At 60.2% G+C, this 90176-nt stretch carries 78 protein-coding genes and 2 tRNA genes; 13 read left to right on the top strand and 67 right to left on the bottom strand.

Translation table 11 applies throughout. The features are described from left to right. Positions 1–8: 8 nt before the first annotated feature. Complete coding sequence (locus tag Q0106_RS11385; protein ID WP_297613068.1) at positions 9–269, bottom strand: glycosyltransferase; 261 nt, start codon at positions 267–269, stop codon at positions 9–11. Here Q0106_RS11385 and Q0106_RS11380 point away from each other — a divergent pair. Further along, a complete protein-coding gene (locus Q0106_RS11380) occupies positions 240–674 on the top strand; it encodes a GtrA family protein (RefSeq protein ID WP_297613065.1) in 435 nt (144 codons plus the stop codon). The two genes, Q0106_RS11385 and Q0106_RS11380, sit on opposite strands and share 30 nt — an antisense overlap. A gap of 658 nt (positions 675–1332) precedes the next feature. Here the strand turns inward: Q0106_RS11380 and Q0106_RS11375 are convergent. The 3 genes from Q0106_RS11375 to Q0106_RS11365 all read right to left on the bottom strand — a co-directional run bounded on the left by Q0106_RS11375 (position 1333) and on the right by Q0106_RS11365 (position 4140). Then, positions 1333–2283 carry a glycosyltransferase gene (locus Q0106_RS11375; protein WP_297613062.1) on the bottom strand — a complete coding sequence of 317 codons (951 nt, stop codon included), beginning with the start codon at positions 2281–2283 and terminating at the stop codon, positions 1333–1335. 125 nt (positions 2284–2408) lie between these two features. Further along, positions 2409–2813 (bottom strand): hypothetical protein, encoded by a 405-nt coding sequence (locus Q0106_RS11370; RefSeq protein ID WP_297613059.1) that lies wholly within the window; start codon positions 2811–2813, stop codon positions 2409–2411. A 10-nt stretch (positions 2814–2823) separates the two neighbouring features. Continuing rightward, positions 2824–4140 (bottom strand): glycosyltransferase, encoded by a 1317-nt coding sequence (locus Q0106_RS11365; RefSeq protein ID WP_297613056.1) that lies wholly within the window; start codon positions 4138–4140, stop codon positions 2824–2826. A 330-nt stretch (positions 4141–4470) separates the two neighbouring features. Between Q0106_RS11365 and Q0106_RS11360 the strand changes: the two genes are divergently transcribed. Together Q0106_RS11360 and Q0106_RS11355 are read left to right on the top strand one after the other, a co-directional pair. Further along, positions 4471–5676 carry an amidohydrolase gene (locus Q0106_RS11360; RefSeq protein WP_297613053.1) on the top strand — a complete coding sequence of 402 codons (1206 nt, stop codon included), beginning with the start codon at positions 4471–4473 and terminating at the stop codon, positions 5674–5676. A gap of 35 nt (positions 5677–5711) precedes the next feature. Further along, entirely contained in the window at positions 5712–7277 is a 1566-nt protein-coding gene (locus tag Q0106_RS11355; protein ID WP_297613050.1) for an ABC transporter substrate-binding protein, read from the top strand. Between the two features lie 154 nt (positions 7278–7431). On the opposite strand, the gene Q0106_RS11350 is transcribed toward Q0106_RS11355, so the two are convergent. Further along, positions 7432–8394 carry a metallophosphoesterase gene (locus Q0106_RS11350; RefSeq protein WP_297613048.1) on the bottom strand — a complete coding sequence of 321 codons (963 nt, stop codon included), beginning with the start codon at positions 8392–8394 and terminating at the stop codon, positions 7432–7434. Between the two features lie 341 nt (positions 8395–8735). Between Q0106_RS11350 and Q0106_RS11345 the strand changes: the two genes are divergently transcribed. After that, on the top strand, positions 8736–10661 hold the full coding sequence (locus Q0106_RS11345; RefSeq protein ID WP_297613046.1) for a PhoH family protein: 1926 nt from the start codon (positions 8736–8738) through the stop codon (positions 10659–10661). A gap of 84 nt (positions 10662–10745) precedes the next feature. After that, a complete protein-coding gene (locus Q0106_RS11340) occupies positions 10746–11531 on the top strand; it encodes a peptidylprolyl isomerase (RefSeq protein WP_297613043.1) in 786 nt (261 codons plus the stop codon). Between the two features lie 88 nt (positions 11532–11619). On the opposite strand, the gene recD is transcribed toward Q0106_RS11340, so the two are convergent. Genes recD through Q0106_RS11325 form a run of 3 tightly spaced genes read right to left on the bottom strand, consistent with a single transcriptional unit; the run spans position 11620 to position 20788 of the window. Then, positions 11620–13752 carry an exodeoxyribonuclease V subunit alpha gene (gene recD, locus Q0106_RS11335; RefSeq protein ID WP_297613040.1) on the bottom strand — a complete coding sequence of 711 codons (2133 nt, stop codon included), beginning with the start codon at positions 13750–13752 and terminating at the stop codon, positions 11620–11622. After that, positions 13752–17189, bottom strand: coding sequence for a UvrD-helicase domain-containing protein (locus tag Q0106_RS11330; RefSeq protein ID WP_297613037.1), 3438 nt, complete (start codon positions 17187–17189; stop codon positions 13752–13754). Before Q0106_RS11330 ends, recD begins: the two co-directional genes overlap by 1 nt. Positions 17190–17206: 17 nt before the next feature. Next, positions 17207–20788, bottom strand: coding sequence for an exodeoxyribonuclease V subunit gamma (locus Q0106_RS11325; protein ID WP_297613034.1), 3582 nt, complete (start codon positions 20786–20788; stop codon positions 17207–17209). A gap of 500 nt (positions 20789–21288) precedes the next feature. Between Q0106_RS11325 and Q0106_RS11320 the strand changes: the two genes are divergently transcribed. Next, positions 21289–22467, top strand: coding sequence for a porin (locus Q0106_RS11320; protein WP_297613030.1), 1179 nt, complete (start codon positions 21289–21291; stop codon positions 22465–22467). Positions 22468–22581: 114 nt separating this feature from the next. Here Q0106_RS11320 and Q0106_RS11315 read toward each other — a convergent pair whose 3' ends face one another. The 11 genes from Q0106_RS11315 to Q0106_RS11265 all read right to left on the bottom strand — a co-directional run bounded on the left by Q0106_RS11315 (position 22582) and on the right by Q0106_RS11265 (position 34180). Beyond that, positions 22582–23610 carry a LysR family transcriptional regulator gene (locus Q0106_RS11315; RefSeq protein WP_297613026.1) on the bottom strand — a complete coding sequence of 343 codons (1029 nt, stop codon included), beginning with the start codon at positions 23608–23610 and terminating at the stop codon, positions 22582–22584. Between the two features lie 97 nt (positions 23611–23707). After that, entirely contained in the window at positions 23708–24895 is a 1188-nt protein-coding gene (locus Q0106_RS11310; RefSeq protein ID WP_297613022.1) for a porin, read from the bottom strand. Positions 24896–25006: 111 nt separating this feature from the next. After that, positions 25007–26839: an aryl-sulfate sulfotransferase gene (locus Q0106_RS11305; protein ID WP_297613020.1), complete on the bottom strand. Its 1833-nt coding sequence runs from the start codon at positions 26837–26839 to the stop codon at positions 25007–25009. A 259-nt stretch (positions 26840–27098) separates the two neighbouring features. After that, a complete protein-coding gene (locus Q0106_RS11300) occupies positions 27099–27608 on the bottom strand; it encodes a DUF456 family protein (protein WP_297613017.1) in 510 nt (169 codons plus the stop codon). Between the two features lie 5 nt (positions 27609–27613). Next, positions 27614–29011, bottom strand: coding sequence for a replicative DNA helicase (gene dnaB / locus Q0106_RS11295; protein WP_297613014.1), 1398 nt, complete (start codon positions 29009–29011; stop codon positions 27614–27616). A 227-nt stretch (positions 29012–29238) separates the two neighbouring features. Then, positions 29239–29688, bottom strand: a complete 450-nt coding sequence (gene rplI / locus Q0106_RS11290; RefSeq protein ID WP_297613011.1) for a 50S ribosomal protein L9 — start codon at positions 29686–29688, stop codon at positions 29239–29241. A gap of 19 nt (positions 29689–29707) precedes the next feature. Then, complete coding sequence (gene rpsR / locus Q0106_RS11285; protein WP_139687927.1) at positions 29708–29980, bottom strand: 30S ribosomal protein S18; 273 nt, start codon at positions 29978–29980, stop codon at positions 29708–29710. Positions 29981–29992: 12 nt separating this feature from the next. Continuing rightward, the gene (priB, locus tag Q0106_RS11280) at positions 29993–30304 is read right to left on the bottom strand and encodes a primosomal replication protein N (RefSeq protein WP_297613007.1); all 312 of its coding nucleotides are present in this window, start codon (positions 30302–30304) and stop codon (positions 29993–29995) included. Then, entirely contained in the window at positions 30304–30699 is a 396-nt protein-coding gene (rpsF, locus tag Q0106_RS11275; protein WP_297613004.1) for a 30S ribosomal protein S6, read from the bottom strand. Before rpsF ends, priB begins: the two co-directional genes overlap by 1 nt. A gap of 140 nt (positions 30700–30839) precedes the next feature. Beyond that, complete coding sequence (gene rlmB / locus Q0106_RS11270; protein ID WP_297613001.1) at positions 30840–31685, bottom strand: 23S rRNA (guanosine(2251)-2'-O)-methyltransferase RlmB; 846 nt, start codon at positions 31683–31685, stop codon at positions 30840–30842. A gap of 80 nt (positions 31686–31765) precedes the next feature. After that, positions 31766–34180: a VacB/RNase II family 3'-5' exoribonuclease gene (locus Q0106_RS11265; protein WP_297612998.1), complete on the bottom strand. Its 2415-nt coding sequence runs from the start codon at positions 34178–34180 to the stop codon at positions 31766–31768. A 274-nt stretch (positions 34181–34454) separates the two neighbouring features. Between Q0106_RS11265 and Q0106_RS11260 the strand changes: the two genes are divergently transcribed. From Q0106_RS11260 to Q0106_RS11250, 3 genes are all read left to right on the top strand, one after another. Beyond that, positions 34455–34541: transfer RNA gene (locus tag Q0106_RS11260), tRNA-Leu, on the top strand. 366 nt (positions 34542–34907) lie between these two features. Next, positions 34908–35105, top strand: a complete 198-nt coding sequence (locus tag Q0106_RS11255; RefSeq protein ID WP_297612995.1) for a type II toxin-antitoxin system HicA family toxin — start codon at positions 34908–34910, stop codon at positions 35103–35105. Positions 35106–35160: 55 nt separating this feature from the next. After that, a complete protein-coding gene (locus Q0106_RS11250; protein WP_297612993.1) occupies positions 35161–35586 on the top strand; it encodes a type II toxin-antitoxin system HicB family antitoxin in 426 nt (141 codons plus the stop codon). Between the two features lie 288 nt (positions 35587–35874). On the opposite strand, the gene Q0106_RS11245 is transcribed toward Q0106_RS11250, so the two are convergent. The 5 genes from Q0106_RS11245 to Q0106_RS11225 form a co-directional block, all read right to left on the bottom strand. Further along, complete coding sequence (locus Q0106_RS11245; protein WP_297612990.1) at positions 35875–37512, bottom strand: hypothetical protein; 1638 nt, start codon at positions 37510–37512, stop codon at positions 35875–35877. 15 nt (positions 37513–37527) lie between these two features. Next, positions 37528–38547, bottom strand: a complete 1020-nt coding sequence (locus Q0106_RS11240; protein ID WP_297612987.1) for a hypothetical protein — start codon at positions 38545–38547, stop codon at positions 37528–37530. A 287-nt stretch (positions 38548–38834) separates the two neighbouring features. Beyond that, positions 38835–40289, bottom strand: coding sequence for a cytosine permease (locus tag Q0106_RS11235; protein WP_297612984.1), 1455 nt, complete (start codon positions 40287–40289; stop codon positions 38835–38837). Positions 40290–40332: 43 nt separating this feature from the next. Beyond that, a complete protein-coding gene (locus Q0106_RS11230) occupies positions 40333–41280 on the bottom strand; it encodes a PfkB family carbohydrate kinase (RefSeq protein WP_297612981.1) in 948 nt (315 codons plus the stop codon). A gap of 19 nt (positions 41281–41299) precedes the next feature. Next, positions 41300–42316: an ADP-ribosylglycohydrolase family protein gene (locus Q0106_RS11225; protein ID WP_152158075.1), complete on the bottom strand. Its 1017-nt coding sequence runs from the start codon at positions 42314–42316 to the stop codon at positions 41300–41302. 178 nt (positions 42317–42494) lie between these two features. On the opposite strand from Q0106_RS11225, the gene Q0106_RS11220 reads away from it, so the two are divergent. Next, a complete protein-coding gene (locus tag Q0106_RS11220; RefSeq protein WP_297612977.1) occupies positions 42495–42950 on the top strand; it encodes a type II toxin-antitoxin system HicB family antitoxin in 456 nt (151 codons plus the stop codon). A 381-nt stretch (positions 42951–43331) separates the two neighbouring features. On the opposite strand, the gene Q0106_RS11215 is transcribed toward Q0106_RS11220, so the two are convergent. The 5 genes from Q0106_RS11215 to hflK form a co-directional block, all read right to left on the bottom strand. After that, on the bottom strand, positions 43332–43856 hold the full coding sequence (locus tag Q0106_RS11215; protein WP_152158077.1) for a phosphoribosyltransferase family protein: 525 nt from the start codon (positions 43854–43856) through the stop codon (positions 43332–43334). Between the two features lie 100 nt (positions 43857–43956). Further along, entirely contained in the window at positions 43957–45255 is a 1299-nt protein-coding gene (locus tag Q0106_RS11210; protein WP_297612974.1) for an adenylosuccinate synthase, read from the bottom strand. A gap of 251 nt (positions 45256–45506) precedes the next feature. Beyond that, positions 45507–45716 carry a DUF2065 domain-containing protein gene (locus Q0106_RS11205; RefSeq protein ID WP_297612971.1) on the bottom strand — a complete coding sequence of 70 codons (210 nt, stop codon included), beginning with the start codon at positions 45714–45716 and terminating at the stop codon, positions 45507–45509. Beyond that, positions 45713–46594, bottom strand: a complete 882-nt coding sequence (hflC, locus tag Q0106_RS11200; RefSeq protein WP_297612968.1) for a protease modulator HflC — start codon at positions 46592–46594, stop codon at positions 45713–45715. Before hflC ends, Q0106_RS11205 begins: the two co-directional genes overlap by 4 nt. Before the next feature lie 27 nt (positions 46595–46621). Continuing rightward, the gene (gene hflK, locus Q0106_RS11195) at positions 46622–48217 is read right to left on the bottom strand and encodes an FtsH protease activity modulator HflK (protein ID WP_297612965.1); all 1596 of its coding nucleotides are present in this window, start codon (positions 48215–48217) and stop codon (positions 46622–46624) included. Between the two features lie 339 nt (positions 48218–48556). Here hflK and Q0106_RS11190 point away from each other — a divergent pair, with 339 nt between their 5' ends. Then, positions 48557–49669, top strand: a complete 1113-nt coding sequence (locus tag Q0106_RS11190; protein ID WP_297612962.1) for a M20 family metallopeptidase — start codon at positions 48557–48559, stop codon at positions 49667–49669. Positions 49670–49767: 98 nt separating this feature from the next. Here Q0106_RS11190 and Q0106_RS11185 read toward each other — a convergent pair whose 3' ends face one another. Beyond that, positions 49768–50553, bottom strand: a complete 786-nt coding sequence (locus Q0106_RS11185; protein WP_297612959.1) for a helix-turn-helix transcriptional regulator — start codon at positions 50551–50553, stop codon at positions 49768–49770. 65 nt (positions 50554–50618) lie between these two features. Here Q0106_RS11185 and Q0106_RS11180 point away from each other — a divergent pair, with 65 nt between their 5' ends. Beyond that, positions 50619–51785: an MFS transporter gene (locus tag Q0106_RS11180; RefSeq protein ID WP_297612955.1), complete on the top strand. Its 1167-nt coding sequence runs from the start codon at positions 50619–50621 to the stop codon at positions 51783–51785. 57 nt (positions 51786–51842) lie between these two features. Here Q0106_RS11180 and Q0106_RS11175 read toward each other — a convergent pair whose 3' ends face one another. The 12 genes from Q0106_RS11175 to tyrA form a co-directional block, all read right to left on the bottom strand. After that, positions 51843–52295, bottom strand: coding sequence for a hypothetical protein (locus Q0106_RS11175; RefSeq protein WP_297612952.1), 453 nt, complete (start codon positions 52293–52295; stop codon positions 51843–51845). A gap of 152 nt (positions 52296–52447) precedes the next feature. Beyond that, entirely contained in the window at positions 52448–53656 is a 1209-nt protein-coding gene (hflX, locus tag Q0106_RS11170; RefSeq protein WP_152158084.1) for a GTPase HflX, read from the bottom strand. 34 nt (positions 53657–53690) lie between these two features. Further along, positions 53691–53951, bottom strand: coding sequence for an RNA chaperone Hfq (gene hfq, locus Q0106_RS11165; protein ID WP_297612949.1), 261 nt, complete (start codon positions 53949–53951; stop codon positions 53691–53693). Positions 53952–54720: 769 nt separating this feature from the next. Continuing rightward, positions 54721–56067 carry a ribosome biogenesis GTPase Der gene (der, locus tag Q0106_RS11160; protein WP_297612946.1) on the bottom strand — a complete coding sequence of 449 codons (1347 nt, stop codon included), beginning with the start codon at positions 56065–56067 and terminating at the stop codon, positions 54721–54723. 116 nt (positions 56068–56183) lie between these two features. Further along, positions 56184–57326 carry an outer membrane protein assembly factor BamB gene (gene bamB / locus Q0106_RS11155; RefSeq protein WP_297612944.1) on the bottom strand — a complete coding sequence of 381 codons (1143 nt, stop codon included), beginning with the start codon at positions 57324–57326 and terminating at the stop codon, positions 56184–56186. A 207-nt stretch (positions 57327–57533) separates the two neighbouring features. Then, a complete protein-coding gene (locus Q0106_RS11150; protein WP_297612941.1) occupies positions 57534–58172 on the bottom strand; it encodes a tetratricopeptide repeat protein in 639 nt (212 codons plus the stop codon). 99 nt (positions 58173–58271) lie between these two features. After that, positions 58272–59558 carry a histidine--tRNA ligase gene (gene hisS, locus Q0106_RS11145; protein WP_297612936.1) on the bottom strand — a complete coding sequence of 429 codons (1287 nt, stop codon included), beginning with the start codon at positions 59556–59558 and terminating at the stop codon, positions 58272–58274. A 155-nt stretch (positions 59559–59713) separates the two neighbouring features. Next, the gene (gene ispG / locus Q0106_RS11140; protein ID WP_297612933.1) at positions 59714–60964 is read right to left on the bottom strand and encodes a flavodoxin-dependent (E)-4-hydroxy-3-methylbut-2-enyl-diphosphate synthase; all 1251 of its coding nucleotides are present in this window, start codon (positions 60962–60964) and stop codon (positions 59714–59716) included. A gap of 17 nt (positions 60965–60981) precedes the next feature. Beyond that, the gene (locus Q0106_RS11135; protein ID WP_297612930.1) at positions 60982–62058 is read right to left on the bottom strand and encodes a helix-turn-helix domain-containing protein; all 1077 of its coding nucleotides are present in this window, start codon (positions 62056–62058) and stop codon (positions 60982–60984) included. A gap of 32 nt (positions 62059–62090) precedes the next feature. Beyond that, entirely contained in the window at positions 62091–63290 is a 1200-nt protein-coding gene (gene rlmN / locus Q0106_RS11130; protein WP_297612927.1) for a 23S rRNA (adenine(2503)-C(2))-methyltransferase RlmN, read from the bottom strand. After that, positions 63290–63715, bottom strand: a complete 426-nt coding sequence (gene ndk / locus Q0106_RS11125) for a nucleoside-diphosphate kinase (protein WP_139687956.1) — start codon at positions 63713–63715, stop codon at positions 63290–63292. The genes rlmN and ndk overlap by 1 nt, the downstream gene beginning before the upstream one ends. A gap of 186 nt (positions 63716–63901) precedes the next feature. Next, the gene (tyrA, locus tag Q0106_RS11120) at positions 63902–64990 is read right to left on the bottom strand and encodes a bifunctional chorismate mutase/prephenate dehydrogenase (RefSeq protein WP_297612923.1); all 1089 of its coding nucleotides are present in this window, start codon (positions 64988–64990) and stop codon (positions 63902–63904) included. Between the two features lie 265 nt (positions 64991–65255). On the opposite strand from tyrA, the gene Q0106_RS11115 reads away from it, so the two are divergent. Next, on the top strand, positions 65256–65846 hold the full coding sequence (locus Q0106_RS11115; protein WP_297612920.1) for a hypothetical protein: 591 nt from the start codon (positions 65256–65258) through the stop codon (positions 65844–65846). Positions 65847–65975: 129 nt separating this feature from the next. Here the strand turns inward: Q0106_RS11115 and rlmD are convergent, their stop codons facing one another. The 25 genes from rlmD to Q0106_RS10990 form a co-directional block, all read right to left on the bottom strand. After that, the gene (gene rlmD, locus Q0106_RS11110; protein ID WP_297612918.1) at positions 65976–67445 is read right to left on the bottom strand and encodes a 23S rRNA (uracil(1939)-C(5))-methyltransferase RlmD; all 1470 of its coding nucleotides are present in this window, start codon (positions 67443–67445) and stop codon (positions 65976–65978) included. A gap of 143 nt (positions 67446–67588) precedes the next feature. Next, positions 67589–68491, bottom strand: a complete 903-nt coding sequence (locus Q0106_RS11105; RefSeq protein WP_297612915.1) for a peptidoglycan DD-metalloendopeptidase family protein — start codon at positions 68489–68491, stop codon at positions 67589–67591. Between the two features lie 37 nt (positions 68492–68528). Further along, entirely contained in the window at positions 68529–69302 is a 774-nt protein-coding gene (gene surE, locus Q0106_RS11100; protein WP_297612912.1) for a 5'/3'-nucleotidase SurE, read from the bottom strand. 116 nt (positions 69303–69418) lie between these two features. After that, complete coding sequence (gene phoR, locus Q0106_RS11095) at positions 69419–70735, bottom strand: phosphate regulon sensor histidine kinase PhoR (protein ID WP_297612909.1); 1317 nt, start codon at positions 70733–70735, stop codon at positions 69419–69421. A gap of 25 nt (positions 70736–70760) precedes the next feature. Beyond that, positions 70761–71477 carry a response regulator gene (locus tag Q0106_RS11090; protein WP_297612907.1) on the bottom strand — a complete coding sequence of 239 codons (717 nt, stop codon included), beginning with the start codon at positions 71475–71477 and terminating at the stop codon, positions 70761–70763. 45 nt (positions 71478–71522) lie between these two features. After that, positions 71523–72245, bottom strand: a complete 723-nt coding sequence (gene phoU, locus Q0106_RS11085) for a phosphate signaling complex protein PhoU (protein ID WP_297612904.1) — start codon at positions 72243–72245, stop codon at positions 71523–71525. A 26-nt stretch (positions 72246–72271) separates the two neighbouring features. Continuing rightward, entirely contained in the window at positions 72272–73078 is an 807-nt protein-coding gene (gene pstB / locus Q0106_RS11080) for a phosphate ABC transporter ATP-binding protein PstB (protein WP_297612901.1), read from the bottom strand. A gap of 61 nt (positions 73079–73139) precedes the next feature. Next, positions 73140–73991: a phosphate ABC transporter permease PstA gene (gene pstA, locus Q0106_RS11075; protein WP_297612897.1), complete on the bottom strand. Its 852-nt coding sequence runs from the start codon at positions 73989–73991 to the stop codon at positions 73140–73142. Continuing rightward, a complete protein-coding gene (gene pstC / locus Q0106_RS11070) occupies positions 73988–74881 on the bottom strand; it encodes a phosphate ABC transporter permease subunit PstC (protein WP_297612894.1) in 894 nt (297 codons plus the stop codon). The genes pstA and pstC overlap by 4 nt, the downstream gene beginning before the upstream one ends. 29 nt (positions 74882–74910) lie before the next feature. After that, complete coding sequence (locus Q0106_RS11065) at positions 74911–75732, bottom strand: phosphate ABC transporter substrate-binding protein (RefSeq protein WP_297612890.1); 822 nt, start codon at positions 75730–75732, stop codon at positions 74911–74913. 264 nt (positions 75733–75996) lie between these two features. Continuing rightward, the gene (locus Q0106_RS11060; protein WP_297612886.1) at positions 75997–76284 is read right to left on the bottom strand and encodes a TonB family protein; all 288 of its coding nucleotides are present in this window, start codon (positions 76282–76284) and stop codon (positions 75997–75999) included. Between the two features lie 99 nt (positions 76285–76383). Then, the gene (locus Q0106_RS11055; RefSeq protein WP_297612883.1) at positions 76384–76797 is read right to left on the bottom strand and encodes a biopolymer transporter ExbD; all 414 of its coding nucleotides are present in this window, start codon (positions 76795–76797) and stop codon (positions 76384–76386) included. Further along, a complete protein-coding gene (locus Q0106_RS11050) occupies positions 76794–77375 on the bottom strand; it encodes a MotA/TolQ/ExbB proton channel family protein (protein ID WP_297612880.1) in 582 nt (193 codons plus the stop codon). The genes Q0106_RS11055 and Q0106_RS11050 overlap by 4 nt, the downstream gene beginning before the upstream one ends. Before the next feature lie 44 nt (positions 77376–77419). Then, a complete protein-coding gene (locus Q0106_RS11045) occupies positions 77420–79039 on the bottom strand; it encodes a CobW family GTP-binding protein (RefSeq protein WP_297612877.1) in 1620 nt (539 codons plus the stop codon). 89 nt (positions 79040–79128) lie between these two features. Then, positions 79129–80283, bottom strand: a complete 1155-nt coding sequence (locus Q0106_RS11040) for an MBL fold metallo-hydrolase (RefSeq protein WP_297612874.1) — start codon at positions 80281–80283, stop codon at positions 79129–79131. A gap of 23 nt (positions 80284–80306) precedes the next feature. Further along, entirely contained in the window at positions 80307–81710 is a 1404-nt protein-coding gene (locus Q0106_RS11035) for a hypothetical protein (RefSeq protein ID WP_297612871.1), read from the bottom strand. A gap of 479 nt (positions 81711–82189) precedes the next feature. Beyond that, a tRNA-Pro gene (locus Q0106_RS11030) sits at positions 82190–82266 on the bottom strand. Between the two features lie 58 nt (positions 82267–82324). Next, on the bottom strand, positions 82325–82714 hold the full coding sequence (locus tag Q0106_RS11025; RefSeq protein ID WP_139687968.1) for an integration host factor subunit alpha: 390 nt from the start codon (positions 82712–82714) through the stop codon (positions 82325–82327). Between the two features lie 78 nt (positions 82715–82792). After that, positions 82793–85210 (bottom strand): phenylalanine--tRNA ligase subunit beta, encoded by a 2418-nt coding sequence (gene pheT / locus Q0106_RS11020; RefSeq protein ID WP_297612866.1) that lies wholly within the window; start codon positions 85208–85210, stop codon positions 82793–82795. 24 nt (positions 85211–85234) lie between these two features. Then, a complete protein-coding gene (pheS, locus tag Q0106_RS11015; RefSeq protein WP_139687970.1) occupies positions 85235–86251 on the bottom strand; it encodes a phenylalanine--tRNA ligase subunit alpha in 1017 nt (338 codons plus the stop codon). A gap of 485 nt (positions 86252–86736) precedes the next feature. After that, positions 86737–87087, bottom strand: a complete 351-nt coding sequence (gene rplT / locus Q0106_RS11010) for a 50S ribosomal protein L20 (RefSeq protein ID WP_139687971.1) — start codon at positions 87085–87087, stop codon at positions 86737–86739. Positions 87088–87106: 19 nt separating this feature from the next. Beyond that, complete coding sequence (gene rpmI, locus Q0106_RS11005; protein ID WP_139687972.1) at positions 87107–87304, bottom strand: 50S ribosomal protein L35; 198 nt, start codon at positions 87302–87304, stop codon at positions 87107–87109. Positions 87305–87463: 159 nt separating this feature from the next. Next, a complete protein-coding gene (infC, locus tag Q0106_RS11000) occupies positions 87464–87985 on the bottom strand; it encodes a translation initiation factor IF-3 (RefSeq protein ID WP_139687973.1) in 522 nt (173 codons plus the stop codon). 45 nt (positions 87986–88030) lie between these two features. Further along, positions 88031–89947, bottom strand: coding sequence for a threonine--tRNA ligase (gene thrS, locus Q0106_RS10995; protein WP_297612861.1), 1917 nt, complete (start codon positions 89945–89947; stop codon positions 88031–88033). A 12-nt stretch (positions 89948–89959) separates the two neighbouring features. Then, positions 89960–90176 (bottom strand): hypothetical protein (locus tag Q0106_RS10990; RefSeq protein WP_297612858.1); only part of this gene is annotated, 217 nt, incomplete at its 5' end.

The following is a 90176-nucleotide window of genomic DNA, read 5'->3' as shown; positions in this document are numbered from 1 at the left end:
TGATAAAACTATACAGGGCTGAGCTTCAATAAATATTTGTAATCGTCAGCCCTGACTGCACCGGCCTGCTTCGCTATTTCTGCAGTCCCATCCGTAGAATTATTGTCATAGACATACACTACCGACTGAGGCATCGTCCGCCGAAAATCAGTGACGACCTTTCCAATCGTCAGTGCCTCATTCCAACAAGGAATGAGTACGGCTATTTTTTGCTGACACTCTTTTGAATTCGTTGAAAAATGTCCCCCTCCCGCAGTCTGAAGACCCAAATTCTGCGCTTTCTCGTCACTGGCGGACTCGCCTTCATCATTGACTACGGGCTCCTGATCGCATGCACAGAGCTTCTTGGCCTCAACTACCTGGTCTCCGCGACGATCGGCTTCTCGGTATCCGTTATTTTCAACTACATCATTTCTGTCGTTTGGGTCTTTGTTCCTGCTCCAGGCAAAAGTCGGTTGGCGACCATGACGATTTTCATTTCTTTGAGCGTCATTGGTCTCTTGATCAACAATGGGATCATGTGGGCCATGGTGGAGCTTTTCGGCCTCTGGTATGCCTTCGCCAAGATCGTTGCCACGGCTGTCGTGATGGTTTTCAACTTCATCACGCGGAAAATTCTTATTGAGCATCGTTCAACAGTCGCTCGCAGCGCGCTGCCTTCTAAGGAAATCTAAGCATTCCGCATCTCATAAACGCGGATGAACTTTTGGACTTGAGGTCGGAGCGAAAGCAAAAGTTGCTTAGCGAGCAGCCTTAATTACGCTTTCGAACCCTTTTCCGATCCGAGGTGGGTCAAATCTGCAAACTGCGCTTCTTTAGAAGCAGAGCAGCAACTGCAAATGTGGGGCCGGAATGAGAAGGCGTGCCGAAGATGTCTCTTCCAGGAGAAGAGAGTGAAAAGCTATGAGGTGGAAGCTGCTGCAAAACGCGCAGACAGGTAGTGGGACGGGTGGATGTCATTTTTGTGGAAAAAATGAGTGAACGACAAAAGGAGCCATACCCTTTTCCAAGGGCTTGCTCCTAGCTTTGATGTCGGATCTCACTTTCCCTTGAACCCAAGTCCCACTGCGTCAAGGAAGAAGTTGCCGTAGGAATAAGAGTTTATCAGGCGCGGAAGCTCTATGGTTCTCGAGACCCAAAGCAGGATCTACGACCCAAGCTGTAACCAAGAAATAGTCACGCCGAACAAACAACTTAAGCCTACAAATCAAAAATAAAAACAAGGCATACTATATCAATTAGAAGATAAAATCGTATGAATGTATTGAGGGCAGAAAGATGGTTCAAACGAGCACCTTTCTGCCCTCAAGATATAAGTGAGCGTTCAAACCATCACTTGACCGATGCAGCCGCTTTCGATGTTGTCTCCCAATCCTTCGGATCGCCGTCGTAATAGATGGATCCCATGCGCGGGAAGTCGCCGTCGCCGGCTCTTCTTTCAAGGAGCGGCTCGAGGAGCTCCATGAGATGGTCGCCGCGTGCTTTGAGACTGTTCTTTTCGGCGCTTGCTGCGCAGCGCGCCTTCCAGTCCTCAGCGTGGTCGAAAAGCTCGTAGAGCGCATCCGCCCACGGACGGCACTCTTCTTCCGAAGGAAGCGTGAGCCACTTTTCGGATTCATCAACGCCGCCCACGGATTCCGGCGCATCAAGCGTGATGCCGCCTTCGCCGATCGCCTCAGGCAAGCCGCCGCTCTTTGAGCCCAGCACCGGAATGCCGTTCATGGTCGCTTCCGTCGCAACGCGGCCCCAGCTCTCATACCAGAGAGAAGGCGCGAGGAGCACCTTCGTCGTCGCATAGATCTCCGACACGTTGAAGGTCGATTCACGGATGGCAATGTTGTGAAAAGTCTGGTTCGAAAAAGCAGATCCCGTCTCTCCGCCCGGTTTTTTGAGCGCCCTAAGCGCATCCGCAAACTTCTGCCGCGTCTCGACAATCATGAAGGGAATGTCGGGGCGTTCCTTGTTCGCCATCAGAATCAGGCGCGCGACGACCGCAGCGCCCTTGGCAAATGCCGGATTGATGAAGGTCACCGTCTGGGGATTTCTGGTTTTCGCTACCACGAGCTCCGGGTTGATGAAGTTCCCGACGGGATGGACGGTAAGGCCGTCCGCGTCTTTATAGAGCTTCGCCGTCGACTTGGAATCGGTGATGACGAGGTCGTGGAGCGGGAAGCGGTAGTGATGGTGGTTGCCGTTGCAGACCACATAGACGGTTGGGATTCCGAAGAGCCGCGCCTCCATCCACATCGAGCGGCAGAGCGGATCGCAGCCGTAGCCGATCACAAGATCGGGCTTGAAGGTTCGCAGAATCTGCGTGTATTCATTGAGGAACGCGTTGGACTCGTCATAGGTTATTTCACTCCAGACTGTAGAATGGAATCCCGTGAAAAACCAATGAGTTATCGGACTTATATTAGGGTTTCCACCCCCCCCCCAACTACTGAGAAGTCGTTGTTGACGAGGAGCTTTTTGCCTTTATTTTCAGCGATCTGCTCTGCAAGGTTCGGGATGCGCGCAACGCCCGAAGGATTGTCGAAAATGCCGCCGCCGATGGAGGCGACCTGCATGCCTCTGCGGGCAAGTTCCTGCATCATCGAGTAGCACTGCATGGAAGCGCCGTTGCTCACGTCGAATAACGTTTGCGGGCACGCAAAGAGAATGCGGGCTGGACGAGTTGTAGTCATGTCTATGCGAAAAAACAAAGAAGAGAAGGAAGCCGCTTGAACAACAGCCCCTTCGATTGCGGAAGGCAAATCAGAAAGGCGAGCAGGACCATCAGGACGAAACGCTTCAGGCCCTGCTTCGCTTTTCATCTGAGATGGGTTACTTCGGCTGCGCGATCTCCCAGTCCCTGGGGTCGCCCTCGTAAATGATGGATCCCATGCGGGAGAAGTCGGCGTCGCCGGCGCGGCGCGCGAGAAGCGGTGCGAGCGCCGCCTCGAGGCGGTCGCCCGATGCCTTGAGGCTGTTGGCGTCAGCTGCTTCCTGACACCTCCCGGCCCATTCTTCCGAATGGTCATAGAGGTCGTAAAGCGCGTCCGCCCACGGTCGGCAGGATTCTTCGGAAGGAAGCGTCAGCCACTTGTCGGACTCATCAATCGTCCCGAGTTCCTCCGGCGTATCGAGCGTGATGCCGCCCGGACCAATGGCCTCCGGAATGCCGCCGTTGCGGGAGCCGAGCACCGGAATCCCGTTCATCGTCGCTTCCGTTGCGACGCGTCCCCAGCTTTCATACCAGAGGGACGGCGCAAGAAGCACCTTCGTCGTTGCGTAGATTTCGGAAATGTTGAAGGTCGCCGGATGAAGTGCGATGTTGTGGAAGGTCTGACTGGTAAAGGCAGAACCAATTTCACCGCCGGGCTTCCGAAGCGCTTTCAGAGCATCGGCGAGTTTCTGCCGGGACTCGACCACCATAAACGGGATGTCCGGCCGCTCCTTGTTCGCCATCAGAATGAGACGCGCGACCAGAGCAACGCCCTTGGCAAAGGCCGGATTAATGAAAGTCACTGTCTGCGGATTGCGGGCCTTCGCCACGACGATGTCCGGATTGATGAAGATGCCGACAGGCGTCACGGTCAGACCTTCCGTGCGCTTATAGAGTTCAGCCGTTGCCCTTGAATCCGTAATCACGAGGTCGTGAAGCGGGAAGCGGTAGTGATGATGGTTGCCGTTCACGACGACATACACCGTCGGAATCCTGAATAAGCGCGCCTCCATCCACATCGAGCGGCAAAGGGGATCACAGCCGTAGCCGATCACGAGATCGGGCTTATAGGTCCTCAGAATCTGCGTGTATTCGTTGAGGAACTCATTCGATTCGTCATAGGTGATTTCATTCCACGAGGTGGAGTGAAAGCCCGTGAAGAACCAGTGCGTCATCGGAATTTCACCGCCCGCCGAGTAGTCCTTGTTGACAAGGAGCTTTTTGCCTTTATTTTCAGCAATCTGTTCGGCAAGGTTCGGGATGCGGGCGATGCCCGAAGGATTGTCGAAAATGCCGCCCCCGATGGATGCAACCTGCATGCCGCGGCGGGCAAGCTCCTGCATCATCGAGTAGCAAAGGAGCGAAGCGCCGTTGCTCACGTCAAAGAGCGTCTGCGGACAGGCAAAAAGAATTCGGGCCGGACGAGTGGAAGTCATAAATCTGAAGGATGAAGAAAAGCAAGGGGAACGCCGAAGAGGAGCCTTCGTCCCGGGAGGACCGCTCCGCCTTCTGCTCTCTGAAAGCATCCCGAACGCCTTAAGCCCACTGTGCACCCGGGTAAACCTTCATGTGGAGGGAAAATTCTAACAGCTCCCCTGAGCGGGTCAGTACAGAGATCCTCCCCTGCCTTTGAAGCGTTGTTTACGCTTTGGCTTTCAATTCATGATCTAGCGCAAAAAGGCATGGCATAAACTGCATATTCACAGTTTTTGCAAAAGCGGAATAATGAATTTCCTTAGATTTCTATTGAAGAAACGGAGGAAATCTTGACCCAGTTTGCCTATGCCGACCGCATCCCTGAAGAGATCCTCGCCTGGGGCGACGAACTCGCCCGCATCCGCCAGGACCTTCACGAACACCCGGAGCTCGGCTTCGATACCGCCCGCACCTGCGGCGTGATTGCAGCGAAGCTTCGCGAATGGGGCATCACCTGCGACGACAAGATGGTGCCGGGCGGCGTCATAGCCCTTGTTGAGGGAAACCGCCCCGGACCCACGGTCGCGCTTCGCGCCGACATGGATGCGCTTGCGATGCCGGACTGCTCGGGGAACCCCTGGCAGAGCGTCATTGCCGACCGCTGCCACGCCTGCGGTCACGACGGCCACGTCACGTGGCTCTTGGGCGCCATGAGGCGCCTCTCCCTCACGCGCGACTTCCCCGGCCGCGTGCTCGGCATCTTCCAGCCCGCCGAGGAAATCGGCCGCGGCGCCAGACGCGTGATTGAATCGGGCGTGCTCGACAAATTCAATCCCCTCGAAATCTACGGCGCCCACGGCTCCACCGCCTTCCCGAAGGGCGAGATCGGCATTCATGCCGGCCCCGTGCAGGCCTCCTGCGACTTCTTCTACATTACGCTCAAGGGCCGCGGCACCCATGCGGCGCGTCCCCATACGTCGCTCGACCCGATCCCGACGGCAGCGCTCCTCTCGGAGTCGCTCCAGACCATCATCTCGAGAAAGACGGACCCGACGCAGCCGGCGGTGCTCTCCATCTGCGCCGTTCAGGCTGGCAACATCAATGCGCCCAACGTGATTCCGGAATCCCTCACGCTCTCCGGGACCGTGCGCACGTTCGATGCGGGCGTTCGCGCCATGATTGAAGCTGAAATGCGCCGCATGACCGAACACATTGCGCTCGCGCAGGGCCTCGGCTGGGAAATCCGCGTCGACAACCTGACGCCGCCCCTCATCAATTCGGCCGTTCCCGCGAAGCACGCGACGGCAGTTGCCGAAAAGCTCTTCGGCGCCGAATGCCCGGTCGACGTTCCGCTCTCGATGGCGGGCGAAGACTTCGCCGAATACGTGAACCGAATCCCAGGCATCCAGATGTACATCGGCATGGCCGACGACGCGCACAACGCGATGCTTCACAACCCGAAGTTCGACTTCAACGACGCCGTGCTTCCTGAAGCCGTCTGGTTCCTCTCTGAGATCGCGAGAACGCGTCTCGAGGAACTCGCCCGCGAGCTCTGAAAGTCCCTATTTCATTTGAATCTGAGTCTCCTCTCATGAAGAAAACTTACTTCAAGGGCTTTGCCCTTGCGGCGGCCGCTTCCGCCGCACTCCTTGCCGCCATGCCCGCTGCATCGTCCGCCAAGGAAATCACCGTAGCGGTGTCGGCAACCTTCTCGTCTCTCGACCCCTATGACGCGCCCGACATCCTCACACGCCTTGCCGCGAAGTCGATGTATGAAGGTCTCTTTTCCTTCGACTCCAAGATGCAGCTTGTTCCCGAACTTGCTGAGGGCTACACGGTGACGCCGGACGCGAAGGTCTTCACCATTACCCTGAAGAAGGGCGTCAAATTCCATGACGGCACGGAATTCACGGCCGACGCCGTCAAGATGAATTTCGACCGTCTTCTCAATCCTGACAATCACCTCTCGCGCTACCAGGTCTACAAGTTCATCGACAAGGTCGAGGTGGTCGACCCCTACACGGTCCGCTTCACGCTGAAGGGCCCGCTCGCCACCTTCCCGCGGCGCCTTGCCATGTCCAGCACGCAGATGATGTGCCCGAGCCTCATTAAGGACGCAAAGGGCGTTGAGGGAAAGAAGATCACTGCATTCAACGCCTGCGGCACGGGTCCCTACAAGCTTGAATCCTTCAATCCGAGCGAAAAGCTCGTCGTGAAGAAGAACCCCGACTACCGCGTGAAGGGGCTCCCCAAACTCGACGGCATCACGTGGCTCCCGGTGATTGAGAACAGCACCCGCGCTGCGATGCTTCACACGGGCGAAGCGCAGTACGCCTTCCCGATGCCGAACGAACAGATCGCTTCCTTCAAGAACGATCCCAAATTCCGCATCGAGACCGTGCCTTCAATCATGCAGCGCTACCTCTCGATCAATACGACCGTGAAGCCCTTCAACGACGTTCGCGTGCGCCAGGCGATCAACTACGCCATCAACAAGCAGGCGCTCGCCAAGGTTGCTTTCGCTGGCTACGCCGTTCCGACGGAAACCCTCTATCCGAAAGAAATCCCGGGAGCCGTCAAGCTTGGTCCCTGGCCCTACGACCCCAAGAAGGCGCGCGAACTTCTGAAGGAAGCGGGCTACCCCAACGGCTTCACGACGGACCTCTGGTCGGCCTATGCCAATACGACTTCCTCGAAGGTCATTCAGTTCGTTCAGCAGCAGCTCGCGCAGGTCGGCATCAAGACCCGCACGAGAATGCTTGAGCCGGGCGTTCGCGCGTCGGTCGTCTACGGCGTCAAGAACCCGGCTGAATCGGGACTGCGCCTCTACTACGTCGGCTGGGCGGATGCGAGCATGGACCCCGACTGGGTGCTGAGGCCCTTGCTTGACTCCCGTCAGGCGCCGCCGAAATTCATGAATACGTCCTACTACTCGAATCCGAAGCTCGATGAACTTCTCGACAAGGCGGTAGCCACCCCCGACGACGCAGCGCGCGCGAAGCTCTATGAGGAAGCGCAGAAGATGGTCTGGAACGACGCCCCCTGGGCCTACCTCGTCTATGAGGTCGGCACGGCCGGCGCCGATGCAAGGCTCGTCAACTTCACGCTTCGTCCCGATACCGGCATCGACTTCATCAATGCCGAGTGGAAGGAATAATCTGAGCGTCTTTCCCGCATAACGAAAAGGCCGCTTCGGGAAGCATCGTTCTCGGTGAACTCGCTTCCCCAGCGGCCTTTTTGTTTTTCCGCTTCGAGCTCTTCGAGGCTTCACTCAGACGCCAGGTCTGAGAGAACCCCCCATCAGTCAGGCATCAGGCCTTCTTGCAGACGTGCGAGCGTTCGTTGTAGACGCCCTCGACGTAGACATTGAGGTTGCGGTCGACGTGAACCATGCCGCAGACATTGTGCGGGAGGGGCCGCTCGACGAGGCCCTGGTTCACGATGTAGTGGATGCCGTTCCTTTCGGAATAGGCGCCCTTGTGGAAGTGGCCGCAGATGTAGGCAAGAACGCGGCCGCTCTTCTCCATCGCCTCGACCACTTCAGCCGCATTGCGGATGAAGAAGGCGTCGGGGATCTTCTGCGACTTGGCGTCCCAGGTGTTGACGAGCTGGTGCGTCATCACGATCACGGGTTCCTTGCCCTCAGAAAGCTCCTTTCTGAACCAGTCCATCTCGACCTTCGGCACGACGGCCACGGCCCAGTTGAATTTGCCCTGGCTGTAGTGTTCGCCCTCGGCGTTGTTGTAGCAGGCGTCGAGCACGATGTACTTGATGCCGCCCATCACGAAGGAATAATAGGTGCGGCCAACGGCGTCGCCCGCATTTTCGGTGTTGTCGAGGAAGTCGCCAAGCGTGATCTTGTCGAAGTCATGGTTGCCGCAGACGTGATAGCGCGGCGCGTTGACGCGGCGGAATTCACTCTCAACCGTCTGCAGGAACGCGATCGTGCCCGGGCGGTCGCCGTCGTCGAGGCAGTCCTTGAAGTCGCCCAATTCAATGACGAAATCGAGCTTCCGGGTATTGAAGAGGTCGATCGCCTGGCGCATCTTCGCCATCGAATGCGCATAGACGCGGATCGAATCTTCCTTCGGAATCGTGCGCGTGGGACTCGTGCAGTAGTGGACGTCCGTAATCCAGCCGAAGGAGGAAATCAGGTCCTTTGCGGGCGGGAGCGTGATCTGCGCTTCGGCAGGCGTGGCGGCAGAAGCCGAACGGATGACGGCAGGAGCAGCAAAGAGACCGGCAGCGGTCTGGAGGAACAAGCGACGCTTCATTTTTTGGGGTTCTCCACGTTTGGGAATTCAGTTCCGGACTCTCTCGCGATCGCGCTTTGTTTTCCTGGTGCGCTTCATCGCTTTCGTCCGACGCCCTGCATTCTCAAATCGGCCCGTGACGGTTCCGTCAAGGAATCATGAATATTGCATGACGCCTCTCCGGGAACGGGATTCGCGAGGTCGGCCTCCCACGTACATCCGCTCACGAAGTACCGCGGGAGAGCGCCCGAAAGACCGGACACCTCCCGATAGAATGTCCTTCAAGGACCTCCCGGGTCTTCGCATTCATGCGTTTTCAGAGACCCCGGAAAGTCTCCTCATTACTCTCGAGACATACGCTCATGCCGCTTCCCAAAGCTCCTTCACGCCCCGCAGACATTCTTGAGGACTACGGCGCCCCCGCCAAACCTCAGTCCGAACGGACGCTTCCCAAAGTGAAGAACGTCGTTGCACTTGCCTCCGATGATCCGGAATCCGCCGGGAAGCCTGAGGCCGCCCGGCCGAAAAAGACGCCCCGGAAGACCCTGAGGAGCGGGAAGGCGCCTGGCGCTCCCGCGCCGGTCCCGGCAGAAATCAAAGCTCAGCCCGCTCAGACTCCTGAAAAGAAGTCCGTGAAGTCCGCAAAGACAAAGAAGGCGGAAGCCGCCCCGGCGCCTGCGAAGCCGAAGGCTCCCGCAACACTAAAGCCCGCGAAGCGCTCGAAGTCCGCTACCCCCGCTGAGGCTCAAGCAAAGGCGGCGCCCCGGAAGGAAGCCGCCGCAACGACGACTTCAAAACCCTCGCGCACGCAGAAGGATGCCGCCGCATTTGCGGGCGGCCGCTCCTCGTCGCCCGGCGTCCAGGGGTCGCTTGCCGGCCGCAGGGGCCGCGCGCGCGTGGCGGATGGCGACCCCCGGCTCTTCGTTCTCGACACGAACGTCCTCATGCACGACCCGCTCTCGCTCTTCCGCTTTGCAGAGCACGACGTCTTCCTTCCGATGACGACGCTCGAGGAGCTCGACAACCACAAGAAGGGCCTCACCGATGTCGCTAGAAACGCCCGTTCGGTGAGCCGCACGCTCGACGCCCTGATTGAAGCGAACGACGGGCGAATCACTGAGGGCGTGCCGCTCTCGCTCCTCGGGAATACGGAAGCCAAAGGCCTCCTCTGGTTTGAAACGAAGCCCCTTCAGGAGGAGCTCCCCGGCGAGCTCGACCTTTCGAAGGGCGACAACCGGATCCTTTCCACCGTAGAAGGCGTGCGGAAAGCCTTCCCCAAGCGCGCCGTCGTGCTGGTGTCGAAGGACATCAACATGCGCATCAAGGCGACGACCCTTGGCATTCCGGCAGAGGACTACCTCTCCGACAAGGTGCTCGACGACACCGACATGCTTTATTCGGGCAAGCTCATGCTCGAGCCCGGATTCTGGGACAAGGCTTCGCCGACGCTCCGCTCCTGGCAGGATCACGGCTCCACCTTCTACGAATTTGAAGCCGACGACCCGTCGCGCTTCATCGTGAACGAATGCCTCTGGATCGACGGCGACGAAAACTTCATGGGGCTCGTCACGGCGGTTCATGGCCAGAAGGTCACCTTCCGCCTGATGAAGGACTACCGAGCGAAGAGCCGCACCCGCGTCTGGGGCATCAACGCGAGAAACCGCGAGCAGAACATGGCGATCAATCTCCTCATGGATCCAGAGATCGACTTCGTCACGATTCTCGGTCAGGCGGGCACGGGCAAGACCCTCATGACGCTTGCCGCCGCGCTCACGCAGACGATTGACGAAAGGCGCTTCAGCGAAATCATCATGACCCGCGCCACGGTGAGCGTGGGCGAGGACATCGGGTTCCTCCCCGGCACGGAAGAGGAAAAGATGGCCCCCTGGATGGGGGCGCTCGAAGACAACCTCGAAGTCCTTCACGCCTCCGACACGGGCGGCGAATGGGGCCGCCAGGCGACGATGGACCTCATCCGGAGCCGCATCCGCGTGAAGTCGATGAGCTTCATGCGCGGGCGCACGTTCCTGCAGAAGTTCGTCATCATCGACGAAGCGCAGAACTTGTCGCCCAAGCAGATGAAGACCCTCATCACGCGTGCAGGCCCGGGAACGAAGATCGTCTGCCTCGGCAACATCGCGCAGATCGATACGCCCTACCTCACGGAAGGAAGCTCCGGCCTCACGTACGTGGTCGAGCGCTTCCAGGGCTGGGAGCACGCCGCCACCATCACGCTCACCCGGGGCGAACGCTCGAGGCTCGCGGAGTTCGCGGCCGAAGCGCTCTAAAATAATTTTCACCAGAGCCGCCGCCTCTCACCCGTTGCGGGCGGGAAGGCGGCATCACTTTTAACACCAAAAATGGCAGAAAACATGTTCAAGCGCACACTCTTAACCGGAGCGGTCCTCTCCCTCGGCTTCGTCGCCGCTGCTCAGGCCGAATTCAAGGTCATGACGGTCAACGGCGAAAAGGTTTCCGTTCAGAGACAGGAAGAGGTCTACAACAACGCCGTCAAGGCAGGCGCCAAGGCGGGTCCTCAGCTTGAGGAACAGGTCCGCCGCGCGATCACCGAGGAAACGGTGCTGCTCCAGGAAGCCGCCAAGGCGCGCATCGAGCGCACGAAGGAATACCGCACGGCGATCGACCGTGCCGGGAAGCAGCTGAAGGTCCAGCTTCTCGTCTCCGAATACGCGAAGAAGAACCCCGTTTCCGACAAGGAAGCGCGCGCAGCCTACGACAAGGCCCGTGCGGCATACGGCGACACGGAATATCAGGTCCGCCACATTCTCGTGAAGACCGAGGACGAGGCGACAAAGCTCATTGACCGCATCAACAAGGGCGAAAAGTTCGAGAACCTCGCCAAGCAGTATTCGATCGACCCGCAGTCGCGCGACCAGGGCGGTCTTGTCGGCTGGCTCGTCCCGAGCAATGTCGACCAGGCCTTCGGCAACGCCTTCAAGGTTCTCTCCGCTGGTTCGGTTGCTCAGGCGCCTATCCTCAACCAGTACGGCTACCACATCGTGAAGCTCGACGCGAAGAGAAAGGCTGAGAACTTCCCGACCTGGGAATCCCAGAAGCAGAGCCTCAAGGACCAGCTCTCCGAATTGAAGGCCAAGAACCACTTCGCCGAGCTCGTTCAGAAGGCCAAGGTGAATTAATTCCCTTTCGCTCGCCGAAGAATCTGGGAGTCATCCGGAATTTCCGAATGACTCCCTTCTTTTTCTGCGGGAGCGCCCTGAAGAGCCCTCAATCCTCCAGACGCCCGAGCGCGAGCCTGCGCCCGAGGTTCCCGTCGCGCACGGTCGGCCGGCGCACGGCTTCGGCAAGCACCCTGCGGCTCGCAAAGACGTCGACCTTCCGCTTCGTGCGGGTGACGCCCGTATAGAGGAGCTCCCGGGTGGCAAGTCCCGAATCCGCGCGCTCGGGGAGAAAGACCGCCACGCGTTCGAATTCAGAGCCCTGCGACTGGTGAATCGTCATCGCCCAGGCGGTGTCGTGCGAGGGAAGAAGCTGCGCGGGGAGCGTCCGCTCCTGGTCGCCGAAATAGACCGTGTAGAGGATCCTCCCGCCCGTGCGGTCGGTGCGAACGACTTCTCCGGCATTGAAGGTCTCTGCCCCGGGCTCTGCCGGGCTCGCAGCGTTGGCGGACTCCGCATGATCGTCATGACCCTGCGGCCGCTGAGGGAGCACGATCCCGACGTCGCCGTTGTAGACCCCGAGGCCGTCGTCGTTTCTGCGCACGATCACGACGCGCCCGGGATAGTTTTCCCCGGCGCCCGCGCCGTCCGCCTGCGGCCAGAGCCTTCGCATCATCTCGTCGGCATAGTTGTTGATTGCCGTAACGCTCATCGCGCCCCGGCGCTGGGCAGCAAGCGCCCTGAATTCGGATAGCCGCGCCCAGAGCGTCTTCATGAGCGCCTCGAGCTCTTCAGCGGGCGCCCCCCGCATCCAGGCATCGCGGTAGTTGAGAAGCGCCCCGGCGTAGCCTCCGAGCTCCCGGTCGAGCCACTCGCGCGCTTCCCGCGTGAGGCCCGTGCGGTTGAAGACCTCGCGTTCGGCCTTGCCGGCATCCGCGAGCTTCTCCTCATGCAGGCGCGCTTCGTAGCCGCTCTTCTCATCCTCACTGCCCGAAAAAGCATCAATAACCCGCTCGAAGACCTGATCCTCCGGCAGTTCTGCGCATTCGCCCTGGTGGTTGATGGCTTCAGCGAGCCTCGCGATCACCGTGCCCTTTTCAAAGCGCCGGCTCTTTTCGAGCTCGACCACGTGGCGGCCGAGCACGCCCTTCGGATCGGAGAGCTCCGCAAAGACGGCGCCCGGTCCTACGGCGGCAAGTTGATGCTTGTCGCCCAGAATGATCACGCGGGTCGCTTCGCCCACGGCGTCGAAAAGACGGGCGGCAAGGTGGATGTCCACCATAGAGGCTTCGTCGACCACGATGACGTCAACCGGCAGGGGGTTTCCGGGCCCGGGGAATCCCCCCGCGGGCGTGGGCGAAAGGAGCCACTTGTGAATGGTGCGGCCCTTCACCTGCCGCTCGCCCTCGGGGCGCGTCTCGTCCTTTGCTAGAACTTCGGAGAGCTTCGGGAGGAACCCGCGGCCGACGCTCATTCTCATCGACTGATCCATGCGGCTCGTCGCCTTCCCCGTCGGCGCCGCGAGCGCAATTCTGAGGCCGGGATTTTCTTCGAGGAGGCACTCGAGAATCTGCGCGACGGTCGTCGTCTTCCCCGTGCCGGGGCCGCCTGAAATGATGGCGAGCGACTCGCTGACGGCCACCTCAATCGCCTTCTTCTGAAGGTTGTCGGCGCCCGAGGCGGCTGCGATCCGGTCGACCGCCGCCGCGCGCGCCGATGCTTCCTTGGGTTCAGACGTCTTTTTGCCTGCGAGGCGAAGGAGAGCCTGCGCGAGCATCAGTTCTTCGAGCGCAAAGCGCGCGAAATAAAGACGCGTTTCGGCGGCGCTCCCCGCCTTGTCGTCCATGAGAATGGGCGCGAAGACGCCTTCGCCCTTTCTTCGGAGGTCGAGCTTTGCTTCTTCAATAAATCCCTCGAGCGTCATGACGAGGCCGAGGCGCTTCAAGACTTCGACGCCTTCGAGAAATCCCTTGAGACGCGCTTCTTCGCTCAAGGGTTCGCCCGCTTCACTCTCGCTTTCAGAGGGGGACTTCCAGAAAAGCGCGGCCGACTCCGCGCGCACGCAGACGTTCCCGCGCTCCTCGGCGCGGGAAAAGGCGTTCATGAGGGCCCGGAGGGCAGGCTCCGCCTCCGCGGGAAGAGCTTCCCCGCGGAAGAAAAGATCTCTTTCGACCGCACGGAGAAGCGCGTCGCCGAGGCCCGCCAGGCCTCCCAGAGGGAGCGAATTGTCAAAACCAGCCATCAGCATTCTCCGGCAAAAAGTTGGTCAAGCCGCCTGATGACGGCCGGGCTCACGGGATCGAAAACAATGCCCTGCGGGTGATCCGGCGTCGTCGCGTCCGCGCGCACGCCGCGCAGGAACACGTAAATGGCGCCCCCGATCATGTCGTCCTGGAAGTGCTCTCCGAGTCTCGAGCGGAGGAACCGTCTCAGCGCCACAAGATAGATGAGGTACTGGAGCCGATAAAGATGCCGGCGCATTTCCTCGTCCATTGCCTTTTCCTCGTACCCTTCAGCTTCGGGCGAAATTTTGTTGCTCTTCCAGTCGAGCACGTAGAAGCGCCCGTCGTGCATGAAGGCAAGGTCGATGAAGCCCGTGAGAAAGCCCCTGAGCGACTCGGAGCGAAGGCCCCCGAAGTCGTATTTTTCGGGATCGAGTTCGCGAAGCTCATCGGCGAGCCGCTCCGCCGTGAGACCCTTCGGTATCGGGATCAGGAATTCAAGCTCCGCGCTTCTCGCGCGCTTCGGCACGTCTCGCAGGAACAATCCCGGAGCAATTTCCGCGTTGAGAATGTCGTAAATCATCCGGGCGGCCCCCTCAGCGGCAAGCTCCCGGGCAGCATCATCCGCAAAGGAAAGGTGCTTCTCGACCTCCCTGCGGCAAAGCGCGAGCCTTGCTGCCCGCGCCTCTTCTGTATCAGGCGCCATCCCGGCAAAATCCGCGAGTTCGAGCATTTCATGGAGACACGTGCCCGCCTGCGCACCCTTGGGGAAGGAAAGAATGTCCCCGGCTGCGGGAACCTTTTCGGCTTCGCCGTACCAGACGGAAAAGCCCGAGCCCTCATCCTCGGCCATGCGCGAAATGCCGGTAAAGCTCGATGTCCTCCAGCCTCCGCGGACGTCCTGCGCCTTTTCCGCATCAAAGTCGGAAGGCTTCGTTTCCGACTGCACCCTGAATCCGTCGGCTTTGCCGGCTTCGGCCAGTGCCGCGAAATCCTTCACGTCGACCGTGCCGGCATCCCTGAGCCTCTGAAGAAGCTTCGCGGCCGCGGCGGCCGTCAATGTCTTCTTATCCGTCCCGCCGCAGAGCGCGGCAAAGTAGGGATTCTTATACGTGAAGGCTCCCCAGGAATCCGGCGACTTTTTGCCCGCCATGGCCTGCGGCAACATGAGAACCAGGTGCTTCGCAGCGCGGGTCATGGCTACGTACGCAAGGCGCACGTCCTCTTCGACCGATTCGCTTTTTTCACGCTCGTCTGCGTCGCTCTTCACGTGACTTAAGAGCAGATTGAGGCGCCCTTCGTCGTCAGGCACAAGATGCACGGAGGACTTGCTGCAAGTCTGAAGCCTCTTCTGTGCAAAGGGCAGATAGACGATCGGATACTGGAGCCCCTTGCTCGAATGAATGGTCTGAAGGGTGACGAGGTTCGCATCGCTCTCAAGCCTCACCTTCTGGTCTTCCGCGGAGTCGCCCGCCGACCTCTGATTGTCGAGCCACTCGGCGAGGCCCCCGGGCGTCGGCACCGTGCGGTGCGCGGCATGAAGGAGCTCAAGAAGATGCGCATAGTTGACGAGCCGGCGCTCGCCCTCTCTGGAGGGAAGAAGCCGCTCCGTCGTCCGGCAGAGGGCCATCAGCCGGCGGACGGCGGGTGCCGGACCGCTCGAGGGCCAGCGGCGGAGCCCTTCCTCAAGGACTCTTCTCAATTCCACTCTGCGCGCTTCATCCTTCTCGTCGTCTCGGAGGGTTTGCAGCGTGTCGCCCACGAGTCGCGTTGCTCTCGCCGCATTCATTGCATGCATGTCGCCCGGCGCCGCGAAGGCGCGAAGGAGCAGAATCATCTCCGCCGCTTCCTCGGTTGCGGCGACGCTTTCCCTCAGCTGATAGCGCACCCGAATATTGCGCTCGCCAAGCGCATCCTTCACGAGAAGCGCATCGCTGTTGGCGCGCACCAGGACGGCAATATCGCGCGCCTCAACGCCGCGCACCGACTTCGGACCGCCCCAGGGCGAAAGATCGAGCCCCTCGATCGGCGTCTCCCCGGCCTCTGCCGCGAGAACGGCTTCGCCCCTCGCGCCCGCATCAATGAGTTTTGCGATCGAGAGTCCGAGCGCCGCCATCGACGACGCCTTGACATCATCGGCATCCGCGCAGAGAGCTCCCCCTGCATCGGTCCAGATTTCAAAGGGCAGGGGTTCCTTCCAGCCGTCGCCATCCCGCACCCAGAGACCGGTTTTCGAAGGCGAATAAGCTACTTTCTGATACGCAAGGCCCTCACGCAGGAAAGGAAGCCCCGTCGGCGCCGTCGTCCAGAAGTCATTGAAGGCATCAACAAGCTTCGGCGACGAACGGAAGTTAGTCATGAGCGCTTCCGTGCGGCCGATCTCCGCAATGCGCTTTCTTGCGCGGAGATAGGTATTGAGGTCCGCCGAGCGGAAGCGGTAGATCGCCTGCTTCGGGTCGCCCACGAAGAAGATGGCGCGGCCCTCGCGCTCGGCCTGAACGTCGGGCGAGGCCTTTGCGTCGTAAACGGAAAGGAAGAGCTTCTCGACAATCGCGTACTGAATCGGATCCGTATCCTGAAATTCGTCGATGAGAACGCCCCGGTAGGTGCTTCTCACGCGTTTGGCGAGCCGTTCGGCCTGCCTGCGGACCTCGTCCGGTGCGCCCTCTCCCGGGAGGAGCCGGTCGTAGAGCTCGCGAAGCAGGTCGTTGAAGGTCTTCACGCGCGCTTTCTTCTTCATGTCGAGGAGGCGCCCGGGCACGTCCGCCATGAAGGCGCTCACCGCCTGCTGAATCGCGGGCGAGAGATTGTCGAAATCCGTCCACCTGCGGGGAACGAGGGACCCGGGGTAGTCGGCGAGGCTCTGAAGCTTCTTGTCCCAGTTGTCGCCGTCCACAAGCTCCTCACGGTCCTCAACCTCAGGCATGGCGTCCAAAGACCGCCGCAGGAAATCCCGCACGGCGTCCGAGCGGAACTTGTCGTCCGAAGCCGCCAGATCAAAGTTGATGGTGCCCCCCGACGAAAAGGCGTTGTCTTCAATCACCTTCTGACAGAAGCTGTGGATCGTGAAAATGCCGGCATTGTCAAAGAGCGCGAGCGACTCGCGGATGCGATCTTCCGCATCCCTGTCGTCAATCCCCATGCTTCTCCAGAGACCGATCTGCTTCACCGTGAGCGCGTCGGCATCCGCGGGCGCAATCGTCCCGGTGAGGACGCCCAGCGCCTCCGTGAGGTGCGACTCAATGCGGGCCTTCAGTTCCGCCGTGGCCGCACGCGTAAAGGTCATCACGAGAAGGTGATTGATCGGTATCCCGGCTTCAACGATGAAGCGAAGCACGAGGTGCTTGATCGAAAAGGTCTTGCCTGTACCCGCCGATGCCTCGAGGAGCGTCGGCACGAGCAAAGGCGCCGATGCAACGTCAAATCCCGGGTTCTGCTCTTTCTTTTCCGTTGTCATTTTTATGTCCCCCGATCTCATTGCGCATCGATGAGCGCTTCAAACTCATGCGCGAGTTCGTCGCCGTCGACCCTCGAATAAAGCTTCTCGAGCAGATCCGCGGCTTTCTTCAGGCGCTCTTCCGCTTCCGCGAGCTTCTTTCCGCGGAAAGCAATGAGGTTGGCGTGGCTTTCGCCGCCCGTACCTTTCCTCTTCCCCTCAAAGGGCGCTCTCGCCACCGTCGTATTCCCGGAAAGGGACGATTCCCAGAGGCGTCCGAGCACTGCGAGAATCTTCGCCGCAGCATCCTTCGGAATCGGCGCGAGCGCAGTGATCGCCGGAACATCCTGATCCTTCCCTTTTTCACGGGACACCAGACAGCCGTTCACTTCGAGCCCTGCCGCGCGCATGACGAGGAATTCCCAGGCGGCTCTCTGTCCGCGGCTTCCTGTTTTGGAAGAGGCCGAAACAGGCGCGAAGAGAAGATCGCCCGTTTCCCCGTGCGTTCTCAGGTCCGAGGTCTGCATTGAAATCTTCCAGGAGAACCCCGGGAGATCGGCCGTGATCATTTTGGGGGAGACCTCCGTCGTACTCTTCATGGCATTCTCAAAGCAGTCAAAGAGCGCAGCCGCAATCGCGAGATCCTCCTCGAGCGCCCATTCGCGCACGCCCCGGGCGCCGAGCCCGGGATTGAGCGCCCAGCGTCTTCGGACATCGGCCTCGCTTTCCCCGGCAAAAAACGCCCGGAGCGCCTCGTCGATGCGCTTCCAGAAGCTTAAGCCCCCGGTCGACGGCACCACCGGCACCTCTTCATCCTCTTCCTCGTCATCGATCCGGATGCCATTTGCCTTCAGAACGGAATCGGCCGGATCCCGCCAGAACTTCCAGAGCGTCGTAAAGGGAACCTGGTCGCCCGCTTCCGGGAAGGTCCTTGCCGCATCCTCGAAGGGAAGTTCCTTTCTCGACCAGTCTGCCTCTGCAGCCTCTCTGAGCGCCGTCAGAAGATCCGTGTCGGTCGAGCGCCAGTCGCCCTGAAGGTCCCTGAAGGCATTGGGCGAAAAGCCCGTGAGGGCGAGCGTTCTCGTGAGCATTGCAGCCCATTGGCGGCGCTCCTCGCGGTTTTCCGCGAAGGAAAGAATCCACTCGCGAAGCTCCTGTGCAACGATGGAGGGTTCCTTCCTCTCTGCCTCGCTTACGCCGCCGGCATATGAAATAAGAAAGGTTTCGCGCGCGGCGAGAAGAAGGTCAAGGAAGATGTTCCGGTTGTCGTGCCGGCTGTCGCGGTCGCCCCTTCGGGGGAAGCGCGCCATCAGGTCAAATTCCTCGGCGTGCGACGACCCGGGGAATCTTGAATCATCGTTGAGCCCGCAGATGACGATCACCTTGTAGGGAAGGCCTCGGAGCTGCTGCATGCCGGTGAAGGTCACGCCGCTCCCCGGACGCCCGCCCGGCTGAGCGCCGGCGAGCCGGTCCCTCAGGGCCGACATGAAGAGCCTGAAGGGAACCTCCGGAGCCCCTTCATCGGGGTCCGCTGCAGCCTCGATTTCAAGGGCAAGGGCTTCGGCGCCCGCGCGCAGCGACTGCCAGTTTTCCTGCGGCGTTTCGCGCGGGAAAAAGCATTCAAGCGCCTCGGAAATCCACCGCGTCCAGCGCCTCGGACCTCTTTCGTTCTGATCACCAGAAGAGGCGGCGTCAGCGTCTTCCGCTTCGCGCCGAAGCGTTTCAAGCGCCGCATAGATTGTGGAGAGGGAATTGAGGAGCTCAGGTCTTTCGGCCGCAGTGCTCCAGCCCCTCGCTTCAACGCCTTCTCGGGGCAGCACGTCGAGGAAGGGCTTTCTCACGCCTCCCGGGAGCATGGCGCCGAGCGCGAGGCGCTCGAGCGCTCGCGAAAGCGTCGACTCCCTCACGTGCCGGAAGGTTTCCGCGTCGATAGAAAGAAGATGGCCGTCGGAGAGCCCGAATTCAAACCCTGCGCTCGCGAGCCACGCGGAAAGGGTCTCGAGGTCGTCCGCTTCAAAGCCGAAGCGCCTCGAAATCAGAGGGAGCGAGAGCCACGCGAGAAAATCGCCGCGCTTCATGCGGCCCGTCAAAAGATTCGCGAGCCCCGAGAGCGCCTCGAGCGGCGCGTCCTCGCTCGCCATCAAGGCGCCCGTAATGCGGTAATCGATGCGCCGTCCTGCCGGAAGGCTCCCGAAGACCTGATCGATGAGCGGAGCAGAAGCCGAAATATCGGGCGTCGCGACAAGCACGTCCTCGGGCCGCAGATCCCTGCGTTTTCTAAACTGCGCCTGCAGCCAGTCGGCAAGGCCCTCAAGCTCGCGAACGGCCGTGGGCGCGCAGACGAAGCGCAGCGACTCATCCTCTTTCCTCACCGCCTTTTCTTCAAACTGCGAGAGATCGGGGTCGAGCTTCAGAATGGAATCCTGAATGCGCCGCAGAAGCGTCGGTTCATTGGCTTCAAGGTAGATGCTCTCTGCATCCACCTTCATGTCGACCGTAATGTTCTTCGGACTCAGCTGATAGTCGCGCAGAATATCCCGGGAGGCGAGGATCCTCCGCTCCCTCGGCTCCATTGGAGAATTGTCCGCATGCGCGTTTTCGGAGGGGCCCGAAAGGAGCGTTTCCTGAATGTCTTCTTCCGTAAAGCGCCAGAGGCGGTCGATGTTGGCGCGCACGCTTCTGCCGTTGTCGGCGAGAATCGGGTGCCCGATCTCCCGGTGCCCGTCTCCCTTTTCCTTCCAGTTGAAGAGCCTTTTCGGCACAAGGTCGAACCAGTATTCAGACGAAGGATTAAGGAGATAGAGCCACACGTCGCGCCCGGAATGGGCGAACGCCTTCAGAACCGGTAGCATCAGCGGCGGCACGACGAAGGGCATGAAGACGTGAAGCGCATTGGGAAGGGGCACCGTCCGGCCGTGCCCGAGATCAAGCTCCCGCAGATCCTTCGGCGCCCCGGCAAGAGATTCGAGCGTCTCGGGAAGCGTTTCCAGAAACTGTCTCCCGCGCCACCCGGGGTTCTCGGCGAGCCGCTTCCAGAGCTCGCGCTGCCAGACAAAGTCGGGGTCGGCTTCCATCCGGCGTCTCTCGTCCTGCATTTCCTCTGTGAGGGTCAGCCGCTCCTGATGAAGTCCGAGCCACTCGAGCACCCAGTCGAGCCGGTAGCTCGCGTAGGAAACGAAAACGGAGCAGACGCGCTGAGCGAGCGAAAAAATCTCTTCTTCCGTTCTCCCTCTCAGGCAGTCCTCAAGCCGCACCGTCCTCGCCTTCATTTCCTCCCGGAAGCTTCCCGGTCCCGTTTTTCTGAGAATCTCCCAGACCATCCAGTCCGCTTCGTTCCCGACCACGTTGGCGAGCGGTTCCTTTGAAAAGAAGCCGAGCCACTGCGAGAGGAACATGAACTGCATCGAAGCGCAGATCTGCTCCTCGCGGGCAATGGCGCGCGTCAAATCCGTTTCAACAGCCTTCGAAGGGATGATGACGGGCACCCGGTCGAAAACGCCTTCGAAAAGCGCATCCGCACCAAGTTCCGAAGCTTCGGGACGAAACCGAAGCCGCTCGATGTTGCTGAGGAGCACTGCCCGAAGGACTTCGTAGCTGTTGCTGTAAAGCGTATGAATCATGGGAGCGAAGGAGGAAGGGAAAAGTGGCTTGCCGAGTCTCAGGGAAACGCAGTCCTGAGGCTTACGACGGACTAAAGACGAAGTTTAGAGAATCTCTGCGTCAGGCTTCGTCGCAGCAAAAATTCCTTCTGATTTCAAAGACATGTCTCTTCAGGTCAGTTCGGTTTTGATCCGAGGGGTCTGCAAAAAAGCTCTCCTGCAAATGCATTTTTCAAAAAATAGATCCTTATCCATATCTTTTTTCAGGAATTGCGTCTTGCAGAGAATCGCGTAATGAAAAGACTTGAATCACAAGGCATGAGGCATTTATCTCAGATGTCGAAAAGCGAGCTGTGTGAGACTAGCAAGAATTCAGTGTTAGTCGTGAATGTTTGTTACAGCAATCACCCGCTTCACTGAGCGGCATCCTGAGACCGATCTCCTCAGACGGTGCCGGGGCGTGCGAGGGCTCTTAAAGAAAAGCCCGGCCCACCAAACTTATTTCTCCAGGAAACAAAGAAATGAAAAAGACTCTTGCTGCACTCGCCGTCCTCGGCGCTTTTGCGGGTTCGGCCATGGCCGCTGACGTGACCGTCTACGGCATCGTCGACGTCGGCGTCAAGTATGTTCACTCCGACCCGGATGAACAGGGCAAGGACGCCACCGACTCCTTCACCATGGCTTCCGGCAACCAGTCCGGCAACCGCTTCGGCCTCAAGGGCGTTGAAGATCTCGGCAACGGCCTGAAGGTCGGCTTCGTGCTCGAAAACGGCTTTGCGCTTGACGACGGCACGCTCGGTCAGAGCAATCGCCTCTTCGGCCGTGAAGCGAACCTCTTCGTTCGCGGCGCCTTCGGCGAACTCTCCTTCGGCCGCTTGGGCGCCCTTGACAGCGCCAACGGCTCCTACGGCCTCCTCGGCTACCTCTCGCCTTTCGGCGCTTCGTGGGGCGGCGCTGTTGAATTCAGCACGTTCTATGTGGGCGGCGCCCGCATGGACAACACCGTCACCTACAAGTCCCCGAACTTCGCGGGCTTCAACGCCTACGCCCAGTACTCCTTCGGCATGAATACGAAGGATAAGTTCGGCGCAGAGAACGCTGCCGATGCTGACCTTAAGGCCCCTTCTGAAGGCAAGTCGAGTGACACCCGCTACGCCGCTCTCGGCGCCACCTATGTGGCCGGCCCGTTCAATCTCGCCGCGTCCGCCGCGCTCTACAACTGGTCGAGCGCACAGTTCACGGATAAGCCCGACAACGGCTATACGCTCACTGCGGGCGGCTACTACAACTGCGGCTTTGCGAAGACCTATCTGAGCGCCCAGTACTTCGACAACATGTACAAAGCCACTTCCAACTATAAGGACACCGTGGCCCTCTCCTCCGTCGGCCTTAAGGGTGAATCCTTCAAAGGTTGGGCAGCTCAGGCTGGCTTTGACATGCCTCTCGCCGGCGGCACGGCCATGCTTGCCTTCGGTTATGCGGATACGGAAAGCGCCAACAGCGGCGATGATGAAAAACTTAACGACAAAGAATTCACCCGCTGGGGCACCTCTGTCGGCTACACCTACAGCCTGAGCAAGCGCACGAACGTCTACGGCGTCGCCGGCTACTATCAGGACAAGAATAAGGACAACGTTGAGAAGAGCGAAAACAAGCCCGAGACCACCACGGTCTACGTCGGCATGCGTCACAGCTTCTAATAGAGCCTGAAGTGCTACTCTCAAGCACCTGACGAGCTCAGAAGGGCGTTTCCTTAACGGGAACGCCCTTTTTCATTGCGGAAAGTCGCTGATGGCGAGAGGCCATCTCATTCTTCACGACCCATTTCCTTCCGTGAACAATGCGACCTGCGAGATCAAGGGTTTGAAGATCTGCCTCGGAACCGGAGCATGATCCCGAGAAAGTCTGCAGATCTCCGATCTCAGCCATTGGAGTGCAAAGTCGCCCTGACTGCGGCTGTGCCAAAGAATCATCGGATTCCAGTTTCGAATATCTTCCGGCCGCCCTTCTGCATACGTCATTGGAAGAGAAAGCGAAAAATCATGCGCGAGTTCCGCTGGCAGAAGTGCGTAGGCATCAGAATCCAGAAGATAGTAAGGAAGAACCAGGAAGTATGGCGTTTCGAGATAGAGGGGACTCGGAATCTCATGCCTCCAGGCAATGTCAATGTTGGATGAAAGAGATCTCCAGCGCGGAAGCGAAAGCGACGCGTATGGATACGGCGCGAGATCCTCTGGCAACGCTTCCGGTTCCCCTCCGTTTGACACGCGCTTTCTGAGGATCTCAATCAGCGGATGGCCCTTTCTCATAGCAAAGACGTGCCGGGACTTGAAAAGTTCCTGTGAATGAATATCACCGGGCAGCGCTCGATCGATGTCGAATCCAAAAGCCAGGTCAGTGGATCCTTCCCAAAGGTTCTCAATTGTCCGGCCGACAGAGGGACGGATCCGGACATGAAAGCCTGGGGCTTTTTTACGGATGGCTGCGAATACAGGAGCAAGCAGAATGGCCGCCGCGTTATCGACCATTTCAAAGGTAAACAGTCTGTCGATTTCCTCCGGCCGGTAGCGTTCTTCTATCGTGAGTGAAGTAAGCGCGTCTATCGCACCCGCAACTCGCGGCGCAAGCTCCTTCATGCGTGTTGTCGGAACGAGTGAATTGCCGGAACGCACAAAAAGTTCATCTCCCAGCACTTCACGAATCTTTGAAAGCCTATGAGAAGCCTTAGGTATAGACCAGCTCAAAGTGAGCGAAGCGCTCGTGAGCGATGCCGTTCTGATGAGCGTCTGCAGCAGCTTCAGGTCTGAGAGGGTGAGGTCGTCGAGAGTCGAGAAAGGCTTCATGGGGATCTCCTGAAGCAATAAAGGATCCGGGGCCACCGCAGACTCCGGATCCTTCAAAATGCAAGTTGAATCGGTAACGGGAGATTCTGCCCGACTATCAGAAGAAATGAGTAATGCCGGCCATCACCTGCGACGAGTTCGGATCCGAGCTGTCGGAGAAGTTCTTGGTATCAAAGAGCCCCGAGCCGTGCGTCCAGTTGGCGGAAGCATAGAGGTGCGTACGCTTGCTGAGAGGATATTCATAGGCAGCGCCCACAAGGTAGCGCTTCAGATCGGTTTCCTGACCTTCCGTCACATGGCCCTTGTATTCCCAGTCGTCGTATGCAGTCGTGAGATAGAGGTCGCCCCCTGCAACCTTGATCTGGGCGTTGATGCTTGCAACGTACCCATCGAACCCTCTCCCGGCGATGCCTGTCTGATTGTCGGCGCCCAGATTCGCAGTTCCGATGAGCTTTACGGGTGAATGAACAGGCGTGCCGGGCGCGTTGTAGACATTCCTGAAATACTGCCCCATGACAAAGAGGCGCACGTCTTTGACAACGGGGAAGTTCACCGTCAGGCTGCCAATCGTCGTGTCCTCACCATAATCGGCAGGGGAATTGTGCGTGTTCATAATGCGGTCAAGCGTGCCGACCGTGGTAAGCGACTCATTCTTGATGCGGAAGGCGATGGACGCTCTGCGCGTGTTATGACGCTGCTTGGCATTCTCAACGCCCGGAACCGGATTGGTGCCCGTCTGGAAGGAATACTGCGCATAGAACTGAACACCCGGACCGAATTTCGGCGACGCGTAGGAAACCGTGTTGTCAAGGCGGTCGCCCCCAACCATCCAGTGAACGCCGCCCGAGCGCCCCCAGCCAAATCCGAAAGGCGTAGCCTCAAGCCCGAAGATGCCCCAGTGACCGAAGGGAGAGGTCAGTGCTCCCATGCGGCCGAAGGCGATTTCGCCGTAAGGACCTTCGAGCGCAACGGACGATTCACCGCCGAAAAGTCGATTGAAGCGCATGGCGCCGTTATCGGATTCGAAAAGGCTTTCGAGCAGAAGCTTTACCTTAGTGCCGTTGCCGAGATCTTCGGTACCCCTCAATCCGACGCGGGGCCCGAGGTTGATGCCGAACTCTTCGTAGGCGCGGGTCTGACTGTCGCCCGTACCCATTTTGTTGTTTTCAATGATGATGCCGGTATCGATGATGCCGTACATCTTCACGTCGGCAGCCTGAACGGAGAGAGCGGCTGCCGAGAGCGCCGCGAGGCAGAGGAGAGATCTCGCGAATTGACGTTGCATGATGCAAGTTCCGGGAAAAGAGAAATCTGAGGATGAGTTCAGCTGTGCCGCTGCCGAAAGAGGGATCGACAGCAGCGGTGAACATTCAGTTATGCAAGGCAGAGAAGGGAATCAGCGTGCCTGCCTGGCAGTGGGCTTGAAAGCTTCCTTGACGGAGAAAGGCCAGGCCTGATAACCAAAGGTATCCTTCAGATGGATAACAACGGAGGGCTCTTTCGCGCCCCAGGCAAATTCCGTGATAAAGGGCGAGGGCATAGCCTTGCCATGGCTCACGCGCATGCCTGCGGTCGAGAAGTAGCCGACCACGGAATCCTTGTCTTCGGCGTATTCGCAGAGGCCGGTAACGGGGCTGAAGTATTCGTGGCCCTTTTCCTTGCCGTACTCCCAGACCTGCTCGATCGTCATCTTCGCCTCATCAACCTTGTAGACCACGAGGCGCGAGTACTTCATGTCGGGAAGCGGAGGCTGCTCCATGCCGCGGCCGTCGCCGTTGTCAAAGACTGTGAGGTAGACAATGCCCTTCTTCGACTTCGCGTCAATGCGCCAGGCCGTATGCTGCGTCCACGTCCAGTCAAAGTCCTTTTCGCAATGGTTGACGTTCTCATCACAACTGATGGGGTTGCCCTTGGCATCGACCGGAGTGAGAAGCTTCGTCTTGAATGCATCCTTCCAGCCTTCATGACTGCCGATAATCCACTTCACCTTCTTGTCGCGGCCGATCTTGATGATTGCGGATTGATGACGAGAGCTCACAATGATGGAGTCGTCAGTCGGGTCATAGTCAACGGAATTAATGTGGGCCCAGTTGCGGCCCGGGCCGGAGCCAAGGATGTCGCCGAAGTTGTCGGACTTATCGAGCTCTGCCAGCTCCTTGTCGCTCATCGTCTGGCCGGCCTTGGCCACATCGATGTTGAGGCAGACGGCGCCCTGATCGAGCGTCTTGATGACCGTGCTGCGGTACGGATCGAGAATATTGTTAAGGTTCCAGTCGTCAACCACCTCGCCCGATTCGTTCACTTCGATCATCACGTCGCGAATCGTGCGGACGTTCTTGCCGTCAGCGCGCTTGTAGTTGGCATCGGACACGCGGATGAGATAGTTGCCGTTCTGCATCGGCACCATTGCATGTGAAAAGTCGTCATAACCTTCCGGGAGCATGCGATTGAAGATCTTGCGCCCGAGAATGTCGTACTTGGCATAGCGCTGACCGTAGCCCCAGGTGAGCGCACCATCAGGGTTCTGACGGAAGCCCATCATGACGCCGCCCCATTCAATCGAATTGCCGTTGTAGATCGAGTCGGGCAGGAGATACCAGCGCAGTTCGCCGGTTGAATCGATGATGCCTACCTCAGGCGCGCCGCCCCACTGCAAGGCACCGCCGGCAGGGTTGTTCCAGACGGCTCGTCCTCCGCGCGGATTATTTTCAAGGATGTTGTTGACGAAGTAGAGACGGTCCTTGAACTTCTTGTCCATCTTCAGGACCTTGGCCTGGAACCAACCGCCCGTCTGAAGATCCGTGCCGTCGCTGCCCACATAAGCCGGACCAGCGTAGATCTTGTAGCTTTCCTTCACCTTTTCTGCTGTACGAGCCGCATCATTCGAAATGCGGGTGTAAGAAACCTCAACAGTGTTCTGATAATCAGCATAAAGGCCGAAAACAGGAATACCGCCATGCGTACGGCAGATGCGATCTTCAACTGCATAGGCAATTTCCTGACCGCCCTTCTTCGGAACCACTCGTACTGAAACGTCCTTCAGCTCATAGCCGCCATTGCCGATGATTGCAGTCAACGGAGCAATGCGATAGGGATTAACGAACACCTCGCCGATCTTGCCCTGAGCCTGAAAGTGCACTGCCGGCCCCGAGGGACCGCCTGCCGCCTGCAGAGCGCTCGAGACGGAAAGAGCGGCGATAGAGAGCAGGAACTGACGCTTCGTTAGCATGGGGATTCTCCTTTTGTACAGATTCTCTACTTGAATTTCTTTCTAAAAACATATAGTTGAAAGAAATCCTTAGTGTGACTAGTACTTTAGGATGATCATCCTCATACGTAAATCGGAGGATACCGAACCGCAGACAAGCATCTACTCAAGACGGTTTTTCGAAAATAGAAAAACCCGTCAGGCACTCCCTATTCCTTGAAGCAACTTTCGCAACCAAGCTCCGTGAGGTGAACGGGGTAATTTTTCAGAACTTTGCGTCTTATGCCGTGAGATAGACGAAAAAGAGAATTCCCGTCATGGCAAAGGCGAGCGCAACCTTGACCGCCGTGCCCACGATCATGCCGATCCAGGTGGCAAGCCCCACGCGGCCCGCGTGAATCAAATCGCGCTTGGCCCAGAATTCGCCGATCGCGGCGCCGATGAGCGGCATGAAGAGGAGCCCGAAGAGTCCCATGAACATGCCGAGCACGGTGCCGACAAGCGACCCGATGATGCCCGCTTTGGACGCACCCGCTTTCTGAGCGCCCGCCGTCTGCGCCACCGAATCCACGATGACGCCGATGACTGCGAGCACGGCGAGAAAGAGAATCGTCTTCCAGCCCACCTTGTCGTAGTTGTCGGCCCAGCCGATCAGCCAGGCGCCGCCCGCAATCATGGGGAGGCCCGGAATCGCCGGCACGATCGTGCCCGCGAACCCAAGCGCAATCAGAACGAAGGCGCCGAGCCAGCAGGCAAGCGCAAACCAGTCAATGCTTGTGAGCCATTCCATCGTTCTTACTCCTCAATGCCGCCCCAGTAGCCTTCGTCAGCGGTAGGCTCAAAGCGCGTATTGCCGCCCAGGAACGTCATGCGGAGCGTGCCGATAGGGCCGTTACGCTGCTTGGCAACGATGATTTCCGCGAGGTTCTTGTCGGGCGTGTCCTTGTTGTAGACGACGTCGCGGTAGATGAACATGATCACGTCCGCGTCCTGTTCGATTGCGCCAGATTCGCGAAGGTCGGACATCACGGGACGGCGGTCCGTGCGGCTGTCGACCGAACGGTTGAGCTGCGAGAGCGCAATCACCGGCACGCGGAGCTCCTTTGCGAGCGCCTTGAGGCCGCGGGAGATTTCAGAGAGCTGCTGCGCACGATTGTCCTGCGCGTTTCGGCTCTGCGAGCCCATGAGCTGCAGGTAGTCGACCACGACCAGTCCCAGGGGCCCGGCCTGGTTGACGAGGCGCCGCGTGCGGCTCGAAAGCTCCGTGATCGTCAGCGCTGGCGTGTCGTCGATGAAGATGGGCTTTTCCTCGAGGCGGTGAAGCGCCGCCGTGAAGTTGTCCCAGTCCTCGTCGTCCAACTGCCCCTTTCTCAGCTTCTGCGCATCAATGTGCCCGACGGAAGAGATCATGCGCTGCGTCAACTGGTCCGCGCCCATTTCCATCGAGAAGACCGCAACCGGAAGCTCCTGAACGATCCCGACGTTTTCAGCAATATTGAGCGCGAACGAGGTTTTGCCCATCGAAGGGCGCCCTGCGATGATGATGAGGTCGCCTCTCTGAAGGCCCGCCGTCACGAAGTCGAGGTTTTTGTAGCCCGAGGAGACGCCCGTCACTTCGGACGAATCCTTCGTCTGATAGAGCTCGATCACGCGCGCCGATACATCGCGCACGAGCGTCGCGAGCGGTTGGAATCCGCGCTGGCTGCGGGAATTCCGCTCGTTGATGGCGAGCACCTCTTTTTCGGCTGAGTCGAGAATTTCGCGCGTCTCGCGGCCTTCGGGAGAGAGCGCATCCGTGACGATCTTGTCGCCCACGGTAATGAGCTGCCTCAGGACGGACTTGTCGTGCACGATCTCCGCATAGCGGCGGATGTTGGCCGCAGAGGGAGAGTTGTTCGCGAGCTCCATCAGGTAGGGAAGGCCTCCGGCCTCCACGTCCATTCCCGAAGCCTTGAGGCTCTCATAGACCGTGAGGTAGTCCGCCGGGTGCGCCCCCTGAATGAGCTTCGCGATTTCCTCGTAGATGAGGCGGTGATCGCGCCGGTAGAAATCCTCGGGACGAATGACGTCGACCACGCTGTCGAGCGCGGAATTGTCCACCATCAATCCGCCGAGAATAGCCTGCTCGGAGAGAATGCTCTGCGGGGGCTTTCGTACGGCCTGAGCGGCTTCATCCTGAATGTCTTCGGTCATCTGTTGTTCGGGTTCTCTAAGAGGAAGCGGGGGAAAATTATCGGGGATTTCGTCTGCGGCGTCTCTACCGTCAATGGAACTTTGCCGAAACTTGCAATTTTTGTTCATCACAGGCAAAAAGAAAGGCTCCCCTCTGGAAATGAATCCTTTGGAGAGCCTTTTCCGGCTTTCAGCTCAAAAGCTTCCATAAAGCCCTCGAGCTGAAGATCCCTTGTCTGAAGAAGAAATTATTCCTCAGCAACGACCTTGACCGTGATGTCGGCGGTGATGTCCGTCATCAGACCGATCGTGATCGTGTAGTCGCCGGTCGCCTTGATGGCGCCGAGCGGCGTACGGACCTGGGACTTCTTGATCTGGAAGCCGAGCTTGTCGACCGCTTCAGCGATGTCAGCGTTGGTGACGGAGCCGAAGAGACGGCCGTCGACGCCGCACTTGGAGGCGATGACGACTTCGGCGCCGTTCAGCTTGGCGGCGAGATCCTGAGCAGCGGCAACGCGTTCAGCCTGAGCCTTTTCGAGCTCGGCGCGGCGGGCCTCAAACTCAGCGATAGCCTGCTTGGTGGCGCGCTTGGCGTGACCCTGAGGGATCAGGAAGTTGCGGCCGTAGCCATCCTTAACCTTGACGATGTCGCCCAGGTCGCCGAGATGCGTGATCTTTTCGAGCAGAATAACTTGCATTTGAAAATTCTCCCGTCGATTACTGGTTGTCCGTGTAGGGCAGGAGGGCGAGGAAGCGGGCGCGCTTGATGGCCGTATCGAGCTGGCGCTGGTAGTGCGCCTTCGTGCCGGTCAGGCGAGCCGGCATGATCTTGCCGTTTTCCTGAATGAAGTCGCGCAGCGTCTCGACATCCTTGTAGTCGATCTGCTCAACGTGTTCAGCCGTGAAGCGGCAGAACTTCTTGCGCTTGAAAAGGGAATTTTGCTGGTTCGAACGGCGGGGCTTGCCCTTGCCCTTAGCACCAAAAGCCATTTGATGACCTCTCTATTTGAATTCTGTGATGTGTACTGTCAGACGCCGGCTTTTCATCGACTTCGTGGCGAGAAATCCCTTGATCCGGATTTTTGCGCCCACTGCCAGAGCATTGAGCCTGCTGGCAGTGTCCCCGTAAGAAAGGGCTTCGAAGTCGTATTCGAGCGTGCGGATTTTTCCGGCTTCGACCAATCGGCTGCGATGGTGGAACATGGCATCGAAAACCTCAATGCCTGCGGGAGTGAATCTCACTTCCTCGCGTTCAATCAGCGTCGCGTAGATTTCAATCGAATTGGCTTCGAATCCGACGTCTTCAACCGTCATCAGGCCTGGGCCGGAGCGGTTTCTTCCTGAGCAGCCGCGGCAGCCTCAGCGGCAACCTTGCGGGCCTCTTCCTTCTCGACGACCTTCATCATCGGGGAGGGAGCGGTTTCGGCATGCTTCGTCTTCACAGTGAGGTGACGGAGAACGGCGTCGTTGAAGCGGAAGCCGTTTTCGATCTCGAGGATCGTCTCATGGCCGCACTCGATGTTGAGGAGCAGATAGTGCGCCTTCACGAGCTTTTCAATCGGGTACGCGAGCGGACGACGGCCCCAGTCTTCAATGCGGTGGATCTTGCCGCCCTGTTCGGCGACGAGGGTCTTGTAGCGCTCGATCATCGCGGGAACCTGTTCACTCTGGTCAGGGTGCACGATGATGCAGATTTCGTAGTGACGCATTTAGCCTCCTTGCGGAAAAAGCCGCCCAGAGCGTCGTTCCAGTGCGGCAAGGACAGTAAAGGCCGCGATTCTACATGAAGAATTCGCGGCCTGCATGGAATTTTCCGATTTTTTTTGCGGTTCTCCGTCGGAAGCCCGGATCAGAGCCGGTCCTCAGCCTTCCCCGGAGTCACAATCCCGGCGGTAATGCGCTGCCTCAGGGACTCGAAGAGGCAGATGCCGGAAGCGACGGAAACATTAAGGCTCTCGACGCTCCCCACCATCGGGATGGCGGCGAGTTCGTCGCAGCGGCGGCGCGTCAGCTGCCTCAGTCCCTCACCCTCGGCGCCGAGCACCCAGGCAAAGGCCTTCGCCTGATCAATATCGTAGATGCTCTTATCCGTTTCGCCAGCGGTCCCCACCACCGTGACGCCGTTGTCGCGAAGCTCCATGATGGCGGAGGCAAGGTTCGTCACCTGCACCACGGGCACGGTTTCGGCCGCTCCCGCGGCGGCCTTGGCGGCAGCCGGCGTCATGCGCGCAGACCGGTCGCGAGGGACGATCACGGCCTGCACGCCCGCAGCGTCGGCTGCGCGCAGACAGGCGCCAAAGTTTCTCGGGTCCGTCACGCCGTCGAGAATCAGAAGAAGCGTCTTCGGGCTGATGTCGTCGAGAAGATCCGCAAAGTCGAGCGTATTCTCACGTTCCTTCGCAAGCGCGCAGATTCCCTGATGAGGCACGTCGGGGGAGAGCCCCGTGAGGCGCCTTGCATCGGCATTCATCACGCGCACGCCCGCCGCAAAGAGCTTTTCCCTCATCTCGCGCATGCGCTTGTCGCGGCGTTCAGGATCGACGTAGACGAGTTCGATCGATGCGGGATCGAGCTGCAGACGAGCCGCAACCGCGTGAAAGCCCGCGAGAACAACCGTCCCCGCCTGAAGCTTCTCGCCTTCCGAGCCGCTCTTCGCGCGATTGGCGCGGTTGTCGTTTCTGCCTTCCTGCCTCATTGGCGTCACCCTATTCTCAAAACCAAAAAGCCGAGTTCAAGACTCTTCAAAAGCCGCGCATTCTAGCCGAAGCGCGCCCGTCAATACGGAAGATCGTCGTCGTCATCGTCATCATCGAAATCGTCAGGGAAGAAGCCGAAGCCGTCGTAATTAAATCTCCGGCGCCCTCTTGATCCGCGCTTTCCGCCCTTCACCGTATGCCGGGAATAGCTTGAGAGGAGCGAAAAGTTGATTCTCCGCTCCTCAAGCTCGACCGTATCGAGCCTGACGGAGAGTCTGTCTCCCAGGCGCACCTCCGTCATCTCGTCGTAGGAAGTCATCTTCTTCGCATTCTCGTCGTACTCGTAGTAGCCCCAGCCGAGCTGCGAAATATGGATGAAGCCTTCGATCGGCATCGCTTCGAGCGTGATGAAGACGCCCGCCGGGCACATGCCGGTGACAACCGCATCGAACTTGCGGCCGACCTTCGAGCGGAGGAACTCGCACTTCAGGTACTTCATCACGTCGCGCGTTGCATCGTCGGCGCGGCGTTCGGCCGAGGAGCAAATGATGCCGAGCCGCGACCAAACGCGCTTTCTTGCTTCCGTGCGGCTTAAGGGCTTCGCGGGGGCCGTCGCCTTTTCGTCCGGACGGGCGCCGAGCTTTCTCGCATGGTAGCCGCTCATCACCTCCGCGTCGTCGAATTCCACCACGGGCACGTAGGCGCGGTGCGCAAGAATTCCCTTGATCGTGCGGTGAAGGAGCAGATCCGGATAGCGGCGAATGGGCGACGTGAAGTGCGCGTAGGCGTCGAACTGGAGACCGAAGTGTCCGATGTTGTCGGGCTGGTAGCAGGCGCGCTGCATGGTTCTCAGAATCGCCGACTGAATATAGGGACGGTCCTTCGTCTCCTCGATCACTTTGGAGAGCGCGTGCGCAAGCTCCTCGCGTTCGTTCGAAGACCTGAAGGCGATGCCGAAGGACACGAGGAGGCTTTTGAGTTCCTGGAGCTTCTTCGGATCAGGCTTGTCGTGAACGCGAAAGAGCGTGAGCTGCTTCTTTTCGAGAACAAACTTCGCCGCGGAGACGTTCGCTACGAGCATCGCCTCTTCAATCATGCGGTGCGCGTCGTTGTGTTCGCGCACGCTGAAGCTCTCGATCTGCCCTTTGCCGTTAAAGACCGCCTGCGATTCCTCGGTCTCGAAGTCGAGCGCGCCGCGCGCGATGCGTGCGGCCTTGAGCGCCTTGAAGAGCGCATGAAGGCGCTCGATTTCAGGGAGCCGCTCGCCGATCGCTTCAAGGCCTGCGGGCTCCTTCTGAAGGGCGGACCAGACAACGTTGTAGGTAAGCCGCGCGTGCGAATGAATGACGCCCGGATAGAACTGATACGCCGTCGTTCGGCCTTCCGGGCTCACGATGGCGTCGCAGACCATCACGAGGCGGTCGACGCCGGGGTTGAGGGAGCAGAGGCCGTTTGAAAGCTTCTCAGGGAGCATCGGCACGACGGAAGCCGGGAAGTAGACCGAGGTCGCACGAATCTGCGCATCGCGGTCGAGCGACGTCCCGGGCTTCACGTAGCGGCTTACGTCTGCAATCGCAACCAGAAGACGCCAGCCTCCGTCAGGAAGGTCGGCGCAGTAGACCGCATCGTCGAAGTCGCGTGCATCCTCGCCGTCGATAGTGACGAAGGGAAGGTCCGTCAGGTCGACGCGGTTCTGGAGGCTCCGCTTATCCACCGCATCAGGGAGCTTCTTCGCTTCCTCAAGCGTCTCGGGACTGAATTCAATGGGAACGCCGAACTGGGCCGAAGCAATCGCCATTTCTCCCAACGGATCGTTCATGGCGCCCACGACCTTGACGAAGCGGGCGTTGAGCTCAACCCGCTCCTCATAGTTGACGGCTTCGCCGGGCGTCTCGGAATCCGGGAGAAGCTCTACCTCAACGGCATCCTTCTTCAGATTGACGCCCGGCGGAATTTCGCTTGCAGGCACGGCAAATTCAAGGGGTGCGAAAGCGGAAACAGCCTTGAAGTAGACGTATTCGCCGCTCTTCGCAAGGAACTGGCACACCCAGCGCTTCTGCGGGCGGCGAATGAATTTCGAAAGGCGCCAGCCGGAAATGCTCCGCCTCAGCTCAAACACGTCGCCCGGAATGTAGTTCGGCCGGTAAATCGGGAGTTCGATCTCCTCGCCCGCATCGCACTGCGGCATCACCGTCATTTTGTCGAGCGTGCGCGCGCCCTGCACCACGCCCGTCGTCGTCTCCGCTTCAGGATTGAGGAACCAGTTCTTCTCGTCCCCTTTTTCAAAGCCTTCTTCATTCAGACGAACAATCAGTGCGTTGGCGACCTCGCTCGCGAATCCAAGTTCGCGCTTAAGCTTCTTCTTCGCCTGCGTGTAGCTCACGTCTTCCTTAAGGCCGGCAAGGAACTCCTTCGCCTTCTGGACGTCTTCAGCCGTCACTTCCGGAAGCGGCGCCGGAATCTGAGCTTTGGTGCGGGACTTTTTCTTCGACATGGGAAATGACTTCTCAACAAAAAACTTGCATCTTCAGCGACTAGCAATCTAACAGCTTGCGCGCATGTGCGGCATGTCTAAAACGAAATCTTCGTCTACAGAAGTACGCGACATTGGAGCTACTGAGTTTTTCCCCTCGAGAGCATCCGAAAAGATCCATCATCAGTCATCGGAAATGGGAAGGTGCGTTTGTCCGGGCGAAATGCAGAACGCCGAATGCCGCGGCAGCCTCTTGACATTTTCGCTCCTCTCTGGCAATATTCGCTTCCTACCTGCCCGGGTGGCGAAATTGGTAGACGCACCAGCTTCAGGTGCTGGCGGCTTCACGGCCGTGAAGGTTCGAGTCCTTTCCCGGGCACCAGATACATATCCCGTACCGTCTCAGGCGGTGCGGGATTTCTTTTTTGTCAAATAGATAGCGTTGATAACGTCCTAGCGCGAATCACGCAGACTCTCTGAAGCCGATATTTTTCGGGGGAGTTTTTAGATAGCATTGAGGCGAACACCTTCAAAAAGGCCTGTTTTATTCCCTTCTGCGGAGATAGGGCTGAAGGCCGAGTAGCACGCTCTGGCGGGGATGAGGAAGTCGAGGTTATGGGTTGCCCGTCGCATCCGTGTTGATGAGCGTTTTTTTGATGCCTAAATAAAAATTATCGAAATAAATAACATTTGCAAAAATGCTAACCTCGTGGTAGAATATCCGCATGTTCAACCAATAGAGGAGATCATGAAGCAAAGTGAATTTCTTCGGTGGCTCAAGTCGATGGGCGTTGAGATTACCCACGGAACCAGGCATCTTCGCCTGCGGGTTCCCGGAAATCCCAAAACCCAAACTATGCCTCGACACCCCAGTGCCGAAATGAATGAAAAAATCCGTAAGGACATCATTCGCGATCTCGGCCTCAAGGAACCCACCAAGAAGTAAAACAACCCCCGCCCTCAACGGCGGGGCTTGCTACATGATCGTGCATGTCTGATAAATGTCAAATTTCGATTTTCCCTGCCGCTTCGAAAAGCTTGAGGATGGCACGGACATCATTCGATGCCGGGACATTCCCGAACTTCTCTCCTATTCCGTAGATGGCGAGCCCCTTGAAAATTGGGCCCGTTATGCCGTCGAGGATTGCGTCGAGTTCCGCATTAAAGATGGAGAGCTTATTCCGGAGGCGTCTCCCGCGCTTCCCGGGGAATATGTCGTTCATCTTGATGCGAATCAGGTCGCCAAAATCCTGCTTTCCAATGAGATGGTGCGAGACGGTGTCTCTCGCGCCGAACTCGCCAAGAAGGCGGAACTGAAGCTTCCTGAAGTGACGAGAATTCTCGACATTCACCATCCAACCAAGATCGATCGTATTGAGACCATTCTTCGGTCACTCGGCCGTAGGCTTCAGCTGTCGATCGCTTAAAATCAACTCAGGGACGGAACCAGCTTTTCACTTTGCTTCACTGGTTCCTGTTTCCCAAAATAAAGGCTTCTCTTCGGAGAGGCCTTTTTCTTTTGAAAAGCCGCCATAAGGTGAGACGCGGAGGAAAAGGAGCATGAGTTTTAAGCGCAGTCCGCGCGTGTGCATGAAGGAGATTCGGGAAGAGACTGCCTCCACTGAAGTTGGGCAGGATGATCGAGGTTGTCAAGTTGAGTCATTGCTCCTGCTGAAGAGCAGCAGGAGCTTCGACGCCGCAAAGACAAGACTCCATCAGGCAAGCCCGACCGGTCCCTCCTCTTCCGGCAAGACCGGACAGAAATCACCAACTTCAAGCTTCCTGAAGCCTTCTCCATCTCGGACAAATATGTCCTTGTAAGCGTCCACGAGGACATACTGCAGCGCCGGCTCAAGCACCAGCACCTGCTTCACGGCGACCACCATGCTGTCTCTCGGGTTGAGGATGCTGCTTTGAGCCGGATCGTCGAGCCTGGTGGACCTGAAGTAGAGCTGCGTCTCTCCGCTTCCCTCGCGCGTCACCGGCATGACCGCCTCAACGGGCAAGCCTTTTTCCATCACAGCTCTGTCCACAAAACACCGGTCATCAACACAAGGAAGATCGGCGATCCTCTTCGGAACCGCATCCGCCTCAACAAGAGGCTTGGGCGCAGGGAAGGCATTCGTACGGCGGCGCTTCGCGAGAAGGAAAAAGTCCCTGGGTCTTACCGAGAGCATGCCGTCGACGCCGAACACATCCTCTGCAGTCGCCTCGAGCTCCTTTAAAAAGAGAAGAGAAGCAAACTGAATAGCCTTCCCGTCCTCGTCCCAGAGCGGCGCTCTCACAACCTCCTCATGACGGGAGATCAGCACTTCCGTAAAGGGAAAGCCTTTCACGAGCTTCTCGCCTGTCTTCAATTGAAGAACGCCGTAATCGCCGTCCTCAAAGCTCCCGTTGATCAGATTGGCGGTGATCATTTCTCCCGCCTGCTCAACGAAGACTTCATAGTCCTCCCCAAGATCCTTCTTCTCCATCTGCATCACGACTTCATAATGGGCGGAGGGCTCCGGCTGCCCCGGCCGAAGCCGCAGCCGCACGCACTCATCGAGATTCGTCGTGAGAACGAAAACCCGCTTCGGATCCGCTTTCGATTCCACCACGATCGCGTTGCTGCCGTTATTGAAAACCCGCCAGGAAAGGATCGGCCCGAGTTCGCGTTCAACCGTCCTGAACCAGGGGAGACCAAAAGCGAGCGGGAGCCTGAGTTCGTTCACCACCGTCTGGTTGGTCAAAGTCTCAAACTGCATGAGCGTCTGAATCTTCAGCCTCAGAAGGTTCGCGAGCACCTTGTCGCCCCCGGGCGCATACTGATTGAGCTGGAAGGCCCGCACCATGATGCCGACGCGCTCGTCCTGCGAAAAAGTCTTCTCCGAGGCCTTGATCGCGAGGAGTTCCACCGCTGCCCGCCACCATTCGATGCCGCGCTCGCGCGGAGGAATCCCGCAGAGCTCTTCAAAAAGACTTTCGAATGCTTCGGGCGCCGCCGACTCTCCCGCCGTCAGAATCCGGTTCCTGATCTCATCGGCCTGCCGGCAGGCCTCTGCGCTCGCGAGCGGCCGCTGAGGCGTGAGGAGCTGAGCGAGCTTCACCGCCGCGAGCCCGAGCGCCGTCTCATAGGAATCACGGTCGAGAAAGTCTTCCGGGTCCCGTACGTCGGCGACAGTAAAAGGAATGACGCCGGTCCGGACAAATTCGTGCCTGAGGCTCCGCTGAACGTCTGCCCAGTTCGAGCCTTTCATGCATACGCCCTGACGAGAGCGCCTGAGTTTCCGGTACTCATCATCCGGCGCGCCGCGAAGAAGAAGTCCCCTCAGTTCAATCGCCCAGCGAAGCGAGGCCTCGAGTGGCGTCAAACCGCCTTCTCCGAGTTAACGGGAAAGCGCCTCATAGTCCTGAAGACGAAGCCAGTGATGGAGTCTCAGAAAGCGCCTAGCCTCGAGTTTGTAGCGACGATCAAACTCTTCCTGCGTGACCTCAGGCCCCTTGATTTTCCGCTCCTTTGGACGTCCCTTGAGCTTAAAGAACCCTCTATTCGGAAGAGAAGCTTCCCCGGGCATCAGTGCGAGCGCTTCTCTTTCTGCCTTATCCCAGGATTCGGCGGATCCGTAAGCGGGATTCACCGCAGACGCCGTCAAAAGAACCGTCTGAAGCACGGATTCACGGCGCTGATTCGTTTCACCGCCCTCCCGGTCAAGGGAAAGGAGAAGCTGAATGCCTTCGAGGATGCTGCCCGAATCAATGAGCCTGAGGCATTTACCGGCGGTACCGAGCAAATCCGGATGATTAAGAACCGTCTCTCTGAGAAGCGGAGAAAAGTCCGCACGTGCATACCGCTCGGACTTGAGCTGGGCGGCAAATACCTCGCCCGCCTCCTTTCTGAGACCGGCCTTCATCAGGCCGTTTATCAGCTTCGCGGGCTCTTCTGCCGGAAGGCCGACTCGAATGAAGATGCCTTCATGCTCGCGCTTGAATTCCGCGTAGCGCGTGAGGAGCTCAATATGCTCGTACTCCACCCTGTCTGCGGCGGAAATACCTTCGGGCGCATGAAAGCGGGTTTCAAAAGCCGCGAGCTTTTCGCGGGCGATCTGAGGTCGTTGGCAGATGACGTCCCCGTAAATCAGGAGAAGAGCCCGTTCCTCAGGACCAATGAGCGTGAGCGACCTGTCGTTCAGGCATGTTCTCAGAGTTTTCAGATCAATAGGTGCTCCGGCCTGACGGAAAGCAGCAATGAACGCGTATCTGGCGCCGACAGGCTTTTTCTTCTCCTTCCATTTGCGCCACTGCTTCAGATAGGTCCTGCCTGAATAGACGCCGGGCTTCGGGCCGTCGGGGAGCGTGTCCTGCTCTTCGATAACGATGGGGCCTCGGTAGGAACGGTTGTATTGCATAGATCGGGGAAATTCAGTTGAAGAGGTTGAAGGGAAAAAGAGGCCCGGGCCGCAGATGCTCTAAAGCAGTTTCGAACTCAATTTTTGAGATCGCATGTCAAGAAACTTCTTTCTTACGAAGAATAAGATAACGGAAGTAATAATAGCAAAAAATGATACTTTATATTCGACTCTCTTCCTCATGATCCCCTGTTTCTTCAGGCGCGAAAAAAGCGCCTGCAGTTCCCGGACCGCAGACGCTTCTTTTTGAGGTCAGCCCTGAGGGTTCAGGGCTTTATGGAGACGCTTTAGTTCGTCGTCTTCGTGTTGCTTCCGATCTTGAGGCCGAAAGTGAGGATCGCGTAGAGGACCGAGCCGATGATCATGGCGGCCACGAGGCCGATGTTGGCGCGGGCAAAGACGCTCCCCTCAGTGCCTTCAGGGAGGAGGAAGCTCACGGCATGGCCGATCCAGGGGTCGGACGACGTGATCGTGCCAAGACCGATGACAGTCGCGACGAGGAGCGACCCGAAGGCCGTCCAGCGAATCGACTCGCCGCCTTCGGAAGGCGGAAGCGCAAGGTCGGTGTTCCAGCCGAGACGCTTCTGACGGATGAGGTCGACCATCTCAATGGCGCCCCAGGAGCCCATCACCACGGAAATAAGTGCGAGGAAGGACTGGAAGGTCGAGACGAAGCTGTCCGAAATGAAGAGGAGGTAGTAGGCGCCGAGCGCGATGATGACGCCGTTCAGGATCGTTGTGCCTAAGCGGCTCATCGGAACGCCCAGCGCGAGAAGCGCAAGGCCCGAGGAGTAGATGCCCGTCATGCCCGCGCTGATGAGCGAGATGATGACGATGAAGGAGAAGGGAACGTAGAACCAGAAAGGCAGAATGCCGGTAAGGGCCGCGAGGGGCTCGTGGTTCGCCTTCTCAAGGAGCTCAGGGTTGCCGACGGCAAGCATGACGCCGAGGATGAGAAGAACCGAAACCGGAAGCGCGATGCCGGTGGTCGTCCAGAAGATGACGCTCTTCGCCTCGCTCTTTCTCGGGAGATAGCGCGCGTAGTCGCCGCCATAGTTGAGGAACCCGAGACCCACCATCGTCATCGAGAGCACGATGCCGCCGATGAAGGTGGCGAAATTCCCCGAGGGAACGCTGTCGAGCACCGAGAAATTGATGTTGGGGATGAAGAAGAAGAGATAGACGATGGTGAAAAGGCCCGTAAGCCAGGCAATCACCTTCTCAATCTTGATGATGAGCTGGTGGCCGTAAATGGCGCCGCTCATGGTGAGAAGAAGGACGACGATGAAGCAGCCGAGCGTGCAGCTCTTCAGGGGCATGCCGTTCTCGCCCATGAGGGAGGGAATGAGGTTCCCCATCACGTCGGCGAGCGTCGTCGTCGCCATCGAGAGGAGCGTCACCTTCCAGCCCATGTTGGCAAGGTAGCCGAAGAAGGTCGGGAATTTGTTCCCGTGGTAGCCGAAGGCAAGACGCGACTGAACGAGCGTGGGAAGGCCCGTGCGGACGCTGCCGACGGCGAGAATGCCCACGAGCGCGCAGGAGAGGAAGTAGCCGATCACGCCGGCAAGCATGGCCTGCCAGACCGAAAGGCCGAGCCCGAACACGTAGATGCCGAGCGTGATGCCGAAAATGGAAATGTTCCAGGAGAACCAGACCGGGAAAAGGTCAAAGGGGCGCCCGTAGCGTTCGCTGTCGGGTACCGGATTGACGCCGTTGGTTTCAATGCGGGATGCGTCAGACATAGTCTTTTATGTTTCCGAGGGTTGAAGAAAATCGGTTTTTAATTTAATTCGCGTAAAGCGCTCTGAGGGTCCGAAGATCCGGAGCCGTGGCGGCGCCTTCCTGCGCCGTCACCCAGCTCGCCACGGCGTTGCCGAGGAGGACCGCTTCCGGGAGCGTGAAGCCGCTCATGAGACCGGCGAGAATGCCGCCCGCATGGGCGTCGCCCGAACCAATGGTGTCGATCACGCGCGTGGGGAATCCCGGCACGCGGACGGCTTCCCCGTCTTCGGCGGCGATGGCGCCGTGCGCGCCGTCGGTCACCACGACGAAACCGCCCGTCATGCGGGAGAGCTCGCGCGCGGCGTCTTCCGCAGAGGTGCAGGGCGCAAGAATCTGCGCTTCGGCGGCATTCACCTTGAGGATCGTATTGGCGCAGAGAATATCGGCCATCATGCGCTCGGGGATGCGCCCTGCGCAGGGCCCCGGATCAAAGAGGATCCGCGCATCCGGGCGCTTTCTTGCGAGGAGCTCGGCAATGAACGCTTCATTGCGGACGTCCGCCTGGTAGCCCGAGAGATAGAAAAGATCCTGCTCCTCAGGCGTCACGGCCTGAAGCCAGGACGGACGGAAGCACTTTTCAATCCCCGACATGGAGATGAAGGTTCTTTCGCCGGAGGGCTCCACGAAGGAGAGGCACCAGCCGTTGTCGCCGAGATCCGGATAAAGGCGCAGCGGGTAGCCCCGCAAGCGGAAGCTCTCGCGCACGCGATCGGCAATCATGCCTTCGCCCACCGGGATCAGAGGCTCGAAGGGGAGCCCGAGCTTATAGAGCACGTCGGCCGCGTTGTAGGCGCAGCCGCCCACGAGCTGCTGCCGGCTCGTGCCCTCAACGTCCTCGCCCGAAAGCGGCAGACGCGGCACATGAACGATCACGTCGACGAAGGCGCTTCCGATGATGAGAAGGCGCTTTTCGGGCGTGAGCGAATCGAGGAGCTCCGTAATGCCTCGCATGCAAGTCTCCTCTTTTCAATCAATAGTGGAAGCGGCTGCGGCCGTCAATAATCTCCTCGGCAAGCCCGCGGAAGTCGAGGCTGTTGATGCGCTCGAGCTCAGCGATGCGCTCGGCCGGGAAGGCGTCAAGACCCGTCTTCGCGCCGCAGATGGCGGCGGCCATCGAGCCGATCGTGTCGGTGTCGCCCCCCATGTTGGCGGCAAGCACCGCGGCGCGCCAGGGATCGCGGCACCAAAGCGCGATGCAGAGGGCGGCCGTGACGGATTCGCTCGTCATCGTGCCGGTACCGATCACGTCGTAGATAAAGCGGCTTGCCGCCTCGTCGTCGACTTCATTTCTCTTCGGAAGCATCACGCGTTCGAAGACCTCAAGGCGCGAAAGAATACTGGCGGCCCAGGTGGGTTCGCCGAGCCTCATCGCGATCGGGTGAATCACCTTCATGTCGGCGCTGATCTCGTCCCAGCTTCTGCCGGCAATGCCGCTCGCCACGGCCTGGGCGACCATGGAGGCGCCGGAAATGGCGACGTCGGTCGAATGGGTAACGGAGCTCACGCCCGCAACCGTGCGGGCAAGAAGCTCATGCTCAGAAAAATCAATGAGGCAGCCCACGGGAGCAATACGCATGGCGGCGCCGTTCGTGAGCGAAAGCTTCGTGACGGGCTTCGGGTCCTCGCCCTTGCTCCAGGCAAGGAGCGACGCCTTCGACGACGGCCCGAGGAGATTGATTTCGAACCCGTTCATCGAGCGAACCCAGTCGAGAAGGTCGTCGGCGAGAACCTTCGCCTCGGGCACGGTCCCGGCCTTGAGAAGCGCCTTCAGGATCACGAAGGCCTGGGCGGAATCATCCGTATAGTGGCCGGCCTTGAAGTAGCAGGCGACGATGTTGTCTTCGGGACCGTCGATAAAGCGGTCGATGTGCCCGAAGCGAGCGCGCACCTTTTCGCGCGGCCAGAGTTCGCCCGGAACACCCAGGGCATCGCCGAGCACCATGCCGGCAAGAGCGCCGGCAATATGATTGAGGGTTGCAGTCGTCATGTTGTCTAGCCCGAAGGAAAATCGGTAGTTTTGCTGAGCGGTGCGGAGAATAGCAGAGGCCGTGGTCTCATTCCACTCCCCGCGCGCCTAAGGCGCATGATTTTATGGATTACCGAATTCCCCGGCGAGAAGGCAGAATTGATGCGTCTCCACCCGAAGCTTCCCGGCTCCTCTCTTTATGACTCCGATTCCGCTTATCTACCGCTACCGCATTGAAAGACGCCCGGAAGGCTACCGCTTCCGCTTCCCCGACCTGAAGGAAGCGGACTTCACCGCAGAAGCGGCGGAAGACGGCGTCAGGGACGCTCCGGACCATCTTGCCCGGGCGCTCGTCGCGCGAATCCATGAGAAGAATCCTCCCGTGACGAAACGCGCGCATAAGGGGGAAGGCATCGCGCAGATCCCGCCTTCGCTCGCAGCAAAGATTCTCTTCATTGCGAGATCCGAAGAAGTCGGCATGTACCCTGCCGAGCTCGCGCGGCGCCTCAATATGAAGCCTCAGGAAGTGCACCGCATCTACCGGCTCGAGCACGCGACGAAGATCGACACCATCAACATGGCGCTAAATGCCGTCGGATCGCGGATCGCGCTTTCAGTAGAGCCGCTCGAGGGCGATTCGTCAAAAACGAGCTGAAGAGCTGCCTACCTTCTCATCCACGCCGCACTCTTCGCGCTGCAGTGCGGGAAACATCACCGGAGATGCTCTCAGGAGGCGCCGTCAATCATTCATGAATGAATGAATGATTGATTGATGAAAGCATGCGACGCAGAAACTAATTGTTTTCACTGGATTCATGCATTTTGCCCAACGCTCATATCATCATTCATACCATCATGGATACGATCAACATACGATCAACATACGATCATGATCGTATCGATACCAACATCCATACAATCATGATCGTATGAATGATGGTATCGAAGGGGCATCCGGCGAATGCCGGAACGAAAAAAACGGCGAAGCGGAAATTCCACTCTTCGCCGTTTTTTCGTCAGTCCGGGATCATCGCGATCAAGCCTTCTGAGCTTCCTGAGCCTCGACGCGCTCAATGAGCTTCTCGGGCCCGAGATCGTCGTAGCACTCGAAGGGCTGATGGATCCAGGGATTGTCCTCGAGATAGTCGACGTGCCAGTCGGGCTTCAGGATCGAGTGAGCCTTCCACCAGAGAACCGCCACGCGGATTTCTGTGATTTCCGGATAGCGCTTTTTGAGGTGCTCGATCACTTCCTTGATGGTCTTGCCCGAGTCGACCATGTCGTCGACGAGAAGGACCTTGCCCTTCAGGGTCGCAAGGCCGGTCATGCATTCAGCGATGTCGAGCGTGCTCTGAACGGTGCCCTTGGCTTCACGGTAGGAGCTCGTCGCGAGAATGGCGAGGGGCTTGCTGAATACGCGGCTGAAGAAGTCGCCGGGGCGCATGCCGCCGCGGGAGAGGCAGAGGAGGCAGTCGAACTGCCAGCCGCTCTTGGCAACGTTGTAGACGAGCTTCTCATTGAGACGAATGTACTCGTCCCAGCTGTAGGTAATGTCGGACATGGGGGAGTCTCGAAGCAGAAGGATTGAGGGCAAAGGGAAAAAACGACGGGCGGCAAGGATAACCCGGCCGCCCGCAGCGTTTGGGATTCAGCGCGCCATTTTAGTCGGCGAACGGATCCGTGTGAAGAATGGTCTGCTCGCGATCAGGGCCCGTGGAGACGAGCGCGATCGGGGCGCCCGCGACTTCGGAGAGACGCGTGAGGTACTGGCGGGCGGATTCCGGAAGCTGATCCCATTCCTTGACGCCGAAGGTGCTTTCCTTCCAGCCGGGGAATTCTTCATAGATCGGCTCGCACTTCGCAACCGCGTCAGCGCCCGAAGGCATCACCTTGAGGGTCTTTCCTTCATAGCGGTAGCCGACCCCGAGGCGAATCGTTTCGAGACCGTCGAGAACGTCGAGCTTCATCACGGCAAGACCCGTGATGCCGTTGATCTGGACCGCACGGCGAAGCGCCGCGCCGTCGAACCAGCCGCAGCGGCGGGGACGACCCGTCACGGCGCCGAATTCATTGCCCTTCTGGCGAAGCGCCTCGCCCTGGGCGTCGTTGAGTTCCGTCGGGAAGGGACCTTCGCCCACGCGGGTGCAGTAGGCCTTCGTGATGCCGAGGACGTAGTTGAGCTTTTCAGGACCAACGCCCGCGCCGGCGCAGGCGGAGCCCGCAACGGTGTTGGACGAGGTGACGTACGGATAGGTGCCGTGGTCGATGTCGAGCATCGAGCCCTGAGCGCCTTCAAAGAGGAAGCGCTTCCCGGCATCCATTTCCTCGTGGAGGACTTCGGAAACGTCAACCACCATCGGACGCAGGCGTTCGGCATAGGCGAGCGTGTCGGCAATCACCTTTTCCGGATCAAGGGGCTCGGCTCCGAGGAACTTCTCAAGCACGAAGTTGTGAAGCTTCATCACGGCGCGAACGATTTCAGCAAAGCGTTCGGGGTGATAGAGGTCGGCGACGCGCACCGTGCGGCGGGCGATCTTGTCCTCATAGGCCGGGCCGATGCCGCGGCCCGTGGTGCCGATCTTCTTGCTGCCGAGCGCAGCTTCGCGCGCATGGTCGAGCGCGATGTGGTACGGCATGATGAGCGGGCAGTTGCCGGAAACGCGCAGGCGCTTCTCAACGTTGGGCACGCCCACGGCATTCAATTCATCGACTTCGCGGAAGAATGCCTCGGGCGAGAAGACCACGCCGTTGCCGATGTAGCAGGTGCTCGCGGCATGCATGATGCCCGACGGGATGAGGCGCAGAATTGTCTTCTTGCCATTGATCACGAGCGTATGGCCCGCATTGTGGCCGCCGTTGAAGCGAACGACGCCGGCAGCGCGCTCGGTAAGCCAGTCGACAATCTTGCCCTTGCCTTCGTCGCCCCACTGAGCGCCGATCACGACAACATTCTTGCCCATTTGTATACCTTTAGAGAAACTCTTGGTCTGGTTTTATTGAAACCCGCGGCGGAGAAAGAGGCTTCGAGAAACCCGTTCCTCACGCGAGCGAATTCCGGAAACAGAAGAAAAACGCGGGAAGAAGAGTCCCCGCAACGCAATCGTCACGATAGCACAGACATGCGCGCGCGACGATTCCCGATGAAATCGGGAGCGCCGGAGCCGCCGGACTTCTGCCGCCAAGCAGGCTCCGTGAGCACTTTGCCCGATCATCAGGGCGACGGAATGCTCCCGAGGAAGGTCCAGACGATGACGAGCCCGATCGCGACGATCACGCCCGCAGCGCCCCTCAGGGCGGAGTCGGGCGCGCGCGAAAGCTCCTCAATCATCCGGCGCCACCGGGCGGGGGCGATGAGGGGCGTAATCCCCTCAAAGATCATTACCCACCCGAGGGCGAGGCCGAGAACTTCCCAGCCGTTCATTTGGCGGCCTCAGCCTTTTCCTTCTTCAGATAGGTGAAGAAGTCGGCGGAAGGATCGACCACCATGACGTCCGACTTCTGGCTGAAGCTCGAGCGATAGGCTTCGAGGGACCGGTAGAAGCGCGCGAACTCAGGATCTGCGCCGAAGGCTTCGGCATAAATCCGGGCGGCTTCGCCGTCGCCCTCGCCCTTCGTCTTCTGCGCATCGCGATAGGCCTCGGCGAGAATCACCTCGCTCTGGCGGTCTGCGCTCGCGCGGATGCGCTCTGCCTGAGCGGCGCCCTTGCTGCGTTCTTCGGAAGCAACGCGCTTGCGTTCGGCTTCCATGCGGCTGTAGACGGATTCGGAAATTTCAGGCGTGAAGTCGACGCGCTTCATGCGCACGTCGATGATGTCGATGCCGACATCCTTCACGCGGGCCTGAAGGAGCTCGGAAATTTCCGACATTGCCTTTTCACGCTCGGACGAGGTGATCTGATTCACGGTGCGCTTGTTGACGGCAATGTTGAGCACGTCGCGCAGGAGCGCCGCGAGGCGGTCTGAAGCCGCGCGCTCGCTTCCCTGGAAGGAGACCCAGTAAAGGCGGGGGTTCCCGATTCTCCACTTCACGAACGTGTCGATCATGAGGTTCTTCTTCTCGCTCGTCTGCACGAGGTCGGCGCCCGAGGTGTCGAGCGTGAGGAGGCGCTTGTCAAGGTAGACCACGTTCTGCAGGGGCGGCGGGAGCTTGAAGTGAATGCCGGGTTCGTCAACGACGTGCTTCAGTTCGCCGAGCGCAAAGACCATCGCGTACTCGCGCTCGCCTACCGTATAGATGCACATCTGCCCGATGCCGAGAACGACAAGAAGGCCGACGATCAGTGAGGAAAGTTTTCTCATTTCAAAATGCTCTTGGGCGAATAGGTCTTAACGGGTGCGGGCGCGGATCATGGCGCGCGGATCGTCTTCAGTCTGATAGGAAGCCCCGGCGTAGCCCGAGCTGCGGGCGGCGGGCTGAGAGCTGCCTGAGGCAGTCCCGGAAGCGCCCATCGTGGCGAGGGTCGCGGCGTCGGCCGCCTTGTCGGCAGCGCTTCTCGCATCCTTCTTCGTCGCCTCAACAATCTTGTCGAGCGGGAGGTAGAGGAGGTTCGAGCCGCTCTTCTGGTCGACGTAGATCTTCGACACGTTCCCGTAGATCTCGCGCATCGTGTCGACATAGATGCGGTCGCGGGTCACTTCCGGGGCCTTCTTGTATTCATTGAAGACCGAGGAGAAGCGGTCCGCGTCGCCCCGAGCCATTTCGGTCACTCGGGCCTTGTAGCCCTCGGCCTCTTCCTTGAGGCGCGCGGCGGTGCCCTGCGCCTTCGGGAGAACGGCGTTCATGTAGGCTTCGCCCAGGTTGATCGCGCGCTCGCGGTCCTGACCGGCCTTGACGGCGTCGTTGAAGGCGGCCTGAACCTGTTCGGGCGGCTGTGCGTTCTGAATGGCGACGCTCATCACCTCGATGCCGGTGCCGTAGCGGTCGAGCATCGTCTGCATGGACTTCCTCACGGCCTCGGCAATTTCCGCCTTCGACTCGAAGAGGACGCTGTCCATGGTCTTTCTGCCGACAACCTCGCGCATGGCGGATTCAGCGGCCTGCGTCACCGACATGTCGGGCGAGCGGGAATTGAAGAGGAATTCCTTCGCGCCGTCGCCCGATTTGATGCGGTACTGGACATTAAACTGCACGTCGACGATGTTTTCGTCATCGGTGAGCATGAGCGCCTCACGCAGGCGGTCGCTCGAGCCGCGCATGCCGATCTGGGTCGTGCGCACGCTGCTCACGTCGACGAGCTCGACGTCCTGAATGGGCGCGGGCATGTGCCAGTTGAAGCCCGGACCCGTCGACTTGGCGTACCGGCCGAAGGTCGTGACGACGCCCGTCTGGCCTTCCGGAACAATGTAGAAGCCGCTCGCGGCCCAGCCGACAACGACGCAGAGCGCCAGAATGCCGAGACCGAAATTGCCGGTATTGAAGGCGAGCTGACGGGGCGGACGCGGAACGCGGCTCATGAAGCCCTGCGGTCCCTCGCCTCTTCCGCCGCCGTTTCCGTCGCTGCGGGGCGCTTCGCGCATCTCGGCCGCCGGATTGGCGCGGGTAGAGTCGCTGCGCTGGTAGCGGCCGGACGCATTCTCGTCCTCGTCATCGCGGGAAAAGTCGTCGCGGCTCTTCAGCTGACTTCTCGGATCCTTCCTGTCGCGCTTCTGCCCGCCCGGATTCATGATGGAATTGATGAGGTCCGAAAACTCTCCCCAGAGACGATCGAGATCCTCCTCGCGGCGGGCGCCGTCGGGGTTGCGGTCGCGATCGTTCTGTCCGCGGGCATCGCGTCCGTCGGCGCGGCGGTCATCGTTGGCGGGAGCGCGGTCGTCGCGCCCGCCGTCCTGGCGTTCATCCTTTTCCTGGCCGTTCTGACGGCCATCCTGCTTATCCTGCGGTTCGTCGGAACCGCGGCCCCACCGGGGGTCATTCAGCGACATGTATGTTGCTCCGATCGGGCGGCATCTCGGCCGCCATCTGTGGTCAGACAATGAACTTTCGATTCTAGCGGCTTGCGATGGCTATCACTTGGAGAAAACCGTTAGATTTCATAAATTCTTCAGTTTTCCGCCGCCCGCATGACGAAGGAAGCGGAAATCCTTTTCCAAACGTCTCCTTTCGGCCAAAATGAGCTTTTGTCTCCTTACCGCCCGGCACTTTCCCGGCCGCTTCGTCCTAAGATGCGTTCCGCGCATGCGGCTCTTTTCCTCTATCCCTGAGGAAGCGCCGCACCGGGCAAATATTCACCATTCCGTCAATCACGAAGAGAGAAAGCAGAAATGGCACTCCTTGACGATTATCTGAAGGATCTTGCTCCGCTCGTCAACCTCGACTGCGGCTCGCACAATCCGGCGGGCGTTACCCGCGCCGCCGAAATCATGAAGGGCTACTTCGACTCCATCGGCTTCACGACCGAGCTCGTCGACCTCGGCCCCGAAGTGGGTCACGGCCTCATCGCGAGGAATAAGCCTGATGCCGACCATATCGACGTTCTTTTGAACGGCCACCTCGACACCGTCTTCCCGGACGGCACGGCCGCCAGGCGCCCTCTCTCGATCGACGGCGACCACGCGCACGGTCCGGGGTGCTCGGACTGCAAGGGAGGCGTCCTCGCCGCCTACTGGGCCTGCAAGCTTGCCCGCCCCGAGGATCTCGAGCGTCTTTCAATCTGCTGCGCCTTCAACCCCGACGAAGAAATCGGTTCGGGCGCGTCCCACAAGTGGCTCGCCTCGATCGGCGCCAAGTCGAAGTGCGCCCTAATCGTTGAAGCCGCACGCGCCAACGGCGAACTCGTCCGCTCCCGCAAGGGCGTGAGCGACTACACCGTGCGCTTCCACGGGCGCGCCGCGCACGCGGGCAACAACCCTGAAGCGGGCGCCAATGCTAACGTCGCCGCCATGCGCTTAGCGCTCGCTGCCTACGAGCTTGCCGACAAGAAGATCGGCACGACCGTGAACCCCGGCGTCATTCAGGGCGGCACCGCTCCCAACGTCATTCCGGAGGAAGCCCTCGTCCGCCTCGACACCCGCTACTGGTTCGACGCCGACGGCGACGCGCTCGATAAGAAGATTCGCGAGCTCGCCTCCCGCACCTGGGTCGAAGGCGTGACGCAGGAGCTTTCCGCAAGCTGCGGCCCGGCGATGCCGCTCTCGGACGCCACCCGCGCGCTGGTTGAAAAAATCAACGCCGCGGCCCGCGAAGCCGGGTTCGAAGCGACCTGGGTCGACGCGGGCGGCGGCTCCGACGGCAACCGCATCGCGAAGGCGGGGATCCCCGTCGTCGACGGCTGCGGCCCTGCCGGTGCGGGCTTCCACACCGACCGCGAATACCTGAGGCTCGATACGGTTGAAGAGCGCATCCGCATGCTCGTCAACTTCTTCAAGCTCTGCTGATTGAACCGGTCATAGAACCGAGAATCCGGAAAGGACGCTTCTTCTGCTCGTGGGAAAAGCGTCCTTTTTGTTTGCCCGGGTCACTCTGCGAAGCATCCTCACGCCCTCCGGGCGCTCTTCTGCACGGCTCCCGGCGTCGTGCCGAAAAGCTTTCGAAAAGCGGCCGTGAAGGTTGCCTGGTCCGCATAGCCGGCGCCGAAAGCGGCATCCTTGAGCGTTCGTCCGGAAAGAAGAAGATCGAGCGACGCGCAGAGCCTCGCGCGCGCCATCCAGTCGCGCCACGTCATGCCGAGTGCTTTATTGAATCTCCGGCTGAAGGTTTTGGGCGAGAGCGAAAGGCGCGCCGACGCTTCCTCCATCGAGAGGTTCCAGAGACGCCGGGAGAGGATTTCGCTCTGAAGGGCCCCGAAAACATCGTCATCCGCCATCGGGAGCGCAGCGCCGAGTTCCTCGGCGTCGCTTACGAGCCTCAGCATCAGATTCGTCATCAGAAGCGCCGTGGCCGGTGGAACATCCTTCGAAAAAAGCGCGCTGAAGAGTTCCCGGATCAGCGGCGTCGCCGCCAGAACGCGCACGCGGTCGTTGAGGTGCTTCAAACGCCGTAATGCATCGTCCGAAAAATAGAGGCTCCGCATTTCCGTGTCGGCAAGAAACGAAATCGAGTGCCTGACGCCCGCCGGAATCCAGAGCGCCTGAAAGGGCGCAATGAGCCGCACGGAATCGGGAGTCCTCACGAGCATGACGCCCTTTTGCGCATAGAGCAGCTGCGCCTCCCGGTGACAATGCTCAGGCCGATTCATTCCCGGCACAAAGTCGCGGGCAAACTCCCGCCAGCCCGCTGAGAGCTCAGGAACTTCATCCATATCGATTGTTCTTTCATCCATACAATCAAATTCTAAACTTCCCTTCCTCAATACCGCTCAAACCTAAGGAAAGAGGAGAAGACGTCATGCGGGAGAACTCATCGGGAATGGCCGGAAGCGTTCTGCTTCTTGTGAGCGCCTCGCACTTTCTCAACGACATGCTGCAGTCGATCATTCCGGCTGCGCTGCCGCTTCTTAAGGAAGAAAACAACCTCACCTTCGCAGAAGTAGGCCTCATCACGCTCGTCATTCAATTGACGGCTTCGCTCCTGCAGCCCGTGATCGGCTTTTCAACCGACAAGCGGCCGATGCCGATGGCGCTCCCTTTCGGCATGATGCTCTCCCTCATCGGGCTCCTCTTTCTCGCTTATTCGGGAACGCTCTCTCTGATTCTCTTTTCCGTCGCGCTCATCGGCTGCGGCTCCGCCGTCTTCCATCCCGAGTCCGCACGAATTGCGCAGGAAGCCTCGGGCGGCAGGAGAGGTCTCGCCCAGGCGATCTTTCAGGTCGGCGGGAACGGCGGCGCCGCGCTCGGCCCCATTGCCGCGGCGCTCATCATCATTCCATACGGCCAGGAAAGCATCGGATGGTTTGCGCCTGCCGCCGCCCTTGCGGCGCTCCTTCTCATCCGGGCGGCGCGATGGAGCAAACGGAAGGCCGAAGCGAAGAAGAGAACGGTTCCAACCGGACTCGCCCTTACCGACCGCGAGAAGGCCTTCGTCTTCTTCATCCTCTTCGTTCTGATGTTTTCGAAGCAGGTCTACATTTCGAGCCTCAGCAATTTCCTCACCTTCTTCGTGATGGAGAAGTTCAACCTCGACGCCGCTTCAGCCCAGTACGTGCTCTTTTCCTTTCTTGCCGCCGGCGCGGCCGGGACGCTTCTGGGCGGCCCGATCACGGACCGCTTCGGGCGCCGCAGCGTGATGCTCTTTTCGATTGTCGGGACGGCGCCTTTTGCGCTTTTGATCCCCTATGCATCGCTCCCGCTCCTCATTCTTCTCGTGATCCTCGCGGCGCTCATCATTTCATCGGCCTTCTCGGCCATCCTGGTCTGCGCGCTTGAAGCCGCTCCCGGCAGAACCGGCGTCGTCTCGGGCGTCTTCTTCGGCCTCTCCTTCGGGCTCGGCGGCATTGCCGCCGCCTTCTTTGGGTGGCTCGCCGACATCGCGGGCATCAGAGAAGTCTTTACGCTCGCCTCCTATCTCCCGCTTCTCGGTCTCACGGCGCTCCTGCTTCCTAAGAAAGCGTGCTGAGGCGATTGTTTTTCCTCAGGCGGTCTGCAAATTAGAGCGATTTGCGGCCGCCTTCCGTTATTCGGCGTAGCGCGTCGGGAGCGCCGGCGTACCGGGGAGCATCCGGTTGAGGAGTTCGTTTACCTTCTCTTCTGTATTGATGTATTTGGAAAAGTTGAGGCCGTTCGCCGCGTGATACTTAGCGCTCCCGAGGAGCTTTCCGTTCTCAAACCACTCATAGGCAATCGTGGCGGTGAAATTCGCCATATCCCAGCGGGAGACTGTCTGGCAGGTGAGCACCGCCTTGCAGTCGCCCGTAGCGCCGGAGGGTACCTCCCGAACCGTAAAGCCCTTCTGCCGGAGTGCGCTGAGAGTGGCGTTATAGGCGACCTTGCGGTCCGAGGCGTCGGGCGTCACGCAGACTTCGCATGCGGCGACATCGTGCGGCACCGGAACGACCGACTGGGTCGTGCAGCCTGAGAGAAGCAGAAGCGCCGCAGCACCGAGAAACACCTTTTCGTTCATATCCATTCTCCATCGGAACATTTCGGGATTCGCCGAAGCTCAAAGCCTTTCACCTCATGATACGGAGATTGCTTCGAACGCTCAGGATGCAAAAAGACCGTTCGAACACTTCTCTTCCGAACGGTCTTTCTGTTTATTGGACGGTCGCTTTCACGAACTCAGAGCAGGCTTTCAAGCTCCGCGAGCTCCTCGGCTGCGCTCTTGCGCTTAAGCCTCGGATCGTCTCGGTCGTTCGCCATCTCGCGCTCCCAGTCCTCGGGCTCGCGGGGAAGGTTCGGGTGATCATCGCGCCACTTGTGCGCGAATTCCGACACCGCTTCGCGGAGTTCATCCAGCCCTGCCCCCGTCAGCGCGGAAACGAAGACGGCCTTGGGGCGGCCTTCATTGTCGCGGACGATTTCAGGCGCATGCCCCGTCATGTCGATCTTGTTGTAGACAAGAATGGTCGGCACGTCGTCGGCCTTGATGTCGTGAAGCACGGAATTCACTTCCGCGATCTGTTCTTCACGCACCGGAGACGAAGCATCCACCACGTGAAGCAGAAGATCGGCATGAACGGTTTCGTCGAGCGTCGACTTGAAGGCTTCAATCAGCTGGTGCGGAAGCCCACGGATGAAGCCCACCGTATCGGTGGCGACAACCGTTTCCTCGTCGTTCAGCCAGAACTTTCTCGCCGTCGTATCAAGCGTGGCGAAAAGCTGGTCGGCGGCGTAGGACTCTGCGCGCGTCAGCTTATTGAAGAGCGTCGACTTCCCGGCATTGGTATAGCCCGCAAGCGACACCGTGATCGAATCGCCTCTCGAGCGGGCGCGGCGCTGGGTGCCGCGCTGGCGCGCAAGGCGCTTCAGCTGATCGCGAAGCTGCTTCATCCGAACGCCGATCATGCGGCGGTCGAGTTCGATCTGCTTTTCGCCCGGGCCGCCCGTTTTGCCTAAGCCGCCTCTCTGGCGCTCAAGGTGGGTCCACCCGCGGACAAGGCGCGTTGAAAGGTGCTCGAGCCGGGCAAGCTCGACCTGCAGCCGCCCTTCGCGGCTCTTCGCGCGCTGGCGGAAGATGTCGAGAATGAGTTCGGTGCGGTCAAGCACGGGGAGATTGAGCACGCGTTCGATATTGCGTTCCTGCGCGGCAGAAAGCGCAATGTCGAAGACGACGATGTCGGCCCCGGCTTCGCGGGCAAGTTCTCCCAACTCCTCGATCTTGCCGGAACCGAGGAAGGTCGCGGGATCGGGCTTGTCGCGCTTCGCCTGCATGAGGCCGACGGGCGTCAGGCCGTCAGACGTCGTGAGAAGCCGCAGTTCCTCGGCCGAATCCTGATAAAAGGCCCGGCCGACCGAAACAACAACGAGGAAAGCGCGCGAGATCTTCACCTCGCGCGTATCGTCAAGCTGAAAGTTTGTCAGATCAGTTCTCCGTCGAAGCCGGCTGGGCAGCCTGCTGCGCGGGGCTCATGGCGACGGCGCGGGAAGGCACAACGGTGCTGATCGCGTGCTTGTAGACCATCTGCGTGAGCGTGTTGCGCAGAATGACAACGTACTGGTCGAAGGACTCAATCTGTCCCTGAAGCTTTATGCCGTTCACGAGATAGATCGAAACCGGAATATGTTCCTTGCGCAGGAGATTAAGGAAGGGATCCTGCAGAAGCTGAACCTTGTTGTTGGCCATGATGTAGTTTTTCTCCGACACTGCAGCTCGCACAGTGCAGGCCTTATAAGTATTGGCTTTTTGTTATTTTTCAAATTTGTCCGGCGACCAGCTATAGGTGAACCGCTTTTGGGCGGGTGCGACCGCTCATGTTCGGGGTTCGTCTGAGGAGAGCCGCCTCAGGGTCGCCGCATCTCTCCGCTCCTTTTGTCTGCGAGAAGCCGCTGATGTCGTTCCTTTTTAGAAGCAGCCGCGACCGCATGGAAGCAGAGTGACAGCGTGCATCTTAACACTGCCTGAGGGTTCATCCTGATTGAAATCGAGTGACTCGGTTGCAATTTGCAAGCAACCTTTGCCGGATTGCGCACTTCAGTGGTTTAGATTCCGTCTCACAATAAAGAAGCAATTTGAAGGATGCCAACACCCAATTGGCACTTCAAAAACGACAATTAAACGCAGTTTCCGCTTCAGCGCCTCGTTCAGGAAGATATTGCAATATATTCTTGTAAATCAATAAATTAAATACGCGTCACGTGATTTGGCCGATTTTTATCACGTCGTTTGGACGCATTTCATCACGTCGTTTGGCTGGTTTTTACCTCGACGTTTGGCGCTCTGTCTAGGCAGCGGAACATAACGAAAATCGCCGCAAAGGCAGCTTTTGCGTACCAGGCAGCCCATTGCAAGCCTTCCCAGCCAACAAGCACTCCGCACAGCTCAAAAACGCTGCAGGCAGCCCGAACCCGGACTGCCTGCAGCATCATTCAACAACGATCATGAGCCAGAAGAATCACTTCTTCTTCGCGATGTCCTTCACGTAAGGATTGTCCTTCGTGCGGAATTCAATCCGGAGCGGCGTGCCCGCCAGATTGAAGGCTTCGCGGAAATAGCCTTCGAGATAGCGGCGGTAGCTTTCGCCGATGTCCTCGAGGGCGTTGCCGTGAATCACGATGACGGGCGGGTTCGAGCCGCCCTGATGCGCGTAGCGGGGCTTCGGACGGCCGCCGCGGGCGCGCGGAGGCTGCTGGCGCTGAACGGCCTCGAGGAGCGCGCGCGTGAGCTTCGGCGTCGAGAGCTTGCGGTAAGCGGCTTCATGCGCCTCGTCCACGGCCTTCATGAGATGGTTGAGGCCGTTTCGCTTCAGGGCGGAGATGCGGATCATGCGCGCCCAGCGCAGGAAGTGGAGCTTGTGCTCGAGCTCAAGATTGAAGCGTTCGCGCTCGTAGCTGTCGAGCAGATCCCACTTGTTGATGGCAACAACAAGGGCGCGGCCCGAGTCGAGGACGTAGCCCGCAATGTGGGCGTCGCCTTCGCTCACGCCTTCCTTGGCATCGAGAACGAGAATGACGACGTTCGAGTCCTCAATCGCCTGGAGGGTCTTCACGACGGAAAACTTTTCAACCGCCTCGAAGACGCGGCCCTTCTTTCTGAGGCCCGCCGTATCGACGAGTTCGTAGGGGCGGCCGCCGTATTCAAAGTCCACCTTGATCGCGTCGCGCGTGGTGCCGGGCATGTCGTAGGCAATGACGCGCTCTTCGCCGATGAGGGAATTGATGAGGGTGGACTTCCCGGCATTGGGTCGGCCTGCGAGCGTCACCTTGAGGCGCTTCGGAGCGTCGGGATCAGGCGCCTCCTCAGGCTCCTCGGGCGGGCACTTTTCAAGCGCGAGCTCAATCACGTCCCGCACGCCCTGGCCGTGCGCGCCCGAAACAAGATAGGGTTCGCCGAGACCGAGCTCGTAGAACTCCGCCTTGGCGGTGTCCGAAAGCCCTTCAGCCTTGTTGACGAGGAGGAAGACCGGACGGTCGGCGCGGCGCAAATGCTGCGCAATCCGCTGGTCCTGGGGCGTGAGTCCCGCGCGCGCGTCGCAGAGGAAGAGCACGCAGTCGGCCTCTTCAATCGCGAGCTCCGCCTGGCCGGCCATCGCCTGAACGATGCCTTCGCTGCGAACGGGCTCGAAGCCGCCCGTATCGATCACGATGTAGGGTCTCGAGCCCACGCGTCCCTGACCATACTGACGGTCGCGGGTGAGACCGGGGAAATCCGCCACGATGGCGTCTCGGCTGCGGGTGAGCCGATTGAAGAAGGTCGACTTGCCGACATTAGGTCGGCCCACGAGAGCGATGACTGGAAGCATGAGAAAAAAATGGGGTTCAAAAAAATTAAAAAGGCCGCGCCCGGGACGCTATCGACCCAGCGCGGCGCTTCTGGTTGAAGGCGGCTCCGGAATTGCGCCGCCTTCGGAAGGGAGTCTTATTCGCCGCCCTCAACAACGTAGGCCACATCGCCCTCAACCGTCTGGAAGACGGCGCCGTAGCCGTACTGCGCGGCAGGGGTCGTCACGGCGCCCGAGAGACGCGTGCGGCCGACCGGCTCGCCCGTTGCCGGATCGAGGAACGTGATGTTGCCCTCATAGTCGCCGAAGGCAAGCGCCGCGCCCACGCGGATGGGAGCCGATGCGCCGCGGTAGAGGAAGCGGTCGTTCACCCACGCCTCGCGCCCGTTCTGGCGGTTGTAGGCGTGAAGCCTTCCCGCGTCGTCCACTTCGTAGACGAGGCGCCCGTCAGCCACAGGGCCCGTGACGGCGCTCACCGGCGCATTCCAGACGAGGCGGCCGTTCTGCGTATGCATGCAGACGACGTTCCCCTGGAAGGCAGCGGCGCACATGAGTTCCTGATCCACCCAGGGGCGGCCCACGACGTCAATGAGACGCTCGACTTCGGTAATGCCCTTCGCCTGACCGATCACGGCGTCAAAGACCACGCGGCCGTCATTGGGGTTGAGCGCGAGAAGGCGGCCGTTCGCCTGGCCGATCAAAACGCCCGCGGGCGACCAGGCCATCTGCGAGAAGCCCCTCAGCGTGAGGGCGGGCGCCTGGCCCTGGTAGTGCCAGAGTCGCTGGCCCGTAATGAGGTCGAACCCCGTGATGCGGGTGTCCGACGTCTTCACGATCACGCGGCCCGCGCCGACAAGAGGCGGCACCTCGATGTCGGACGAGAGCTTCGCCTCCCAGACGAGCTTCCCTTCGGCATCGAAAACCTGCACCTTGCCCTTGTTGGTGCCGACGGCGACGTGGCTCCCGTCGGTGCCGACGCCGGCCGTGACCTCGCCGTCCGTTTCCGCACGCCAGACTTCATTGCCCGTCTGACGGTCAAGACGCACGACGCGGCTTTCGCCTGCAGCGTAGACCGCCGTATCGGTGACGGCCGGAGCAAGGTTCTCGGCAACCGCATCGCCCACGTTCGTGCGCCACACGACCCGGGCTTCCATCTTTTCCGAGAAGTCGGGATAGTCATGCGGCTCATGCGGATCCGACGACGAGAAGATGCCGCAGCCGGCAAGCGGAAGCGCGAGGGCAAGAGCCGCCGCGATGGGAAGCAATTTCTGGATGGCCATTTGTGAATCTGAAAAAATTTTTCCTGAGCCGCCCCTCGGAAGACCTTCGTCCCTTCGGGTGAGCTTCGTGCCGGAATTCTAAAAGAAAACGCCCTCTTAAAGCGCTCCCGCAAAGCACCGGAAATAAAGAAAGGAGGCGAATGGCCGGCCAAGCGGTCAGTCTGCCTCCTCTCCTTTCGGCCCCTGCGGCCAAGTGCTCGAGGCCGGTCAGCCTTCCTGCGGGAGGTTGGCGAGCTTGAGCTCAATGACGCGCGCGAGCGCATTCTGGTGGTCGGTCGCCTGAGCAGCCTTCGTCCACGCTTCGCGGGCCTTCTTCAGGTCTCCCTTCGCCGCCCAGATGTCGCCCTCGCGGTCATGGTAGAGACCGAGCTGGGTCGAATCGGGCTTCGCTGCCTCAAGAGTCTTCAGGGCATCGTCGAGCTTTCCTTCATCAAAGAGAACGCCCGCGAGACGAATGCGTGCGAGCGCATCGTATTCGGGGCGGCCCGACTTCTCGATCACCCACTCGAGCTTCGTCTTCGCCTCGGCGAAGTTCCCCGACTCGAGCGCGACGTTGGCGGCCGAAAGGGCGGCGAGCGGCGCATAGATCGTGGAGCCGTACTCCGTGACGAGACCCGTCGAGAGCGAGCTCACGTTCTTCTGGTCATTCGTCTGGACCGCATGCTGGAGCTGCGCGTACATGCCGGCAGCCTTGGCGGCTTCGTTTCTCTGCCACCAGTTCCAGCCGTTCCAGCCGGCAAATCCGAGGCAGACCACGCAGACGGCGGCGGTAACCGGGGTGCCCCACCGGTCCCACCACGCCTTCATTTGGTCAATGCTCTCCTGCTCTTCCAAGTCGTAAGCCATGGCTCAAACTCTCTTATCTCTTGTTGAAGTTTCGTTTCCGAAAAGAAGGCGCATGGCTGATGCGTGATGCGCGCTTCTTCCCGCAATTGCAAAATGGAATCAGGCCTTGAGCGCCGCAGCAACGCGGGCGGCCGCTTCCGTCACAGGTTCAAGCGCCTGCTCGGCATAGGCGTTCGCGCCGGCGCGCAAGGCCTTCACGCCCACCATGCCCTGAGCGAGCTCATCGGCCGTGGCGAAGACGGCAAGCTTCGCTCCGGAAGCGTCGGCCTTCTTCATCTGGCTCTTGATGCTCGCTTCGCCCGGATGCGTGATGACGCGCACGCCGAGGTCGCGCATCTCTTCAGCAAGGCGCATCGCGGCAATCTGCGAGTCGCCGCCGTGGTGCAGAACGTAGACGTCCGTCTGGGTGCGTTCGGGGACGTTCCCGACCTCGCGCATGAGTTCGATCACGCGCTCCATGCCCATGGCGAAGCCAACGCCCGGCGCGGGACGGCCGCCCAGCATTTCAACGAGCGGGTCGTAGCGACCGCCGCCGCAGATCGTGCCCTGGGCGCCGAGACGGTCCGTAATCCACTCGAAGACCGTGTGGTTGTAGTAGTCGAGGCCGCGAACGAGGCGCGGATTAATCGTGTACTCGATGCCGGCAGCGGAAATGAGCTCCTCAAGACGCGAGAGGAAGGCGCGGCTTTCGTCGCCGAGGAAGTCGAGAAGCTTCGGAGCGGCGTTGACGAGATCCTGCATCTCCGGATTCTTCGTGTCGAGAATGCGGAGCGGATTCGTGTAGAGGCGGCGTTCCGCATCTTCATCGAGCTCGTCCTTGTGGGCTTCAAAGTAGGCGATCAGGGCCTCGCGGTGCGCCTGACGCTCGTTCTGAGCGCCCAACGTATTGAGCTCGAGCTTCACGGGACCGATGCCGAGCGCCTTCCACATGCGCGCGAGCATGACGATCATTTCGGCATCGATGTCGGGACCGGCCATGCCGAGCGCTTCGGCGCCGAGCTGATGGAACTGGCGGTAGCGGCCGCGCTGGGGACGCTCGTGGCGGAACATCGGGCCGCAGTACCAGAGGCGCTGCGTGGTGCCGTAAAGGAGGTTGTGTTCGTTCACGGCGCGCACGACCGCGGAGGTGCACTCCGGACGAAGCGTGAGCTGGTCGCCGTTCATCGAATCGGTGAAGGAATACATTTCCTTCTCGACGATGTCGGTCACTTCGCCCACGCCGCGCGTGAAGACGCGGGTGTTTTCAAGGATCGGCGTGCGGATTTCCTGATAGCCGTACTCTTCGAGGACGCCCACGCAGGTCTTCTGCACAAACTGCCAGATGGCGGCGTCCTGCGGGAGCATGTCGTTCATGCCCTTGACGCCGGTGAATTTTTCCTTAGCCATTTCGCCTGAGGTTTCTCAACGTGCTGGAAGCGCCTGCGAAGGGCCCGAAGAGGGATGCCTCTTCATCAGGCCTCACTGGGATTCGAAAGCGCTTCCCGATAATGAATTCGGTTTTTCGTCCTCTTCCTTCCGGAGAGAGACCGCCGGAACCGCCGTTATTTGCGGGTTCCCCAGGTCTCGAAGACGAATTTTTCAATGATATCCTGAAACTGCCGGGCGATGTCCTCGCCCTTCAGAACTCCGGCCTTTTCGCCCCGGATGTAGACCGGAGCCACCGGGCTTTCGCCGGACCCCGGGAGGCTCACGCCGATGTCGGCCTGACGGCTTTCGCCGGGGCCGTTCACCACGCAGCCCATGACGGCGACCTTCATCGATTCAGAGCCCGGGCAGAGACGACGCCATTCAGGCGCCCTGCGCCTCAGGTACGCCTGCGTCTCTTCGGCCAACTTCTGGAAAAGATCGGACGAGGTCCGCCCGCACCCCGGGCAGCTCGTCACCATGGGCGTGAAGGAGCGAAGATCCATCGACTGGAGAATCTCCTGCGCGACGATCACTTCTTCCGTTCTCGAGGAACCCGGCGCGGGCGTGAGGGAAACGCGGATCGTGTCGCCGATGCCTTCTTCAAGGAGAACGGCCAAAGCCGCCGTGGAGGCGACGATGCCCTTGCTTCCGATGCCGGCTTCGGTGAGCCCAAGGTGGAGCGCCCAGGAAGAGCGCTTCGCGAGGTCGCGGTAGAGCGCAATGAGTTCCTGGACTTCGGATACCTTGCAGGAAAGAACGATGCGGTTTGCAGGGAGCCCGAGCGCTTCCGCGGCAGCCGCCGACTGAATGGCGCTTTCCACAAGCGCTTTTCTCAGCACCGCCTGAGGGGTCAGAAGCCCGCCCGACTTCACGTTCTCGTCCATCAGGCGCCCGAGGAGCGCCTGGTCCAAGGACCCGCCGTTCACGCCGATCCGCACCGCCGCGCCCCACTTCTTCGCCGCCTCAATCATGAGGGCGAAGTTTTCTTCCTGGCGCGAGCCTTTCCCGACGTTTCCCGGGTTGATGCGGTACTTCGAGAGCGCGGCCGCGCACTCCGGAATTTCCGTGAGGAGCTTGTGGCCGTTGTAGTGGAAGTCGCCGACGAGGGGCACAAAGATCCCGGCGGCGTCAAGCCGCGCGCGGATTTCCGGCACCGCACGCGCGGCTTCCGGCGTATTCACCGTGAGGCGAACGAGTTCGGAGCCGGCCGAAGCGAGTTCCGAAGCCTGCGCATAGGTCGCTTCAACGTCCGCCGTGGCGGTATTCGTCATCGACTGGACGACGACGGGCCGCCCTCCGCCGATGACCACCCGGGCGTCCTTCCAGACGACTTCAACCGGGGTGGTGTAGTGGCGGCGAAGCGCCGTCGTCTCAATAACCGGCATGCTGAATCTCTAAATCTTTACTCGAGCGTGATGCGGCTGATGCCGTTTCTCGTTTCCTGACGGATGTCGTAGGGCTTGCCGTCGATCGTGAGCGAGAGCGCTCCGGCGTTGCCGACCGTGATCCGCGACCCCTGCGGAATATCCGCCGTCACGGGGGAGCCGGGCTGCATTTCGCGCGCAATGACGTTTCTGCCGTTGGGTGCAATCACCTGCACCCAGCAGGGACTCGTCACCTCAAAGCGCACGACCCGGATGGGAACGCCCGCGGGAGCGGTCTGGGAAGCCTGAGGAGCCGCGGCATTAGCCTGCGGCTGAGTCTGTGACTGAGCCTGATTCTGGGCCTGAGGGGCGGCAGCCGGAGTCTCCGGCTGCGCGGCAGCGGCATTGGCCGGCGCCGCATTCGTCTGGGGAGCGGCCGGAGCCTGAGGGTCGGCGGCCTTTTCGCCGGCCGCATTCGCGGCCGCGGGCTCTGCTTGAGCGCTCGCGGCCCCATTCTGCGCTTCCCCTTCGGTTGCGCCCGTCTCAACCTTCTGCGCTTCGCTCCCCGAATGAACGCCCGCAAACTGATCGGTATAGACCGCCCAGATGCCGGCGGAGACGACGGCAACGAGGAGCGCGAGAAGCGCCACCTTGAGGCCGCGGTGACGCGGGGTCGAGTTGATCACCTCTTCCCGCGAAGGGTCGGTAAGCGGGATCTGACCGTGTTCGGCCGCGCCTCCGCGCCTGCCGTAGCGGTTCATGTAGTCTTCGGCGAGCGCCTGCGGATCAAGGCCGAGGGAGTGCGCGCACCCGCGGATGAAGGCGCGGACGTAGACGGGCTCGGGGAGCGCCGCAACGTCCTCCTCTTCGAGCGCGCGGACCTGCGCGACCGAGAGGCGGCTTCTCACGGCCATGTCGCCCAGGGAAATTCCCTGCGCTTCACGCGCCGCGCGGAGCATGGCGCCGAACCCCTGGGGAGCGGCTACGTGCGCTTCTCCCGAAGCTTCGGGCGCCCGATCCTCGCGGGGTTCATCCGCCGGAGCAAAGGTGGGCTCCACCGCTTTGGAAGCAGCATTGACGCCGCCCTTCGTGTTCGAATTGAGTTCGTCTGCCATGGGTGAGCCTCCCACCGGTTGAAAAGTTGGCTTCAGTTCCCGCGCTTTGCGCCGGACTTCTGAAGAATGACCGCCGCTTCCGCCTTCTGCTGGATGAGGCGCTCGGCGCGGCGCGTGCGGTCGCGCACCTCGCCCGCGAGCTGCCCGCAGGCCGCGTCGATGTCGTCGCCGCGCGTCTTGCGGATCGTCGTCACGTAGCCCGCCTCATTGAGGCGCCGGCAGAACGCAAGCACGCGTTCGCGGTCGGGCTTCTCAAGGTCGGACTGCGGGAAGGGATTGAAGGGGATCAGATTGAATTTGCAGGGCACTTCCTCGCGGCGCACGAGCTTCACGAGCTCGTCGGCCTCGCGGAGGCTGTCGTTGATGCCGCCCAGCATCACGTATTCGAACGTGATGAAGTCGCGCGGCGCCACCTTCAGGTACCGCCGGCAGGCGGCCATCAGATCGGCGAGCGGGTGCTTTCTGTTGACGGGCATCAGCTTGTCGCGAAGTTCATCCGTCGCGGCATGCAGACTCACCGCAAGCGCCACCGGGGCGGCTTCGGCGAGCTTGTCCATCTGGCGCACAAGCCCCGAGGTGGACACGGTGACGCGGCGGCGCGAAAGCCCGTAGCCGTCGTCGTCAAGGAATATTTTCAGCGCGCGGATGACGTTCTCAAGGTTCTGCAGGGGTTCGCCCATGCCCATGAGCACCACATTGCTGATCACGCGGTCGTTGGGATCGGTGATGCCGCGGTCGCGGCGCAGCTCGCGCTCAGCCCACCAGAGCTGACCCACGATTTCCGATGTGGTGAGGTTGCGGTTGAAGCCCTGTTTTCCGGTCGAGCAGAAGAGGCACCCCATGGCGCATCCGGCCTGCGAGGAAATGCAGAGCGTCCCGCGGTCATCCTCGGGAATAAAGACAGACTCGACAGCGTTGCCGCTGCCGACGTCGAAAAGCCACTTGCGCGTGCCGTCGGCCGACTTCTTTTCATGAATCGGCTGGGGCGAGCGGACCTCCGCCATGCGAATGAGCTTCGCGCGGAAAGTCTTCGCGAGATCGGTCATGTCCTCGAAGTTGTCTGCGAGGTGGCGATGAATCCAGCGGGTGAGCTGGCGTGCGCGGAAAGGCTTTTCGCCGATTTCCGCGCACCATGCCTTGAGACCGTCCGCGTCGAAATCAAGCAGATTGACCTTCGGCGACTCCTCGCGGATGTCGCCCGAAGGGTGCTTAACGGGCGTCTCGTCAGACATCAGCGGCTGTGAATCGCGAGCGTCGGGAAGAAGTAGGCGATTTCGACGGCGGCCGTTTCCGGAGCGTCGGAGCCGTGAACAGCGTTGGCGTCGATGCTTTCAGCGAAGTCGGCGCGGATGGTGCCGGGGGCGGCCTTCTTCGGGTCCGTGGCGCCCATGAGCTCACGGTTCTTGAGGATGGCGCCTTCGCCTTCGAGGACCTGGATCATGACGGGGCCGGAGGTCATGAAGGAGACGAGATCCTTGAAGAAGGGACGTTCGCGGTGAACGGCGTAGAAGCCTTCGGCTTCAGCCTGGGAGAGCTGGCGCATCTGGGCGGCGACGATCTTGAGGCCGTTCGTTTCAAAGCGGGAATAGATCTTGCCGATCACGTTCTTAGCAACGGCGTCCGGCTTGATGATGGAGAGAGTGCGCTCAATAGCCATTTTTTTCTCTTCTGGTAGGAAATTGGTGTTGGGGGAAGATGACGGGCGCTAACTTTCCGCGAAGGCGCAAAAAGAGCCGAAGCCCTTCCGTCCTCAGGCGGGAGAGGGCCCATTTCATCAGGCATGCGATTCTATCACGTGGTTTTGCCGATACTTTTTCGTCCCCGCAATATCAATTGCGAAGATCTATTTCCGCGCGCGTTCGGCCTGAATCAAATTAAGCATCCGGCCGCTCTCCCTCATGAACTGCCCAGCATAGTCGCCGAAATAGGCGCGCGCCGCCATGAAGCGGCGGATGAATTCCTCCCGGTCGCGTCCGGCAATGACGAGGAGTTCCGGCCAGAGGTTTTCCACGTACTGGCGAATCAATTCCGCATTTCTCGGGCTCGCGAGAATGATGTCGGCGTAGAGATGCGGATCCTGCGCGAAAAGGCGCCCGACCATCTCGAGCTCGAGCCGGTAGATGGGCGAGGAGAGTTCGAGAATCTGCCGGATGTCGGGATGAATCTTTGCGAGAAAGGTCCCGTAGGCATAGGTCGTGAAGTGCCTCAGCGCCTGAATGATCGACATCGCGCGGTCGTGTTCTTCGGCCGAGACCTCAACCACGCGCGCGCCCCAGATGCGGATCTGCTCGAGAAGGGGTTCGGCCGCCTCGTTGTCCCGCCCGGGCGCAAACACAAAGACCTGGCCCGTGAAGCCCGCAACATCGGGACCGAACATCGGGTGAAGACCCGCAACGGGACCGGAGTGAGCGGCGAGCATTGCGTGAACGGGCTCGGTCTTGACGGAGGTGACGTCGCAAAGGAGCGCATCCGCAGGAATCCGCCCGGCGAGCTGCCGGATCACGGGCACCGTCACGTCGATCGGCACGGAAACGATCACGGTGCCAGCGCCGGAGAGAATCTCGTCCGCGCGGTCCCAGTCGCCGCGCTCGAGAATCCGCACGGGCCAGCCCGAACGCTCGAAATGGCTTTTGAGCTGCCGGCCCATGCCGCCCGAGCCGCCCACGATGACGACGGGCTTCGGCTGCGGCACCGAAGAGGGAAAGTTCTCTGCCTTCCCGCGCTTTGCCGCTTCCCTTGCAAGCCTCCCGAGAATCTCCTCAAAAAGACCCGGAGGGAGGCCGGCATCATCGGCCGCGCCGTGAGACTGCCGCGCTTCCTCGGCCGCCTCGCGCCCGAGTTCCTGGGCAAGCTCCAGGCGTTCGGCAAGAAGGCGCGCGAGCGCCTCGTCCGTTTTCTCGAGCCTGCGGCGGATGTCTTCAGAATGCTCCATCAATGTCCTCGTCGGGGTGCCTGGCCTCGGTGCTTCCGGGCCGGTTTCTTCCCGGAAGAGCAAAGACTCTGCCGGAATCTTCAAAATTCTTGCAAGGTTAATCTCGAAATCGAAAAACCGCATAAGACAAGTGTCTGATATTTGATTTTCCCCGCCTCGGCTACACTTGCGCACCGAATTAGGGCGTTATGGCAGCCGCGAGAATGCCGTCGAAGCGCCCCAAAAAACAAAAAAGAAAAGCAAACCAAAAGAGGAAGAAAATCAGATGGGCGACAAACTCACCGTAGACAAGGTCTTTGCCGACAACCTGGGCACTGCCATAGGCGGCTGCGTGCGCGATCAGTCCGTAACGCTTTTTTCGAGCGACATTGCCCGTGCGGCGGGCGTCCCCTGGAATCCGATTCCCTTCTTCGGGCGCGCGGAGAAAACGCGCTTTCGCGCCCGCTGGGCGGCGCTCCTTCAGGGCGTGGGTCTCTGGGCGGCGCTTACGGCGATCCCGGAGCTCGCTGCCGAAGAGAAGCTCTCCCGAAAAGTTTCCTCCCAGATGCAGGCCTATACGGATGCCATCCTGAAGTCGCCCCTCCTCGAGGCGCTCTCCGACGCAGAAGTGCGCGACTACACGCTCCTGAGGCAGCGCTTCATGCGCTTGGGCGCCTCGCCCGAAGCCTCAAAGGATGCCTTTGCCCGCGCATTCCTTTCGGCGCTCTCGGGAAAGAGCCCTGCCGAAACCTCGCTCGAACACACCCGCAGGCTCTCGGAAGAAATCGGCGCCGCCTATTCCCTCTTCACGAAGCTCTCGAACACCTGCAAGGCGGAACCGCTCTCCTACGAACGCGCTTCGAAGAAGAAGTCCTGACCATTATTGAACGGGCGCTCCTCACGAGGCGCCCTCAAAAGAGAAGGCCGGCATCCCTCCGAAGCGGATCTGCCGGCCTTTTCTTTATTCCTCTTTTGACGGCGATCCGCCGTCAAGGAGAGGCATGCATCAATTCTCGTCCGAAAGGTGCATCTTCACGTTGTCGTCGCCCTCGGCCGCAATGCGGCGTTCAATGGCTTCCGCCTCATCGGACTTTTCAACCGGCCGCTCGCCGGGTTCCAGCACTGCGATCGATTCGACGTGGCCCGTGTGCGGGAACATGTTCATGATGCCCGCGGCCCGGATCTTCCAGCCGCCCTCGTGGTGAAGCACCGCGCAGTCGCGCGCGAGCGTTGCAGGATTGCAGGACACGTAGACCACGCGCCCGGGGCGCTTCTCGGTCTTGGCAAGCACCCGGGCGAGCGCAAGAGCGCCCTCGCGCGGCGGGTCGATGAGAACGCGGTCGATGCCGCCCAGGGTCTTCTGAAGTTCCTCCCAGTCGGCTTCGCACCAGGTGAAGAGATTTCGCGCGCGGAAGACCGTCTTGGCGGCGAGCCCGTTGTCGGCCGCGCCCTGGCGCGCCCGGGCGACGAGCCCCTCAGAGCCTTCGATGCCGATCACGCGCTTCGCGCGCCTCGCGATCGGAAGCGTGAAGTTTCCGAGGCCGCAGAAGAAGTCCGCCACCTTCATGTCGGGCGTGAGCTCGAGGAGCCTCACGGCGCGCGACACCATGGTTTCATTCAAGGCATGGTTCACCTGCGTAAAGTCCGTGGGCTTGAAGGTGATGCGGACATTGAATTCGGAGAGCTCGAGCCCGAGCTTCGTCTCGTTCTCAGGGAGCGCCGCATGCGCCGTTTCCGGGCCCTTGGGCTGAAGCCAGATATCAAGATTCTTTTCGCGCCCGAAGGCGAGAAGCTTCTCGTGATCCTCAGGGGTCACCGGGTCGAGCGTGCGGAAGACGAGCGCCGTCCTCCCGTCGCCGCCCACAGCAACCTCGACCTGCGGCATGCGGTCTCGCATGTCGAGACCCTCAATCAGCACGCGAAGGGGGTCGAGAAGCGCCGAGACATTGGGGGTGAGCACCGGGCACTCGTGCATGTCGGCCACGTAGGAGGAGCTCTTCTCGTGAAAGCCCACGAGAACGCCGCCCTTCTTGAGGACGTTTCTCACCGTGAGGCGCGCGCGATGGCGGTAGCCCCAGTAGGGCCCGTAAATCGGCATGAGCACTTCCTCGGGCTTCACCTTGCCGATGCGCCAGAGGGTGTCGAGGAGGATCCGCTCCTTGAAGGCCACCTGGGCCGAGGGCTCGATGTGCTGCATCGTGCAGCCGCCGCAGGAACCCGGGCCGATGCCGAAATTGGGGCACCGGGGCGTCACGCGCAGCACGCTTTCCTTATGGATTTCCGTCACGCGGCCGATGTCGAAGCTCGTCTTCGAGCGCAGCCGCTCGTAGGTAACGCGTTCTCCGGGAAGCGCCCCCTGGATGAAGACCACCTTACCGTCCACGTGCGCAATGCCGCGCCCTTCCTGGTCAAGGCGCTCGACGTCGACGGTGAAGTATTCGGGAGTGCGCTCCTTCGGTTTAGATCTGCGGCCCATTTTGGTCTCTTCTGGATTATCTGGTATCTGGAAATTCGGGGGATCGGGAAAAGAAAAGCGCCCGGCAAGAGAGCCTGAAGGCCTCATTGATGGGGCGCCTGCGCCCGAGCGGGATCGGGCGGAAATTTAGCGCAAAGCGCGGCTTATTGGCGTGCCGGCGGGAGGTATTTCATCGGATCGACAGGCTGGCCCTTGTCGCGGACCTCAAAGCGGAGCATCACGCGGTCGGCGTCGGTGCTTCCCATTTCCGCAATCTTCTGTCCGGCCTTCACCTGGTCGCCCGGCTTCACGACCACCTTCGAATTGTGGCCGTAGGCGGTCACGAGGGTCGGCGTATGCTTCACGATCACGAGGTTCCCGTAGCCCTTGACGCCGCCCCCCACGAAGAGGATCTGACCGGCGCCCGCCGCGACGACGACGGAACCTGCGGTCCCGCCGATGTCAAGGCCCTTGCCGTTCTTCGCATAGTCGGAAAGGATCGGGCCGCGCGCGGGCCAGAGAAAGCGCGTGCCGGGAATGACGGCAGGAGCTTCCTTCTTTTCTGGCGTCTTCGCTTCCTCGACCGCGGGCTTTGCTTCAGGAGCCTTTTCCTCCGCCGCCTTGATCACCGGTTCGCTGGAAGAGGTTTCGGCCGGCGCAATGACGGTTGCGGTTTCAATCGGCGCCTGAGCCTCGAGGCGATGAATCTTCACCGCGGAGCTCGCCGTCGTCACGGGCGCCCTCGTCGCGCGCGGGAGGTGAAGCACCTGCCCGAGGCGCAGCGTCGTCGGATCCGTGATGGCGTTCATCTGCATGAGGTCGGAGGCGTTGACGCCGTAGCGCTGGGAAATGTTGTAGATCGTGTCGCCCGGCGCCACCGTGTGCGTCGCGCCCGAGTCGGAAATGCCGCCGAGCGTCATCGGGGAGTCGAGCGCCGTGCTTTCGCCGGAAGCCACATTTCTGTTGACGATCGGCACCTCGCCGGGCGGGAGCGAGGAGCAGCCCGCGAGCACGAGCGCCGCAGCGCCGAGGATGAAACCGGTACGTGAACGAGATAAAACGCGCATCTTAAAAATCTTCTTTGGAAAAAAGCGTTCCGGGATTTCAGCGGTTCCCGCCAAGCGAATCCGAATCGAACCAGCGGGCGGCTTCGCCCACCTGCCGGTGGCTGGTGAGATCAGTCTGCAAGGGCGTCACGGAAACAAACCCATGCGAAGTCGCCCAGAAGTCCGTCCCTTCAGCGGCGTCGGCGGGCTTCCCGGCGGCGCCGAGCCAATAAATCGGAAAGCCCCTCGGGCTCATCTCGCGGATCACCGATTCGGCCGACGACCGCCGGCCGAGCCTCGTCGCCCGGATGCCCTGGAGCGCCTCGCGCGGCATGTTGGGCATATTGACGTTGAGAAGCACGGCTTCGCGCTTCTCCCTGATCTGTGGGAGGAACTTCTCGACAACGACGCCAGCGACCTCAGCCGCGGACTCAAGCTCCGCCCAGCCCTTGTCGATCTGCGAGAAGGCAATCGACGGAATGCCGAAAAGATAGCCCTCAATTGCAGCGGCGACCGTGCCCGAATACATCGTATCGTCGCCCATATTGGCGCCGCAGTTGATGCCCGAGACCACGAGGTCGGGCTTTTCGTCGAGAAGGCCCGTGAGCGCAACATGCACGCAGTCCGAAGGCGTCCCGGAAACAACGTAGAGGTCGTCGCCCGGCATGTGCTCGACCGTGAGCGGACGGTTGAGCGTCAGGGAGTTCGAGGCCCCGGAGTGGTTGTGGTCGGGGGCGACGATCGTCACGCGCCCGAAGCGGCGCATGGCTTTGGCGAGCGCCGCAATGCCGGGCGCGCGGTAGCCGTCGTCGTTCGATACGAGAATGTGCATGGGAGACAAATATCCGTTCTGAAGTCCTTTGGGATTTACGGATTTTATCCCGCTTGCGCCGCACTCCCCGCGAGCGCCTCCCCTCCGATCGAATTTGCTTACAGTTTGGGGACGATTCAGAAGTCTTCCGAGAAGATTCTCGATTCGGGGAACATCATCGTGAATGTGGACCCTTTCCCGGGCGTCGATTCAATCTGGAGTTCGCCGCCGTTGCGTCTCAGGACGTGCTTCACGATGGCGAGACCGAGACCGGTGCCCCCCGTATCGCGCGAGCGCCCCTTGTCGACCCTGTAGAAGCGTTCCGTGAGACGCGGAATGTGCTTCGCCTCAATGCCGATCCCGGTGTCCTTCACAGACAGGGCCGCTCCCATTCCGGAGCGCTTCCACGATACGGAAATCGTGCCGCCCTCCGGCGTATAGCGGACTGCGTTGGAAACGAGATTCATCGCAGCGCTCCGGATTTCGTCCGCGTCGCCGATAAGCGAAATGTCCTCGGTCTCGAGCGTGATGTGGTGGCGACCGAGGGAAAGGGCCCTGCCTTCGCGCACGACGTCCTCAAGGAGCTTCGGCATGGCGATCACCTCGGCATCGGCGTCATCCGACTCGTCCTTGTTTTCGAGGCTCGAGAGAAGAAGAAGGTCATCGAGGAGCGAACGCATGCGGGTCGCCTGCTCGAGCATGAGCTGCCGATGGCGCTCGAGCATTTCAGGCGGAATCTTTCCGGCATCGACTTCCATGTTGAGAAAGCCGCTGATTACCGTAAGGGGCGTTCTCAGCTCGTGGCTGACGTTCGCGACAAAGTCTCGCCGCATGTCGTCGACGCGCCGGCGTTCCGTCACATCGTGCGTGACGATCATCATGTGGCGAAGATCGGGCGCAACCACCGCAACCTCGAGCTCCCTCCCGGCATGGTCCTGGAGCGCATAGTGGCGGGAATAATTCCGGGCAAGAAGCCACCGGCGGAAGTCCTCATCCGTCACCGCGTCGAAGAAGCTTGCGCCGAGCGACTCCGGGCGAAGGCCGAAATGCTCCATCGCGCTTTTGTTGACCCACTCGAGCCGCCAGTTTTCGCCGAGAATCGTGACGCCCTCCGGCAGAAGCGCGAGGGTCTGCCGATAGCGCTGGTCGCGGTCGCGGATGCGCTTGTCCTTCTTTTCGTCTTCCTTGAGGAGCGACTGCCAGAGGCCTGCCGCAAGGAGAAAGATCAGGATCACCGAACCCGCCCAGACGATTGTCACGGCATTCGATTCAAAGCGCGCGTTGAGAAAAACGGCAACGATCGAAATGAGAAGGAAGGCCGCGGCGAGCACGATCCCGCGCCGCCGCAGATGCTCTCCTCTTCTTCCCGTCTTTTCCATATTGACTGCCGCCTGCGCAGAAAGTCCGTCGGCAAGGGTCGGAAAGACGTCCCCTGCATCGTCGCGTCCCGTCATGGATCAGCTTCTCCTCGTTTCAGACTCAGACGTCGCGGCAGCGGTAGCCGACGCCCCGCACCGTTTCGATGAGATCCTCGGCAGCCGTGCCGGCAAGCGCTTTTCTGAGGCGCAGCATATGGACGTCCACCGTACGCTCGTCCACGAAGGCGCTCGGCCACACGGCATCCAAGAGATTCTGGCGCGAAAAGACCCGGCCGGGCTTCGACGCAAAGAGCGAGAGAAGCTTGAATTCCTTTGCCGAGAGCTTCAGAGGCACCCCGTCCGCCGCGGCCTCAAAGCGCGTTTCGTTCATCGTGAGCGGTCCGCAGACGATGACGTGTTCATGGTCTTCTGCCGGAGCGGCGCTCACGGGCGCACCCGAGCCGCCTTTTCTGCGGAGCACCGCCCGCACGCGGGCGGTGAGCTCCCGCGGGAGGAAGGGCTTCACGACGTAGTCGTCCGCACCGGCGTCAAGCCCCGCCACCCGGTCGGCCTCGTCGCCCCGGGCGGTGAGAAGAATCACGGGGAGCCCGGCCGTCCCGGAAGAGGACCGGAGGTCTTTCAACCAATCCAGCCCCGAGCGGTCGGGAAGCATCCGGTCAAGGAGCACAAGGTCGGGGCGTTCCCTCTTGAAAGCCTCCTTCGCCTCGGCGACGCTTCCCGCGCGCGCGGTGCGGAACCCCTCGGCTTCGCAGACAAAGGCAACAAGCTCGCGAATGGCGGCTTCATCCTCAACAATCAGGAGGAGCGGTGCGGTCATGGAATCGTGAAATGAATCGGAAAATAAATTGCGTCAGGACGCGCTTCAGTCCGCCTCATCGTCGTCATCGGAATCTTCCTCATGCGCGATCTTTTCGTGGCGGATGTCGAGTCCTTCAACAATAAAGATAATCGCCTCGCCGATATTCTGCATGTGTGCGGCGACGCGTTCGAGCGCGCGGTTGATGCGGATGAATTCGAGTCCGTCATCGAGCGTAACGGCATTCATCTTCATGCGGGAGACGGTGGCGGTCAGGGCGTCGTGAACCTGTTCGGAAACGAGGTCGCGTTCCGCTACAAGGTGGCGCGCCGCCTTCGCGTCCATGCTGGTCAAGGCCGCATTCATCTTGTCGGCCATGCCCTTCAAGCGCTCCAGAACGGAAACGAGTTCGGTAAGCGCCTCTCCGGCCTGCCCCACTGCCGGGTTGGCAAGGCGGCAGATGCCCTTGGCGGCATTCCGCACCTCGTCGCCCATGCGCTCGAAGTCGTTCGTCATTCTCCAGCAGCCAAGCAGCAGCCTCAGGTCAACGGCCTGCGGCTGGCGCTTCGAGATCAGGGACTCCATGAAGGCGTCGAGCTCCTTTTCCCAGAGATTGATGAGGGCATCCCTCTCGACCACCTTTTCGGCTTCCTCGCGGTTCAGGCCCGCGAGCGCAGTGGAAAGCGCCGCGAGCTGCCCGCGCACGGCCCCCGCCATGTCGAGCATGTTGGAAAGAAGGCTCTTCAACTCCGCGTCGAATGCCTTCACGATGTGTTCTTTTTCGGTCATCGCCATTTTCTTTTTCCCTTCCGCCTTTAGCCGAATCTGCCGGTGATGTAGTCTTCCGTCGCCTTCTTTTCGGGGCGCGTGAAGATCTTCTGCGTATTTCCGAATTCGATGAGTTCGCCCAGATACATGAAGGCCGTGTAGTCCGAAACGCGCGCCGCCTGCTGCATGCTGTGCGTGACGATCACGACCGTGTAGTCCTTCTTGAGTTCATTGATGAGGTCTTCAATCCTCGCCGTTGAAATCGGGTCGAGCGCCGAGCAGGGTTCGTCGAGAAGCAGCACCTCGGGCTTCACGGCAATGCCGCGGGCGATGCAGAGACGCTGCTGCTGGCCGCCCGAGAGAGAGGTGCCGGGTTCATTGAGCTTTGCCTTCACGTCGTCCCAGAGCGCGGCCTTTTTGAGCGCCCATTCGACGCGTTCCGTCAGCTCCGCTTTGGAGAGCTTTTCGCGCAGCCTTACGCCGTAGGCGATGTTGTCGAAGATCGACATCGGGAAAGGCGTCGGACGCTGGAAGACCATGCCGACGCGGGAGCGGAGCGCCGTCACGTCGATCGAGGGGTCGAGCACCTCCATGCCGGAAAGCTTGATCGAGCCTTCGGCGCGCTGCTCCGGATAAAGATCCTGCATGCGGTTCAAGGACCTCAGGAGCGTCGACTTCCCGCACCCCGAGGGGCCGATGAAGGCGGTGACGCACCCTTCGGGAATCTTCATCGACACGTTTTTGAGCGCGTGGAAGTTACCGTAGTACACGTTGAGATTCTGAATGTCGATCTTCGCGGGCGGCATTTCCTTTTCTGCCGGCTCGTTGAGATGATCGGGATGAATCATGGGCATTTCGTTTTTCTCTTACGTTGGGTTTGAGTCATTCCTCTGCTTCTTCGGAAACGGCCTGCAATCAGCGGCGGCAGCGTTCGCGGATCCAGATCGCCGCGGAGCTCATGAGAAGCACGAGAACGAGGAGGACAAGGGCGGTGCCGTACTGAATCGGACGCGTCGCCTCAATGTTGGTGCCCGAAGTCGCGAGCACGTAGATGTGGTAAGGAAGCGCCATGACGGGCTCGAAGGGGGAGACCCCGTCCTTCGGCGTAAAGAAGACGCTTCCCGTATACATGATCGCGGCGGTTTCGCCCGCAGCGCGCGCTAAGCCCAGAATGGCGCCCGTGAGAATGCCCGGGAGCGCATTGGGAAGCACCACCTTGAGGGTCGTCTCTCTTCTCGAGGCGCCCAACGCAAGACTCGCCTCGCGCCAGTCCTGGGGCACCTGCGAGAGGGCCGCTTCCGTCGTATTGATGATGATCGGAAGGGACAGTACCGCGAGCGTGAGGATGCCGGAGAGGAGGCTCACGCCGAAGCCGCAGAAGACGACGAAGAAGGTGAGGCCGAAGAGGCCGAAGACGATGGAGGGAACGCCCGCGAGGTTCGCGATCGAAAGCCGCGTCATCGTGACCCAGGCGGACGGCCGGCTGTACTCATGGAGGTAGACCGCGCTCGCAACCCCGAGCGGAAGCGCAATCACAAGGGCTCCGAGCGCAAGGCAGAAGGTGCCGAGAATGCAGGGAAGAATCCCGCCCTTCGTCATGAGCTCCCGCGGGGGTTCGGTCAGGAACTCCCACGAGAGCGCGGGCCAGGCGTTGACGATGATGAGGCCGATGATCCCTAAAAGCGCCGCGATGTCAATCACCACCGCAAGGCGCATGACCGTGAAGCCAGAGGCTTCAGCAAAGCGGCGAAGCACTGCCGATTTCATTTGTTTTTCTCCAGCCCGAAGCGGCGCGCCGCATACCAGGCGCAGAGATTGAAGACGAACGTGATGAGGAAAAGGACGAGACCCGTCGCATAAAGCGCGTGATAGTGGGCGTCGCCCACGGCGGCTTCCGCCATTTCAGCGGCGATCGACGAGGTCATGGGGCGCACGGGGTCGAAGATCGACTCCGGAATAATTGCGGCGCCGCCCGCCACCATCAGCACAACCATCGTTTCGCCGATGACGCGTGAGATGCCGAGCATGACGGCCGTTGCAATGCCGCCCATCGCCCAGCGAAGCTCCACCCTGACGAGCGTTTCCCAGCGCGTGGCGCCGAGCGCAAGGCTCGCCTCGCGGATGCCGCCCGGAACGTTCCTCAGCGCATCCTCGGAAATCGACGCGATCGTCGGCACGCACATGAAGGCGAGCATGATCGACGCGTTCGTGAGATTGAGGCCCGTGGCAAGACCGAAGGTGTTCTGCAGCCAGGGCGCCAGAATGATCATGCCGATGAAGCCGATCACGACCGAAGGAAGCGCCGCCATGAGTTCGATCATGGGCTTCACGACCCGCTTCATGCCGTCGGGCATGCCGGCGTGAATGGCGCAGGCCGTGAGCACCCCGGTCGGGACGGCAATGACGGTGGTGAGCGCCGCGCAGGCAAGGGACCCCACGATCAGGGCGCCGATGCCGAAGACCGGCGGATCATCGGTCGGATACCACTCGGTTGAAAAAAGAAAGTCCTTGAGCGAGACCTGAGAGAAGATCGGCAGCGCCTGGCTGAGCAGAAATAAAACAATGGCGGCGAGCGCAAGCACGCTTACGCCGGCCGCCATCGCGAGGCACCGCCGGAAGGTCTGGTCCGCCCTGAGTTTTGCGGGCATTGCGGCCATTCCGACTGCTCCAGTTGTTCTGGAATCGATTACTTCAGATCAACGGGAACGAAGCCCGCCTTCTGAACATCCTTCTGGCCCTCAGCGGAGAGCATGAACTTGATGAGGTTCGCGGCGCTCGCCTTCACGTCGCCCGCAGTGAAGAGGTAGAGGTCGCGGGCGATCGGCCAGGTCTTGTCCTTGGCGGACTGCATGCCGGGCTTCACGTTGTTGACTTCAAGCGCATGGGTTTCCTTATCCATGTAGCCGACGCCGATGTAGCCGATCGCATTGGGGTTCTGGGAGACCGCCTGCACGACGCCGCCGTTCGAGGCCTGAATCAGGGCGCGCGGCGAAATGCGGGTTTTGCCCATCACGAGTTCCTGGAAGCATTCAAAGGTGCCCGAGGAGGAGTCGCGGCCGACGACAACGATCGGAGCCTTGGCGCCGCCCACTTCATCCCAGGACTTCACCTTGCCGGCGAAGATGTCTTTGAGCTGAGCCATCGTGAGGCCCTTCACGCCGTTCTTCGGATTCACGACCGGAATGATGGCGTCGTGGGCAACCGTGTAGCGGGTCACCTTCTTCGAGTGCGATTCGAAGTCCTGCGTTTCCTTCGCCTTCATGTCGCGCGAAGACATCGCAACGTCCGTCATGCCGTCGCGAAGGGCCTTGATGCCGTTGCCGGAACCCGTGCCCGAGATCGTCACGGTAACGCCGGGATTGGCCTTCATGAAGCCTTCCGCAACGAGCTGCATCGCAGGAAGAACCGTCGTGGAGCCGTTCACCGTAACGGTGTCGGCAGCGTAGACATTGCCCATCACGGCAAAACCAGCCAGAGCGCCGAAGACGGCAGCCATCTTGTTCGTCATTTCACTTCTCTTACAAAAACAATGAATCTGAAATTCGGTGTGCCCGTGGGACTTGGTGTTTCCCCTCGAAGCACGCGATGCAGTATGTAAAAGTGAATTGAACGGGCAGTGACGTTTTCGTTAAGGTTTCATGACGACGCGCGAAGGCGCGTCATGAAAGCGTCATAAACGGGAATTTCCTCCTGAAGCCGAGGAAAGAAAGGACGCCCTCAGGGGCATGAGGAGGCTGCAGGGTCCGGCCAGGCATTCCCCGGATGCCGTCCTTCATTTCAGACCGTACTGGAAGCGCACCTCCTCAAAGATCGTGATGTCGTGGGTGCCGAGCTCCTTCGGGCGCTTCACCTTGCCGCTCGCCGCCCGCACGGCGCGGACCGCGGCCTCATCGAGCACCTTGTCGCCCGAACTCTTCTTGAGCTCTATGCCGAAGAAGCGCCCTCCCGCATCCGCATGAAAGACCACCAGGGCAATGCCGATCAGATCCTTTCTCCCGGAATCGAGACGATGCGCATGAATGAGCGCATTCACCTCTTCGAGATATTGCCGGTAGAGCATCCGGATCTGCAATGCCGATCAGAAAAACGGCATGAATGCCGATGGAGGCTGCGAGGCCGATCCGCATGCTGTCTGAAAGGTGCATTTCAGAAGCCTCCGTCAGTCCTTCTCAGGCGCCTGAGCGGCCACCATGAGCTTCTCTCCGCCCATGCGGCGTACCTGATCAACGAGGTAGATGAGCGCTTCCACAGGCGCCCTGGGCGCAGCAAGGAGAACGAGCTGACCGGTCTCCGCCCTCAGGCGCGCAATCGTTTCGTGAAGCTTGTAAGGGAGGTCCTCCCGTGCAATCGGAACATCATCAATCATGAAGCCTCCCGATTCGAGAAGCCTCACTTCAACGATTTTTCCGGTAATCGCGCGCGTGGCCTGCGCGGGCGGGAGCTCAATATCGAGCCCGCGGATGGTGAAGGATGCGGCAATCACGAAGAAAAGAAGCAGGATGAAGACGACATCCATCAGGGGCGTCATGTCAAGCGCATCGCGAAGCCCCGTTCTCGTGCGAATGCGGATCATGAGAGAGACTCCTGCTGCGGCCTCTGCGTCTCTTTTCCGGCAAGGACGATGTTGGCGGCGAGCGTCAGAAATTCACCCATGGCATCCGCCCTGGTCTGAAACCAGGCCGCGGCGATATAGGCCGGAATGGCAATAATGAGGCCGGCAGCCGTCGTAATCAGCGCCTGCCAGAGACCGCGCGAAAGTTCGCTCATGTCGACTCCGGTCGTTGACGACGACACGACGAAAAATGCTCCGATCATCCCGAGCACGGTGCCGAGAAGCCCGAGAAGCGTTGCTGATTTCGCGAGCACCGTGAGAAGCGAAAAGTGCTTCTCCATTTTCAGAATGATGGATTGACCGGCAGCCTCGAGAAGCCTCTCATCAGGGTGCTCCCGTTCAAGAACGCTCAAGAAGCTCGCAAGCGACTCGCTGCTGCGGACGGCTTCAATCGCGCGTTCCGGGGAATCCTGCGGCAGAAGCGCCGGCACGCGGTAGCCCGAAAGCACAAGGAATCTTTCGATGATGATGGCGACGACCGCCACCGAAATCGCCAGGAGCGGCCACATGACCGGGCCGCCCAGGAAAATGATGTCCATGATTCCGCTCCTTTCGGATTCTGTGACTGATATGTAGAGCCGCTTTACGCTTCGCTCCCCCGGATGAAAACAAGAAAGTTTCTGCCTTCCGCAAAGGCGCCCGCATCGGCCTCCGGCGGAACCGGTTCGCAATGAAGGCGCCCGCTCGCATATTGAATCATGAGCCTCCCTTCGCCTTCGACTTCCGCGATGCCCTTGACGCGCAGAAGCGCTTCGCCCTCTTCGGCGATCATCTTCTGAAGCGCCTCGATGGAAAGAGCTTCCTGAAGTTCCAGGGTCCGGGCGCTGAAGCGAGCTGCAGCGTCTTCACCCTGAGAAAGCGTGCTGAGGGACATTCCTCCCTGCCCCCAGAGGCCCGAAAGCCGCTTTGCCGTGGCGGATGACCGCCCGCTTCTGGAGGGAAGATCCAGCGCTTCTTCGTCGAGCCAGTGTTCGTAATAGCGATCGAGCACCGCAAAGGGAATCCGGCCGTGATCGGCCTCAATAATGAGCGCTCTTGGGTTCATCTGATGAAGGCGTTTTCCAAGGCCTTTGAGCGCCTCTTCCGCAACAGCATCCGCCTTGCTCTCAATAATCACGTCCGCGCTTTCAATCTGATCGCGGACAGCGGCGTCTTCGAGCCTCTTCGGACGCTCAGTCAGGTCAAGGCTGTCGGCAACCGTAATGAGAAGACCTCGCTTCACGATGTCGTTCAGGGTCCAGAGCGAATCCATGACTGCGGAGGGCGATGCGACGCCCGTGGTTTCAAGGATGAACTGTTCGGCAGGCGTTGCCGCAATGAGGCGCTCGATTCCCGGCCGGAGACTGTCGGCGAGCGAGCAGCAGACGCAGCCGTCGTCCAATGGTTCAACCCGCGTCTGCCCCGAAAGAATGAGGCTGTCGAGATCCGCCTCGCCGAACTCATTCTGAATGACGCCCGTAAAGCGTTCGCGCCCGTGAAGATATTCGAGCCATTCGCGAAGAAATGTGGTCTTCCCGGACCCGAGAAAGCCCGTGACGACATGGACGACGGGCAGGTTTTCGAGCGCTTCAGCGCGGGGCTTATGTTCGAAATAGCGCCCTTTCATGCGCCTTCCGGGAAGTCTTCCGGCGAGAGACCCCAGGGCAAGCGAGGGTTCGAGCGTAATGCCTTTTCCGTCCTCTTCTTTTTCAGCATTGAGAATGCTTTCTCCGCGAGCGCCCAGCGCCGCCTCAATCGTTTTCGAGAAAAGCGTGAAGAGCGTCATGCCGAGCCTGCGCTCAGCAAAGGGAAATTCAAGCGTCAGAAGAATGCCGGAACCGTCCGACGGAATATTGAGTTCAAGGCCTCCGAGAAGAAAGCCTGAAAGCTCGTTTGAATGAAGGGATAGATCCCGCACTTTTGCCCGAAGGGCATCGCTCGCGAGCGCTTCCTCCGGAAAATAGAAGACGCGGAAGCGGCCGGTAATGAGGCCGCCCCCCGCATCTTCACCGAGTGATTCAATTCCGAAAATTCCGCCGAGACCCGCAGTCCGCAGCGACCAGGCGGCGCCTCTCGCGAAGGATGGCCTCACGCCCCGCCAGCCGATCATGCGGGCTTTCGTGCGGTCGAGATGAATGGCGCCGATCAGCGCCGTCATGACGGAAACGGATTCGGTGCCGGATTCTTCGCTGAGCGGCCTCGGAAGTATGCGCGGCAAAAGCATGGGCGGGTCCCGAAAGGAAATTGGATGTGGATTCAGGAAGAGGCAGGGAGCTGAAGCCCCGCCTCTTCCTTCAAGAACGCCGCACTCTCTTATGACGGGAAGGTGAGCGTGTCGCCGTTTCCGAGATAGTTGGTGGTCTTCGAGCGGAAGCGCGCCGTTCCCTTGACGACGGGGTAGCCCGCGTCGACGAACTTCTGCGCGGTAATGAGGCCCGTGCAGTGGTTGCACCCGACCTTCTGAAGATTCCACTTCTTGAGGCCGATCACAAGGTCGTCGTACTTCGGATCCCAGTCGTCGAAGGGCGAGATGTGAAGGCCGCCGTAAAGACCGTAGAACTGATCCTTTTCGTAGGCGATTTCCTTATAGGCCGTGTCGGCGAAGAGGATGATGCCCTGGTGGCAGCAGCCCGTGATCGAAACGAGCCCCACGTCCTTCACGTTGCAGTACATCGACATTTCGCCGAATACGCGGAAGATGATCGGGCACTCGAACTGGTAGAGCGCCACGCCGTCCTGAAGGCGGTGAAGGCCCTTGCCGACTTCGGTGACCTTGCCCACATGCCCGGACTTCTCCATGTAGTCCTTTCCTTCCGGATAGAAGGTCGAGGGACGGTAGACGTGAATGTTGGGCGCATATTTCGCGACGACCGGGAACCCCCAGTAATGGTCCATATGCTCGTGCGTCGAAATGAAGGCCTCGATCTCGTTGTTGGCGAGCATCTTGTCGACGCCTTCACGCTTGAAGCACGTATCCATCCACTGATAGTTCCAGCCGCAGTCGAAGAGATAGCGGGTCTTCTTGCCGTCGAGCGCCTCGATTTCGACGAGGCAGGAGAAGCCCCCGGCATTGTCGGGATGCCGGCAGACTTCCTTCGCCGCATTCCATGCGCCGTCAAGATCGTGCTTGGCAAGATAGGGCTGCAGGAGCTTCATGCCGTCGGCATAGGTGCCTTTGCCTGCGCCCTTGCCGTTCCCGAAAGGAGCCCAGTTGTAGGTGTACTGGTCGACCAGGAGGCCGCCCGAAGCCGTGACGTCTTCCATGAAGATCTTGTTGTCGAACCAGCTCGTTTCCGAGATGTTGATGATCTTCACGGATTTGCAGAGGCCGATATCGGTGGTTCCGCGAACAGTCTCCGGCAGAAGAATCCGGCGCATGGGCGAATAGCTGAACGCCCCCATGGCGCCTACCGTGCCGATGCCGGCGCCGAGCGCGGCGCCCGAAAGCAGAAGTTTGCGTCTGTCCATTTTCTTAAAACCTTCGATGTTCGTTAATCAACCAGCGTGAAGTTCGCCGAAAGGATCGGCAGGAGCCAGATGAGGGCGATGTAGAAGACGACGCCGGCGATGATGCCGATGAGGAGACCGGCGGTCATTTCGGAGCGCCAGACGGTGCGGGCTTCGTCTTCAGCTTCAGCGGCCTTCACCTCTTCGGGCGTGCGCATCCTGAGCTTCCAGCCGGGCCAGCCGTCCATGAACCACCAGTTCACGAGCCAGAGATTGATGAGCCAGATCATCGGGATCATCGGGAACTGCTGCGGATGCGAGAACCCCTTCTGCGTGCCGAGCACGAAGTGCGCGTACTTGTAGTAGAGGCAGTAGATGAGCGCTGCCCCGACGATGACGATCGTCGTGCGGATGAGGATGTTCACGGGCTTAGAGAACCTGTGCGGCCAGTTTCCGCAGTAGAACTGCAGGAAGAGCGCCGGAACAAGGCAGAAGATTGCCGTTTCGCCCACGTGGAGCCAGCGCCAGTCGGGAGCCGCGTCGCGGCGGTGGCCTCGGATTGCTTCGCCCCAGGTGAGCTCCTGCATGTACCAGAAGAAGAAGCAGAGGGCGACCGAGATCACGATGATGCCGAAGAAGAGCGCGGTGCGTCTGAGCCAGGGCGTCTTGATGAGCGTAAAGGGATAGCGCTCCCAGATGCCTTCCATGAACCAGACGACGACCGTGCAGCACATGATCCAGGCAACGTGGAAGTTGGCCGAAACGGTCTCGGCGAACTCTTCCCAATAGGGCGGCGTGATGGCGGTGAAGTACTGCCACGGGTAGTAGAGAATGCCCATGTGGTTGTGCATCGTCATGAGATAGATGACGAGCAACAGGGCGAAGGTGCCGAGCCAGATCGAGAAGCCCTTATAGGGCTGCACCAGATCCTGCCAGGGGCGGCCCTCAAGAGCGACGACCCAGGCCGGGCTGATCCACGAAGCGATGACCGCGAACATCATGCAGGCCTGAGCCGCATATTCCGTCGCGTAGAACTCCGTGAGGCCGGGGAGCTTCTGAAGCTGATCAGGATTGAAGTACGCAAATGCCGTATTGCCGAGAATCCCTTCGAAGAAGCCGTGGATGATGACGATGAGCAGACCCACGGAAATGAGCGAAAGGACGACGCCCTTCTGAAGCGGATGCGCTGTTTCCAGCCATTTTCTGCGGAAGGGCCAGAAGTCGAAGATGTAGGCCATCCAGATCAGGATGATGAGCCACCAGCGGCAGTAGTTGTAGCCGACGTAGGGCGTATAAAAGCGCATGACGCCGCGCGGGTCCTGGAAGATCCACCAGGTGACGGCAAAGATGGCAAGCGTGAAGACGAGATTCGCCAGCGCAGGCCACGGTCCGCTCCAGCGCTTCACGAGTTCGCGCTGCTCAAGAAAAGGCAGTTGGTCCCGAGACATTTTTCCTCCCGGCTGTTTGGGGGCGCCGTCTTCAGGAAAAAGAAACGAAACGAAGCAGAAGCGGGTTTGATTTCTCCCGATCCGGAGGCGGTGGGAAAACTGTCGCCTCTGGCTGGAATTTCCTGTTGTAGGTCTGGCGAGCGCTCCTTTGATTGTCCCCATATGGGATTTCGGCCAATTGTCAATAATCAGCGTCCTTCCTCTCAGCCATTCTCGTCGCCGCAACTTGAATAAGATATTCGCATTAACCCTTCAGGGTTACCGGGCATTGAAATATAAAAATTTGCGAAAGGAAATTTATATAAAACAATCGTTTACGTAAACCAACTGTTTACTTCGGCGAACTGTCTGATGCGCTGCCGGCGCAGGTCTCATGGTCCGTCATCAGGCGCATACAAATTAAAAACACCTGCCCGGCTCGTCCGGGATAATTTTTCCAGGCAACAAAAAAGGCCATCTTGCGATGACCTCATTTGTTCTGGTCGGGGCGGCGGGATTCGAACTCGCGACCCCTTGCACCCCATGCAAGTGCGCTACCAGGCTGCGCTACGCCCCGAACAGAAGCGGAATATTACCTGAAGATTTCGAAAAAAGCAAATTCAGGTTTAGTCCGCTTATTCCTTGTCCTTGAGGACGGCGCGCGTGCGGCGGGTGCGCGGCTGTTCCTGCGGGGGAATCAGGTTGGTCGTCACGCGGGCGTTGAGCGTTCCCGAGGGATGGAAGGTGACGACGCGGCGCTCGGTGATGGTCACCGTTTCGCCGGTCTTCAGGTTGCGGCCCGGACGGGCAACCTTGTCGCGCACGGAGAAGTTGCCGAGACCGGGGATCTTCACCGTGTCGCCCTTTTCAAGGTGCTCGGCGATGAGTTCGAAGAAGGTTTCGACGATGAGCTTCGCATGCGGACGATCAAGGTCCGGAATCTGCGCGATCAGCGCTTCGGCAATGCTCGCCTTGTTGAGCGTGCGAATGTCCTGATCGTCCTGTTTTTCTTCCTGATCTTTCATATGTCTTCTTTTCTGTCGATGGAAATTTCTTAGGGCTCGCGCCGGTCCGCTCCACTGAGGAACGGACCGGGAGCGGAATTACTGACGCAGGCGGGCGCCCTTTTCCTCGAGCACTTCGAGAATAGCGCGAACGGCGCCTTCCGTCTGCTCGTCGTTCAGAGCCTCATCCGTGCGCGAATTAAGTTCGATCGCAAAGGCGAGCGACTTCTCGCAAGCACCCTCGCCTTCCTTCGGACGATAGAGGTCGAAGAGGCGGAAGTCGGTGAGGGGCGCAAGACGCAGATCCTTCTTCTTCGCGGCGGCAACCGCGTCAAAGAGCACCTGAACCTCCAGGTCGGCAGGAACCACCACGGCGAGGTCGCGCGTGACGGGCTGGAACTTGCTCACGGGCTTGTAGTCCGGGAGCGGAAGCTCCATGAGCGGGTCGACCGCGACTTCGAAGACCACCGGCGCATGCGTGAGGTCGAACTGCTGCATGACGCGCGGATGGAGTTCGCCGATGAAGCCGATGCGCTTCTCGCCGACATAGATGCCGGCAGAACGCCCCGGATGGAGGGCCGGGAAGGATTCCTTCACGAAGCGGGCCTTGAGCGGGCGGATGAGGCGCTCGACGTCGCCCTTCACGTCGAAGAAGTCGACGCGGCGGGCGGCAACGCCCCACTGCGCATCATCGGCCGTGCCGTAGGCGAGGCCGGCGATGTGCTGCGGCTGACGCACGCCCTTCACCGTCCAGGGGCCTTCTTCAACCGACGCATCCGGGAAGAAGACGCGGCCGAGCTCGAAGACGCGGACGCGCTCAGCGCGGCGGTTGAGGTTGTAGCGGAGGATGTCCACGAGGCCGCCGATCAGCTGCGTACGCATGACGGAGAGCTGCGAGGCGATCGGGTTCAGAAGTCGGATCGGCTTCTCGTTCGCGGCAAAGGCCACTTCCCATTCTTCGGGAACGAAGGAGAAGTTGATGAGTTCCTGGTACCCGAGGTCCGCCATTTCAAGGCGAAGCGCATGAGCGGAGCGGCGCTCTTCGCGCGAGGGCTTCATCGCGATGCGGGCAAGCGGCGGACGATCCGGGAGCTTTTCGTAGCCCCAGAGGCGGGCGACTTCCTCAATCAGATCCTCTTCGATTTCAATATCGAAGCGGAAAGAAGGCGGCACCACCGTGAAGACGCCGTTTTCGAGCGTGTATTCGAAGCCGAGGCGCTTGAAGCTCTCTTCCATCGATTCGAGCGGGATGTCGACGCCCACCACCTTGCAGCAGCGGTCGACGCGCATCCTGACCGGAGCGCGTTCGGGGAGGTTCGCGACCACATCCTCGACCGGGCCCACCTTGGTTTCGGGGGTGCCGCAGATGTCGAGAACGAGCTGCGTGATGTATTCGAGGTGCTCGGCCGTGCTCGCATAGTCGACGCCGCGTTCATAGCGGTAGGCGGCATCGGTCGAGAAGTTGAGCTTCCTGCAGCGGCCCTGAATGGCCTTCGGGAACCAGAAGGCGGACTCAATGAAGAGGTCCGTCGTTTCGTCGTTGATCGACGACCGGTCGCCGCCCATGATGCCTGCGAGGCATTCGGGCTCGTCGCCTGCGCAGATGACGCCGTACCAGGGGGTGAGCTCAACCGTTTCGCCGTTCAGAAGCTTCACGGATTCGCCGTCGCGCGCCCAGCGCACGGTGAGGCGGTCGGCATTCAGCTTCTTGATGTCGTAGAAGTGCGTCGGGCGGCCGAGCTCGAGCATCACGTAGTTCGAGATGTCGACCAAAGCCGAAACCGAACGCTGACCGGCGCGCTCAAGGCGCGACTTCATCCATTCCGGGGTCTTCGCCTTCGGATTGAGGTTCCTGATCACGCGGCTCGAGAAGCGGCCGCAGAGGTCGGGGGCCTGAATCTCGACGGGGAGCCTGCACTCGCACGTGGCGGGAACCGGAGCCATCGAGGGAAGAATGAGAGGCGCGCCCGTGATGGCGTGCACGTCGCGGGCGACGCCCACGACGGAAAGCGCATCGCCGCGGTTCGGCGTGAGCTTCAATTCAATCTTCGCGTCGTCAAGGCGCGCATATTCGCGGATGTCGGTGCCGACCGGCGCGTCGTCCGGAAGGATCCAGATGCCGTCGTGGTTCTCGTTGATGCCGAGTTCGCGCGTCGAGCAGAGCATGCCCATCGACACCACGCCGCGGAGCTTGCTCTTCTTGATGCGGAAGTCCCCCGGAAGCACCGCGCCGATCGTGGCGCAGGCAACCTTGATCCCGGCCTTCACATTGGGAGCGCCGCAGACGATCTGGAGCGTCTCGCCCGTGCCGGCATTGACTTCGCAGACATGGAGGTGATCCGAATTCTCGTGATCGCGGCAGGTGAGGACCTCGGCGACGACGACGCCCGTAAAGGCGGGAGCAGCGGTCGTGACTTCCTCAACCTCAAGACCCGCCATCGTGAGGGCTTCGGCGAGCTCATCGGTCGAAAGCGCCGGATTGACGTACTGGCGCAGCCATTCTTCAGTGAAAATCATTTTTCTCTTCTCTCTCCGCCGTTATCAGTTGAACTGCTTCAAGAAGCGCAGATCGCCCTCAAAGAAGAGGCGCAGATCGTCGATGCCGTAGCGCAGCATGGTGAGGCGCTCAAGGCCGGAGCCGAACGCAAAGCCGATGTACTTCTCGGGATCAAGTCCGTAGTTGCGCACCACGTTCGGATGCACTTCGCCCGCGCCCGAAATCTCGAGCCAGCGGCCCTTGCGCGGACCGCTCGTGAACATCATGTCGACTTCGACCGAGGGCTCGGTGAAGGGGAAGTAGGACGGACGGAAGCGGACGATGAGATCGTTCGTTTCGAAGAAGCAGCGCAGGAAGTCGCTGTAGACGCCCTTCAGATCCGTGAAGCTGATGTTCTCGTCGATCCAGAGGCCTTCGACCTGATGGAACATGGGCGAGTGGGTCGCATCGCTGTCGACGCGGTAGGTGCGGCCCGGGGCGATCACCTTGATGGGCGGCTGATGCGTGCGGGCATAGCGCACCTGCATGGGCGACGTATGGGGACGAAGCGGGAGGGGACGCCCCTCGTCGTCGTTCCTGTCGACGTAGAACGTATCCTGCATCGAGCGCGCCGGATGGTTGGGGGGATTGTTGAGCGCGGTGAAGCTGAACCAGTCGCTTTCAATTTCCGGACCATCGGCAACATCAAAACCGATCGAGCGGAAGATTTCCTCAACGCGCATCCAGGTGCGGATCACCGGATGGATGCCGCCCTCGGAGCGGCCGCGCCCGGGGAGCGTCACGTCGATCGATTCGGCGGCGAGCTTCTGCTTCAGAGCTTCGTCGGCCAGAGCCTCGCGGCGGGCGTTGAGCGCCTCTTCAACCTGTGCCTTGGCGCGGTTGATTTCCTGACCGCGCGCACGGCGTTCTTCGGGAGCGAGCTTCCCCAGCTCCTTCATGAGCATGGTGAGCCGGCCGGTCTTGCCGAGGTAGCGCGCCTTGGCGTCCTCAAGCGCGGCAGCCTGCCCCGCCTCGGCGAATTCGCGCTTTGCGGACTCGATGAGTTCGGAAAGATCCTGCATTTTGTATTCCAAAACGTTGAAATCTGAGGGACGCATCGGGCCCTTTCACTCCCCGGAAAACTTCCGCCGGGGGAAAAGGCAGTCTGCGTCCTGACGTTCGGCTTCCGGGCGCAGTCCGGGGGGTATGGAGGAGGATGAAAGGAGCTTTCATCGGTCTCTCACCGGGCATTCAGGCGGGCAGCCGAATATTTGCAAAGCGCCGGACATCCTTCAGGGAATCCGCGGGCGCTTCACGCTGAAAGGGTGAATTCTACCTGCAATCCTCTGAGAATGCTGAAAAAAGATGGCGGTAAAGGATCTTCCGGGAAGCAGAAAGCCGATGTTTACGATGCTGGATTCCGGACGCAGGTCGCCCGCAAAGAGATGCAGGAATATTTTTGGGGAACCCAAAAAGAAAAAGAGACCCAGTCCCTTCCGGAACCGGATCTCCTTCACGAATCGTTCTTCGAAGGGAAATCCCTTCGAGTCAGCGACTCTGACCTCTATCAGGCGTTCTTGACGGAGGCAACGAGGGCGGCGAAGCCTTCCTTGTCGCTCACGGCCATGTCGGCGAGGACCTTGCGGTCAAGGCCGATGCCGGCCTTCTTGAGGCCGTTCATGAACACAGAGTAGGTCATGCCGTTGGCGCGGGTGCCGGCATTGATGCGGGCAATCCACAGACGACGGAAAACGCGCTTCTTGTTGCGGCGGTCGCGATAGGCGTACTGGCCGGCGCGCATGACAGCCTGCTTGGCAACACGGAAAACGTTGTTGCGGCGCAGACGGTAACCCTTCGAGAGGGTGAAAATCTTCTTATGACGAGCACGAGCCGTCACACCACGCTTCACACGAGGCATCTTTATCTCCTTTCTTTAATTAGGCGTAGGGCAGCATGCGCTTGACGGACTTGATATCCGACTCGTGCACCGTGACCATGCCGCGCAGCTGACGCTTGTTCTTCGTCGTGCGGTGGGAAAGGATGTGGCGCTTCGTGGCGTGGGCGCGCTTGATCGAGCCGCTGGCACGCGGCTTGAACCGCTTCGCAGCGGCGCGCTTGGTCTTCATCTTCGGCATTTGCCGTTCCTCTATTTTTAGATAAGTCCCAGGCGTTCCCTTCAATGCCGAAGAGACGCTTCATTGAGCCCGGACTTACTTGTTATGCCGGCACGGCGATGAGACCGTACCGGCGAAAGACAGCGATTCTACTCGACTTTGAATCGAAACGGTGAAAAATCAGCGCTTCTTTTTCGGGGCGAGAACCATGATCATCTGACGGCCTTCGAGCTTGGGTGCGTGTTCGACCTGAGCCACGTCGGCGAGTTCGTCGCGAACGCGGTCCATGAGCTGGGCGCCGAACTGCTGGTGCGCCATTTCACGGCCGCGGAAGCGCAGCGTAACCTTCGCCTTGTCGCCGTCGGAGAGAAAACGCACAAGGCTGCGCAGCTTCGTCTGGAAGTCGTTCTCATCCGTTGCCGGGCGGAACTTCACTTCCTTGATCTGCACGACCTTCTGCTTCGCCTTCGCTTCCTGGGCCTTCTTCTGCTCCTGATAACGGAACTTGCCGTAATCCATCAGGCGGCAGACAGGCGGCACCGCATTGGGCGCAACCTCGACGAGATCAACGTCCGCGTCCTCTGCCATGCGAAGGGCTTCGGACGTGCGGACAATACCGATCTGGGCGCCATCGACGCCGGTCAGTCGGACCTCAGGAACTCGGATCTCACCATTGATCCGATGCTTTCTATCTTGAGCTATGGCTCTTCTCCCGAAAAATGAAGTGCTGATGCGTCGGGCAGTCGGTTATTCACCGCTGCCGCGGCTTTCGTTCTCAGCGAGGATGCGGCTGAGGAAATCCTCCACCTTCATCACACCGAGATCCTTGCCGCCGCGCATGCGCACGGAAACCGTTCCAGCCTGTGCTTCCTTCTCGCCAACGACGAGAATGTACGGAATCTTTTGCAGGCTAAGTTCGCGAATTTTATAGTTGATCTTTTCACCGCGCAAATCACTGATAACACGGATGCGCGCATTGTGGAGCTTCTCAGCAACGCTCTTGGCGTATTCAGCCTGACCGTCCGTGATCGGCGCAACAGCGCACTGAACCGGAGCGAGCCACACCGGGAAGGCGCCCGCAAACTCTTCGATCAGCATGCCGATCCAGCGTTCCAGCGACCCGAGAATGGCGCGGTGCAGCATCACCGGAACCTTGCGGGTGTTGTCTTCGGCGACGTATTCAGCACCGAGGCGGCCCGGCATCTGGAAGTCGACCTGGACCGTACCGCACTGCCAGGAGCGGCCGAGGCAGTCCTTGAGGTGATATTCGATCTTGGGGCCGTAGAAGGCGCCCTCGCCCTCGAGGATCTCGTACTTGATTCCGAGCGCATCAAGGCTCGACATCAGGGCGTGCTCAGCCTTGTCCCACACGGCGTCCTCGCCGATGCGCATGGCCGGGCGGGTCGCAACCTTGTAGGCGATTTCCTTGAAGCCGAAGTCGGCGTAGACCTTCTGAACGAGACCGGTGAAGTGCTCGCATTCGGCGAGGATCTGATCCTCGGTGCAGAAGATGTGGCCGTCGTCCTGCGTGAAGCCGCGAACGCGCATGAGGCCGTGCAGAGCGCCCGAGGGCTCATTGCGGTGGCACTGACCGAATTCGCCGAAGCGAAGCGGCAGATCGCGGTAGCTGCGAAGCTTCGAATTGAAGAGCTGGATGTGGCCCGGGCAGTTCATCGGCTTCAGAGCGTAGTAGCGGTTCTCCGACTCGGTCGTGAACATGTTCTCGCGGTACTTCGCCCAGTGGCCGGAACGCTCCCAGAGGGAACGGTCGAGGAGCTGCGGCGCCTTCACTTCGTCGTAGCCGTTGTCCTGGTAGACGCGGCGCATGTACTGCTCGATTACCTGCCAGAGCGCCCAGCCGCGGGCATGCCAGAAGATCATGCCGGGAGCTTCGTCCTGGAGGTGGAAGAGGTCGAGCTCGCGGCCGAGACGGCGGTGATCGCGCTTTTCAGCCTCTTCGAGCATCTTGAGGTAGGCCTTCTGATCGTCCTTGGTCGCCCAGGCCGTGCCGTAGATGCGCTGCAGCATTTCGTTCTTGCTGTCGCCGCGCCAGTAGGCGCCCGCGACCTTCATGAGGCGGTGCACCTTGAGGACGCCCGTCGACGGGACGTGAGGACCGCGGCAGAGGTCGACGAAGTCGCCCTGGCGGTAGAGCGAAATCGTTTCGCCTTCGGGGATCGAGCTGATGATCTCAGCCTTGTAGTGTTCGCCGAGGGCCTTGAAGAAGTCGACCGCTTCGTTCCTCGGCATTTCCTCGCGAACGATGGGGATGTTCTTCTTCACGAGCTCGTCCATGCGCTCCTCGATCTTCTGAAGATCTTCGGGCGTGAAGGGACGCGAATAGGAGAAGTCGTAGTAGAAGCCGTTCTCAATCGCCGGCCCGATCGTCACCTGCGCTTCCGGGAAGAGTTCCTTGACGGCCTGAGCCATCAGATGCGCGGTCGAATGACGAATGATCTCAAGGCCTTCCGGATCGCGGCCCGTGATGATCGACACGGCGGCATCAGCGGTGACCTTGTGCGAGAGGTCCACGAGCTTGCCGTCAACCTTGCCGGCAAGCGCAGCCTTGGCGAGACCAGCACCGATCGAGGCGGCGATTTCGCCGACCGTCACGGCATCGGCATATTCGCGCTTGGAACCGTCTGGAAGAGTGACTACTACCATTTTTTTGAATCCTCACAAAAATTGCGGGCATAAAAAAAGTGCGGACCTGAGCCGCACTTTCTTTTGTTTTGAGTCTGCTGACAACAATGCGCCCACGCCCGATCTTAATGACGGAGCGCTGTTGTTCGCAAAGCCATCTGATTTAACGGCATCGTCAGCAATCCCAAAAAATATTCTGGTAGGCACGATTGGATTCGAACCAACGACCCCCACCATGTCAAGGTGATGC

This window comes from uncultured Sutterella sp., from assembly GCF_937923675.1.
Lineage (GTDB): Bacteria > Pseudomonadota > Gammaproteobacteria > Burkholderiales > Burkholderiaceae_F > Sutterella.
The sequence above is the reverse complement of the archived record's forward strand: the minus strand, read 5'-3'. Positions and strand labels throughout refer to the sequence as shown.

Coding starts and splice junctions, on each gene's coding strand:
- surE (WP_297612912.1), bottom strand. CDS start 69,302: ATGCACATTCTCGTATCGAACGACGACGGCTACCGCGCGCCCGGCATT.
- rplI (WP_297613011.1), bottom strand. CDS start 29,688: ATGCAAGTTATTCTGCTCGAAAAGATCACGCATCTCGGCGACCTGGGC.
- Q0106_RS11380 (WP_297613065.1), top strand. CDS start 240: ATGTCCCCCTCCCGCAGTCTGAAGACCCAAATTCTGCGCTTTCTCGTC.
- Q0106_RS11205 (WP_297612971.1), bottom strand. CDS start 45,716: ATGAACGGCTGGGAAGTTCTCGGCCTCGCCCTCGGGTGGGTAATGATC.
- priB (WP_297613007.1), bottom strand. CDS start 30,304: ATGACGGTTGAAGACGTCGGATTCGAAGCCAATTCGATTGAAATCTAC.
- hisS (WP_297612936.1), bottom strand. CDS start 59,558: ATGGCTAAGGAAAAATTCACCGGCGTCAAGGGCATGAACGACATGCTC.
- Q0106_RS11340 (WP_297613043.1), top strand. CDS start 10,746: ATGTTCAAGCGCACACTCTTAACCGGAGCGGTCCTCTCCCTCGGCTTC.
- Q0106_RS11025 (WP_139687968.1), bottom strand. CDS start 82,714: ATGAAAGATCAGGAAGAAAAACAGGACGATCAGGACATTCGCACGCTC.
- Q0106_RS11185 (WP_297612959.1), bottom strand. CDS start 50,553: ATGGATGAAAGAACAATCGATATGGATGAAGTTCCTGAGCTCTCAGCG.
- Q0106_RS11320 (WP_297613030.1), top strand. CDS start 21,289: ATGAAAAAGACTCTTGCTGCACTCGCCGTCCTCGGCGCTTTTGCGGGT.
- ispG (WP_297612933.1), bottom strand. CDS start 60,964: ATGCCGGTTATTGAGACGACGGCGCTTCGCCGCCACTACACCACCCCG.
- Q0106_RS11305 (WP_297613020.1), bottom strand. CDS start 26,839: ATGCTAACGAAGCGTCAGTTCCTGCTCTCTATCGCCGCTCTTTCCGTC.
- Q0106_RS11040 (WP_297612874.1), bottom strand. CDS start 80,283: ATGGACAGACGCAAACTTCTGCTTTCGGGCGCCGCGCTCGGCGCCGGC.
- pstB (WP_297612901.1), bottom strand. CDS start 73,078: ATGCCCATGATTCATCCCGATCATCTCAACGAGCCGGCAGAAAAGGAA.
- Q0106_RS11055 (WP_297612883.1), bottom strand. CDS start 76,797: ATGATCCGCATTCGCACGAGAACGGGGCTTCGCGATGCGCTTGACATG.
- rlmB (WP_297613001.1), bottom strand. CDS start 31,685: ATGAGGCAGGAAGGCAGAAACGACAACCGCGCCAATCGCGCGAAGAGC.
- hflK (WP_297612965.1), bottom strand. CDS start 48,217: ATGTCGCTGAATGACCCCCGGTGGGGCCGCGGTTCCGACGAACCGCAG.
- Q0106_RS11255 (WP_297612995.1), top strand. CDS start 34,908: ATGAAGCAAAGTGAATTTCTTCGGTGGCTCAAGTCGATGGGCGTTGAG.
- Q0106_RS11345 (WP_297613046.1), top strand. CDS start 8,736: ATGCCGCTTCCCAAAGCTCCTTCACGCCCCGCAGACATTCTTGAGGAC.
- dnaB (WP_297613014.1), bottom strand. CDS start 29,011: ATGACCGAAGACATTCAGGATGAAGCCGCTCAGGCCGTACGAAAGCCC.
- Q0106_RS11230 (WP_297612981.1), bottom strand. CDS start 41,280: ATGCGAGGCATTACGGAGCTCCTCGATTCGCTCACGCCCGAAAAGCGC.
- Q0106_RS11065 (WP_297612890.1), bottom strand. CDS start 75,732: ATGACGAACAAGATGGCTGCCGTCTTCGGCGCTCTGGCTGGTTTTGCC.
- Q0106_RS11060 (WP_297612886.1), bottom strand. CDS start 76,284: ATGCTCTACCGGCAATATCTCGAAGAGGTGAATGCGCTCATTCATGCG.
- Q0106_RS11355 (WP_297613050.1), top strand. CDS start 5,712: ATGAAGAAAACTTACTTCAAGGGCTTTGCCCTTGCGGCGGCCGCTTCC.
- Q0106_RS11250 (WP_297612993.1), top strand. CDS start 35,161: ATGTCAAATTTCGATTTTCCCTGCCGCTTCGAAAAGCTTGAGGATGGC.
- Q0106_RS11330 (WP_297613037.1), bottom strand. CDS start 17,189: ATGACAACGGAAAAGAAAGAGCAGAACCCGGGATTTGACGTTGCATCG.
- pstC (WP_297612894.1), bottom strand. CDS start 74,881: ATGGCCGCAATGCCCGCAAAACTCAGGGCGGACCAGACCTTCCGGCGG.
- hfq (WP_297612949.1), bottom strand. CDS start 53,951: ATGGCCAACAACAAGGTTCAGCTTCTGCAGGATCCCTTCCTTAATCTC.
- rlmN (WP_297612927.1), bottom strand. CDS start 63,290: ATGTCTGACGAGACGCCCGTTAAGCACCCTTCGGGCGACATCCGCGAG.
- recD (WP_297613040.1), bottom strand. CDS start 13,752: ATGGCTGGTTTTGACAATTCGCTCCCTCTGGGAGGCCTGGCGGGCCTC.
- Q0106_RS11265 (WP_297612998.1), bottom strand. CDS start 34,180: ATGTCGAAGAAAAAGTCCCGCACCAAAGCTCAGATTCCGGCGCCGCTT.
- Q0106_RS11235 (WP_297612984.1), bottom strand. CDS start 40,289: ATGTCTGACGCATCCCGCATTGAAACCAACGGCGTCAATCCGGTACCC.
- tyrA (WP_297612923.1), bottom strand. CDS start 64,990: ATGGAGCATTCTGAAGACATCCGCCGCAGGCTCGAGAAAACGGACGAG.
- Q0106_RS11050 (WP_297612880.1), bottom strand. CDS start 77,375: ATGGACATCATTTTCCTGGGCGGCCCGGTCATGTGGCCGCTCCTGGCG.
- rpsF (WP_297613004.1), bottom strand. CDS start 30,699: ATGCGTCACTACGAAATCTGCATCATCGTGCACCCTGACCAGAGTGAA.
- Q0106_RS11220 (WP_297612977.1), top strand. CDS start 42,495: ATGACTCCGATTCCGCTTATCTACCGCTACCGCATTGAAAGACGCCCG.
- rlmD (WP_297612918.1), bottom strand. CDS start 67,445: ATGGGCCGCAGATCTAAACCGAAGGAGCGCACTCCCGAATACTTCACC.
- Q0106_RS11175 (WP_297612952.1), bottom strand. CDS start 52,295: ATGGATATGAACGAAAAGGTGTTTCTCGGTGCTGCGGCGCTTCTGCTT.
- Q0106_RS11035 (WP_297612871.1), bottom strand. CDS start 81,710: ATGTCTCGGGACCAACTGCCTTTTCTTGAGCAGCGCGAACTCGTGAAG.
- pstA (WP_297612897.1), bottom strand. CDS start 73,991: ATGAAATCGGCAGTGCTTCGCCGCTTTGCTGAAGCCTCTGGCTTCACG.
- Q0106_RS11310 (WP_297613022.1), bottom strand. CDS start 24,895: ATGCAACGTCAATTCGCGAGATCTCTCCTCTGCCTCGCGGCGCTCTCG.
- Q0106_RS11115 (WP_297612920.1), top strand. CDS start 65,256: ATGGGCGACAAACTCACCGTAGACAAGGTCTTTGCCGACAACCTGGGC.
- thrS (WP_297612861.1), bottom strand. CDS start 89,947: ATGGTAGTAGTCACTCTTCCAGACGGTTCCAAGCGCGAATATGCCGAT.
- Q0106_RS11225 (WP_152158075.1), bottom strand. CDS start 42,316: ATGACGACTGCAACCCTCAATCATATTGCCGGCGCTCTTGCCGGCATG.
- Q0106_RS11150 (WP_297612941.1), bottom strand. CDS start 58,172: ATGGCTTACGACTTGGAAGAGCAGGAGAGCATTGACCAAATGAAGGCG.
- der (WP_297612946.1), bottom strand. CDS start 56,067: ATGCTTCCAGTCATCGCTCTCGTGGGCCGACCTAATGTCGGCAAGTCG.
- hflC (WP_297612968.1), bottom strand. CDS start 46,594: ATGAGAAAACTTTCCTCACTGATCGTCGGCCTTCTTGTCGTTCTCGGC.
- rpsR (WP_139687927.1), bottom strand. CDS start 29,980: ATGGCTTTTGGTGCTAAGGGCAAGGGCAAGCCCCGCCGTTCGAACCAG.
- Q0106_RS11090 (WP_297612907.1), bottom strand. CDS start 71,477: ATGACCGCACCGCTCCTCCTGATTGTTGAGGATGAAGCCGCCATTCGC.
- Q0106_RS11180 (WP_297612955.1), top strand. CDS start 50,619: ATGCGGGAGAACTCATCGGGAATGGCCGGAAGCGTTCTGCTTCTTGTG.
- Q0106_RS11315 (WP_297613026.1), bottom strand. CDS start 23,610: ATGAAGCCTTTCTCGACTCTCGACGACCTCACCCTCTCAGACCTGAAG.
- Q0106_RS11300 (WP_297613017.1), bottom strand. CDS start 27,608: ATGGAATGGCTCACAAGCATTGACTGGTTTGCGCTTGCCTGCTGGCTC.
- phoU (WP_297612904.1), bottom strand. CDS start 72,245: ATGACCGAAAAAGAACACATCGTGAAGGCATTCGACGCGGAGTTGAAG.
- Q0106_RS11240 (WP_297612987.1), bottom strand. CDS start 38,547: ATGCAATACAACCGTTCCTACCGAGGCCCCATCGTTATCGAAGAGCAG.
- Q0106_RS11370 (WP_297613059.1), bottom strand. CDS start 2,813: ATGAAAAGCGAAGCAGGGCCTGAAGCGTTTCGTCCTGATGGTCCTGCT.
- Q0106_RS11365 (WP_297613056.1), bottom strand. CDS start 4,140: ATGACTTCCACTCGTCCGGCCCGAATTCTTTTTGCCTGTCCGCAGACG.
- pheT (WP_297612866.1), bottom strand. CDS start 85,210: ATGATTTTCACTGAAGAATGGCTGCGCCAGTACGTCAATCCGGCGCTT.
- Q0106_RS11215 (WP_152158077.1), bottom strand. CDS start 43,856: ATGTCCGACATTACCTACAGCTGGGACGAGTACATTCGTCTCAATGAG.
- rpmI (WP_139687972.1), bottom strand. CDS start 87,304: ATGCCGAAGATGAAGACCAAGCGCGCCGCTGCGAAGCGGTTCAAGCCG.
- rplT (WP_139687971.1), bottom strand. CDS start 87,087: ATGCCTCGTGTGAAGCGTGGTGTGACGGCTCGTGCTCGTCATAAGAAG.
- Q0106_RS11325 (WP_297613034.1), bottom strand. CDS start 20,788: ATGATTCATACGCTTTACAGCAACAGCTACGAAGTCCTTCGGGCAGTG.
- Q0106_RS11105 (WP_297612915.1), bottom strand. CDS start 68,491: ATGCGCGTTTTATCTCGTTCACGTACCGGTTTCATCCTCGGCGCTGCG.
- Q0106_RS11135 (WP_297612930.1), bottom strand. CDS start 62,058: ATGGCAGACGAACTCAATTCGAACACGAAGGGCGGCGTCAATGCTGCT.
- phoR (WP_297612909.1), bottom strand. CDS start 70,735: ATGACGGGACGCGACGATGCAGGGGACGTCTTTCCGACCCTTGCCGAC.
- bamB (WP_297612944.1), bottom strand. CDS start 57,326: ATGGCCATCCAGAAATTGCTTCCCATCGCGGCGGCTCTTGCCCTCGCG.
- Q0106_RS11210 (WP_297612974.1), bottom strand. CDS start 45,255: ATGGGCAAGAATGTTGTCGTGATCGGCGCTCAGTGGGGCGACGAAGGC.
- Q0106_RS11190 (WP_297612962.1), top strand. CDS start 48,557: ATGGCACTCCTTGACGATTATCTGAAGGATCTTGCTCCGCTCGTCAAC.
- Q0106_RS11350 (WP_297613048.1), bottom strand. CDS start 8,394: ATGAAGCGTCGCTTGTTCCTCCAGACCGCTGCCGGTCTCTTTGCTGCT.
- ndk (WP_139687956.1), bottom strand. CDS start 63,715: ATGGCTATTGAGCGCACTCTCTCCATCATCAAGCCGGACGCCGTTGCT.
- Q0106_RS11045 (WP_297612877.1), bottom strand. CDS start 79,039: ATGCTTTTGCCGCGCATACTTCCGAGGCCGCTCAGCGAAGAATCCGGC.
- pheS (WP_139687970.1), bottom strand. CDS start 86,251: ATGCAGGATCTTTCCGAACTCATCGAGTCCGCAAAGCGCGAATTCGCC.